Genomic DNA, 111,203 nt, shown 5'->3' with positions numbered 1-111,203 from the left:
CGCCGCATGAGACGCGTTCCTGCGCGCCGACCAGGGCGAGGGTCTCGCTGCCGGCCTCTTGCGCGGACCAGACCGGCAGACCGGTGGGATCCGGCAGGGCGCCGTCGGTGATCAAGCCGGCGACGCCGCGCTGGGCGAGCCGCGCCGCCACGATCGCTCCGAAGGGGAGGGCGAGGCCGGAACCCGCGGCATCGATGACCAGCACGGCACCCTCCGGAACGGCGTCGATCGCGGCAGCGAGGTCACCGGCGGCATCGTTCCGAGCGGGAATCATCCGGAGGGTATAGGCAGGGCCGATGGCACTGCCGCCCCGTGCCGTCAGGCCGCGCGGGCTGAACGCCTTGATCCCGGCGCGCGTCAATGCCCGCGCCAGGCTGGCCGGCGTTACGGCGGAGAGCGCATCGCGCAGGGTCGGGTCGATCGCCATCGGGATGTTCCGTGAGGGGCCGCCGGACGGATCGGCGCGTTGCCGTCAAGGTGGATCGCGCGGGCGTGCCGACAAGGCCGCGCTTGATTCCTCGCTGCGCAACACGTCGGCCCGGTCTCCAAGAAATACCGGTGGGACAGACACTCCTGCCACCGTGACCGGATCGGCGGTGTCACGCCGGCCCGCGGCTCAGGCGATCGGCTCGCCGAGCGCCCGAGCCGCACCGGGCCTGCCGGCGAGCCGTTCGTACCAGCGGCGCAGGGCCGGGCGTTCGATGCGCTCGGCCGGCAGGTTCAGCCAGCGATGAGCGGCGCAGCCGAGCGCAATGTCGGCGATGCCGAAGCCGTCGCCCACCATGTAATCTCGGTCCGTCAGATGCGCGTCCAGCATGGCCGCCAGCGCCTCCGTCCGCGTCATCGAGGCGGCGACCACCGTCCGGTCGGGATTCTGCGAGCGGTAGAGCTGCCAGAACGCGTCGCGCATCGCGGGCGTGAAGGTGGTGGCCTGCCAGTCCAGCCATTGATCGACATGGGCGCGGGTCCGCGGATCGGCCGGCAGCGCCAGGGTCGGAGCGGTCGAGGCCACGTAGCGCAGGATGGCGTTCGACTCCCAGAGAACGAACCCATCCTCCTCGAGGGTCGGAACGAGCCCGTTCGGGTTCTTGCCGCGGTAGGCGCGATCGGCGACGATGCCATGCGCACCGCCGGCATCGATCCGCTCATAGGCGAGTCCGGCCTCGTCGAGTCCCCAAACGACCTTCTGCACGTTCACCGAGGTGAGCCGCCCCCAGAGCTTGCGCATCGTCACCAAGACCTCCCTCAGACTTTCGGCGGGTAGGCGTGCTCGCACCCGTTCGGATCGGTGACCCGCGTCCCGTCGCCAGCCTCGCGCAGGTACCCGGGGCCGACCGGCACCTTGCCGTGGCCGCCGGGAATGTCGAGCACGTAGGTCGGCTGGGCCAGACCCGAGAGGCGGCCGCGCAGGGCGCGCATCAGCGCCTGTCCCGCGTCGAGGCTGGTGCGCAGGTGGCCGGTGCCCGGAGCCAGGTCGCCGTGATGCAGGTAGTAGGGCTTGATCCGGTTCTCCACGAAGGTCCGCATCAGCGCCTCCAGGGTGGCGGGATCGTCGTTGACCCCGCGCAGCAGCACCGACTGGCTGACCATCGGGATCCCGGCATCGACCAGCCGGGCGCAGGCTTCTTGAGCGGCCCCGGTGAACTCACGCGGGTGGTTGGCGTGGAGCGCCACGAACACCGCGCGCCCGAACCGCTTAAGCGACCGCACCAGATCGTCGCCGACGAGGTCGGGTTTCACAACCGGCACGCGGGTGTGGATCCGCATCACCCGGACATGCGCGATCACCGACAGCCGGTCGGCGATCGCGCCGAGCCGGCGGGGCGAGAGCGCGAACGGATCGCCGCCGGTGACGACGACCTCCCAGATCCGCGGGTCCTGCGCGATGTAGCCGAGGGCGCCGTCGAGCTCCGCGTCGGTCAGGGAGCCGAGGCCGTGCGGCCCGACCATCTCCCGGCGGAAACAGAATCGGCAATAGACCGGGCAGATGTGCAGCGGCTTCAGCAGTACCCGGTCGGGGTAGCGGTGAACGATGCCCACAACCGGAGCGTGCGCCTCGTCGCCGATCGGGTCGGCGCGCTCCTCCGGGGCGGCGACGGCCTCCTCGGCCCGCGGCACGAACTGACGGGCGATCGGATCCGCCGGATCGTCCCGGTCGATCAGTTCGGCCATGTCCGGGGTGACCGAGACGGCGTAGCGCGCCAGCACATCGTGCAGCGCCTCCGCCTCCGGGCCGGACAGCAGGCCGGCCTCGGCGAGGTCGGCGGCGCTGCGCAGCGTGCGGTTCACGGCAGGGTCTCCACCACCGGCGTCCAGATCACGTCGTCCACGCGATTCGCGCCGCAGGCCAGCATGGCCAAGCGGTCGAAGCCGAGGGCGATGCCCGACGCGTCGGGCATTACGGCCAATGCTTCGAAGAAGTCGGAGTCGATCGGATACGCTTCGTCGTAAACGCGCAGCTTCACCGCCATCTCCGCGTCGAAACGGCGGCGTAACGCGACCGGATCGGTCAATTCTCCGAAGGCATTCGCGAGTTCGACACCGCAGGCATAGAGCTCGAACCGTTCGGAGACCCGCGGATCGTCCGGCACCGGGCGGGCCAGGGCCGCCTCGCTGATCGGGTATTCGCACAGGATCGTCGGGCGCCCGATACCAAGATGCGGCTCGATCCGCGCAACCAGAACCCGCGAAAACAGATCCGCCCAAGTGTCATCCGGGGCGACGCGCAGGTCCGCCGCCTCCACGGCGCCGGCAAGGGCGTCGCGGTCGGTCTCGCCATCCGGCGCTAGTGTGGCCAGCAGATCGATGCCGGCAAAGCGCGCGAACGCCTCAGCCAGGGTCAGCCGCTCGCACGCGGCGAACGGGTCGGCCTCCCGGCCCCGGTAGACGAACCGGCGTGTGCCGGCGGTCTCGGCGGCAAGCGTCAGAAGCTCGGCGCAATCGGCCATCAACGCCGTGTAGGGCACGCCAGCGCGGTACCATTCCAGCATGGTGAATTCGGGGTGGTGCAGAGGGCCGCGCTCACGGTTTCGGAACACCCGAGCGACACTGAGGAGCCGCGTTTCGCCCGCAGCCAGCAGCTTCTTGCAGGCGAATTCCGGGGAGGTGTGCAGGTAGAGCGGCGTCCGCGCGCCACTGCCGCCGATGGCTTCGGTGGCGAAGGCCGAGAGATGCGCTTCGTTGCCGGGGGAGACCTGCAGGCAGGCGGTCTCGGCCTCGACGAAGTCCCGCTCCGCGAACCAGGCCCGGAACGCGGCCAGAATCCGGTTGCGCAGCAGCAGGCGAGGCCTGCGGTCGGCGTGGCGGTCGGGCGCCCACCAGGGCGAGACAGCTCCGGTCACAATCGGTCTCCAGCATGGCCGGCCCCAGGCACGAGCGAGCCGCCCTGAGTGCGACCCAGGCGCGAGGCTGGCCTCCGATCCACCGCGGGGAAGCATCGGTGCCTTTCGCCGAGACCGCCGGGTTAGGTTCGCCGGCTGGCAACCACGCCGCAGATGCGATAGTGGCGGGGCCTGAGATCCAGTGCACGCGCTTGGCGCGTGCCGACCCGCCTTGTCAATGCAGGACCGAATTCCGTGAAGGTGATCGCCTCAACGCTCCGCAAGGGCAACGTCGTCGACAAGGACGGCAAGCTCTACGTGATCCTGTTCGTCGAGAACATCCATCCCGGCAAGGGCACCCCGGTGACCCAGCTCGACATGCGCCGCATCACGGACGGCGTGAAGGTGTCCGAGCGCTACCGGACCACCGAGCAGGTCGAGCGGGCCTTCGTGGAGGATCGCGAGCACACCTTCCTCTACAGCGACGCCGAGGGGTTCCACTTCATGAACCCCGAGAGCTACGAGCAGGTCGCTGTACCGGCGGACGTGGTCGGCGACGCCGCCCCCTACCTTCAGGAGGGCATGGCCGTGATGCTGTCGAGCCATAACGACGTGCCGCTGACCATCGAGTTGCCCCAGCGGGTGACCTTGGAGGTCACCGAAACCGAGCCGGTGCTCAAGGGCCAGACCGCCTCCTCGTCCTACAAGCCCGCCACCCTCTCGAACGGCGTCCGCACCACCGTGCCGCCTCACATCGCCGCCGGTACCCGCGTGGTGGTGATGACGGCGGACGGCGCCTACGTCGAGCGCGCCAAGGATTGATTTGCTAGGGGATTATGACTGCGAGACGATCATGGCGTGGGCTGGAGATCTTATCTTGCCCGCGCCCTGATCCTGAGATGCCGACGCAAAGCAGGTGTTGATCAGGAGTTCTCCCGATCGTTCGACGATCCCTGAGCGGCTCCTTCGAAGCCCGCGATACGTTCTTCGCTAGACCAAGGCAGTGGGTTGGACGCACCCTGCGCTGTCTTGCAAGGCTGCCGCGGTTCGTATCCTACTTCGGCATTCGAGAGGCCGCCTCGATCGACCCGTAGCAGCCCTGCGATAGGGCCTGTGCCCGCAACCGCTCTGCCGGGCTGAAGGGGCGACCATCCTCCCGGAAAAGATCCTCCTTGATCAGCGCATCGGAGGTGCACCGGGCCGCGATGCGGCAGAGCGGCGGCTCCCCGCCGGTGCGTGTGCAGATCGTCACGTAATCGGCCCGAAACGCGCGGAGACCAGCCATCGGGTTCGGTCCCGTCAGGGTGACGAGACCGGTGAGCAGCCCCAGCAGCACGGGCTGGTGCACGAGATACACGATCAGGCTGTGGCGCCCCAAGAACGTCGCCGCACGCCCAGGTGCCGAACGCGGCGCCCAGTTGCCGAGCCGGGACCGCGCAAGAATCGGCAGGCCGAGCCGCCCGAGGACGATCCCCGACAAGACGAACCCGAACCACGGGAATAACGGCACGTAATCGTTGGTTCGCGGCGTCCCGGAACCAAGGCCGAGGAAGAACAAGATCGGGTCATCGAGCGGAGACCCGTGCACCACGAGCGGTGCGGCGAAGACCGCCATCGTGGCGAGCGCCGTCACCGCCACAGGGGCGAAGAGGAACGGCAGGCCGAGCACGCTCGAGAGGGCAATGCAGTGCAGGATGCCGAAGAACACGTACGCGTCGGGAAACGCGATCCAGGTCCCGAGTGTCACGAGGAGCGCAGCCCCGCCGATCCGCGCAAGCCTCAGCACGGTCTGGCGCGCACGAATGCCGCGCCCGTTCATCAAGACCAGTCCGACGCCGACGAGCGTGAGGAAGGTCCCGGCGATCGTCTCCGCCGCCCGATGGCCCGCCGCCGTCAGCGCGTAATTCTCGGCTGTCAGCCGCAGGAAGCCGAGGTCCCAAAGCGTGTGGTAGCTCGCCATCGCCACGAGGGCCGCTGCCCGCACCGCGTCGATGATCGGGTAGCGGCCTGACCGCGCGGCGCGCGTGGTCGTCTCAGGGGGCGTGGGAAGTGCGGGGGCTATCGACATGGCGATGGGCTCAAACCACGCCTGGACCTCGGACGCCACCGCTGCTCGTGATCGCGCCGCGCCCTTGCCGCGATCGAAACTGCTCTCGAAGACGTGAACACGGGCGCACGAAGGTCGCAAAAACCTGATTGGACGCGATATGGCGGGCGATCCAGATGCCTTGGTGGCGACAGGACGCCCAATTCCGCTCTCCCTGCGACCGATCGACTGTTGCGGACCTGCCTCCCCCAGGCAAGATTGCAACTCGCGAGGGCTCCTATGCCGGTCATATGGGCTTTCCGGGAATCAGGACTTCGTTAATCTTGCTGTGAGAGCGCGCGGCGTGATTCGGTGTAGGTTGCTCGGCCATGTCTGATGAACGCGGATCCGGGCCGCAGAATCCCAATCGGACCGAGGACAGCCGTGTCGCCGAAGCGGCCGGCGGTGAGGACGAGGCACTCGACCTCGTAGAGGTCTCCGGCCGCATCAAGTGGTTCGACGTGTCCAAGGGCTTCGGCTTCATCGTACCCGACGACGGCGCCCCCGACATCCTGCTGCACGTCACCTGCCTGCGGCGGGACGGGTTCCAGGCGGCCAGCGAAGGCGCGCGCATCGTCGTCGAGGCGGTGGAGCGCCCGCGCGGCTGGCAGGCGTTCAAAGTTCTGACTTTGGATCAGTCCGCGGCCGTGCATCCCTCCGAGATGCCGATGCCGCGCACCCACGTCTCGGTCACGCCAACGAGCGGCCTGGAGACGGCGGTGGTGAAGTGGTTCAACCGGCTGCGCGGCTTCGGCTTCCTGACCCGCGGCGACGGCACGCCGGATATTTTCGTCCACATGGAAACCCTGCGCCGCTACGGCATCGCCGAGCTCAAGCCGGGCGACGCCGTTTTGGTGCGCTACGGCGACGGCTCCAAGGGCGTCATGGCGGCCGAGATCCGTCTCGTCGACGGGGCGCTCCCGGCCTCTCACTGACGCCCCATTTCGCGCGCGCTATCTGAATCTGCGGTCGGCACACCGCCCGCGACCACATTTCCCGAGAGGCTGTCCTTGAGAGTTCTATTCCGCGTCCCGCAAGCGGCGGCCATCGCCTGCCTCATCCTGGTCGCGCCGCTTTCCGTCCATCAGGCCACTGCCCAGAGCGCATCACCGCAGAACGCCGTCAAGACAGAGCCACTGACCATCGCCACCAAGGCCGGGCCGAAGCGGTTCGACGTCGAGGTGATGCGTGACGACGCCGGCCGATCCCGTGGGCTGATGTTCCGCCGGCACATGGCGCCCGAGCATGGCATGCTGTTCGATTTCGAACGCGCCGAACCCGTGACCATGTGGATGAAGAACACCTATCTGCCGCTCGACATGCTGTTCATTCGTCCGGACGGGACCGTGAGCCGGATCGCCGCCGACACCGAGCCGCTGTCGACCGCGATCATCCCGTCCGGCAGCCCTGTCTCTGCCGTACTCGAACTCAATGCCGGGACGGCCGCCAAGCTCGGGATCCAGGCTGGCGACCGGATCGAGCACCCTTTGTTCAAGGGTCGCTGAGGCGACTGGGTCTGGCGTGAACGCAGCGGGAACAATGGCCTTGACCGTCGGGATGTTCCGGGCCAATGTTCCGGAATTGTTCCGGCGCTTCGGAGTGCCGGCCTTGCGCGGAGGACCCGATGAGCAACGTGGCCGATGCCGAGCTGTTCGGCAACGACGATTGGTCGGTGAGCGCGGACGGGCTAGAGCACCGTTGCACGGGTTACTTCATCAGCCGGGACGGCCTTACGACACGGCGGGCCGAAAACCTTTGGGACTGGCCGCTGCAGATGGCCGAAAAGTCCTGGTGCCGGCCAAGCCTGTTTCGCGAGGCATTCCTGGCAGCGCTCGACCAATTCGGAATCGCGCGCGATGCCGACCTGACTCGATCCTTTGCATTGGGCTACGGGATCCGAGCAGTGAACGCATCCACGCCGGACAGCTTCGTAACGCTTGCCGACGTGCTGAAGCCCCGCGCGGCTCCGGCGACGGCCCGTGTCGCGGCCAAGCCGGTCAGGCGCGCACTGGCGGCGGCAGGCGCATGAAGGTTCGGGTGTACCGCGGACGCATTTGACCATGGCCGGTGCCGGCGGATAGCCCTCTACGTAGGACCGCGGGAGGGAAGATCATGGCAGACAGCAATCACGCCGAACTCGACGGGCTGATGACACCGCCGTTGTCGCGGCGCGGCTTCGTGATGACCAGTCTCATCAGTGGCCTGACTGTCGCGACGACCCGTGTCGAGGCGCAGGCGATTCACACCGATGCCACCGGTATCGAGGCCGGCGAGGTCAAGATCCCCGCGGCAGACGGTCCGATGCCCGCCTACCGGGCGGTACCCAATGGGGCGGGGCCGTTTCCGATCGTGCTGGTGATCGAAGAGATCTTCGGGGTTCACGAGTACATCAAAGACATCTGCCGTCGCCTCGCCAAGGCTGGATACTGCGCCGTCGCGCCCGAACTATATGCACGGCAGGGCGACCTCTCGACCATGACCGATCCCAAGATCATCATCCGGGACATCATCTCGAAGACGCCGGACGCGCAGTGGATCGGCGATCTCGACGCCACCGCGGCTTGGGCCGCCTCCGCTGCCAAGGGCGATGCCGGTCGGCTCGGCGTGATGGGTTGGTGCCGCGGTGGTCGCGACGCTTGGCTGTACGCGGCGCATCGTCGCGACCTGAAGGCGGCGGTCGCTTGGTATGGCCCCCTGGGCGGTGATCGGACCGCTATCCAGCCGCGCACAGCCGGAGATGTCGCGGCCGAGATCCACGCGCCGTTGCTTGCACTCTACGGCGGCGCCGATACCGGCATCCCGCCGTCCTCCGCAGAGGAAGCGCGCGACAAGGCCAGGCAGGCGGGCAGGAGCGTCGAACTGGTGATCTACCCGGATGCGCCGCACGGATTCCACGCGGATTATCGGCCGAGCTACCGCAAGGACGCCGCCGAGGACGGCTGGACCCGCGCTCTCGCCTTCCTGAAAGCCAACGGCGTCGGCTGATCAAACCGATCCTGGCGGTCTTACCAGGATGTTCCTGGATGGCTGTGCTTCCCGGGACACGGCCACAACTTGCCGAATATGCCAGGGTCGCAGGAGGATCTGTGCCTGCGCGGGTCCGGCCATTCGCTGCGATCGGAGCGTTGAACCGATCGTCGCGACCGCCGTTCAGCCCCTGTAGAGTGTCCCGGCCCATGAGCGACTCGGTACAGCCCGGACAGAAGCCCGTCATCCTCGTCGTGGAGGACCAACCCGACGAGCGCTTCCTCGCGGCCACGCTCCTGGAGGATACCGGCTTCACGGTGATCGAGGCTGAGACTGCCGAACGGGCGCTCGCCATCCTCAACGACCGCGCGGACGAAGTCAGCGTCGTGTTCTCCGACGTGCGTACGCCCGGACCGATCGGCGGCTTCGAACTTGCGCGGATCATCGGCGTGACCTGGCCGCGGGTCCGGGTGCTGCTGACCTCCGGGGATGCGGGCGACCAGCCGAGCGACCTGCGCATGTCGGCGACCTTCATCCCGAAGCCCTGGCGCGCCGAGGATATTCTGGCCTGGGTCGAGCAGGCCGCCGGTCGTCCGTCGGCGTCGACCGGCCCGGCGGTGATCGGACCGGGCGGAAAATTAATTATGCCGGGTCTGGAAACCTGAGACCTACTCCGGGTTGTACGGCACTCCCGGGGCGCAAGACGCCCGATCCCGAGCAACTCCGTCGGCAGCTCAGATCAATCATGCTCATCGTCGCTGCCAACTACGCCGATTCCCTGCGTCGGCGCTCTTGGGACGCCCAACAGGAGGCCGATCTCCTCGACACGGTGACCGACGAGCTGCGCGCTCACTACAGGCCCATCGCCGATGCCGTCCCAGCCGAGATCCTGGCGCTGGCCGCGCGCCTGGACCGTCCGGAATCCGAGTGCGCTTACGGCGCCTGACCGATCAGGTCGGGATGAGTCGCCAAGGCCAATGAATCTGCTATTCAGCGGGCTCTGACCTGCCGGCGCATCGCGTCTCTCAGTCGAGCCCCTCATGCGTCTCAATGTTCTTCGCGGATCGTTTGCCGCCGGTGTGATCCTGGCGCTTGCGGGGTTGAGCGTTGCCCAAGCCGCGTCCCCGCCGCCGCAGCCGTCTGAGGGGGCCGGCGGTTTCGGCGACCGCAAGGCGACGATCGTGAAGCGTCTGCTCGGGCGTGGGACCGCGACGACGTTCGCGTTCCACGCTGCGGGCGCCGCCCCGGAGGCCGGCCGGCCCGTGGTTGTGTTCCTGCACGGATGGGGCGTGGTCAATCCGCAAAGCTACGGCGGCTGGATCGACCATCTCACCCGCCAGGGTTGGCTTGTGCTCTACCCGCGCTTTCAGGACGTGAACCGGACGCGCCCGGCCGACGCACCCGGCCTCGCCGAAAGCCTGGTCAAAGCGGCGCTGGCGGATTTGGCCTCGGACGCGGACGCCAAACCCGATCTCGGCCGCGTCGCCCTGATCGGGCACCTGGCTGGCGCCCCGCTCGCCATGGACATGGCCGCCGACGCCAAGCAGCATGGCCTCCCCGTCCCGAAGCTGATCTTCATGGCCGCGCCGGGCGGCATCGCCAGCGGCCCCAAATCGCGGGGAATCGCGCTGACGGAGCTGTCCGGCATCGAGTCCTCCACCCTGCTCATCGCCATGGTCGGCGACAAGGATACCCGGGCGGCGGACCTCGCGGCGAAACGGCTGCTGCGTGAAGCGAGTGCCGTACCGCTGGAGCGTAAGCTCTTCGTGCGCGCCCTCTCGGACGATCACGGCTTCCCCGCTCTGACGGCCACGCTCGCGGCTCCCGCCGGAACCGACACAGCCTATGATGGCGGCGCGATCAAGCCGGGGCCGGATCCAAAGGACGCGGCCAAGGACGCCCCGAAGCCGCCGCCGTTCCGCTGGTCCGCCGATATGGCGTTGACCGGCGAACAGCAGACGCTGGTCGCACAGATCAATATCGCCCGCGTCGACGCGCTGGACTACCTCGGGTTCTGGAAGACCTTCGACATCGCCGCTGCCGCGGCCTTCGCCGGTTCGGACGCGAATGCGATGAAGAACAATCCGCGGCTCGCAGACATGGAGCGCTGGAGCGACGGGTGGCCGGTGAAGCGCCTCTCGGTCGAAACGCCCCGACTGGTGGCGCCGGCGGCCCAGGCAGCCACTCCGGCTTCGCCAGGTAGAAAGCGCTGATCGACAAACACCCGCCTTTCCCTTGGCGTAGGGCTTGCTACTCTGTCCGTGTTCGACACGGGAAACGTAACATGCCCGAGTTCGTCGCCAGTCTGCTCGCTGCAGCAGCCTTCTGCCTGACTCTCCTCGCGCTGAACGCGCTCACACGATTGCTGATCCAGGCGCATTATGCGCCGGCGGATCTCGGTGAATCCGGTTTTCTCCAGATCGGTGGCGCCCTTGTCATCGCCCGCATCGCCTATCGTCGGGCGCCAAACCGTCAGCTGGACTGAGCGATCGGTTCGTTCCGTGGATCAGCCCCAATGGATGGTCGCGGAGGCCCGGCTTAGATCGGGAGCGTCTTACCTGAATGGTCGGGCAAGACGCTTTCGCGGCGGGCGGTTGCCTTCGCACGGGCGCCAGGAACTACGATTCCGCAGCCTCAGCCGTCTCTTCACCGTCCGCGACGCCGAGCGCGGCTTTCTCGGCCAGCAGGGCGGCCAAGGCGATGCGGATCAGATTGCCTTGCTCGCGATGCGGGTGATCAAGGGCGGCAGTCATGGCGCGACGGTAGCGGTCCTGGATCGCGGCGAGCTGCGTAGCCATGCCGACCTTGGCAGGTGGTTTCACGACGGGCATAGCCCGCTTCGGCTTCGCCGGCGTTTTCTTCTTTGCGGGTGTCGTGTCCGGCATGCAAGGGCAAGCGACTAGACCGTTTCGAGGTTCCTCGGCGCATTTCACACGCGGCCTGCTCGGTTCTCGGGCGCGGACTCTCGGAGCCTTGGGCAGGCTACGTCGCCGATCGAGCCGAGGGCGCGGATTGCAATGCGTGCGGACCGGATCGGCCTTCCGGGCTACCTCAGTGATCCGGCGCGCTCCGATCGCGAGGCTGTGCCCCGCTTGCCGCCCTGCCGCTTTGCCGCTCTGTGTCGGGGTTGTCCGGCACGGCGTTCCATTCAAGGACGCCTCCGGTCGACCGATCAGGGCTCACACGCCACATCGTTGGTCTGGATGCACGGTGACGTGCTTTCGCTACTCACAATCGCGGTTGCTACACGCCCGTCATCGCGAACAGTTCGAAGCGGCCATCACCCTTGAACGGGGCGATGAAGGTGCGGGGGCGACCCACGATCTTGCAGCTGCACTACCTGAGGAAGTCGCCGAACGCGCGGGGGCCGTTCCCGGTCGGGATGGTCGTCAGAACCTTCAGCGTCCGTCCATCGAGGACGCTCAGCGTGTTGTCACCCCAATTGGCGACGTAGAGGCGACCGCCAGCGTCGGCCGCGATGCCTTCGGGATGATCGCCGACGTCGATATCCGCGAGCGGCTTGAGGGTCGTGAGATCGAAGGCTGTGACGCTGCCGGCATACTGATCGGTCACGAAGCCGCGCCCTTGCGTAAGGGCGATCACATAGGGTCGCCGACCGGTCGGGATCCGGCCGATCTCCCGTCCGGCCGCCAGGTCGATCACGGAGACGTCGTCGCTCGTGACGTTCGCCGTGTAGGCGCGGCCACTGGCAGCATCCAAGGTAATTCCGAACGGGTGCTGCCCGACGGGGATGACCTTGGTTTCTTTGCGGGTCCTCGCATCGACCACGGAGACCGTGTTGGCCTCCCGGTTGGCCACGTAGAGCGTCGCACCGTCGGGTGAGACGGCGATACCCGATGGCGAGGCGCCGACCGCGATCTCGCCATCGGGTATCAGGTGGCCGTCGCGCTCGGTCAAAACGAACAGGCGATGCCCGTACCAATCCGCCACGTAGATTTTGACGCCCATCGGATCGGCAGCGACGCCCAAGGGTCCACCCGGCAGCGGCACTTCTGCGGCAACGAGGCCAGCATCGAGATCAAGCACCGCGAGACCGTGACCTTCGGGCCGCGTGACGTACGCCCTCTTGCGATCGGGCGACAGGGCGATTCCTGCCGGCGCCCCGTCGAGCTTGATGCTACGCACCACCTTGCCGGCTGCGAGATCGACAATTTCGACCGCGCCGCCAAGCTGCGTCGTCACGATCGCTTCCCGCGCCTGTTCGGCACGGGCGTGCGTCGCGGTCAGGGACAGGGCGGCGACGAACGCCGCCTGGCCCCATTTGCGGTGACGGCGCAGGTTTTTATCGCAAAACCGCAGGACGCTTTTGCGAAACCCGCGTAGGCTCACGAGCCCTTCTCGACCTTGGCCTTCAAGTTGGCGAGGCTCGCCTTGATCCAGGCACCGACGCCCTTCTCGGAGGCTTCGTCGTTGAGTTCGGGCGGCGGATCGTTGTTCATGTAGCCGCGATAAAAGGCGGCTTTCCACTCGACCTTGGACTTGGCGTCGCCCGCGGGCTCGACCGTGATCGTAGCAGAATAGTCGTTGGCCGGCAGGTCCTTCACATCGACCTTCTCGATGTAGTACGAGAGAAGCTTCTCGTCCGGCTTGTACTTGTTGCTAGTCTCTTGAATCTGGTTGCCGTTCTTCAGCGTTAGGGTGCGCTTGAACTTGTTCGGCACGTCGCCGCTGACCTCGGTCTTGGTGACGTTCTCCATCCAGTCGGCGTTCTTAACGTCACCAATCACGGCCCAGACCTTGTCGGCCGGGGCGTTGATCTCGATCGACTCGGAAATCTTGCGCCGGGTCGGGCCGTGGGCCTGCGCGGTCGCCGCCACCAGGGCGGCCGTGGCCGCCAGGGCCAGGGTCATTTTCTTCATCGTGTCCTGCTCCTCCCGCCTCCGGGGCGCGGTCCGGCATCGAGATACCGGTTCTACGTCCGAGTGCGTGTCACAAGTGAGTGTCAGAGCCGCATTCGATTTCTCGGATACGGATCTAGCTTGCGTCCCGACCGAGAATGCGCGCTTCGGCCCCGAAAGCCTCAGCGACCTTGTCCTCGATCCAGCCCCAGGCCTCGCGCTCGCGCGGGCCCGCGGTCTTGGTGATGGCGATGGCGAGGTAGGCCATCTCCGTCAACACCTTGTCCGGCTCAAGCATGTGGAGCCGGGTCGAGAGGATCGCCGCCTCAAGCACCGCGGCCTGGGCGCGGTTGTAGCCAATGAACGGTGCGTGGGCGGCCGAATGCACGAGGCGGCCGTGGAAGCGCGGCCGGGTCTCCTGGTCCTCGACCGATGCGACCTGGAACTCGGCATGGCCGAAACTGTCGGCTAGCCGCCGGCCGGCAATCACCGCGCACGCCACGGTCGGCCATTCGCGCCGGCCCGTTACCGCACCCGCGATGACCCGGATGTCCCTCGGGCTCGACGCCGCGAAACACGGATTGGCCTCGAGATTGACGATGGTCGGTGAGGGTCGGAACGGCGCCAGCACGTAGCCGTTTTCCTCGCCGATCAGCCCAAACGGCACGAGATGCAGCTCACCGGACGGCGCAAGCGTGGTGACGATGGTCTCGAGGATCAGCGGCATCGCTCAGGCCCTGTCCGCCGGCACCAGTCGGCCGCAGACCAGCTTGGTTGCGGGCTGCGGGTTCTCTGGCTGCGCCTCGTCGCGGACCTCGACTTCCGAGATCGTCTTTGGGGCGTCGGCATCCGCCTCGGGCTTCACCAGCCGTGCATCGCGGGTACCGGGCGGAGGCGCGTCGGGACCGGAATGGCGGGTGTGTCCGGCCTTCTTGAACGCGGTCGAGTCCTCGACGTCAGCGTCGGCCGCGCAGCCCCAGTCGAGTGCCTCGTCCTGGACGTAGCGCTTGCCGAGCCGCCAGGCGGTCTCGGCCTTGGCGAGCTCGGCTCCGAGATAGAAGGCGTGGGCGCCGTCGCTCGTCACGTCGAGATCGGGGAAGAAGGCCATCGCGTCGGTGCCGACCCTGTGGACGTCGCGGTTGTAGACGTGGATCCCGTCCTCGGCGACCGCGATCCGGTAATTCGGATCCCGGACCTCGCCTGCAGCCTGGGCAACTTCCGCAGCGGTCTGCACGAACGGGCGCTTGTCGTGAAGGGCCAACAGCGCGCTCCCATAGCCTTTCGGCAGGGCGGAGTCGGCCTTGGCCGCGTACATCACCCGCCGGGCGGCGTCGTGCTCCTCGACAGTGCGGCGGGTGTGGTTCGAAACCTGGACGATCAGCACATTGCCGATCGACAGTTCCGAGCACATTCCCACCAACAGAGCGGTGACGCCGAGCGAATCCGCCTCGGTCAGCTCCGTCAAGTTGCCGGTGCCCATCATCATCTGGATGTCGGGCCAGCGGGCACGGGTGTCGCGGTAGCGGCCGATTGAATCCACGAAGCCGTGATGGATCGGCTCCAGGATCGGGTCGGCCAGGAACGGGCGCCCGGCCTTCAGCATCCGCTCGATCGCACGGTCGAGTGAGGGCAGGTCGTCCGGGCGCAGGGGCACCAGGATCGGCACTGCGTCGGTCTCGAACGCAAGATCGAGCGTGTCGATGTTCAGGCTGAGCAGGTAATCCGCCCCGGCCCGGGCGCCCCGGGCGAGCTCGTCCAGGGAGAAGGAATCGACGCTCACCCGAAGGCCGGCGCCCTTCAGGGCAGCGACGGATTCCTCGAGATGCGGGAAGGTCGTGTCCGGCAGCCCGCCCAGGTCGATCACGTCGGCGCCGCGGCGGGCCAGGTCGAGCCCTTTTGCCAGGATCTCGTCGGGGGTCATCTTCGAGGCATCGACGATTTCGGAGAAGATCCGCAGGTCGTGTTTCGAAAGGTCCACCTTGCGCCCGGCGAGCCCCAGCCAGGCCGGCAGATCGACCACCTCGTCCGGGCCGCGCTCGACCGGCACATGAAAATGCTCGGCCAGCCGGGCGGTATCGGCCCGGCAGCGACCCGGAAGGACGATCCGGGTCGCGCCTTCGGGAATCTCGATCCGGCGGCGGATGATTTCTTCCGTCATCAGCGCTGCGACCTTAACGCCGGCATCCGCGATGCTCCACCGGATCGTCGCCGGCAAACCGGCCGCGACTTTTTCGAGCCGCGCCCGGGCGAGGCGACCGGTGACGAATACGATGTGCTCGAGGGCGCTCAAACAGCCACTCGCTGGCGGAGTGTGACGTTCCGGGTCGGTCCCCAGATCGCGATCGAGCCGCCGTAGCGTGCAGCGAAAGCGGGGAAGGCGGCATCCATCAGCCCGCTTTGGGCAAGTCCATCGGCATCCTCCTGTGACGATGCGTCGGCCGACTTCACCAGCACGCAGCGTGCGGCACGCATTCGTAGCGCAAGCCAGAGCGCGAGACTGTCGGATGTGACGTCCCAAGTCTCGGGGATGTCAGGGTCGCCGACCTGCAAGTTCGTCGAGTCCCAGACCCAGGAAGTGTCGATGTTCTCCGCCCAAGGCGCCGGGCTACGTGCGAGGCGGGGCTCGATTGAGCAAAAGTCCGCCGCCATGCGACCCATCGCGGCCAGCGCCCGGCGGTGGGCCTCCGCATCGTCGAAGCCCTCGTGGATCTGGGCGGCACGGACGGCATCCGCGTAGGCACCACCGCCGGGCACCACGACGCAGCGTCCGTGGAGCCCTGCCGCTACATCCGCCAGAAGGGCGCTGCGGCGGTCCGAATCCGCCGCCAGGCTGCCGCCGATCTTGAGGATTGTCGTCACGCGGCGTCCCGTTGGTTCGGGCGCAGGGCGCGCACGGCCTCGGCGACCCGCAGCGGGTCGATACCGTTGCGCCGGTCCAGGTCGCGGCACAGGCCGCCGCGGAAACCGAAGTAGTCGGGGCGGTGCACGCTGAGGGTCGCGATGTCGGTGACCCTGAGTGAACCTGCCAATCCGCTCATCAACCCGTGGCTCCGGCAGGCCGTCGTGAAGGCCGCGAGCGCCTCGGGCTCGACGAGGTCGGTCAGGCGGACGCCGGCCTTTCCGGACGTGTCGATCATCGCACCTGCAAATCCTGCCCGGGCCAGAGCCGGGACGAGGTCCGCCGCCGAGCCGTCTTCGGCGAACAGGACCGCGATCAGGCAGCCGGGGGCGGTCTGAGCGAGGGCAGCGAGCGCCTTGGGATCGCGGCGTTGCGCAGGGGCGAGGCCGGCCTTCACCCAGTCGATCCCGGTGCCGGCCATCGCGGCCACGGATTCAGGCGTCGGGTCTGCCACCGCGCTGGTCACGGCCGCGCCGGCGACGCGCGCCACGATCTCGTTCACCACTGCGGGGGCGAGCGCGCCGAGCGCGCCGCGCTCCGGATCCTTGGCGTCGATCAGGTCGGCCCCGGCGAGCTGGGCGGCCTCGGCCTCGGCCGGATCGCGCACGCTGACGAGGAGGCGGGGCAGGGGGCCTGGCGGAACGGGGTACGCGGACACGGATCTCTCGAAGATGGGCGGCACGCAATCACGACTTGCCGGGCAACGGCTCGGCGAGCAGGCGGTTCTTCACGACCCAGCGCATGGCGTGCGCCCAGGTGTCGTCGGTATCGGCCCGGATCGTCACCTGCCCGCCGCGTACCATCTTGCCGGTTTCGGCCTCGGCGATGGTGACGTTCAGGTTGAAGATCTGGCCGGATCCCTTCTCCACATAACCGGTCACGACGAGATCCGCACCCAGGCTCTTGGCGATGTCGGCCGCGCAGCCGTTGCACTTGTAGAGCGGGCCCTCCTTGGCGACCACGTCGGATTTCGGGGCTGTGTCGATGATATCCAGACCGGCCTGGTTGCGAAGGGCGTTGCGCAGCTCGTCCGTGACCAGCGTCAACTTCTTGGTGTCGATGGGCCGGACCCGCGTGCCGTAGGTGGCGCCGGGATCGAACAACTCCACCGGGAACACCGCGGCTTTCTCGGCGGCATGGGCACCGGACGCCCCGGCCAGCAGACACGCGGTCACCGCGCACGATACCAGGTGGCGCATCCTCGGGGCTCCCTCTCGTTGACCGGCGCTGATGCTGCCGGCGGCGTTTTCGCCACTATAGCTCGGGCGAAGGGACAATTTGGCAATGTACATCGGCGCGCCGGTGGCCCACGACACGAACGTGAACGTCCGACCAAGAAGCCGCGGTTGAGCGGCCGGATCCGAAGCTGCTAGAGGCCGCGTCATGCACGATCCTGCACACGCCCCGGCCCGAATTCCCGTCCAGCCTTCGCGTTATCGGACGCAGCGCCCAGTCAGCCTTCGCGTTCTCTTCGCGGGCTGGATGTTGGCGACACCCGTCGCCGCGCAGGCCCAGCAGCCGGCGCCGCAACCGATCGAAACGCCGATCGGCCTGATCTACCGGCCGCAGCCGGCACCGTCCTCGTACGACGCCGAGGCCGCCCCGGAAGACGAGGGGCTGGCCGGCGCCAAGATGGGCATCGCCGACAACAACACCACCGGCCGGTTCACCAAGCAGACCTTCTCGCTCGATGCGGTCGCGCTGAGCGACGACAAGCCCGATGCCGTTGCGGCGGCCAGGGAGCTGGTGGCCAAGGGCGTGCACTACCTGGTCCTGGCGCTGCCGGCGGATGCGGTGCTGGCGGTGGCCGACGCGGTGAAGGACACCGGGGCGGTGGTGCTGAACGCCGGCGCCCCGGACGACCGCCTGCGCGGCGCCGACTGCCGGTCCAACGTATTCCACATCCTGCCGTCCCGGGCGATGCTGACGGACGCCATCGCTCAGTACATGACGGTGATGCGGTGGCGGAAGGTCTTTCTGATCGTCGGGCCGACCGAGGCCGACAAGGCCTATGCCGAGGCCGTACGAAACTCCGCGCGCAAGTTCGGCCTGAAGATCACCGCGGAGAAACCCTGGACCTTCGGGCCGCTGGCCAAGGCGCGGGGCGATACCCCGACCCGGGCCGAGGCGATGGTTTTCACCCGCGGGCTCGACTACGACATGGCGCTCGTGGCCGACGAGGAGGGCGACTGGGGCGACTACGTGTCCTACCGCACCGTCGATCCGCGGCCCGTCGGCGGCACGCAGGCGCTGACCTCGACCACGTGGTCGCCGGTACTGGAGACCTGGGGGGCCGCGCAGGCGCAGAACCGGTTCCGGCGGCTCGCTTCCCGGCTGATGCGCCCGCTGGATTATCAGGCCTGGGCGGCGATCCGGACCGTCGGCGAGGCCGTCACTGCCAAGAAGACCAACGATCCCGCCGTGCTGACCCCGTACCTGGTCGATCCGGCCTTCAACCTGCCGGCCTACAAGGGCGTGTCGCTGAGCTTCCGCCCCTGGGATCACCAGCTGCGCCAGCCGGTCATCGTCGTCCAACCCAAGGCCCTGGTCTCGGTCGCGCCGGAGCAGGGCTTCCTGCACCAGCGCACGCTGCTCGACACGCTGGGCGTCGATCTGCCGGAGACCACCTGCAAGTTCAAATGACGCTCGTCGCCGCCTGCGGCGTTGGTGAGGGGCGTGCGCCCTCGCAACGCGCGGACGATGCTCTACAATCGGACTCCGAGAACGTCCTTCGAGGACGCCGGGACGCCACAAGGGAAGGAAGTCGTATGCGCCGCCGCGTCGAGGCAGGTCTGAGTGTTGTCGCCCTCGGAGCGGGGCTCGCCCTCTGCGGGCCGGCTTTTGCCTACACCGCCTACGTGAGCAACGAGAAGGGCAACTCCGTCAGCGTCATCGATACGACGACGATGACCGTCACCGCCACCTGGAAGGTCGGGCGCCGGCCGCGCGGGATCACCGTGTCGAAGGACGGCAAGGAGGTGTTCGTCTGCGCCAGCGACGACGACCGGATCGACGTGCTCGATGCCAGCTCCGGAAAGGTCGTGCGCTCGCTCCGCTCCGGCCCCGATCCCGAGCAGTTCATCCTCGATGCCTCCGGCAACCCGCTCTACGTCGCCAACGAGGACGACAGCCAGGTCACGATCATCGACATCGAGAAGAACAAGGTCCTGGCCGAGGTGCCGGTCGGGGTCGAGCCGGAGGGGATGGGCCTGTCGCCGGACGGGAAGATCCTGGTCAACACCTCCGAGACCACCAACATGGCGCACTTCATCGACACCAAGACGTTCCAGGTGATCGACAACGTGCTGGTTGACGCCCGGCCGCGCTTTGCCGAGTTCACCGCCGACGGCAAATTCCTGTGGGTCTCCGCGGAGGTCGGCGGCACGGTCAGCGTGATCGACGTGGCGCAGCGCCGGGTGGTGAAGAAGATCACCTTCAAGATCCCCAGCGTGAACGACGAGGCGATCCAGCCGGTCGGCATCCGCATCAACAAGGACGGCACCAAGGCGTTCGTGGCTTTGGGCCCGGCCAACCGGGTCGCGGTGATCGATGCCAAGAGCTACGAGGTCCAGAAGTACCTCCCCGTCGGCCAGCGCGTCTGGCAGCTCGCCTTCACGCCGGACCAGAAGATGCTGTTCACGACGAACGGCACCTCCAACGACGTCTCGGTGATCGATGTGGCCGCCGAGAAGGTGGTCAAGAGCATCCCGGTCGGCCTGCTGCCCTGGGGCGTCGCCATCTCCCCGAACTGATGGGATTTGGGATTTCGCACGGGTGTCTGGCCGGACGCGGCCGGACGCCCATGACGCAGAACACGACCGCCGGACGGGCGGCGCACGGTTTAGGAACGCCATGACGCGGATGCTTCGGATCGCAGCCCTGACCCTGGCCGGCCTGTTCGCCGCCGGGCCGACCACGGCCCTCGACCTGACCAAGAAGCGCGAGAACCTGCCCGACCTCGTCCTGGGCGACGATCAGGGCAACGATTTCGCGGTCGAGAACAAGGACATCACGCTGGAATCCGGCAAGGCCTACCGGCTGCGCATCGTCGCCAAGGGGCGGCAGGAGTACAAGTTCTACGCGCCCGAGTTCTTCCGCTACATCTGGCTCAACCAGATCGTCATCGAGCACAAGGAGATCCACGGCGGCGGCGCGCCCGATCACCTGGAGTTCGACGATCCCGGCGAGATCGCCGTCGAGTTCGTGGCGATCAAGCCCGGTACCTATAAGTGGGAGGCGCGCGGCCTCGAGGCGAAGGGCATGAGCGGCACGTTGACGGTGAAGTGATGGGTGCCGGGTTCAGAATTTGGCGCAAGGCCAAAAACGCATCTCCCTCCCCCCTCTGTGGGGGAGGTTGGGCTGGCCGTCAGGCCGGGTCGGGAGAGGGGAGCCCGGCTTCAGGACAAGGCTGCGTCGGTATGAAGGTCGCTACCTCATCCTTCACCGTCGCTCCCCTCTCCCAACCCCCTTCGGGGGCCACCCTCCCCCGCAGAGGGGGGAGGGGGTTCGCGCTCTTACTCGTCAGCATCTTTTTGACCACCCCCGCCCTGGCGGCCGACGACGCGGCGTCCTGCGCGGAGGGCATCACGATGATCCGCGACGCGTTGGCGGCGAATCCGTCCGAAGCCGCTCTCCCAAAACTCAAGAAAGCCCTCCGGGTAGCCGAGCGCGAGCAGAAGGAGGGCGAGTTCGACGAGTGCCTCGACGCGGTGACGGATGCCCGCAAGGCGCTGGGCCGATGAGCGAGGCGGCGCTGCAGGTCGAGCATGTCGGCCACCGGTTCGGGGCCCGCGCGGCGCTGGACGACGTGTCGATCACGGTGGAGCGCGGGCGCTTCGCGGCGTTGCTGGGGCCGAACGGCGCCGGCAAGACCACGTTGTTCTCGGTGATCACCCGGCTCTACAACAACCAGAGCGGCCGGGTCTCGATCTTCGGCCATGGGCTCGACCGGGAGCCGTCCCGGGCCCTGGCCCGGCTCGGCGTGGTGTTCCAGGCGCGCACGCTGGATACCGACCTCACCGTCGAGCAGAACCTGCTCTACCACGCCAGCCTGCACGGCATCACTCGCACGGTCGGGAAGCTGCGCGTCGGCGCGTTGCTCGATCGGGTCGGCCTGGCGGACCGCCGTCACGACAAGGTCCGCACGCTGTCGGGCGGCCAGTCGCGCCGGATCGAGATCGCCCGCTCGCTGATTCACCGGCCGGACCTGCTCCTGCTCGACGAGCCGACCGTCGGGCTCGATCTCGAATCCCGGGCCGACATCGTGGCCATCGTTCGCGCCCTGGTGCGCGAGGAGGGTCTGTCGGTCCTGTGGGCGACCCACATCTTCGAGGAGATCTCTCTGGAGGACGAGGCCGTGGTCCTGCACCGCGGCCGGATCGTCGCCCGGGGCCGGGCCGGGGATATCGGCGCGCCGGGCGAGAACCTGGCCGACGCGTTCCGGCGCCTCGTCGCGGAGCCGGGAAGGGCGGCGGCGTGATGGCCGACCGGACGATACGCGCGCTCTCCCTCCCCCCTCTGCGGGGGAGGGGGGGCCGGCCGTCAGGCCGGGTCGGGAGAGGGGAGCGCCGTATCCGTAAAGGTCGCGACGCCAACTACATCCTGCACCGTCGCGCTGCCCCTCTCCCGCCCCCCTTCGGGGGCCACCCTCCCCCGCGGAGGGGGGAGGGGGAGGTGCGTGTTTCAGGTCCTCGCTCTCGCTGTGAAATCAAAGGCGTGCCGTTCGACATGGGTCAGTTTACATGACGGCGCCCCTAGCCAACGCCGTCCCCGCGACCCCCTCCCAAAAGACCGCCCGCATGGGCCGGCTGGATGCGGTCGGCTACCTGATCTGCCTCGGCGGCATCGTCCGGCGCGAGTTGCTGCGCTTCTTCAATCAGAAGGAGCGGTTCTTCTCGGCGTTGGTCAGGCCGCTGGTGTGGCTGTTCATCTTCGCCGCGGGGTTCCGCAACACCCTCGGGGTCTCGATCGAGCCGCCCTACCAGACCTACGTGCTCTACGAGGTCTACGTGGTGCCGGGGCTGGCCGTAATGATCCAGCTGTTCAACGGCATGCAATCGTCGCTCTCCATGGTCTACGACCGCGAGGTCGGATCCATGAAGGTGCTGCTGACATCGCCGTATCCGCGCTGGCTGCTGCTGCTCGCCAAGCTGATCGCGGGCGTCTCGGTGTCGATCGTGCAGGCCTACGCGTTCCTGGCGGTGGCGTATTTCTGGGAGACCGACATCCCGCCGCTCGGGTACCTGACGGCGCTCCCGGCTTTCCTGGCCTCGGGACTGATGCTGGGGGCGATTGGCCTGTTCCTGTCGTCGCTCGTCCGCCAGCTCGAGAACTTCGCCAGCGTGATGAACTTCGTGATCTTCCCGATGTTCTTCGCCTCCTCGGCGCTCTACCCCCTGTGGCGGATCCGGGAATCCTCGGAAACGCTCTACTGGATCTGCGAGTTGAACCCGTTCAGCCACGCCGTCCAGCTCGTGCGCTTCGCCCTCTATCTCCAGTTCGAGCCGGTCGCCTGCGCGGTCGTGATCGGCGTGACCCTCGCCTTCTTCGGCATGGCGGTCGTCGCCTACGATCCGGGTCGGGGCATCATGGCCCGGCGCGGCGGCCCGGCCGGCGACGCCACCTAGGGCCGCACGCCGGATCGCGTACCCGGCCTGCGACCCTATCTCCTTATGACCGCACGATGATTTTGGAAGACCGTATTCCACCTTCCGGATCACGCCCCGACGGAACCCGCCCGATGCATAGCCTCGCCCGCCTCCTCGCCCCGGCCCTCGGCCTCGCCCTCATGACGGGCCCCGCGCTCGCGCAGCCGAGGCAGGACCCGGATTGGCCCTGCGTGCAGCGCAAGGTCGCGACCCTCAGCCCGGGCCAGTTCTGGACCGGGCCGGACATCGCCGCGGCCGGGGATTGGGGCAGCGACAACGACGCGGCAGTGCTCGCGCAGAAGATCGCGTCCCGGCGCACCGAGCTGTCCGAGGTCGGTCCGCTCCTCGACGGGTTCGTGGGCAAGCTCGGCGCCGACAAGGACGCCAGGGCCAAGTCCCTGACCCACGTCTACGCGGGGGTGTTCGAGGTCATCAACGGCGAGCGGGACAAGATCATGGGCGGCATCGCGCGCTACGCGCAGGGGCAGCGGCGCATGGCCGAGCGGATCCGCGACGAGGCCGACAAGATCAGCCAGACCAAGGACGCGCCCAGCGCCACGGACGCCACCGAGTTGCCGAAGGACCAGTCCGAGATCGAGACCAAGTTCGCCTGGGACCGCCGCATCTTCCAGGAGCGCAGCCAATCGCTCACCTACGTCTGCGAGGTTCCGCAGCTCCTGGAACAGCGCCTCGGCGAGGTCGCCCGCCTGATTCAGGCCCGGCTCTGAGGGGCGGTCGCGGACGGGATGCGGGCATTGCCTAAAGATCCCGTTCGGGTTGCCGGATGATCCCTAAGTCGCTGAAATCGTTATCGAAACTGTTGCTGTCAAACCACGTGTGCCGACGTTCGAGTTCGGTATTTCCAAAAGGTTGCTGAAACACGGCACGCGTGGTCTTCAATCAATTGTGTCCTTTTCCTTCACCCGCCAAGAGTGACGCCAAGCTCGGCTGAAACGAGCGTGGGTTCACGGCAAGGGGTTTGGGATGTCATTGAGGGGGCTTCGGAGCAGCCTGATCGCGTCGGCGTCGGTCCTGGGTGGCGCGATGCTGCCCTCGGCCGCGCAGGCGCAGAACGCCGTGACGCTGGGCGAGATCAGCGTCGTCTCGACCTCGCCGGTGGGTTCGGGCGGCGGCAATTCGAGCCGCGTGCAGAACCTCAACGGTCCCGGTGGGCTCGAGCCGGCCGGCTCGGCGCCGCCGCCGATCGGCCCGGTCCGCCTCCGGGGCAGCGAGCAGCCGCTCTACAAGATCCCCAGCACGGTCGAGACCGTGACGGCCAGCGACATCACGGTCGACCGGGGCACCGACAACGTCGTGGCGACGCTCGCCCGCCGCACGCCCGGCCTCAACCTGTCCGATTCGCAGGGCAATTCGAACCGCCCCGACGTGACCTATCGCGGCTTCACCGTCTCGCCGGTCCAGGGCGTGCCGCAGGGCCTCGCCGTGTACCAGAACGGCGTGCGCATCAACGAAGCCTTCGGCGACACGGTCAACTTCGACCTGATCCCCCCGCAGGCGATCCAGCGCATCGACGTCGTCACCGGCAACCCGGTCTTCGGCCTCAACGCGCTGGGTGGCGCGGTCAACATCCAGATGAAGAACGGCTTCACCTGGCAGGGTACCGAGATCACCGCGTTCGGCGGCTCGGACGCCCGCACCGCCGGCTACGTCGAGTACGGCAAGGTCTCGGGCCCGTGGAGCGTCTACTTCACCGGCGACGGCCTGAACGACCGCGGCTGGCGCTACGAGAGCCCCAGCACGATCGGCCGGCTCTACGGCGATATCGGCTACCGCTCGCAGGATTCCGAGTTCCACCTGATCGGGCTCGCCGCCCGCAGCTTCTTCGGCGCCGCCGCCGCCACGCCGGTGGATTTCAGCCACCGCGACCCGCGGTCGATCTTCACCTACCCGCAGACCACCACCACCGAGGTCGGCACGATCCAGCTCACCGGCCGGGTCGACGTGTCGCCGACCTGGGACCTGGCCGGCAACGCCTACTTCCGCCGCTTCAGCCAGACCTACGTCGACGGCAACGACGGCAACTTCGAGAACTGCAGCACCCGCTCCAGCTTCCGCGGCAACCTCTGCTTCGAGGATGACGGCTTCAGCCAGGGCGCCGGCCAGTCGCAGCTCGCCTTCCGCAACCAGTTCCTGATCCTCGGCCAGCAGAACCAGCGCGTTCCGTTCCGGTCCGGCATCCCGTACGGCACCCTCGACGTGACCAAGACGGAGGCCACGGGCTTCGGCGGCTCGCTCCAGGCGGCCAACCGCGACCGGGTGTTCGGCCTGCCCAACACCTTCCTGGTCGGCGGCAGCATCGATGCGGCCAACTACTCGTTCAAGTCGTCCAGCACCCTCGGCGTGATCAACCCGAACCTGTCGATCACCACGGATCCGAACAACCCCTACTACGGCAACATCCCGGGCCTCGGCACGCCGCAGCTCCGCACCGCGGGCGCCCTCGGCATCGCGCCGAGCTCGGTCAACGGCTCGAACCTCTACATGGGCCTCTACACCCTCGACACCCTGGACGTGACCGACCGGCTGTCGCTCACGGCGGGCGCGCGGCTCAACTTCGCCCGCATCCAGAGCGAGGATCTCACGGGCTTCTCGCCGGACGTGACCGGCACCCATTACTACAACAAGATCAACCCGGTCGCCGGCCTGACCTACCGCTTCACCGACGCGCTGAACCTCTACGGCAGCTACTCGGAGTCGAACCGCGCGCCGACGCCGCTGGAGCTGGCCTGCTCCAACCCGGATCGGCCGTGCCTGCTGCCGAACTCGCTGGTGGCCGATCCGCCGCTCAAGCAGGTCACCGGGCGGACCTACGAGGTCGGCTTCCGCGGTGCGCTGCCGAACACCTATGACGGCGGCATCATCAGCTACAAGATCGGCGCCTTCCGCACCGACCTGTCGAACGACATCCTGTCGCTCGCCACCCCCGGCAACACCGCCCGCGCCTACTTCGTGAACGTGCCCTCGACCCAGCGTCAGGGCATCGAGGTCGGCAGCGAGTACACGGCCGACTACCTGCGGGTCTACGCCAACTACGCCCTGATCGACGCCACCTTCCAGTTCAACGGCACCCTGTCCTCGCCCAACAATCCGCTCGCGGATGACGGCGCGATCAACGTCCGCAAGGGCAACGTCGTGCCGCTGGTGCCGACCCACCAGTTCAAGGCCGGCTTCGACTACTTCGTCACCCCGAACTGGCAGTTCGGCGTCTACCTCCAGGCCTTCTCGGCGTCCTACTTCCGCGGCGACGAGTCGAACCTGAACCGCAAGCTGCCGCCCTACTACGTCCTGAACTTCCAGACGAAGTACCAGGTCACCAAGAACCTCGAGCTGTTCGGCCTGGTCACCAACCTGACCAACAACCGCTACGCGACGTTCGGCACCTTCGCCGAGCCGGGCGCGGTGGCCGGCAACCTGCGGATCAGCGACCCGCGGACCACGACCCTGTCGCAGCCGCTCTCGATCTACGGCGGCATCCGCTACGCCTTCGGCGCCGACCCGGTGCCGATGTCGGCCGAGCCGATCATTCGGAAGTACTGAAGCGGGCAAGTCCCGAAACCATGAAGTCCTGACACCAGGAAGTCCCGACGCCCAGAAGGCGTCGGGCCAGGGCGCTCCGCGCGGTCTCCGGACCGGGCGGGGCGCCCTTCGCGTTTTCAGGCCTCGCCGCCGGTGCCTGCCGTGCGGCCTCACGTCTCAGGAACGGGCCCCGGCGCCCCGCGTCTCATTCGGGAGCGCCAGACGCGGCGGCCGGCCCTCGATCCGGCTGGCCGCATCAGAGCCGGCGCACGATTTGGAGAAACGCCTCGATGATGATGAGATTCGCCTTCGCAGCCCTGGCCCTTGCGGCCGCCACGCCGGCCTGGGCGACCCCGTGCGCCGACGAGGTCTCCACGCTGCAGAAGCGCCTCGACAGCGCGGGCGCCGCCGCTGTGACCGGCACGACCCCGCCCGGCGGCACGACCTCGTCGCATTCCGATAAGGCGCTCGCGACCCCGCCGGCTCTCACCAAGGGCGACGCCGCCGTTAAGCCGACCGCCGCCGGGGTCGAGGAGGCGAAGAAGCTCGTCGCCAAGGCCGCCGCCGAGGACAAGGCCGGCAACGCCGAGGCCTGCCGCAACACGATCATGCAGGCCAAGGAAAAGGCCGGCGCCCTCCCGTAGGGTTTTTGGGACGCATGACGGCTGGTCGGGTCATCTCACCCCGACCGACTCCTCGGATGCCTTCATGTTGCCGAGGCTTTGACCGTCCAGTCCTGGCGGCTTGCCGCTGTCGGACGGGCACCTTCAAGGAGGGGCGATATCCGTTCGGACCCATCGTCTGAGGCGCGATCCCCCGTACCGATAACCTGCGGCGTCATTACGGGGCGCCGTAGGCGAGCCCGGAACCCAGAACCGCTGTCGGTGCAAAAACTTGACGCAGCGATGGCTCTGGATCCCGGGCTCCGCTGCGCGGCTCCGGGATGTGGGCGTACGGCTCGATCGATCAGCTCCTATCGAAAGGAAGACCGAACTGTCAGCTCTGAGCAGAGATCGTCATTCAAACCGGGAACTCAGAGCCCGCTCGGCCGAGGGGGCATACGCTGCATCCCTGCACGGAGCCTCTCACGACGCCGCTCGGGCGCTGGGGTCCGTCGCGCGCTGATCAAATCCTCGGTCGCGGAAAAATTTAGATCGCACACGGCGTTCGGTATGGCGCGGCGTTCCGGTTTCTTTACCGCGTCGCGCGATGGCTGGTCGGCCCGGGCTCGGTAGCCCGAGAGGGGCCACGTCATGATCTCGTCGCGTGCCAAGCATCGGGTGTTCGCGTCCGGCTTCCGCGCGATCCAGGCGTTCGGCGCCGATCGCTGGCTGGCTCCGGCCGCCCGCGGCCTCGGGGTGATCCTGACCTTCCACCACGTCAGCCCGGATCCGGTGCCGGCCTTCGCGCCGAACCGGCTGCTCAGCATCACGCCGGATTTCCTGGATCTCACCTTGCGCGAACTCGACGCGCGCGGCTTCGACATCATCGGGCTCGATGCGGTCCCGGACCGGCTAGCCGCCCGGGATTACGGCCCGCCCTTCGCGGTCCTGACCTTCGACGACGGTTACCGCGACAACGTCGAGCACGCCCGCCCGGTGCTGGAACGGCACGGCGCCCCCTGGACCCTGTTCGTGGCGAGCGGCTTCGCCGACCAGCGCGGGCGCCTGTGGTGGATCGAGCTGGAGCGGGCGATCGCGCGGCTCGACCGGGTGCGGATCGACATCCATGGGCGCAGCCTCGATCTGCCGGCCCGCAGCCCGCAAGAGAAGGCGCTGGCCTTCGAGGCGCTCTACCGCGACCTGCGCCGCGGCAGCGAGACCGCGCTCCTCGACCGGATCGCCGACCTTTGCCGGCAGGCCGACCTCGCGCCGGGGGGGATCGCACCCGAGCTGTGTCTGTCCTGGGATGAATTGCGAGCGCTGGGCCGCGACCCGGCGGTGACGTTCGGGGCGCACACGGTCAGCCACCCGATGCTCGCCAAGCACGATACGGCGACCGTCGCCCGGGAGATCGCCGAGAGCCGCGCCCGGATCGAGGCCGAGCTCGGCCGCGCGATCCGGCATCTGTCCTACCCGGTCGGCGACCCGACCTCGGCCGGCCCGAGGGAATTCGCCCTCGCCGCGGATCAGGGTTTCGCCACCGCGGTGACGACGAGACCCGGCCACCTGTTCGCCGACCATGCCGGGCATCTGCGCGCCCTGCCGCGGGTCTCGATCAACGGCTGCCACCAGTCGCGGGCGGCGCTGGCGGGATTGCTGTCCGGCGTCCCGTTCCTGGCCTGGAACCGCGGGCGGCGCCTCAACGTCGCCTGACCGGATCGCTCACGCGATATCGGCCGGTAACGTGTCGTGCGGATCGTGCGCCGCCAAGCCAAGCGGCCGGAAGTGACGGACGTTACGGGTCAGTATCGTCCAGCCGCGACACAGCGCCGTCGCGCCGATGGCGAGGTCCGCCAGGCCGGGGCATGGCCCTCTCGCCTGGCCGCGTCGGACAGGCGGCCGATACACCGGGCGATCTCGAGATCGATCGGCAGAATCTGAGCGCTGTAGAGGTGCAGCAGCGTCTCCAGCCAATCCGACAGACGCGCCGCCTTGCGAGACGCGCCATCCCGGCGGCATTTGGCGATACCGTCCCCGATCTCGGCGATGGTGATCACCGTACGATGCGGGCCGGCGCGGTTTCGGTGCATTCAGGCGATCAGGTCGTCGGCCGGGATCGCCCTGGTCGGTGCGGCCGCCGAAAGGACATTGGTATCGACGAGGGACGCAGGCGTCAGAGATCGATGCGTCTCAGCGCACCGGATCGCGGCGGAAGATCCTCCGTTTCGAGAGGCGCGGCCATCAGGAGCCGGCCGAAGGATGGGACCTGCAGCCGTTGCCACTCTTCGAAGCTGAGCAGCACGGCCTCGGGCCGGCCATGGCGTGTGATGACGGAGGGTTGGCCCTGCCGGGCCTTGTCGATGACGGCCGAGAGCGTCGCCTTGGCGTCCCGCAACTGGATTTCCCGCCATCCGACCCTCCACGACGACATCGGCATCGTAGGGGTGGGGATCGGCGCCGGCATCGCTGCTTGAAAGTCCTCAGCGCCGGCGGCGATGCCGGTAGCCGGTCGAGAACGAGGCGTATTGCCGGCCGCCCCGCCGCGAGCGGTACCGGCCGCGGCGGCCGGCCGCCGCCTCGACGGCCTCGTCCGCCTGGGGCAGCGCCTCGGCCAGGGCCGGGGCGGCGGCCGCGTCGGCCGAGGCGTAGCCGCCCGCCACGTTCTTGGCGGCCGGGCCGAACATCGCCAGGCACTGGTTGTAGGCCAGATCGTTCTTCAGCCGCTCGCACTCCCCGATCGAACGCGGCGTGCCCTGCGCCAGGGCGGAGCACGGCGCGAGCAGCACGGCGAGTGCGGCCAGATGCTTGAGGCGCATGGGCAAGCGATACACGGACGGGTCTCGGTTTCGGATCCGAGGCTTCTGCCGGCCGAGTGCGGCGAAATCAGGGGGTCCGGTTAACGGTCCGGTCGCTCCATCCAGCGGATCAGCGGCATCAGCGGGAAGATCCACGCGATTCCGAGGATCGAGTAGAGCACGGCCTGGATCGCCGCCGGGGTCTCGGCGATGCGGCTGTCGGCCAAAGCCATCGCCAGCGGCCCGTACAGGCAGACGAAGGCCAGCATCGCGACCGTGCCGATCAACGTGCGGGTGCGGCGGCGCATCATGGTTATCCGAAGCCCTGTCTCTCCCTGTGAAGACGGCTATCGCCCGTCGGCCCGGTTGGCAACGCGCGCAGCGCCGCGGGCTGCGGCGCCGCCGACGTTGCCCGCATCCCGCGCTTCCCCTAACGCGTCGCGAGGGCCGGGACATCCGGGCCGACCGCGGAAGGGATACGCGTGGTGATGAGAGTCTCGGGCGACCAGCGATCGGGAGCCGTGCGGACCTGGCTCTACCTGATGGCGGCCCTCGTGGTCGCCATGGTGGCGGTCGGCGGCGCGACCCGCCTGACCGGATCCGGCCTGTCGATCACCGAGTGGCGCCCCGTGACCGGGATCGTGCCGCCCCTGTCGGAGGCGGACTGGTCCGCCGAGTTCGCCAAGTACAAGGACACGCCGCAATACAACATCCTCAACCAGGGGATGGGCCTGGCGTCGTTCAAGGTGCTGTACGGCTGGGAATGGGGCCATCGCGTGCTCGGGCGGCTGATCGGCCTCGTGTTCTTCCTGCCGCTGGTCGTGTTCTGGTGGCGCGGCATGATCGGCCGCCGCCTCGGACTCGGGCTGCTCGGCCTCGGGATCCTCGGCGGCCTCCAGGGCGCGATCGGCTGGATCATGGTCGCGTCGGGCCTTCAGCCCGGCATGACCGCGGTGGCGCCGCTGAAGCTTGCCCTGCACCTGACGACCGCCAGCCTGATCCTGGCCGGTCTGGTCTGGCTGGCCGCCGGCCAGCGCAGCGACGCGGCCGATCCCGCCCCCGGCCGCATCCGCCGGGTCGCCGCGCTGCTGCCGGCCCTGGTCCTGGCGCAGATCTTCCTCGGCGGACTGGTCGCCGGGTCGCATGCCGGCCTCGTCTACAACACCTGGCCGGACATGGACGGCGCCCTCGTCCCGCCGGTGGACAGCCTATTCGCGATCCGGCCCTGGATCGAGAACTTCGTCGACAACCACGCCCTGGTCCAGTTCGACCACCGGGTCAGCGCCTACCTGCTCGTCGTGGTCGCGCTCCTGCACGCGATCGACGCGCGGATGACCGGTCCGGCCGGCGCGGCCGGGCGTGCCGGGGGCGTCGCCGCCCTGGCCCTGGCCCAGGCCGGGCTCGGCATCGCCACCCTGTTGCTGGCGGTGCCGCTCTGGGCCGCGCTGGCCCATCAGGTCCTGGCGATGGCCGTGCTGACCATGGCGGTGGTCCACGCCCGGCTGAGCCGCGGCACCGGCCTCGTCCGCCGCCCGGCCCGGGAACCGGTGCTCGGCTTCGAGGGCTTGGTGGGTCGCGGCGCCTGATCAGGGCTGCGGCGCCACCGCCACGCACAACAAGTCTTTCACCACGCGGCAATAGAACCTTGGGATAAACGCCCCGTCAGCACTTTGCATAGGGAACGGTTGAGCCATCTTAAGCTTTAGGCTGCAGGCGTAGCAGGAGGCTTCATGATGTCTCTCGCAGAGGATGGTCGCCCGCTGACCCTGACGTGGCACTACACGCCGCGCGAGATCGTGGCGGACGGGGTGATCCACGGCCTCGGGGTGGTCTTCGGCCTCGCCGGCGCGGCGGCGCTGGTGGCCACGGCGCTCACGGCGCATCTCGGCTTCGGCGAGCGGGCCGCGGTGGTGCTGTACGCCACCGCCCTGGTGCTGATGCTGGGCGTCTCCGCGGTCTACAACCTCTACCCGGTCAGCCCGCGGAAATGGCTCCTGCGCCGAGCCGACCACGCGCTGATCTACCTGATGATCGCCGGGACCTACACGCCCCTGGTCGCGCTGGTCGGCTCGGGCATCCGCGCCTACCTGCTGCTGGCGGTGATCTGGCTGGTCGCCCTGGTCGGGATCGCGGTGAAGCTGTTCCTGCCCGGCCGGTTCGACCGGCTCTCCATCGCCCTCTACCTGCTGCTCGGCTGGAGCGGCCTGCTCGCCTACGAGTCGGTGATCGCCGCCCTCCAGCCCACCGCCCTGTGGCTGCTGGCGATCGGCGGGCTGCTCTACTCGGTCGGCGTGCTGTTCCACGTCTGGCGGACCCTGCCATTCCAGAACGCGATCTGGCACGGCTTCGTGCTCGCGGCCACGGCCTGCCATTACGGCACGATCTGGGCCAGCCTCAACGGCCTGCCGCTGACGTGAATTGATCCACAGCAGTAAAACTCCGCTTACCTTTCCGTCGAAAAGGCCCATCGGGACGGAGACCGTTTAAGTTTACTGCGACGGTCGCCGCACCACACTCTCGGGACTGTTATTCCCGGGAGCGATACCGTGGCTGTGAAGCCGAACGACACCCGAATCCCCCAACGCCACCGCGTCCTGCACGTATTCCGCGCGCCGGTCGGGGGCCTGTTCCGGCACGTGATGGACCTCGCCCGCCTCCAGGCCGCGTCGGGCCATGCGGTCGGGATCGTCTGCGACACGTCCACCGGCGGCGAGCGCGCCGCCCGGGCGCTCGCGGACCTGGCCCCGTGCCTCGAACTCGGCCTCGTGCGGATCCCGATGCGCCGCAACCCGCACCTGTCGGACTGGACCTGCCTGCGGGCGGTCACGCGCCGGGCTGCGGAGGTCGGCGCCACCGTGCTGCACGGCCACGGCGCCAAGGGCGGCGCGTACGCCCGCCTCTCCTCGGCGACCGCGATCCGGGCCTACACGCCGCACGGCGGCAGCTACAATTACCGGCCCGGGAGCGCGCTCCACCGGACCTACATGGCCGCCGAGGCGGTGCTCGCCCGCCGGACCGACGCGTTCCTGTTCGAGAGCGAGTACGTCGCCGGCCGGCACCGGACCTTCGTGGGCGGACCGGAGCAGGTGACCCGGATCGTGCACAACGGCATCGCCGACGCCGAGTTCGCCCCCGTCCCCCTGGCTGAGAACGCCGCCGACCTGCTCTATGTCGGCGAATTGCGCGAGGCGAAGGGCCTGCCCTACCTGCTCGAAGCCTTGGTCCGGCTGCGCGCCGAGGGCCGGGCGCTGCGTCTGCTGATGGTCGGGTCGGGCCCGGATGCCGAGAGCCTGCGCACCATGGTCGAGCGGCTCGGCCTCTCGGATGCGGCCGCGTTCGAGCCGCCGCAGGCGATCCGGTCGGTGCTGGCCCGGGGCCGGATCCTGGTCGTGCCGTCGCTCGCGGAATCGCTGCCCTACGTCGTGCTCGAGGCCGCGGCCGCCTCGCAGCCCCTGGTCGCCACCCGGGTCGGCGGCATCCCGGAGATCTTCGGGCCGATGGCGGGCGATCTCGTCCCGTCCCGCGACGCCGGGGCGCTCGCCGGCGCGATCCGTCAGGTGCTCGACGAATCCCCGGACGTGCTGACGGCGCGGGTCCGGGCGCTCAGCGAATCGATCCACCAGCGCTTCTCGCTGGAGCGGATGGGGGCCGATGTGGTGTCGGGCTACGCCGCGGCGTTCCAGGCCCGCGCGGACCGCCTCGGCGTCGAAGGCGCGAAGGTCGCGCAGGCCCGCACGGCGTAGGGTCCCTCGCGGACGGCCCCGCGTTTAGGGTTTGCTATCAGGCTCGGATGCAAGAGTTTCCGTCTAAAGCCTGATCTGTTTCCAAAGTCCCGAAACAGATCAGGCGCCTATAGGCCGGGGGACATCGCCCCGGAGGAGCCGTTCGATGAGCGCGTTCGACATCCGCGATCTCCTTGAGGCCACCGCACCGCGCGACGGCCGGGCCGTCCGCGCGCCCGGCGACGACGCGCCGTCGCCGGCCCTGGGCCCGGCCGCGATCTCGCCGGTCGTCGTGGCCGGCCTGGTGCGGGCCCTGGAATTCGGCCTGATCTTCAGCCTCGGCGCGCTCCTTCACCTGCTGATGCTGCGCGGCCGGGTGCCGTTCGGGCTAAGCTATGCCGGCGCGATCGCGCTGGTGGCCGGCCTCATGATGGCGCTGACCCAGGCCTCCGGCGGCTACCGGATCGCCGCGTTCCGGACCTTCGCCAAGGCCGCGATCCGGTTGATCGCGGCGTGGTCGATGACGTTCCTGATCGTCGCGGCCATCCTGGTCCTGGCCAAGGTCGCCGACCAATACTCGCGCCTGTGGCTCGCCACCTTCTACGGCACCGGCCTCGCGGCGTTGCTGGCCGGACGCTTCACCCTGTCCCGGGTGATCGACAGGCAGACCCGCGCCGGCCGCTTCGACCGCCGCACCGCCATCGTGGGCGGCGGCAAGCCCGCCGAGGACCTGATCGCCGCGCTGGAGGCCCAGAGCGAGAGCGGCATCCGCATCGTCGGCGTGTTCGACGACCGCAATGCCGACCGGTCCGCCGACAGTGTGGCCGGATACCCCAAGCTCGGCAACGTCGACGACTTGGTCGCCTATGCCCGGCAAGCCCGGCTCGACCTGATCGTGTTCACGATCCCGATCACCGCCGAGGCGCGGATCCTCCAGATGCTGGCGAAGCTCTGGGTGCTGCCAATCGACATCCGCCTCTCGGCCCACGCCGCCAAGCTCCGGCTGCGGCCCCGCAGCTACTCGTATCTCGGCTCGGTGCCGGTCCTCGACGTGTTCGACCGGCCGATCGCCGACTGGGACGTGGTGGTGAAGGCGCTGTTCGACCGCTGCGTCGGCCTGGTCATGCTGCTCGCGCTGTCGCCGATCATGATCGCGGTGGCGCTCGCCGTCCGGCTGACATCCCGCGGGCCGGTGCTGTTCCGCCAGAAGCGCCACGGCTTCAACAACGAGCTGATCGAGGTGTTCAAGTTCCGCTCGATGTATGTCGATCAGTGCGATGCCGGCGCCGCCAGGATGGTCACGCGCGGGGATGCGCGGGTGACGCCGGTCGGGCGGTTCATCCGCAAGACCTCGCTCGACGAGCTGCCGCAGCTGTTCAACGTGCTGAAGGGCGACCTGTCTCTGGTCGGTCCCCGCCCGCACGCGCTCCAGGCCAAGGCCGCCAACACCCTGTACGACCAGGTGGTCGACGGCTACTTCGCTCGCCACAAGGTCAAGCCCGGCATCACCGGCTGGGCCCAGGTCAACGGCTGGCGCGGCGAGACCGATACCTCCGAGAAGCTGCAGCGGCGCGTCGAGCACGATCTGTTCTACATCGAGAACTGGTCGGTCCTGCTCGACCTGCAAATCCTGATCACGACGCCGTTCGCGCTGTTCAAGACGGAGAATGCGTATTGAGCTCGGGGTTCGTGAGGCCGATCCCCGGCGGCCGCTCAGCCTGAGGTGTCAGCGCGGCTACGGCGGCGCTGCCCGACCGGGGATCCCGTCATCCCGGGGCCGCGCAGCGGAGCCCGGGATCCAGAGGGGCCGACGTCTCAAACGCTCGCACGGGCCGTGTTTCCGGGTTCCGGGCTCGCCTGCGGCGCCCCGGAATGACGCCGCGGGCTATTGGATCTAACGAGGTCTCTGCACGCGAAGGCGGCGTTCGATAGGATCGCATGCTCGAACCGGCCGGTGGAGCCCCGCGGAAAGATTGTATTAGCCAAGGCCGCGATTTGCCGTCGTGTCCAGGTCTTCTCAACCCCCAAGGTCACCGGGCATTCAGCGCGTGCCGCACAAGGTCGGCGCACAGGTTCGGGCCATGCCCGAGCGGGTGGGAGAATCAGATATGGCGACCGGCGTCCAGGTGGCGGGAACGGACATGATCGGTGCGCGTGCGTCCGGAACGCTGACGGCGGAAATCTTCACCGACCTGGCCGCGGCCGAAGCCCTCTGGCGGCGGCTCGAGGCCGATCCGGCCAGCCTGCAGACGCCCTATCAGCGGTATGACTGGGTCTGCGCCTACCTGCGCGCGACCGGTACGGAGGCCGAAGCCCGCATTGTCGTCCTGCGGGATGCCGAGGGCCGGGCCCGCATCCTGCTGCCCCTCGTGCTCGGCCGCAAAGCCGGATTGGTGGTGGCCCGGATCGTCGGCGACACGCACGCCAACTACCACATGCCGCTGTTCGCCACCCGGGACGCCGCCGCAATCTCCGCCGGGGAGGTCACCGCGGCCCTGATCCGCGTGGGGCGGTCGGCCGGCATCGACGCCTACGCCCTGCAGCATCAGCCCCTGATGTGGGAGGGCGCGGCCAACCCGTTCGCGCAGGCCGGCGAACCGGAAGCCAGCGACGCCTACGGGCTGATGCTGGGACCCGACCCCGAGGCCACGGTGCGCCGCGTGTTCAGCGCCGACGCCCGCAAGAAGCTGCGCTCGAAGGAGAAGCGGCTGATCGAGGCCAAGGGCGCCCTGGCCTATCGCCGGGCCGAGACCGCCGAGGACGCGGCCCGTTATCTGACCGCGTTCTACGCCCACAAGGCGGTGCGGTTCGCCGGGATGGGCGTCGCAGACCCCTACGCCGACGATGCGGTTCGCCGGTTCCTGTCGGCGGCCACGTCCGGCGCCGAACCGGCGGTCGAGATCCACGTCCTGTGCCTTGCCGAGAGCGGCCGCGTGCTCGCGACCTTCGGGGGGGCCGTCAGCGATCACCGCTTCAGCGGCATGATGACGGCGTTCGATCCCGACCCGGAGATCGCCCGGTTCAGCCCGGGGGACCTGCTGCTGCAGCACCTCGTCGGCGAGCAGACCGCCCGGGGCCGCCAGGGCTTCGATCTCGGCGTCGGCGAGGCGCGCTACAAGGCGAGCATCTGCGACGAGACCATCGGGCTGGTCGAGACCATCGTGCCGGTGAGCCTGCGCGGCCGGGCCTACGGGCTGATGCGGCTGGGCCTGACCCGGACGAAGCGCCGGATCAAGCGCGATCCCCGTCTCTACGCCGTCGCCGCGAAGCTGCGGACCTTGCTGCGGCGATAAAAACGGCCCGAACGGCTTTCATCGCCGTTCGGGTGATCCGGCAGCGATGACGGACGCATCGTGGCGTGCGCTCACGCGGCGCGGAGGCGGAGCTCGGGATCCGTCGAGCCTGACTGCGCGAAGTGCTCGGCCGCGCGGTCCTGCGCCACCAGGATCTGGCCGGCGCCCGCATCCTCCGCGATGGCGTAGAGGTCGGCGAGCGCCGGATCCTCGGCGGCGGCATTCGACGCGATGATGACACTGTCCATGTAGCCGGCCGTCAGCTCGAGCAGGTCGACGGCGCCCGGCGCCGCCCGAAGGCGGCAGACGACCCATCCGTAGGCCTCCGCCATGGCCTCGAAGGTCAGGCTGAGGGTGTCCGGCTCGTCGAACAGCACGTCGGCTTCGGTGCGCCCGGCGGCGATCCGGTGCAGGCCGCTCTCGCCCGCGGACTGGATCACGTCGAGGAAGGCCGCGTTGCCCGCGATGAGATCGCTGAACCCGCGCTCGGCCGTGCCGGCATGCGGATTGTTCAGGTCGATGGTGACGAGGCTGGCCTTGCGGCCCAGCGCCCGCACCAGGGCGTCGTGCAGCGCGTTCTCGCCCTGGGACGCTTCCGTCTCCATAACGAGGATCCGGTACCCGGACCGGTCGCCGGGCAGGCGGCCCGCGCCCCCGATCCGGGCGATGAGGGGGGCGAGGTCGTAAGCCTCGGCCTGCATCCGGGCGACGGGTGCCGGGGCGGCCGTTGCAAGGGCGGCCTCGTCCTCAGACCAGTGGGCCGGGGGCCTCGCCTCGGGGAACGCGAAGGTCGGGCGCTCAAGCTCGGGCTCGCGGCGGGGGCGCCGGTCCGAGGTGTCGAACGCCGTGTCCGATTCCTTGGCGTTCCGGCCTCCCTCGGCCAGGAGCGCGCTCGCGAGCACGCCGCCCACCGCCAGCATCAGCGTCACCAGCGTCGCGAAGCTGACGATCGGCAGCTTCTTGGGGAACGAGGGGACTTCCGGGGTCACGGCGCGCGAGACGATGCGGGCATCCGCGGGGGTGGCGCTCTCGCCGTCGCGGGCGGCGGCCTCGCGGTAGCGGGACAGGTATGATTCGAGCTGCTCGCGCTGCGCCTTGGCCTCGCGCTCCAGTGCGCGGAGCTGGATCTCGCTGGTGTTGCCCTTCACGACCACGTCCTGCTGGCCGTCCACCGCGGCCTGCAGGCTCTCAACCCGGGAGCCCGCGATCTTCGCGTCGTTCTCCAGCGTGCGCGCGATGCGCTCGGCCGACGTCTTGATCTGGGCGTCGAGATCCTCGAGCTGGGCGTGCAGCTCCTTGATCCGCGGATGGGCCGGCAGCAGCGTGCGGGACTCCAGCGCCAGCTGCGCCCGGACGGCGATCCGGTTGTCGACGATGCGCCGGACCACCTCGTTGTTGGCGACCTCGGTGATCTCGAAGGCGCGGCCGTCCTTGATCAGGTCCTTGATCGCCTTCACCCGCCCGGCGAGGTCCGCCTTCAGGATCCGGGCCTGGGACAGCTGGCTCGACAGCTCGCCGAGCTGCTGGGTGGTCAGCGGCTGGCCGGTCGCGCCGCCGCTGCCGACCAGGCCGTTCTTGGCGCGGAACGCCTCGACCTTCGCCTCGGCCTCCGCGACGCGCTTGCGCAGGCCGTCGATGTTGCCGCCGAGCCAGGTCGATGCGTAGCGCGCGGTGTCGACCTTGTCGGCCTCGAGCGAGGAAATGTAGAGCTGCGCGATGGTGTTGGCGCCCTCGGCCGCAAGCTTGGCGTCCTTGGCGCGGAACTCGATCGTCAGGATGCGGGACTTGCCCGCCGGAAAGACCAGCAGGTGCTCGAAATAGGCATCGAGCACGCGGTCCTCGGCCGGGCGGTCGAGGGGGTTGGCGCCGATGCCCAGCATCATCAGCACGCGCTGGACGGGGCCGATGCTGCTCGAGCCCGGATCGAATTCGGGGTTGCCCACCAGCTTCAGCCGGCGGATCGCCTCCCGGGCGAGGTCGCGGGACATGACGACCTGAACCTGGCTGGCCACCGCCTGCTCGTCGATCGGCGCCAGCTGGTCGGCACGCTCCTGGGCGGTGCGGGCGAAGGCCGGATCGCGGCTCTCCAGGATCAGCTTCGCTTCGCCGGTGTAGCGCGGGCTCACGACGTTGACGAAGATGCTGGCGCCCAGCGCGACCACCAGGGTCGGCCCGACGATCCAGCCGATCGAGCGGCGAAGGATCTGTGGCACCTGCGCGAGGCCGACGCCGTCCCGCGGAGAGGTCCGCTGCACGGGCGCGGCGATGGGCGAGCGCAGGCTGATACGAGACATGAATACGCTCTGAGCACGACGGCCGACGGGGCGGCGATCAGTGCCACCCGGGCGCCATTAGAGGATGTTAAGGTTGCTCGAGAGTTAAGGCCCGCCGCGCGCCGCTCTGTTCGGAACAGGCCATCGCGATGATCAAGGTTCATTAACCTTAACAGCCTAGACCGAGGCGAATTGGCACCCATGACGGCGATGGTGATGAACCGGCGCGCTCTTTTCCTCGCACTTGGCTCGACGTTGGCGCTCGGCGGCTGCCTGCGTCCGACCTTCCGGACCGACCAGCTCGATGCCACCGGCACCGGCTCGATCGGCGCGCGCTACCCGCTCTCGGCGGGCGACAAATTGCGGGTGATCGTGTTCGGACAGGACAACCTGTCGAACATCTACGCCGTCGACGGGGCGGGCAAGATCGCCATGCCGCTGATCGGCACCGTGCAGGTCGGCGGCCAGACCACCGGCCAGGCGGCGAAGGCGATCGAGGCCAAGCTGTCCTCCGGCTTCGTGCGCGAGCCGCACGTGACCGTGGAGGTGGACACCTACCGCCCGTTCTACATCCTGGGCGAGGTCACGACCTCCGGCCAATACCCGTTCGTCAACGGCATGACCGTCGAGACGGCGGTGGCAATCGCCGCAGGCTTCGGCCCGCGGGCGGCACGCGACTACGCGGTGCTGACGCGCGATACCGGCGGCGGGCTGGTGTCGGGCATCGTGCCGATGACCTACTCGGTCCGGCCGGGCGACACGATCGTGGTCAAGGAGCGCTTTTTCTGACGCCCTGTCCGGCGCGACGAGCGCGGCGGCCTGCTATCGCTGATCGCCATCCAAAACTCTCACCTGTTGTGCGGTGCTGCCGAGCAGCGCTCACATCGCAGGTTGAGATCGCGGGTGGGACCTCCGTCTAGACGGGATCCCCGCGGGCATCGGTGGTCGCGGGTTACTGCGCTGGCTGCCACACGTTGATGATCCGCATCGCGGTCTGCTGCGGCGGGATCGGTGTCGCCACCGGGGACGCCGGAACCTGGGTGCTGCGCGCGACGACGCGGCGCGCCTCGCTGGCAGGCGACGCGCCCACCGGCGTGAACAATCCGGCGAGTTGCTTGCGCGTCCCCTTGCTGACGAAGCGCGAGGTGTGGACGGGCTCGAAATCGCGCATTGCGTGGCGCTTGTCGGGACTGCCGGTGAACACCTTGGCGCCGGTGTTGAGGACGACGATGTCGCCCGGCATCAGGGTCTCGTCCTTCATCAGCGCGGCGGCCGCACCGGCCTTCATATCGATGGGGGTCTGGCGTTCGCTCAGCTCGCTCTCCTTGGCGCGGATCCGCACCGGGAGCGCGGCGTACCGGGTCTGGAGACGGTGCCGCGCATGGCCGAGCCGCGGGGTCGAACGCCGGTAGACGGCGCGATCCTCGAGGGGCGCGGGGGCCTGCTGGACCGCCTGGGGCGCCGGCCGCGCACCGAACAGCATCTCGAGGAAGCCGATTTCAGCCGCCTGCGCCTGGACGTTCGTTCCCACAAGGAGCCCGGCGGCGGTGATGACGGCCAACGTGCTGCCCGTACGAAACCTCATAACGTCCTCCGGAACTGGCGTCGGTATCGAGCGCCGGACGTTCAACCGCAAGCTGCGCGGGAGGGTTCCGGAATATTAGAGGTCTTGTGGCGAAGTTCGACGAACGTTGCAGCTGCTGCGGTATTCTACCGAATCGGAGCACGATCTATTGTGCTAGATCGGCTCGCATGGCGGGCCGACGCGGCTCAGGCCGGGGCGACCTGTTCGCCCTCGCCGATGCAATCGAGGGCTCGCTCCACGGCGCTGACCGCGTCGAGGAGGTTCTGAACCGTACGCTCGACCTCGAGCGTCGGACGGCCCATCGCGGCGGCGCGGGCACTCACATCCTCGAGCTGCTCGAGCAGGGCGAGGAGATCGCCGGCCACGGTCACGACCTCGCAGCGGGCGAGGCGGGTGACGGTCGGGCGCGGCCGGAAGGGCAGGACATTGCTCATCGCCGACGGTTCTGGCCCGAAAGGACCCGGATTCGCCAGGGGTAAGGACCGGACTTCCGGCAATTGCCGGCCTCTATCCGCCGCTAACGGCTGGAAAGGTAGATTTTCCGTGGCCGCCGCGCATCGGAGGCGGCAGAATCGGTTTACGCCTCTCCGCCGGTCTTGACGGACTTGCCGGCGCGCTGACCATGCCGGCACCGACTTTTCACACTGAGATTCGGCGGCGGATAGTGATCCCTCGCGCGGGTCGGCACCGCTCAGGACCAATCATGCGCTTTACCCTTCTTGCCGTCGCGTTCCTGGCGGTCGGCGGCCTGTGCGCCTGCAACACCGACAGCCCGGACGGGCGCAGCGGCCTCGCCGACAGCTTCCGGCTCGACAATTACCGCGCCTCGAACGACACCAACGGCACCCAGACCCGGCGCGACGTGAACCGCGCCTACACGCAGCCGACCCTGCCTTCGATCGGCAACCGCGGGTTCTGAGCCCCCGGGCGCCCCGTCCCGGAACGCCGATCCGGGATCGAGGTGTCGACCGGTCAGCGCTTCGCGATCGCGTCCGCGAAGGTCGTGATGCGGTTGCGGGCGTAGACCGGCAGGCCGGCGCTGATCGAGCTGCCCGTGTTGAAGCTCGAATTGCCCATCAGCACCTGGGCCGGCAGCAGGTTCTTCAGCACCGGCACCCGGGCATATTCGGCCTTGCGGTCGAGGACATCGGCCTTGATGGCGAGCGCCATGTAGGTCGTCACCACCGTCTTGGTGGGATCGTTGGGCAACGGCTGGAACACCGCCAGGAACTTGCCGAAGCGCAGGATCTGGTTGACCCAAAAGATCGTCTGCTCCAGCCCACCCGTCACCGGCGTGTCGATCTTGGTCAGCGCCTTGAGGGCCGCCCCCTGGTCGGCGCCGAGCACCCGCAGCTCGCTCTGGAACGAGACGTACTCGGCAATCTTCTTGGCCGAGCCCTCTTCGAGCTTGTTGGCGAGCTTCACGCCCAGCGGCAGCTTGCCTTCGAGATCGTACCGGGACTCGATGCAGGCGCCGGCCCCCTCGCACCAGGGCCGGTCCGGGCGCTTGGCGAAGGCGGCGGCCGGGTCCTTGTTCGGCGTCACCTCGCCGGTGGTGATCGCCTTGTGCTTGATCGCCGGGTCCATCTTCTGGACGAAGCCGAGATTGGCGAAAGCCTGGAGGTCGATCGCCTCGGGCGGCCGGGCGACCACGAACCGTCCTTCCGCCACGTAGACTTTCAGCGTCTCGTGCCGCGGCTTGGTCACGCCGTTCACCGTCACGGTGTAGTCCGGCTCCTTGTAGCCGGGGAAGGGCGCCAGCACCGCGGCCTCGGCCGGGCGGACCTTAAGCCAGTCCAGGTACGGGATCAGCCCGTTCTCGGGCGCCGTGGGGTTGTCGCGGTGATCCGTGAACAGGATCTGCCCCGGCTTGAGCGCGGCCGGATCGAGGGCGGTGACCGAGGGCACCTCCTTGATCCGTTCAAGCCCCGGCACGGTGTTGGCGGCCGGACTCTGCGCGCAGACCGGCGCAGCGGCCGTCAGAACGAGGGCGAGGGCGGCAGGAAACTGCGTTCGCAACGGGCATCTCATCGGTCGGAGCGGGTGGGTCAGTAGCCCGGGTCTTCGCCGAACAGGTAGTCCGGGTCGCGGCGGCGCGGCTGGCGCACGCCCTCGTCTCCGAAGGGCGAGCGCGCCGTCTGGCCGGGCCAGGGCCTGTAGGCGTCCTGGCCATAGGAATCCAGATCGCCCTGCGCACGGCGGCTGCGCGCAGCGGGGCGTTCGCCGAAGGGATCGAGCGGATCGGGGGCGGCGCGTTCGCCGGTCATGTTGCCGTAGTAGTCGCCGGCCACGCTCGCGCCGTCCTCGTTGCTGGAGAGGTCGCCGTCCTGCGCATCCGGCCGCATGGCGTAGAGGGTCTCGCGCGGCACCAGGCGGAACTGGGTGTCGGCCATCTGGCCGTCGCCACTGGTTCGGAAATGCTCGATGAAGCCGCCGCCCGCGACCCGCTGGCCGCTATGCGGGTCGATCGCCAAGTCGGCGATGAACGGCCGCGCCTCGGGGGAGGGGCCGCGCAGGGGCGTCTTCGGGATGCCGTTGGCCCAGGCCGCCTGCAGGATGGTGGAGGCGATCGGGACCGAGAGATGCCCTCCGGTCTGACCGCGGCCGAGCGTCTTGCGGCTGCCGTCGGCGTTGTCGTAGCCGACCCAGACCACCACGGTGATCTCGTTGGTGAAGCCCGCGAACCAGGCGTCGTTCTCGTTCTCGGAGGTGCCGGTCTTGCCGGCGACGTAGGCCGACACCTTGGACAGGGCCGCCGCGGTGCCGTGCTGGGTGACGCCCTGCAGCATGGTCTTGAGCTGGTAGAACGCGATCCGGTCGGCGGAGTCGATCCGCGTGGGCTCGCGGGCGGCGTGGGTGTAGAGCGGCTTGCCGTCCCGCTCGACCGATTCGAGCGCGAACGGCGCCGGTCGGGCGCCCTCGTTGGCCACCGCCGCGTAGAACCCGGCGAGGTCGAGCATCCGGACCGGCTGCGCGCCGAGGACGAACGGGTAGTAGGGCTCGCACTCGGCGTAGATCTGCGCCTCCAAGGCGATGTCGCAGACCCGCTTCAGGCTGGCCGGCGCCTTCGGGGCGATGCCCCCCTGCAATAGCCGGGCGGTGACGAGGTTCTTGGAGAATTCCAGGCCCCTGCGCAGGGTCGTCGGCCCGGAGCCGCCGCCCTCGTAGTTCTTCGGCGACCAGGAATCCCCGGATCCGCCGATCGGCGGCAGGGTCACGGCGGAATCCATCACCAGGGTGTTGGGCTGGAGCTCGGCATTCAGGGCGGCCAGGTAGGTCAGCGGCTTGAGGGTCGAGCCGGGCTGGCGCACCGCCTGAGTGACCCGGTTGAGCTGGCTCAGCGGATAGGAGAACCCACCCGCCATCGCCAGGATGCGGCCGGTCTGGTTCTCCATGACCAGGGCGGCACCCTGCACGTTGGGCCGGACCCGCAGCTGCGCCCGGGGCGCGCCGCGCCCCTCCGTGAGCTTGACCCGGACCACGTCGTAGAGCTGCAGCTTGCCCCGGGCGACGCCCGGATCGAGGGTTGCGGTGCGGCCGTCGGCAAGGCCGACCTTCACGGGTCCGCGCCCGGGCTCGAGGACGACGGCGACGGGCCAGTGCACGTCGTACAGGGTCGGCCGCGCGCTCTCCAGGGCCCGCAGCCACACGGGCTTCACCAGCGGCGCCGCCGGGGCCTTGAGCTTGGCCGCCTTTGCGCCCGCCTTGGCCTCGGGCTTCGCGGGGTCCTTCGCGGCCTCGGCCCGGGCCCCCGTCACGCCGGGCGCGCTCTGCACCGAGCCTTCCGGCGCGGGCGTCGCCGCCTGGATCCGGCGGATGCTGTCGGCGAGGTTGAGTTCGGGACCCGTGTAGGTCTGGCGCCCGGTGGCGCGCTCGTAGTTGGCGAGCCCGTCCTGCAGCGCCCCCTCGACGGCGCGCTGGAGCCCGGCATTGATGGTCGAGCGGACCGTGAACGAGCCGGCGGTCAGCGAATCCACCCCTGCGAAGGTGCGGGCCTCGCGGTTCAGGTAATCGACCACGTAGAAGCCCGAATCGCGCCGCGTCGCGTCAACCGGCTTCAGCCCGAGATCGGCGTTGACCGCGCCGGACATCTCGGCATCGGTGATCGTGCCTTCCTCCTTGAGGCGGGCGAGCACGTAGGCGCGCCGTTCGCGCGCCCGCTCCGGGTACTTGTCCGGACTGTAGAAGTTGGGTCCCTTCGGCATGCCGGCCAGCAGGGCGGCCTCCGGCAGGGTCAGCTGCCCGACCGACTTCCCGAAATAGCTCTGCGCCGCCATCTCGATGCCGTAGGCGCCGCGGCCGAGATAGATGCCGTTGAGATAGAGCCCGAGGATCTGCGGCTTCGAGAGGATCCGCTCCAGGCGGGCCGCCACGATCATCTCGCGGATCTTGCGCTCGTAGGTGACGTCGTCGCCGACCGAGAGGTTCTTCACCACCTGCTGGGTGATGGTCGAGCCGCCGGCCGGGCGCCCGGGCGAGGCGAGGTTGCCGATGAAGGCGCGGATCACGCCGCGCTCGTCGATGCCGTGGTGGCTCTCGAAGCGCTTGTCTTCCGCCGCGATGAACGCCTTCTGCACGAGGTTCGGCACCGCGGTGATCGGCACCACGAGCCGGCGGCCGTTCGCCTCGAAGGTCTCGGCGAAGGGCTTGCCCGACCCGTCGAGGATGCGGGTCATGCCGGGCAGGACCTTGTCCCGGAGCGCCTCGGCGGTGGGCAGGTCCTTGGTGGCGTTGTCGTAGAACTCGATGACCTCGCGGGCATTGAACGGCGAGATCGCCGGGTTCTCGCCCTTGCAGAACTGCTTGTAGCTGGTGTTCAGCTCGTCGAGGTTGAGCCCGTGCAGGATCTTCGGCGCCCCCGGCCCGGCGACGCTCGTCGGATCCTCCATGGCGGTGGTGATCAATTCATCGAGATTGATGTCCTCGATGTCGAACGCCTTGCGCATGTGGGCGCAGCCGTCGCGCAGCAGGCGCACGACCTCGGCCTGATCGGTGAACGGATCGAACTGGGTCCGCACCGCGTCCGGCCGCGTCGTGACCTGGCTCAGCGTCAGGGCCGTCGCGAACAGCTTGATCAGGATGGCGTTCATGCGGTCCGGATTCGAGGGGGCGGCGGAGCGGGTGCGAACCTCCCGGGTGCGCCGCCGAACTGGGCGAGCACAACGCGGCTGTTTTAAGGAAAAGCCTGCCGGGGTGCCCCCACCCACAAGCTTCGCCACAGCACGTATTGACAGAACGTATTGACATCAAGGGGCGACCGGCCATGCTCGAGTGGGACGAGGCGAAGCGCCGGGCGAACCTCGCCAAGCACCGCCTCGATTTCCGGGACGCGGTCGCCCTGTTCGACGGCCGCCCCCGGCTCGAAGGTCCGGCAGCCTTCCGGGACGAGGCGCGCCACGTCACGGTCGGGGTCCTGGGTGAGGTGCACGTCACCCTCGTCTGGACCTGGCGCCTGGATCGGCGGCGGTTGATCTCGTTCAGGAGGGTGCGGCGTGAAGAACGACAAGCATACAGTCAGGCATTCGTCGGCGGACCTGACAGCGATGGTTGAGCACGGCGACAGCGACAGCGAGAGCGACTGGGACGCCGTGAAGGCGCTGACCGATGCCGACGTCGACGCGGCCGTTTCGACCGATCCCGACGAGGCCGATCTGGAGATCGACTGGAGCCAAGCGGTCATCCATCCGGAGTCCCGGAAGAAGATCGTGACCATGCGGGTCGATGCCGATGTCCTGGCGTTCTTCAGGGAACAGGGGCGCGGCTACCAGACCAAAATCAACAGCGTGCTGCGCGCCTACATGGATCATGCGCGCAAGGAGCCGGATCGACCCCTTAAATCAGGCGGAACCAATTCCCGCCGGTCGTCGTAGGGTCGCCGGCGCGGCCGGTCCTCATGGCCGAACGGCGCTTCTGAAGGCGCCTCGCGAGGACCGGCATGATCAACGACCTCTGGTACAAGAACGCGGTCATCTACTGCCTGTCGGTCGGCACCTTCATGGACGCCAACGGCGACGGCATCGGAGACTTCGCCGGGCTCGAGCGGCGGCTGGACTACATCCAGGGCCTGGGCGCCACCGCGATCTGGCTGATGCCGTTCCAGCCCTCGCCCAAGCGTGACGGCGGCTACGACATCTCAGATTATTACGGGGTCGATCCCGATTACGGCTCGCTCGGCGATTTCGTCGCCTTCGCGCACGCGGCCAAGCAGCGGGGCCTGCGGGTGCTGATCGACCTCGTGGTCAACCACACCTCGGACAAGCACCGCTGGTTCCAGTCGGCCCGTTCCGACCCGGACTCGCCCTACCGCGACTGGTACGTCTGGTCGAAGGAGCGCCCGGCCGGCACCGACGAGGGCATGGTCTTCCCCGGAGTCCAGGAGACCACCTGGACCTACGACGAGAAGGCCGGCGCCTGGTACTTCCACCGGTTCTTCGACTTCCAGCCCGATCTCAACACCGCCAACCCCGAGGTGCTGGCCGAGATCTTGAAGATCATGGGGTTCTGGATCGAGCTCGGCGTGTCGGGCTTCCGGATGGATGCTGTGCCGTTCGTCATCGCCGAGAAGGGGGCCGACGTCGGCGGCAAGCCGCGCGAGCAGTTCGACATGCTGCGCGACTTCCGCGAGTTCCTGCAATGGCGCAAGGGCGACGCGATCATCCTGGCCGAGGCCAACATCCTGCCGAAGCAGGACCTCGACTATTTCGGCGACGACGCCGACCGCATGCACATGATGTTCAACTTCCAGGTCAACCAATCGACCTTCTACGCCCTGGCCGCGCACGATGCCCGCCCCCTGGTGAAGGCGATCGAGCGGACCAAGCCCCGCCCGCTCTCGTGCCAGTGGGGCATCTTCCTGCGCAACCACGACGAGCTGGACCTCGGCCGGCTCACCGAGACGCAGCGGCAGGCGGTGTTCGCCGAATTCGGACCCGAGAAGGGGATGCAGCTCTACGACCGCGGCATCCGGCGCCGCTTCGCCCCGATGCTGGCGGGCGACCCCCGTCGCATCCGGCTGGCCTACTCGCTGATGTTCACCCTGCCGGGGACGCCGGTGATCCGCTACGGCGACGAGATCGGCATGGGCGACGACCTGGGCCTGAAGGAGCGGGACTGCGCGCGGACGCCGATGCAGTGGACCGCCGAGCACAAGGGCGGCTTCTCCCGGGCCGAGCGGACGGTGCTGCCGCCGATCGATCACGGTCCCTACGGCTTCGCGCACGTGAACGTCGCCGACCAGCGGCACGACCGGGGCTCGCTGCTCAACTGGATGCAGAGCATCATCCGCCACCGCAAGGAGGCGCCAGAGATCGGCTGGGGCGACGTGACGGCGGTGCCGACGGGCAAGGCCTCCGTCCTCGCCCTGCGCTACGCATGGCGCGGCAACGCCATTCTGTGCGTGCACAACCTCGCGCCCGAGCCGATCGAGATCGCCCTCCGCTCCGGCGTGCTCGAGCCGGAGCCCGACATCCTGGTCGACGTGCTCACCGGCTCGCGCAGCGACGCCGGCCCCGAGGGCAGCCACTGCCTGTTCCTGGAGGGCTACGGCTACCACTGGTTCCGGGTCGGCGGCCTCGACGCCCTGCTGAAGCGGACCCCGGGCTGAGCGGCGCCTCGCCCCCGCCCGCCCGGCGCGCTAGGGATGTGCCGGAGCGAGGATGCACATGGTTCGGACCAAACATTACCCCTCGGACGCGACGATCGCGGACGTGCTGCCCGGCCTCGAGGATGCCGAGGGCTACCTGCGCCAGGTGCTGGTCACGATGCGGATGTGCCAGAAGCATTACGGCGACGCCTGGGTCCGGATCGGGGTCACCGGCAAGGCGACGGCGCCGTCGTACCGGGTCGACCGGCCGGACGCGTCCTCCGCCCCGGCCGAAGCCGGAACCACGGAGCCGGGCACGGCGATCTTCGGCGCCTATGGGGGCCGGTCCCATGACCGCTTCACGAAGGTCAACACCGCCGAGACCCGGTGGAGCAGCCGGTCGATGGGCATGGCCGAGATGCTCGTGCTCCACGACAGCCTGCGCCGGCCGAAGGACGGATCGGCCTGAGCGGCGGCGGGGTGCCGCACGGCCGGTTCTGCGCTAGAACCCGGTCCAGAGCGCCGACGGCGGCGCAGCCAACCCGCGGAACCCCATGCCAGGAACGCCCCGCGCCGGGATTATCCCGGTCACGCCCTTCCAGCAGAACTGCACGCTGATCTGGGACGACGCCACCAAGGTCGGCGCCGTCGTCGATCCGGGCGGCGACCTCGACCGGATCGAGGCCGCCATCCGGGAGCAGGGCGTGCGGGTCGAAAAGATCCTGCTGACCCACGGCCATGTCGACCACGCCGCCGGCGCCGACGAGCTGCGCGAGCGGCTCGGCGTGCCGATCGAGGGCCCGCACCGCGCCGACAAGTTCCTGCTCGATTCCCTGCCGGAGACCGCCGCCAATTACGGGATCGGCGAGGGCAGGGCCGTGACCCCCGATCGCTGGCTCGACGACGGCGACGCCGTGACGGTCGGCGAGCTCGGCTTCGACATCCTGCACTGCCCGGGCCATTCGCCCGGTAGCGTCGTGTTCGTGAGCCGGGACGCACGCTTCGCGCTGGTCGGCGACGTGGTGTTCAAGGGCTCGGTTGGCCGCACCGACCTGCCCGGCGGCAACCACGAGCAGCTGATCCGCGCGATCAAGGAGAAGGTCCTGCCGTTGGGCGACGACATCTCCTTCATCCCCGGCCATGGCCCGACCGGCACGCTCGGCGAGGAGCGCGTCTCGAATCCGTTCCTGCAGGGCTGACACCATGGACAAGCGTCGCATCGGCCGCTCCGACCTCCGGGTCGCGCCCTTCTGCCTCGGCGGCAACGTCTTCGGCTGGACCGCGGACGAGGCGACCTCGTTCGCCATCCTCGACCGGTTCGTGGAGCGCGGCTTCGACTTCATCGATACGGCGAACGTCTATTCGCGCTGGGCGCCCGGCCACCGGGGCGGTGAATCCGAGACCGTGATCGGCCGCTGGTTCGCGGCGCGCCCGGGCACCCGGGACGGGATCGTGCTGGCCACCAAGGTCGGCATGGACATGGGTGACGCCGGCAAGGGCCTGTCGGCGCGCCATATCGAGCAGGCCTGCGAGGCGTCCCTGCGGCGGCTCCAGACCGACCGGATCGACCTCTATCAGTCGCATCTCGACGACGCGGAGGTGCCCCTGGAGGAGACCCTGCGGGCCTACGAGCGCCTGATCGCTTCGGGCAAGGTCCGGACGATCGGGGCTTCGAATTACGGCGCCAGCCGCCTTGCCGAGGCGCTGACTGTCTCGTCCGCCTCCAACCTGCCGCGCTACGAATGCCTGCAGCCGGATTACAGCCTCGCCGAGCGCGGCTACGAGTCGGAGCTCGAACCGCTGTGCCGGGCGGAGGACATCGGGGTGATCGGCTACTTCTCGCTGGCGGCCGGCTTCCTCACCGGCAAGTACCGGTCCGCCCAGGATGCGGCGGGACGCGCCCGGGAGAACCGCGTCGCGAAGTACCTTACCCCGCGCGGGCTGGCACTCCTCGACGTGCTCGATTCGGTGGCCCGGGACCAGCGCGCGACGCAGGCCCAGGTAGCGCTGGCCTGGATCATCGCCCGGCCCGGCATCACCGCGCCGATCGCCAGCGCGACGTCGGTGGCGCAGCTCGACGATCTGCTGGGCGCTGCCGAACTGCAGCTTTCCGCGGACGCGATCGCTCGTTTGGACGCGGCCAGCGCGGGCGGCATCGAGGGCTAACGGGGCGTTAAGCGCGGAGCCTCAGAAAAGCGGGTGTACGGGCGCGTGCGAGCCCGTAAAATCGTGCAATCTCAACGCGGAACCCCTATATCAGGTGGACCAAGCGAGAGCGCAGGCGTGGGCGCCCGACGGCGCGAGTCCCTCCGTCGCGAACTGGTCCGCCTGCCCGAGGAATTTCATGGCCGACACCCCTCCGAACGAGCCCGCCGAGTACGGCGCGGAATCGATCCGCGTGCTGAAGGGCCTCGACGCCGTCCGCAAGCGGCCCGGCATGTATATCGGCGACACCGACGACGGCTCGGGCCTGCACCACATGGTCTACGAGGTGGTGGACAACGCCATCGACGAGGCCCTGGGCGGCCATGCCGACCTCGTCACCGTGCAGCTCAACGCCGACGGCTCTGTCACGGTCTCCGACAACGGCCGCGGCATCCCCACCGACATCCACAAGGAGGAGGGCGTCTCGGCGGCCGAGGTCATCATGACCCAGCTGCACGCCGGCGGTAAGTTCGACCAGAATTCCTACAAGGTCTCCGGCGGCCTGCACGGCGTCGGCGTCTCGGTGGTGAACGCGCTGTCGTCGTTCCTGAAGCTCCGGATCTGGCGCAACGGCATGGAGCACGCGATGGAGTTCCGTCACGGCGATGCCGTGGCGCCGCTCGAGATCGTAGGCCCCGGCGAGGGGCGGCGCGGGACGGAAGTCACGTTCTTGCCCTCCACCAACACCTTCACGATGATCGAGTTCGACTACGGCACGCTGGAGAAGCGGCTGCGCGAGCTCGCCTTCCTCAACTCGGGCGTGCGCATCGTCCTGACCGATGCGCGCCATGCCGAGCACAAGCGCGAGGAGCTGTACTACGAGGGCGGCATCGAGGCCTTCGTCCGGTACCTGGACCGGTCCCGCAAGCCGATCGAGGGCATGGCCAGCCCCGTGGTTGTCCGCGCCGAGCGCGAGGGTATCCGCGTCGAGGTCGCGTTGTGGTGGAACGACTCGTTCAACGAGACGGTGCTTCCGTTCACCAACAACATCCCGCAGCGCGACGGCGGCACGCACATGGCGGGCTTCCGGGCGGCGCTGACCCGCCAGATCACCGGCTACGCCGATTCGTCGGGCGTCTCGAAGCGCGAGAAGGTCTCGCTCACCGGCGAGGATTGCCGCGAGGGCCTGACCGCGGTCATCTCCGTGCAGGTTCCGGATCCGAAATTCTCGTCGCAGACCAAGGACAAGCTGGTCTCCTCCGAGGTCCGCCCCGCGGTCGAGAACGTGCTGAACGAGGGCCTGTCGACCTGGCTCGAGGAGAACCCGCAGCAGGCCCGCTCGGTGATGGGCAAGGTCGTGCTGGCGGCCTCCGCCCGCGAGGCGGCCCGGAAGGCCCGCGAGACCGTGACCCGCAAGGGCGCGCTGGACATCGCCTCGCTCCCCGGCAAGCTCGCCGACTGCCAGGAGCGCGACCCGTCGAAGTGCGAGATCCTGCTGGTCGAGGGCGATTCGGCCGGCGGCTCGGCCAAACAGGGCCGAGACCGGGCGTTCCAGGCGGTGCTGCCCCTGCGCGGCAAGATCCTCAACGTCGAGCGGGTGCGGGCCGACCGCATGCTGTCCTCGGCCGAGATCGGCACGCTGATCACGGCGCTGGGCGCCGGGATCGGCCGCTCGTCCACGGACCGGGAAGGCTTCAACCCGGAAAAACTGCGCTATCACCGCATCATCATCATGACCGACGCGGATGTCGACGGCTCGCACATCCGGACCCTGCTGCTGACGTTCTTCTTCCGCCAGATGCCGGAGCTGATCGACCGCGGGCACCTCTACATCGCCCAGCCGCCGCTCTACAAAGCCGAGCGCGGCCGCAGGGCGATCTACCTGAAGGACGAGCGCGCCCTCGAGGACTACCTGATCGACCAAGGGACCGACGGGGCGATCCTGCGGCTCTCGACGGGGGCGGAGTTCACCGGGCCGCAGCTCAAGAGCCTGGTCGAGGAGGCCCGCGGCTTCCGCAACGTGCTCCAGGGACTCCACACCCGCTACGACCGCTCGGTGGTCGAGCAGGCGGTGCTGGCCGGGGCGTTCGACGGGGAGGCGGCATCCCGGTTGGGCGAGGCCGAGGTTCTGGCCGACACGACCGCGCGCCGTCTCGATCTGATCGCCGACGAGATCGAGCAGGGCTGGCAGGGTGAAGCCCACGAGGGCGGCTATCGCCTCACCCGGACCCTGCGCGGGGTCAAGCAGGTCGCCACCCTGGATGCCAGCCTGATCTCGTCCCAGGAGGCCAGGCGCCTGTCCGAGCGCGCCGACGCGTTCCGGGAAATCTACGGCGAGCCGGCGACGCTGATGCGCAAGACCGACGAGACCGTGCTGCACGGGCCCGTCGCGCTGTTCGAGGCCGTCATGGCCTTCGGCCGCAAGGGCCTCCAGCTTCAGCGCTACAAGGGGCTCGGCGAGATGACCGCGCAGCAACTTTGGGAGACCACGCTGGACCGCGAGGTCCGCTCCCTGCTGCAGGTGAAGGTCAAGGACACGACCGACGCCGACGACCTGTTCGTCAAGCTGATGGGCGACGTGGTCGAGCCGCGGCGGGAGTTCATCCAGGACAACGCCCTGAGCGTCGCCAACCTGGACGTGTGATCGGGTTTTCCGGAGGCGACCCGCAGCGACGGCGGCCACCCACGTTGGCCGCCGTCGTTGCATTCTGATCGGCGGAACCCGGCTTATCCGGAACACGCCACAAGCCCCTGGCAAACGATCGTACGGCGGCGCTTTCGGGATCGGCATGTCGTTCGCGTGACAAATTTCAACGCTCGGGCGCTCGTGTTCCTCGTTTCATGAGATGTAACACTCAAATAGCGCCATGACAGAGATCAGTCCAACGGTGCCTATTGAAAATAGTAAAGCGACACTGGAACTAAAGATTAAAATATTTCAGCGTGGCAAATAAAACTTGTCATTGCGTCAAGCATCGAATGATATCGTGTCGGCTTCGAAAATCGAATCGCCGCGGACCGGACGTCGTTGATGCGCTTGACTATAAAGACCCGACTCGTTGCCCTTCTGGCGATCCTGGGCACGCTGCTGTTGGGCACGACCGCGCTCGGTAATATGGCGCTGCACTGGAACACGCGAAGTCTGCAGACGGTCTTCGAAGATCGCGTCGTTCCGCTCGGTCAATTCAGCGGGTTGCGCGACGCCTACGACAACCTGGTGGAGGCCTCGCGCGCCCTGAGTGGCGGGCGCTCCGATCCGCGTTCGGGGGCCGAGATCATCCAGCGCGCGCAGGCGCAGGCGAAGCGGCAATGGGCCGATTACCTCGCCACGTATCTGACCCCCGAGGAGAAGATCCTCGCCGGGGAGCTTCAGGCACAGATCGACCGGAACGACACGATCATCGGAGATCTCGGGCGCCTCGCCGGCACCAACCAGGCGAGCGCCTATGCGGAACGGCATGTGGACCTCCTGAACGCGATGGTTCGGACTCAAGCCTCCCTTCGAAAGCTGACGGGCTTGCAGATCCGGGAGGCGCGGGAGGCGTTCGAGACCGCGCGGACGACGTCGGGCTGGACCGGTGTCCTTCTCCTCGCCGCCTTCGTGCTGGCCACCGTCGCGATCGTGTACGGCATCGTGACCGTGCTCAAGCAGGTCGCCGGGCCGCTCGCCGGGATGACCGCGGCGATGACCCGCCTGGCGTCCGGAGACGTGGAGGTGCCGGTTCTCGGCGCGGACCGCCGGGACGAGATCGGCGCCATGGCCGGCGCCGTGCAGGTGTTCAAGGAGGCGCTGATCGCCAAGCGCCGTGCCGACGCCGAGGCGGCCACGGAGAACGAGGCCAAGGACCGTCGCACGCTGGCGCTGGACGCGGCCACCCGCACGTTCCGCGGCGAGGTCTCGAAGATGACCCAGACCCTGTCGGCCGCCGCGGAGGAGATGGAGGCGACCGCCCAGGCGATGAGCCGGACCGCCGACCAGACGGCGGCGCAGTCGCTCAGCGTCGCCTCCGGCGCCGAGCAGACCTCGGCGAACGTGCAGACCGTCGCCGCGGCGAGCGAGGAGCTTGCGGCCTCGATCGGCGAGATCAACGTGCAGATCGTCCGATCCTCCGAGATGGCCGAGCGCGCCGCCGCCGACGCCGCCCAGACCAACGCGATCATGCAGGGGCTCGCCGACGGCGCCGAGAAGATCGGCGCGGTGGTTGAGCTGATCAGCGGCATCGCGGCGCAAACCAATCTCCTCGCCCTCAACGCCACGATCGAGGCGGCGCGCGCCGGCGAGGCGGGCCGGGGCTTCGCGGTGGTGGCGGGCGAGGTCAAGGACCTCGCCGCCCAGACCGCCAAGGCCACCGAGACCATCTCCCGGCAGATCGCGGCCATCCAGGGGGAGACCCACCGGGCCGTCGAGGCGATCCGGACGATCTCGACGACCATCGTGGAACTCCGCGCCATCGCGGTCGGCGTCACGGCGTCCATGGAGGAGCAGGGCGCCGTCACCCAGGAGATCGTCCGCAGCGTCACGCAGGCGGCCGAGGGGACACAGGCGGTGACGAGCAACATCGGGGCGGTCACCGCCGCCGTCGGCGAGACCGGAGCCTCGGCGTCGCACGTCCTGATCGCCGCGACGGAGCTCTCGCACCAATCGGAACGGCTGACCGTCGAGGTCGCGGACTTTTTGGCCAAGGTGCAGGCGGCCTGAACAGGCGCGGCGGTCGGACCGCGATCCGACCGACCAGGGCTACGGCGCGCCCGGTTCCGGCAGCCGCATCAGCGGCTCGCCCATGCGCAGGCGGGCCCCCTCCTGGAGGCTGGGCGACAGGGTGAAGCCCGGCGGAGCCAGGACCACGATGGTCGAGCCGTGCTCGAACCAGCCCATCTCCGCGCCCTTTTCCAGGCGGGCGGTGCAGGGCAGGGGGCGGCCACCGGTCCGGCGCAGGGCCACACCCTCCGGCAGGAAGCCGAGACGCAGCCCCGCCACCAGAATCGCCGCCACCGGCACCAGGGTGACGGGGTGGCCGGCGATCCGCAGGCGCAGCACCGCCCGCTCGTTGCGGCAGAACAGGGCCTCGACGCGCTTCAGCGCGATCGGGTTCACGTTCCAGGTGTCCCCCCAGATGTGGCGGACCGTTTCGACCCGCAGGTCGTGGGGGGCGTGGAAGCGGTGATACATCCCGGCGGTCAGCCGCAGGGTCGCGTAGGCGCCGCCCTCGTGGGCGCGCGCCAGCGCCGCGTCGCCCCCGAGCAGGTCGGCGAGGCTGTACGAGAGGCCCTTGATCTGGAGAAGCCGCCCGGCCTCGATCCGGCCATGCGCGCCCAGGATCGCGTCGCTGGGGCTGACCAGGACGTTCGGATCCCCGGCGATCGGCCGGGCACCGGGGCGCAGGGCCCGCACGAAGGCCGCGTGCAGGCTCGGGAACCGCGTCTCCCGAGCGTCGCTGAGATCGACGTCGCAGAACAGCCGCCAGGTGGCGATCGAGACGTCGCGCACCAGGGGCTGCTCGATCCGGCTGAACCAGCCCATGAACCGGGTGGCGAGCCGGCGCGGCAGGCGGTTGGTGAGCAGGAAGTTCAGATCCTCCTGGGCGCCCACCTGCGCCAGGGCGCGCCGCAGCCGTGATCCCGAAACCGTCATCATGCCGTGAACCACCTCCGATACGGCGTGGGGCGATGTCCGCACTCCTCGCCACCCTGTCCGCCACCGCCGCAGCGGCTTTGTTCGCCCTGCCGAAGGCCGCGCAGCGCCTGCAGTTGTCGCGGGCCAAGCATCCGTCCCTGACCGGCCACGCCCGGATGGCCCGGCGCGTGGCCGGGCTGATCCCGCACTACGCCTACTCGCAGCGCGCGTTCTTCCGCTCCGACGATCCGGACGAGACCGTGGCGCTGCGGCGGGAGAACGGCTTCGCGCGGCTCTCCGAACTCTACCGCGCACGGTTCGCCCGCACCCGGGCCGAGACCGACGTGGTCCGCGGCGGCCTCTCCGACCTGCAATTCACCGGGCTGTACCGGGTGCCGTTCCAGTATGCCGGCCACGTGCGCGCGCATCTCGGCGCCGGGGCCTTCGCGGCGGCCTCCGACGGCGTCACGGTCACGGACCTCGACGGCAACGTCTTCTACGACCTGGCCGGCTCCTACGGGGTCAACCTGTTCGGCGTGGATTTCTACCGGGCCTGCCTGGAGGAGGGCACCGCGAAGGTCGCGGCCCTCGGGCCGGTCCTCGGGCCGCTGCACCCGGTGGTCACCGGCAACGTCGCACGGCTCAAGGCGCTCTCGGGCCTCGACGAGGTCTCGTTCCACATGTCCGGGACCGAGGCGGTGATGCAGGCGGCGCGGCTCGCCCGCTACCACACCGGCCGGCGCCGGATCGTGCGCTTCTGCGGCGCCTATCACGGCTGGTGGGGGGAGGTGCAGCCGGGCATCGGCAACCCGGTGCCGACCCGCGACACGCTCACGCTGGCCGACATGTCGGACCGGACGCTGCGGGTGCTGGGCAGCCGTCGGGACGTCGCCTGCGTGCTGGTCAACCCGCTCCAGGCCATGCATCCGAATGCCGGCGCACCGTCCGATTCCGCGCTGGTCGACAGTGCCCGCAAGGCCGCCTTCGACCGCGCCGCCTATACGAAATGGCTCGCGGCTTTGCGCGCGGTCTGCACGGCCAACGGCATCGTGCTGATCTTCGACGAGGTGTTCCTCGGCTTCCGCCTCGCACAGGGCGGCGCCCAGGACTATTTCGGCGTGCGTGCCGACATGGTGACCTACGGCAAGACCCTGGGCGGCGGCCTGCCGGTGGGGGTGCTGTGCGGCCGGGCCGAACTGATGCGGCGCTTCCGGGACGACCGCCCGGTGGACATCTGCTTCGCCCGCGGCACCTTCAACGCGCATCCCTACGTGATGGGCGCCATGAGCGCGTTCCTGGATCGCCTGGAGACGCAGGAGGTCGCCGCCCTGTACCGCGACCTCGACGCGACCTGGGATGCCCGGGCCGCGCGCCTCAACACGCTGCTGGCCGAGGCCGAGCTGCCGGTGCGGGTCTCCACCCTGTCCACGGTCTGGACGGTCCTCTACACGCGGCCGTCGCGTTACAACTGGATGCTTCAATTCTACCTGCGTGCCGAGGGGCTGGCCCTGTCCTGGGTCGGGACCGGCCGGATGATCTTCAGCCTCGCCTACGACGACGCGGCGTTCGAGGCGGTCGCCGCCCGGTTCGTGGCGGCGGCGAACGCCATGCGGGCGGATGGCTGGTGGGACGGTGGCGCCACGACCGACAAGGCGATCCGCAAGGCGATCCTGCGGGAGGTCGCGGCGATCCGACTGGGCAAACTCGGCGCTCGTCTCGGCCTCCGGGCGCCGGACCAGGTCTGATCGGGTTTCCAAAGGGCCTCCGGCCCTTTGGCAGGGTTCGGGGCGTGCAGCCCCGAATTTGCAGGGCTCTGCCCTGCACCGGCAAAATGTCCAGGACCTTTTGAAACCTGGACTTTGCCCGGCATCACCGAGGCGGGGGGAGCCCCCCGGCTCGGCGAGGCCGGGTAACGATCAGGCGCCGTGCTCGTGCGGCTCGTGCTCCTCGACCATCTCACCCTGCAGCAGGGCCAGCGGCGCCCTGTAGTAGAGCTTGATGTCGTGGAACGGGTCCGTGAGGATCTTGGTCGCCCAGACCAGGCCGGTCTGCACGTCGCGCACGAAGAACAGCTGCACCGTGCGGAACAGTAGGCCGGCCATCGCGAGCCACAGCCAGATCCAGCCGACGTTGCGGATCAGGTCGGTGTTCGTCTGGTGCGGCGAGATCAGGCCGAACAGGCTCGGATCGAAGTAGAGCGGCAGCGGCGACAGCGCCCAGATCGCCAGCAGCACGATCTTGCGCTGCAGATTGTAGCCGACCTTGATCTCTTCCTTGTGCTCGTGCGTCGCGTGGTTGACGTGGTCGTACCCCTTCGGCTCGAAGAACAGGTGGCCCGCCTGCCGGCTCGTCATCGCCAGGAGCCAGCCGATCAGCGCCGCCGTCGCCGGATCCTTGAAGGCCACCGCGTAGGCCACCAAGAAGCTCACGGCGCTGACCACGTGCAGGCTCTGGTTGATCCGGTTGTGGTGGTAATAGCGGTGGTCGTCCCAGCGCTGGACGCGCAGGGTCTCAAGAAAACTCGCCATGCCGTGCTTCTCCGATCGAGGGTGGGGGACGGGTCAGAAGGCGCGCGGTCAGGCGTCGCGCTTGCGCAGGCGGATGAGGGAGAAATGGCCGAGCGGCGGCAGGGCCCGTCGCTCCACGACCTCCACGGGTGCCGTCGCGGCCCAGGCGGCGTAGCGCTCCCAGGAGAACTCGGTCCGCCATCCCAGGCGGCTCGTGATCGGCATCAGCGTGTGCTCGATCAGGCGCCGCAGGCCGCCCTCGGCCCCGATCCGGGTGGTGATGACGATCTCGCCGCCGGGACGCAGCACCCGGGCGAACTCGTCGAGGGCCGCCTCGGGGTTCGGCACCGCGGTCACGACGTACTGGGCGACGACCACGTCGAAGGACGCGTCCGCGAAATCGAGATGCTCGGCGTCCATCACGGCGAGGCGCTCGACGTTGCGCAGCGCCAAGCGGGCGACGCGGCTGCGCGCCTTCTCCAGCATCGGCGCCGAGATATCGATCCCGACGATGCTGGCGGCCCGCCGATAGGCCGGCAGCGACAGGCCGGTGCCGACACCGACTTCGAGGACACGTCCGCCGATCCGTTCGGCGGCCGCCGCCGCCAGGGTCCGGCCCTGGGCGAAGACCGGGCCGAACACCAGATCGTAGACCGGTGCCCAGCGGCCATAGGCCTTGGCGACGCCGTCGCGATCGAGGTCTGGACCGAGCGTCGCCGCCCGCGGTGAACCGGTGCCGTGCGTTCCGAGGGCCATGAGGGTCCTGTCTCTCGCTGTCTGTCAGGTTGAGGCGCCCGGCCGCCGGCCGCGCCGCGGGCCGATGGATCCGGGGTTCGGGAAAGGGCGGGCTCAGGCCCGGATCGGAACCGTGCGGGGTTCGAGCCGGCCGCTGGCGGCGCTGTCTCGGGCGGGGGGCGGGCGATCCGCCGATGACATCACGGACATCGCGAGCGCCCGGCGATCAGACGGGACGGCGGCGCCGGTGGCGCATCATCAAGCGGAACGTCATCGGCCCCACACCGTATCCCCGCAGCGATCTTTCCGCCGGCAAAGCTATGATTGTCGTTTGACGATGTTGTGACATCACAAAAGGTTCTTTTACCGATATGCACTTCGCTGGCAAAGCATTCGCCGCGAACATAATCTTTCGGCATCGGGAATCGTCTTGCGCCGCGGCCTTAGAGCCGTTCCCGACCGCGTTGCAAGCGGACCGGCTCGCAGTCCTGGATTCGACCCGCTTACTTATGCCGAACCGGTATCCCGTCGGCGGAAAGCGCTCCGGCAGATGGATGCGTGGCTTTGGAACCGGCATCGCCGACGCGGCGCCCGCCGGAAGGGTCCGGCGTCGAACGCGGCGCGGCGCCGTTCACGATGATGGCAAATGTCCATCCGGACGCCTCAGCGCGCGCGCGTGCATCGGCTATGGTCCGAATACCACACGGCCGGCGGACGGCGTGGCCGACATCATCTCGCCCTGTTATCGACGAGATGTTCCCCGGTATCAGTTGAGAAACGTGGCGCGATCTCGCGCCGAAGGAGTGTTGGGCGTGATCGAACAAATGCGGCGTATGACCCTTGCTGTGGCGGCGCTCGCCGGGCTCTCCGGCGTGGCCGGACAGGCGGAGGCCGCGCAGTGCGGCAACTCGGCGGCCGGGTTCGAGACCTGGAAGCGGGAATTCGCCCAGGAGGCGCGCGGCAAGGCCAGCGCGGCGAGCCTGGCGGCGCTGGAGACCACCAGCTACTCCACGGCGACGATCTCGGCCGACAGGGGCCAGCGCAGCTTCAAGCTGTCGCTGGAGCAGTTCCTGGCCAAGCGCGGCGGCCCGACCATCGTGTCGAAGGGGCGTCAGCTCAAGCGGACCCATGCCGCCCTGTTCGATTCGATCGAGCAGCGCTACGGCGTCCCCCCGGGCCCGCTCCTGGCGATCTGGGGCATGGAGACCGGCTTCGGCGCGGTCCGCGGCAACGTCAACACGCTCTCGGCGGTCGCGACGCTGGCCTATGATTGCCGCCGCTCCGAATACTTCACGGATCAGCTCTACGCGGCCCTGACCCTGGTCGACCGGGGCCTGCTGTCGTCGAGCACCCGCGGCGCCGCCCATGGCGAGGTCGGCCACACGCAGTTCCTGCCCAAGAACGTGCTGACCTACGGCACCGGCGACCTGAACAACGTCAACGCCGCCCTGTCGTCGACCGCGAACTTCCTGAAGGCGCATGGCTGGCGCCCGGGTGCCGGCTACCAGCCCGGCGAGCCGAACTTCGTGGCGCTCCAGGGCTGGAACGCGGCAACCGTCTACGAGCGGGCGATCGCGCAGCTCGGCAAGCAGATCGACAACGATTGAAGCTTGGCTGTTGGCGAATACTGTTCGGGCCAATCGGGTTGTACCGCTATTGGCCCGAAAATAGTCCCGATCGATCCTGAATCGACCACGCAGCTGCCGCAGAAAAGCCGGCCCGGTCCCGCTGTTTCGTCCCGGCGGGGCCGGCCGGCCCATCGATACCCATCGACGGTTCTCAGGGACCGCGGTGGCGATGATCCGGCAGGCGCCCGCTCCGCGACGAGAGCATTGGCGCCCGCATGGCTATCGACTCCGTGCCGCTCGGCGGCCCCACCACCCGGATGGCACGCCGCTCCTGTGCGGGCCCGCTGGCGGTCCTGACCGCGGCGGTCGCGCTGTCGGCCCTGGGGAGCGGGCTTCTTCAGCCGCCCCTTCAACGGGCCGACGACAGGCCGGCCGTTCCCGACCGCCAGAGCATGGGGTTCGAGTCGGCCCCGGATACCGTGCCGCTCGCGGCGGAAGCGCCGGTCGACGAGGCCTGGCGCGACGCGACCGGTGGTCCCCTGTCGCGCTGGGCGTGGTCGGGGATCGAACCCTCCCCAGCCCCGTCGATTCCGGCCCCCGTGCCGGAGACCCAAATCACGGAGCCCCCGCGCACGGCGATGACCGTTCCGCTCCCGGTTCCGAGGCCGCCCGAATTCCGGTCCGCGCGCGGACCCGATCTCGGCCGCAGGGCCGAGCGGCGCGTGGCCCGACGCGAGCTGCCGCCGCTTCCGGCACAGCCCCGCGAGGACGACCGCTCGTTCCTGGAGAAACTGTTCGGCGTCGAGCGCGCACCGGCCCTGGCCTACGCGGCCCTCGAGAGCCGGCCGGCCGATCTCGTGCCGCAGCGGCGCATCTCGCCGCCGCTCGCCCCCACCGACACGCGCCCCACGGCCGGGACCGCGATCTACAACATCGCGGCGCGCATCGTTATTTTGCCGAACGGCGAGAAGCTCGAAGCGCATTCCGGCCTCGGGGAAGGCCTCGACGAGCCGCGGATGGTCAACGTGCGGATGCGCGGCCCGACACCGCCCGGCACCTACGACCTCCGGGAGCGGGAGCAGCTGTTCCATGGCGTGCGGGCGATCCGGCTCACCCCGGTCGGCGGCAACGAGGCCGTCTACGGCCGCGTCGGGCTGTTGGCCCATACGTTCATGCTCGGACCGCGCGGTGATTCGAACGGGTGCGTCTCGTTCCGCGACTACGAACGATTCCTGCAGGCTTACCTGCGGGGCGAAATCCAACGCCTCGTGGTGGTGGCTGGCACGCAGGATCCGCTGCCGAGCCTGGCCGCGAGCCCGGCCCGCACCCAGATCGCCCGGAACGGCAACTGAGGCGTCTCGGGCCGGCGCTGGTTCCCGCCACTGCGCATCAGGCGGCGGGGCCCCGGTTCCGTCACAGCGATTCGGCCTTGATGAGCGCCTCCACCGATTGCAGGAAGCTGCGGCGGGCCTCGGGCTTCGCGTCCCGCAGGTACGCGGCGATGAGCGCGAGCAGGTATCCGGTCCCCTCGTCGGCGCCCTGGGCGACGGCGGCATCCTGCCCGCCACCGTAGAAGACCGATAACGGGAGGTCCAACGCGTCCGAGATGCGGGCCAGCCGCTCGCTGGGCTCAAACCGGGTGGTGTCGGAATCCCTCGTCATGAACACGTCTCCGGATACCGTCCGCGCAACGAACTGGCATACAAAATTTCAACTTCAATATTCTCCCTGTGAGTCATGTCGCCCGTGTCGACATGATCAAGCAAGATGCAAAATCGACGTCGGTGCCTAAAAACGGCTCACCGCGCCGAATCGATGGGTGTCTTTATACCGATTTGGTTCGATTGCACTAAGCTCGGCCGAGCCTATGCTATGCGTTGAAACGACGTTGTGATGTAGCGGCCGTCTGAAATCCGTTCGCGCTTCCCTGCCGGACAGGATCCGATCGACGGGCCGGTTCAAACGGCCGTCAGATGCCGAGGCGACCGATCGCGGGCAGCTTGATGCCCGGACGGCGCAGATCGATCCCGGCGACGCCGCCGAGCAGGTTCAACTCCAGCCCTTCGACCCAGGCGAGCGTCAACCCGAGATAGCCGCCGAGGTTGATCCGGATACCGGTCCCGGACGGCGTCCACCCGATCCAGCGGCCGTCATAGGGAAAGTCCTTGCCGATCGCCGTGGCGGGGAGGCTGGCCCGCATCTCGGGCACCGCCGCCATCACGGCCGCCACGAAGGTGTTCGAGTTCGGACCCGGCCACACCACGTAATCTCCGGGGCGCGCGTAGCGGTACTCGGCCACGGCCTTGCGGATGCGCGGCAGCATCGCTTCCGCGTCGGACCCGTCCGCCGCGAACACGATCTCGGGCGGGTTGCCGAACCAGCGCCCGTCCGGGACGAAGCGGTCGATCCAGATCGGCTCGCCCCAGGCCGTGTAATCGAAGCGCCGGTATCTGCGTTCGCCGGTCCCCTTGATCACGATCCAGCTGTGGGTCGCCACGATCCCGCGCCAGCTCACGGTGCGGGCGGAGAAGATCCGGACGACGGCCGAGGGATTCGATTCGGCCGGCGGAAGCAGGCCGGCGCTGGACCGGTCCGCGGAGCGCCAGTCGCCGCTCGCGCGCAGCCAATACAGGGTCGCCGAGACCGCGACCGGTACCAGGAAGACGAGGACGAGCGCGAGGAACGCGAACCTGAGCAGGGACACGGGTTTGGCCGGGGCGTGATGGACGATGCTTCTCATGTAGGCACGGATCGGGCCCGTTCCCATGCGGCCGAACGGAGCGCGCCGGCCGGGCCCGCGTACGGTCACGACGGCTGGGACAACGCCTCGAGGAAAAGCGTCGTGGCCAGGAGGTCGGCGCACCCGCCGGGACTGAGCCGCGCCGACACGAAGCTGCGATGGATCCTCACGGCGCGGTCACGCCAACCCGGGTCGGCGATTCCCCCCGCTTCGAGGAAATCCGTCGCGGCGGCTTGCGCCCGGGCCAATCCTTCGGCGCCGCCGCGGTGAAGCAGGTTGGTGTCGTCCAGGATCGCGAGGAGCGCGAAGAAACACTGGACCCGTGCAGCCTGAGGATCGTCCGGCGCCTGGGCACGGCCGAGGCGCAGGGCCGGAAGGCCCACGGCCCGGATGGTCGGGAAACCGGCGGCGGCTTCCGCGCTGGCGCCCCCGACACCGTAGCGGCGGGCGGCCCGACCGCCATGGCTGTCGGCGGAAGTCTGCGCCCTCGCGATGGCCCCGCCCCACAGCCGGCCCACGGCCTCGGCCCGGGCCTCGGCCGAGGCCGGGATGTCCCCGGTGACACCGGCGCCGGCACAGATCAGCCCCAGGGCGAAGATCGCGCCGCGATGGGCGTTGACGCCGCCGGTCGCCTCCAGCATCGCCGCCTCGGCCCGCAACCCGATCGCCCGCAGCTCGTCCATTCCAGCGCCTTCGCGGCCGGCCGACACGAGCGCCACGAAGAACGGCCGGATCGCCGCCGCGCTCCGCCGCAGGGTGCCGGCATCCATGTCATGGTGGCTGCCGGAATCGACCGGGCTGACGAGACCGGGCTTGGGCCACGTCTCAAGCTCGTCGATCAGCGCCGCGTGCGCGAGATCCGCCACGCGCTCGGGCCAAGGGTCCGAAGCGTGCTGCATGTCCTGAACGCACAGGTCGAAGATGCGGCCTCTCCCACGCGGCTACGATCGATCGTGCTGCCCGGCCCCGCGCGATCTGCGGCCCGTGCAGATAACGGCTTGTCGGCAACGGTAAGCTGCTACGCACCACCCGCGCAGCGGTCAATCGAACCGCTGCGACGGGCGTCCGAGCGGGCCGCGCCCTCAAAGCCGTCAAAACGTTCCGACAAATCGCTCCGGCAATTGCCAAAGATCAGGCGCCTGCGCCCAACTCTTGCGCTCGATAGCGTCGGCGAATAGTCTCTTCGTCGTTTCGAAGAGATTTTCCCCGGCGCGCAGCTGGATGCGTCGTCTCGTGAGTCCGGCAAGCTCGGTCTTGATATGATCCCGAAACTCTGACGGCGGAATGGCGTGGTGCGAATCCGGAATACTGATCGGTGCGGCGGCGTTGCGCTTCTTCTGGCGCTCGAACAAGATATCGTTGTCGCAATGCGCAAGATGAAACAAGAACAGATCGCCGAATTTCGGTCGATGATCGTGGACGACACAGTGAAAACCGATATGCCAATCGGTACGCTTTGAGATCAGCGTCGCCTTGCAGAGGGACGAGATCGAGCGGATATATCCGCGTTGCAGCGATATCGGCCGCTGGAGGTCGATCGGTGCCTCACCCTCCACATGGCGGACGTCGGCGCCGAACAGATCGAGGACCGGCGGCACATCCCGCGACGCGATATAGTCCGACAGTGATGATGCGACATCCGGATCGGCAATGACCAATTCGTCGGTATCGGTGAAGAGCACGCATTTGAAACCGATGAACAACGAAGCACAAAAATCGCGAATTGTATTCACGCGCGCCCATTCGTCCAGCGGCGTCCTGGGCAACCGGATCCGGTTCGCTGGGATCCCCATCGTCGAGCCGTCATCGGATCCGTGATCGAGAACGTAACAGTTCTCGGCCCCGACCTGCCGGTCGTAATGCCTCAACCACAGCGGTAACATCGTGCTTTCATTGTAGGCCATGGTGACCACGGCGAGCGGCCTTTTCTGCACCGGACCTTTTCCTCCGCAACGAAATGTCGATCCTCCGCCGCCATCGTACGCGGCGGCACGCTAATGAGGAGCTAAGCTGAACATGGAGCGAGCGCCCCAACTGTTGCGATCTCTGAGCAAGGACGCGCGGATCATCGAGATCGGACCCAGTTTCAATCCACTTGCTCCGAAGCGCGACGGTTGGAACACGATCGTCGTCGACCACGCGTCGCGCGAGGACCTCCTACGGAAATACCATGATCAGACGATAGATCGGATCGAGGAGGTCGACATCGTCTGGACCGGCGGTTCTCTTGCCGATGCGGTCCCGAGCGATCAGCATGGACGTTTCGACGCCTTCATCGCCAGCCACGTCATCGAGCACACCACCGACATCGTGACGTTCCTGAAGGCCGCGGAGACGTTGCTGAAGCCGGATGGCGTCGTGATCCTGGCCGTGCCGGACAAACGCAAGTGCTTCGACTTCTACCGCTCGCTCTCCGGCACGGCAGACGCGATCACGGCGTTCCTCGAGCGCCGGGACCGGCACACGCTGCGCACGCATATCGACTACGCCTTGAACATGGCGTTGAAGCCAGGCGGTGCCGGCGCTTGGGCCGCCGGCGACTGCCAGCCGGCCGAACCGGTCTGCCCGCTTACCGACGCACCGCAATGGCATGCGGCCGCCCAGCGTCCCGATTACACCGACGCGCATGCCTGGGTGTTCGTGCCGTCGAGCTTCAGCCTGATGATCCTGGAATTGTCGCTGCTCGGCTATCTCGATCTTGCGGTCGAGAACATCCAGGAGCGGCATGCGACGGAGTTCTTCGTCTGGCTGCGCAAGGGTGCATCGCGCCCCTCCGACGACGAGGCCCAGCGGCAACGCACAGCCCTGATGCAGCGCGTGATCCTGGAACTGGCCGATCAGGCACGACAATTACCGGACGGGCCGCTCAGCGAGACGGCGGCGACCTTACGCGACCGGCTCCTGCGCGCCGAATACCGCACGGCAGCGCTGAAGCGAGTGCTCGCGGCCGTGCAGGCCAGCACCGGTCGGTTCGGCCTGAAGCGCCGCCGGTTCAGGGAGCTGATCGCGCTCGCCGGCCAGGACGTTCCCGCGAACGCCCTGGCTCCGATCCAGCACCAGATTCTGCTGAACGAGGCGACGAAGATCCTGCACCCGCGGAAAGCCTCCGACGATCCGGCGGGGCCCGGCGAGGACGATCCGATGCTGGCCGACAACGCGGTCCTGGTCGTGCCGATCGGCGCGGCGCAGTTCGCGGATCCGCTCCTGGCCGCCGAGCTGGCGCGGGAACGCCAGCGGTCGCTGGCCGTGCGGGTCGTGCTCGAGGCCGTGTCGAAATCCCTGGGCCCCCGCTCCTGGGACAAGAAACGGTTCAAGGCGATCATCGCCAAGGCCGCCCAGGAGACGCCCACCGAGGGCCCGGTCGCAGTGCGTCACGCGGTGCTGGCGGAGGAAAGCCGGAAGGTTCTCGGCGTCCCCCTCGCCTGAGGTGTCAGCGCGCCGGGGGCGCCCAGATTGCGAGGGCGGACGCGTCCACCGGACGGGGCAAGAGGCGTTCGGCCCGGAAGGCGTCGGCGATCTTCTGCTGCTCGGAGAGGCCGGTCCGGGTCACCGGCTCCACCCGGTAGCTGCGCCGCGCGTTCGCCCGCAGGATCACCTCCGGTTCGATCTTCCACAGGGGCGCCAGGCGCGCGGCCGCGTCGTCCGGCTGCGCCTTCACCCAGGCGCCGGTCTCGGCCAGCTGGACGAACAGCGCGGCAAGCACCGGACCGTTGGCGGCCACGTAGGGGTCGGCCGCGAGGTAGTAGCGCTTGTATTGTGACAGCCCGGTGCCGTCGCGCAGGACCCGCGCGCCGGATTGCTGCCGGGCGGCGGACAGGAACGGATCCCAGGCGACCCAGGCCTCGACGCCGCCGCTGGTGAGCGCGGCCCGGCCGTCCGCCGGCGTCAGGTAGGCCGGGGTGATGTCCTTGAAGGTCATGCCCGCCTCCGCGAGGGCGGCGAGCAGCAGGTAATGGCTGCCTGCACCCTTGGTGACGGCGACCCGCTGGCCGCGCAGGTCGGCCACTTTCTTGGCGGGCGAGGCTTCGGGCACCAGGATCGCCTGCGCGTCCGGGGAGGGCGCTTCCTGGGCGATGTAGGTGATCCGGGCCCCGGCTGCCTGCGCGAAGATCGGCACGGTGTCGGCCACGTCGGCCGAGACGTCGATCTGCCCGGCGTTCAGCGCCTCCATGATCGGAAGCCCGCTCGTGAATTCGTGCCAGGACAGCGCGGTCCCGAGGGGTGCCAGCGCCTTCTCCAGGTTGCCGTTCTGGCGCAGCAGCGCGATCAGCGTCGAGGACCGCTGGTAGCCGATCCGCAGTACCGTGGCCGCCCGGGCGGCGCGCTGAGGCGTGAGAAGGGCGACTGCGGCAAGGCCGGCGATCAGGCTTCGGCGGGAGGCGGGCATCGGGTGATCCGAGGTGGGGAGCGATGACGGCACTCTACCACCGGGCGCGGGCCTCCGGGGCAAGCGGCGGGTGTGACGCAGCCGGCCGATCCCGATCAGGTCGCCTGGCCGAGGATCTCCAGGATCGTCCGGCGCAGGCGAATGAGGTCGGGATCGTCCCTGTGGCGGGGGTAGGGGACCTCGACCGGGATTTCCGCCCGGATCGCGGCCGGGCGGTCGCCGAGCACGATCACGCGCTCGGCCAGGATCAGCGCCTCTTCGACGTCGTGCGTGACCAGCACTGCCGTGAAGCGTTTCTCCTGCCAGAGGCGCAGGATCTCGGCCTGCATGGCCAGCCGGGTCAGCGCGTCGAGCTTGCCCAACGGTTCGTCGAGGAGCAGCAGGCGCGGCTCGTTGACCAGCGCCCGGGCCAGGGCCGCCCGTTGGGCCATGCCGCCGGAGAGTTGGTGCGGATAGGCGTCCGCGAAGCCGGACAGCCCGACGAGCCCCAAGGCTTGCTCGATCCGCGCCGCGCGGGCCGTCCGGCCGACGCCCTGGGCCTCGAGCCCGAGCGCCACGTTCCCGCGCACGGTCCGCCAGGGGTAGAGCGTCGGATCCTGGAAGACGAGCAGGCGGGACGGATCCGGCCCCTCGACCAGCTGGCCGTCGACCGTGATGGCGCCCTGGTCGGGCGGCTCCAGCCCGGCGACGAGCCTCAGCAGCGTGGACTTGCCGCATCCCGAGGGGCCCAGCAGAGCCACGAACCCGCCCGGCGCGACGGTGAGGCTGACGCGATCGAGCACCGACAGGGGCGCGCCGCGGATATCGAAGGCGTGGCTCACCGCCTCCGCGTGCAGGCTCGCGCCGAGAACCAGGTTCGCTGGACGTTCCAACGCGTCGGCTACCATTGCACCAGCCCCTTCTGCCACGCGAGCAGGCGGTCGCGCAGACGGAACAGCAGGGTGATCAGCGACGAGCACATCAGGGCCATCACGATCAGCGCCGCGTACATGTTGGCGTAGGCCGCCCAACCTTGCGCCCATTGCAGGTACCAGCCGAGGCCCGATTTCACGCCGAGCATCTCGGCCACCACCAGCACCGCGAAGGAGCCGCCGAGCCCCATGAACAGCCCGACGAAGACGTGCGGCAGCGCTGCCGGGATCGCCACCCGCAGGATGAGGAAGCTGCGCGAGGCACCGAGCGTCCGCGCCACGTCGAAATAGGCCTTGTTGACGCCTGCCACCCCGGACCAGGTCAGCACCGTCACCGGGAAGCCGGTGGCCAGAGCGACCAGGAAGGTGCTGGCCGACCACGAAGACGGGAAGACGAAGAAGGCGAGCGGCAGCCACGCGGTCGCCGGGAGCGGGCCGACGAAGCGCAGCACCGGATGCGCCCAGTAGCCGACCGCCTTGGAGGTTCCGATGGCGACGCCGAGGACGAAGCCGACGCTCGACCCGATGGCGTAGCCGCCCGCCAGCAGGATCAGCGAGTTCAGCGTGCTGCCGCCGAGCTTTCGCCAATCGTCGAGGAATACCTCCAGGATCGCCTGGGGCGGCGGGAAGAACGGCATCGGCAGGAGATCGAGCTTCGCCGTGACCAGTTCCCAGGCCAGAAGGGCGACGGCCACCGCAGCCAGCCACGGGCTCCCGTGCCGCAGACGCGCCCCGATCGTGCCGAGCGAGCCGGCGAGGAGACCCAGCGGCAGCAGCGCGAGCCCGATGGCTGCCGATCCCTGCGCGAATACGGCCGTCCTCGGGAAGTCGCCCGCCTCGGGCAACTGCGATGTCAGGCCCGCGAGCGCCAGCCAGGCGAGGCCGGCCAGGACGATGCGCCAGGGCGGACCAGAAAGGCGGGCGGGTTCGGCGGCGGTGCTGCGCGGGGCCGTCCCGGCGGTGATGCTTCCGGACATGAGGCGGCTCAGCTCAGCACGTCGGCGTAGATCCGCTCGGCGAACTTCGCCGTATCGGTCGAGCGCTTCAGGACGTTCACCAGCTTCAGCTCATCGCCGTAACGGGCGAGTTGCTCCTTGAGACGGCCGCCGACCGGACTGTCGCCGTGCTGCTGGCTGCGCAGCATCGTGGCGAGATCCTCGATGGATCCCTTTCCGCCATACCCGGCAAACGCCTTCGCGGCCGCTTCCGGGTTCTCGTGGACGGCGTGGCCGCCCTCCAGGATCGCCCGGGTAAGGGACGCGGCGACCGCCCGGTCGTTCCGCAACAGGCTGCCGCGGACCGCCACGACGCAGCAGGTGCGGTCAGCGTATTCCCCCAACAGGTTCGTCGCGATCTCGGTGAAGCGCGGGTCCTTCAACCAGATCCAGGTGCGCGGGTCGCCTTCGGCCAGGGCCTGCGCCTCACCCTTCTGCACGGCGAGATTCAACAGGTCGGCCGGGTATTGCCGCCACGTGACGCCGCTGTCGGGGTCGATCCCGACCTTGGCCAGCTGAAGGCTGAAGAAGTTTTTGGCTGGGCTCGCCTGGTCGCTGATCGCGATGGTCTTGCCCTTGAGCGATTCGATGTCGGTGATGCCGCTGGACCTGTCGGCCAGCAGCCTCAGGCAGCCGCCATGCAGGCCGGCGGTGATCTTCACGTCGAAACCCTGCTCCAGGGGCTTGAGCCAGCGTAGAGCCATGCCGATCCCGGCATCGGCCTTGCCGGTCGCGATGGCCTCCAGGAGGGCCTCGGTCGCACCGCCGAAATTGACGAACTCGACGTCGAGGCCGTGCTTGGCGAAGATGCCCTGCTCCTTGGCGAGCGGGGCGGCGGCGGTGCAGATCGCCGTGGCGTTCCAGGCCAGCTTGACCGGCCGGAGCGGGCCCGATGGAGCCTCGACCGCCGCTGGCCGGCAGAGCGGACCGGGATCGAACGGCGCGCCGGGTCCGGGCGCCCAAGCCTGGCTCGCGCCCATCCCCAAGCCGAACGGGGCGGCCATCGCGGCGACGCCCGCCCGCAGCATCAGGCGGCGCGAGGGCATACGGCCGCACGCTTCGGATCCCGAATCTGACGGGTCGTCGATCATCGCACGTCTCCGGGCCGCGCGAACGCGCGGTAGGCTGGGCCGACGCAGGAGGTGGCCCGACCGCGCGGCCGAGCACATCGTGCATCCTCAATTCGGGTGAATGATCCGTCGAGGGATCAACGGATCCAACATTCAGTCAAGCCGACGCCGAGTCAATGAAAGCGTCTTCTGATCTTTTCGTGGACTCGGAAACGTTTTTCGCTTGCTTGCCCGAAAGACGCGGACGATCTCCAGCGCCGCCCCCGACGGCGGATCACTTCAGGCGGTGCCGACGCGATATTGGCGTGGCGGCTCGGTGCCGTTCACCGCGAAGGCGCCGACGATCCGGTCCCGGTAGATCCGTGGGTTGTGCGACGCGATGGTGCGGGCGTTGCGCCAGTAGCGGTCGAGGCCGAGCCTCTGCTTCACCGCCGAAGCGCCCAGCGCGTCGAACAGGATCGTGGTCGCCTCCAGCACGAGGTTGGTGACCACCGTGACCGCCTGGTTGACCTCGACATCGGCGAGCGCCGTGGCGCGCACCGCCTGCGCCTCGGTCCCCCGGCCACCCGCGTCGCGGTGCAGCTCATAGGCGCGCTGCAGGGCCTCGGCCGCCTTCAGCGCCACGGCGCCGGCCGCGTAGGCGTTGCCCCGCACCCGGCCGACCACGGCCAGGATCTGCGGATCCTCGGCATTCCGCCCGGTATTGCCGTGGCTGTAGACACGGGTCCGCTCGGCCACCAGGCGCCCGACATCCTCGGCGGCGGCACGCCCGATGCCGGCGAGCGTCGCGAGGTGGACGAGCTGGAAGAACGCCATCGCGTAGGGGAAGCGGGCCGGATCGGGCTTGATCAGGTCGGGCGGCAGGACGACGTCGTCGAAGCGGATCGTGCCGCTCGCGGTAAGCGCCTGGCCGAACCCGTCCCAGTCGTCGACGATCGCGACGCCCGGCGCACCGGTCGGGACAGCCGCCACCAGGGCCGCCCCGTCCTCGTCATCGGCCGAGAGGTGGATGTAGTCCGCGAACAGGGAGCCGGTGGTGTAGAATTTTCTGCCCGACACGACCCGCTCGGCACCCCGCCGACGGACCACGGTGTCGAACTGGCCGACCTTGGCGGATCCGGTCTCGGAGACACCGCTGCCCACGGTCTCGCCGGCGGCGATCCTGGCGATCCAGCGGGTCCGCCAGTCCGGCGCGGTCGAGCCAAGCACGTCCTCGGTGAAGCCGAAATGGGCGCGCAGGGCGTTGGTGACATTGGAATCGGCCTGCGACAGCTCGATCAGCAGGTTGAACAGCTCGGGCAGGCTGGCCCCGTGGCCGCCGGCCTCGGACGGCAGGCGCAACGTGGTGAAGCCGACCTCCTTCAGCCACCCGATCTCGGCATGCGGCAGGCGGTGCGTGCGGTCGCGCTCGACCGCGGTGGCGCGGATCCCGGCGAAGGTGGGCCGGAAGCGCGCGGCCAGATCCTCGTAGCGCTCGCTCGGGCCAGCGCCCCAACCCGCATCCCACTGCGCCATCGCCTGAAGCTTTCCACGTTGATCGACGCTGCCGAAAACCTGCAGGCCTTCGGGGCGGGACCTATGGATTCGCCAAGTCGAGCCACGATCTCAAGCCGGATCGCGGGAAAAACGACCGTCGTCGATCGATTTGGAACCTCAATCTCCTGACGAACGACTGCATGAACGCGTGGTTCTCGCGGCGCGCTCTTCGGCGGAACATCGTTCGAGCCGGAAAGCGGCACGCTCGGCCCAGTCCGGACTTATCGAGGCCCCGCGCGCGGAAAACGCTCAGCGGTGCCGCCGGACGAATCGCTTCGCGAACCACGGCCGGGTGCGCGCGGGGCGGTGCGTCCGCTACCAGCTCGGCAGCACGGTGCTGCCGAACGTCTTCTCGATGAACGCCTTGACCTCGGGGCTGCGGTAGCTGTCCACGAGCGCCTTCACCCAGGGCTGGTCGCGGTCGGCCTCGCGGACCGCCAGGAGGTTGACGTAGGGGCCCTTCGGCTCCTCCTTCAGGATCGCGTCCGAGGGCTTCAGGCCGGCGGGCGTGGCGAAGTTGGTGTTCACCGCGGCGGCGTCGACATCGTCCAGGGACCGGGGCGTCTGCGCCGCGTCGACCTCGATGAACCGGAGCTTGCGCGGGTTCTCGACGATGTCGGCCACCGTCGGCTTGAACCCGGTGCCGGCTCTCAGCTTGATCACGCCCTTGTCCTGCAGGAGCAGCAGCGAGCGGCCGCCATTGGTCGGGTCGTTCTGGATCGCCACCGTGCCGCCGGTCGGCACCGCGTCGAAGGTCTTATGGCGCTTCGAGTAGATCCCGAGCGGGAAGTTCACCGTCGTGGCGACGGCGACGATCTTGTAGCCGCGATCGGCCTTCTGGTTGTCGAGGAAGGGCTGGTTCTGGAACGAGTTCGCCTCGATCTCGCCGGCCGAGAGCGCCTCGTTCGGCACCACGTAATCCGAGAACTCGATGATCTGCAGGTCGAGGCCGTTGCGCGCCGCGACGGGTTTCGCCGCCTCGAGGATCTGCCCGTGCGGCCCCGGCGTCGCGCCGATGCGGACACGCTTCAGGGCCTCCGCGTGCCCGATACCGGGCATCATGAGGAGGGCGACAAGCACCAGGCGACGCAACATGGCGGACGATCTCGCGATTTCGGGGCCGACGTCTTATGCGGATCAGCTCTGGCGGTGGCGCCGGTTGAGCCGGCGCGCCAAGCGCTCGCCCGCACTCTGGAACACCTGCACGAGCACGATCAGGACGACCACGACCGCCAGCATCATGTCGGGCCGGAAGCGCTGGTAGCCGTAGCGGATGCCGAGGTCGCCGAGCCCGCCGCCGCCGACCGCGCCGGCCATGGCCGAGTAGCCGACCAGCGACACCACCGCGAGGGTCAGCCCCAGGACGATGCCGGGCAGCGCCTCCGGGATCAGCACCTTGCGGATGATCTGCGCCGGGCTCGCCCCGAACGCCCGGGCGGCCTCGACCAGGCCGTGATCGACCTCGCGGATCGCCGCCTCGACCAGCCGCGCGATGTAGGGCGTGGCCGCCACCGTCAGCGGCACGCTGGCGGCATAGGTTCCGATCGAGGTGCCCGCCACCAGGCGGGTGAACGGGATGATCGCCACGACCAGGATGATGAAGGGCGTCGAGCGCGTCGCGTTGACGATCACCCCGAGGGCGGCGTTCAGCGCGGGCGCCGCCAGCAGCTCGCCGCGCTGGCTCGTCGCCAGGAACACCCCCAGCGGCAGGCCGAACAGCGTGCCGATGGCGGACGCGAGCGCCACCATGGTCAGCGTGTCGGCGGTGGCCTGGACCAGGAGGGCGATGAGTTCAGGCGACACGGGCGGCTCCCTGCGCGACGTCTTGGGCGACGTCCTGGGCCGGCGGGAGATAGCCGAGGAATTCGGCCGGGATGCCGAGCGCGGCGAGATAGGCCTGGGCCCGCGCGGTGACGTCCGGCCCCGGCGACAGGCCGAGCGCCAGGGAGCCGAAGCGCCGGCCGGCGATCTCGTCCACCGCGCCGGCCAGGATCACCGCCTCGATCCCGGTCTCGCGCGCGAGCCGGGCGATGATCGCGGTGTCGGCCTGCGCCCCCCGCAGCGCGAGGCGCAGCACCGGCACGCCGCCGGGGCGCGGATCGGCGGTTATCCGTTCGGCCAGCGCGGCCGGCAGGTCGAGGCCGACCTCGCCGGCGAGGAGGCTGCGGGTCACCTCGGCCTGCGGCCGGGTGAACACCTCGTAGACCGTGCCGCGCTCCACGATCGCGCCGTGGTCGATCACCGCGACGTCGTCCGCCACCGCCCGGATCACCGACATCTCGTGGGTGATGAGCACGATGGTCAGGCCGAGGTCGCGATTGATCCGCTTCAGTAGCGCCAGGATCGCGCGGGTCGTCTCCGGGTCGAGGGCGGAGGTGGCCTCGTCCGAGAGCAGCACGTCCGGCTCGGTCGCGAGCGCCCGCGCGATGCCCACGCGCTGCTTCTGCCCGCCCGACAGCTCCGCCGGGTATCGCCCGGCCTGGGCCTCCAGCCCGACGCGGGCGAGCAGTTCCGCCACGCGGGCGCGGATCGCCCCGCGTTTCCAGCCCGCGAGTTCCAGGGGGAGGGCGACGTTGTCGGCCACATTCCGCGAGGACAGCAGGTTGAAGTGCTGGAAGATCATGCCGACCCGCGCCCGCACGGTCCGCAACTCCCGCTCGGGCAGGCTCGACACCTCCGCGTCGCCGACCATCACCCGCCCTGCGCTCGGCCGTTCGAGGCCGTTGATCAGGCGGATCAGCGTCGACTTGCCCGCACCGGAGCGCCCGATCACCCCGAGGATGGTCCCGGCCGGAACGGACAGGTCGATCCCGGACAGCGCCGTGACCAGCGCCGCGCCCTTCCGCGCCGGATAGGTCTTCGAGACGTTCTCGAACCGGATCAGCGGCACGTCGGCGGGTTCGCGGGGCGACGGCAGGGTGGACACAGCCTGTGGGTGCTCCTCGAGCGGGACCCGCGGGTCCGCAATATGATCGGGTGATCTGAGAGCAAGCTGTATGACGTTCGACGCCGAGCGGGGTCAAGGAAAGCCGGGTACATAGTTCGCCGCCGGCAGAGACTATTTTTTCACAATCCTGCTAGACGGCAGAGAATTATTCCATCTCGCATCGGCGGGCGACTGCACTCGCGGCCGAGAGAGCAGCGAACAGGTCCGCCGAAAACTCTGTCTTCAGAAATCTCCGTCCCCCGTCTTGCGGATCATGGAGAACGTCTGCTCTTCGAAGCGCTGCGCATTCGAAACCTTGTTTCATTGATCGCACCCCGCCCGCGGGTTTCAATAGTGATCGCGCACTTTAGCCACCGTCGAACCGGCCCTTTCGGTTTCGGCACGCACGCGGACGGGCGCTGGCCGACCGGAGACCACCATGACCGACGATATGCCCGCTGGACGGTCCCCGTCCCGCCGAAGCCTCCTCTTGGCCGGTCTGGGCGCGGCGGCGTTGCCCCTCGCGTCGCCCGCGGTGCTTGCAGCGGCGCGCGAGGTGAAGATCAGCATGCAGCGCTCCTCGGTGCTGTTCACGATCCTCAAGGTGAAGGGCACCCTGGCCGAGCGCTTGGCGCCGCTGGGCTTCACGCCGACCTGGCACCTGTTCACCAACGTCCTCGAACCGATGAATGCCGGCGCGGTCGACATCCACGCCGACGTCGCCGATGCGGTGCCGATCTTCACGCAGTCTGCGCGGGCGCCGCTGACCTTCTACGCCCGCGAGCGCGGCGCGCCGGCCGCCGAAGCGATCATCGTGCCGGCGAACTCATCGATCCGCACCGTCGCCGACCTCAAGGGCCGAACGGTGGGCGTCTCGCGCGGGTCCGGCAGCCATTACGTCCTGGCCGCGGCGCTGAAGAGGGCCGGCCTCGGCTTCGACGACATCCGGCCGGCCTATCTCCAAGCGCCCGAGGGGGCCGCCGCGTTCGAGCAGGGCAGCCTCGATGCCTGGTCGATCTGGGACCCGTTCCTGGCCTTCGCCGAGGCCAAGCGGCCGGTGCGCACCATCGCCGACGGATCAGGCCTGACCAGCTACCACCGCTATTACCTCGTGAACGACAGCTTCGTCGCCGCCCATCCGGAGGTGGTGGCCATCGTGTACCGGGCGCTGGTCGAAGCGGGCCAGTGGGCGAAGGCCAACCCGGATGCGGCGGTGGCGCTGCTGGCCCCCGTCTGGGGCGACCTGCCCCCCGCCGTCGTGGCCGCGGCCAATACCCGGCGTACCTACCGGGTGGAGCCGGTGGAGCGGGTCCAGCTCGGCGAGCAGCAGGCGATCGCCGACACCTTCCTCGACGCCAAGCTGATCCCGCGCCGGATCGACGCCACCGCCGTCCCGATCTGGACGCCGCCCGCGGTGAGGGGCTGACTCGATGGCCGACGCACCCCGTTTCGGCATCTGGGCCGCCGTCCACGGCTCCCGGGCCGCCCACCACGATCCCGACGAGCCGGACGACGCGAGCTGGGAGCGCAACCGCGCCCTGGTGCTCGCGGCCGAAGCCCTGGGCTTCGATTCCGTGCTGGTCGCGCAGCACACGATGAACCCCTACGACGAGCAGCGCGACCAGCTCGAAGCCTGGACCGCCACGGCGGCCTTGGCGGCCCTGACCCGGCGCATCGAGATCATCGCAGCGATCAAGCCGGGCCTGTACCACCCCGTGGTGCTGGCCAAGATGGCGCTCCAGATCGAGCACATCAGCGGCGGCCGCTTCGCGCTGAACCTCGTGAATGCCTGGAACCGGGCCGAGTTCGAGCGGGCCGGCCTACCGTTCCCGGCCCATGACGACCGCTATGCCTACGGCCGCGCGTGGATCAGCCTCGTGGACCGCCTGATGCGGGGTGAGCGCGTCACCGCGTCGGACGCGCATTTCCAGGTCCAGGACTACCAGCTTCGCCCGGCCGGCACCCATCGGCCGCGGCCCCGGATCTATGTCGGCGGCGAATCCGAACCCGCCCGGGCGCTGGCGGCCGACCATGCCGACGTCTGGTTCATCAACGGCCAGCCGCTGGATGAAGTCCGTGAATTGATCGCCGACATGCACCGCCGGCACGCGGCTAACGGGCCTTTGCGCTACGGCCTCTCGGCCTTCGTCATTGCCCGCGAGACCGACGCGGCGGCACAAGCCGAGCAGGACCGCCTCCTCGCCCTGGCGCAGCGGGACGCGGCGTTGCGCGCCGACACCCGCGCCCGGACCGATACGGCGAGCGTGATGTTCGCCAAGACCGACGCGGCGGCGAGCCGCCATGTCGGCACCAACGGCGGCACCGCGGCCGGGCTGGTGGGCAGCTACGAGACGGTGGCGGCCCGCATCCGCGCGTTCCACGAGGCCGGCATCGCCCTGTTCATGCTGCAGTTCCAGCCGTTCGAGGCCGAGATGCGCCGGTTCGCCGAGCACGTCCTGCCGCGCGTCCGCTGATCCGGGACCTTCGATGACCGCGCAGCGCCAGCTTCACCTCAACGTCAACCTGCTGCATTCCGGCGTCTATCCCTCGGCCTGGCGATTGCCGGACAGCCGGCCGGACGCCTTCGTCGACATCGACCACTACGTGCGCGTCGCCCGCATCGCGGAGCGGGGCGAGTTCGATGCGATCTTCCTGGCCGACACGCCGGCGATCAACGACCGGATCGACTACCGGCCGTTCATGGCGCTCGAACCGACCATCGTTCTGGCGAGCGTGGCCGCTGCGACCACCCATGTCGGGCTGATCGCCACTGCTTCGACCAGCTACAACGAGCCCTACAACCTGGCCCGGCGCTTCGCGACGCTCGACCTCGTCAGCCGCGGCCGGGTCGGGTGGAACGTGGTGACCACGGCGGATGCCGCCGCGGGCCGTAATTTCGGCTTCGCCGGGGTTTCCGAGCACGGGGCGCGCTACGACCGCGCCCGCGAGTTCACGGAGGTCGTCCACGCCCTCTGGGACAGCTGGGAGGACGACGCCCTGGTGGGCGACAAGGCGAGCGGGCGCTTCGCCGACGGCGACAAGGTCCACGCGATCGACCATCGCGGCGTCCATTACAGAGTCGCCGGCCCGCTCACCGTGCCGCGCTCGCCTCAGGGACGCCCCGTGACCGTCCAGGCCGGCGGCTCGGAGGACGGCCGCGCACTGGCCGCCGCCACCGCGGACGCGGTGTTCTCCCTCGCCCAGACCATCCCGGACGGCGCGGCCTATGCGGCCGACTTACGTGCCCGGGCCGCACGGTACGGCCGCGATCCGGCCGCCATCGTGGTGCTGCCCGGCCTCGCGACGGTGATCGGCGCCACGGAGGCCGAGGCGCGTCGGCGCCAGGACGCGCTGTGGGAGCTGGTTCCGGTGGAATACAGCGTGGCGCGCCTCGCCGGGACGCTCCGGATCGACCCAGAGCGCCTCCACCTCGACAAGCCGCTGCCCGATCCGCTGCCGCTGCCGCCCGATGCCAACCACACGATGTTCGCCGGCACCGTCGCGCTGGCCCGACGGGACAATCTGACGGTGCGTGCGTTGCTCCGCGCCCTCGGCGGCGGCGTCGGGCACCGCATCGTCGTGGGCACGCCAGAGCAGATCGCGGACGACATCGAGACCTGGTTCCGGGCGGGCGCCGCCGACGGGTTCAACCTGATGCCGGACGTCCTGCCGGAAGGCCTCGAAACCTTCGTGGACGCTGTCGTACCGATCCTGCAACGGCGCGGTCTGTTTCGGAGGGAGTATGGCGGCGTGACGCTCCGGGACCATCTCGGCCTCGATCGCCCGGCCTGGAAGCCTGCCGCCAACAGGGTTTAGCTGCTCACGACCCTGACGGGCGCCAGCGAGCTCCGCCTCGCCACCGAGCCATAAGAAAACCCGCCACGTCACTGAACGGGCGGGTTGAAACGAATGGTAGCGGGAGAGGGACTCGAACCCCCGACACGAGGATTATGATTCCTCTGCTCTAACCAGCTGAGCTACCCCGCCACGAGCCGCGTGTCCCGAACGGGACGGCGCGGCCAGCGGCCGGGGTATAGGGAGGGCGGGCGCGGGCTGTCAACGGTGTTATGCGCGGAAATTGGGGGCGCCGACAGGTCTTCGCTGCGAGGAGACCGCGACCGGGCCGCGGATGAATCGGGCCGTTGCGAAGAGTCCGACGGCGAACACCGCGGCGCCCAGATACGTCGCCGCCTGCGCGAAATCCGGGCCGACGAGACTTAGGGTGGAGGAATGGCCGGAGGCCGCGTCGACGGCCGTCAGGCCGATCCCGACGAAGCTCTCGCCGACCAGGAATCCGGAGGCGATCAGCACGCCGCGGCGGCGGGAGGCTTCGAGGTCCTCGGGCCCGGCGCCGCGGCGGCGCAGGGCGCGGGCGCACAGGAAGCCGAGCAGGCCGCCGAGCCCGATGGTCATCTCCACCGACAGCGGCAGGTACATGCCGATTCCCACGGTGAGCGCCGGGAAGCTGAACGCCCGGCGCTTGAGCGCGACTTCGAGGGCGACCATCACGGCGCCGAGGCCGCAGCCGATCAGCAACATCGGCCAGGGCAGGGTGCGGGCCACGATGCCGTCGGCGATCTGGGTCACCAGGGCGGCCTGCGGCACGGTGAGCGCCAGCGCCGGGTCCATGCCGGGGCGCGGCATCGAGCCGACGAATCCGTAGGCGCCGTAGAGCAGCGACAGCAGCGGCACGATCACCAGGGAGCCGACGGCGACGCCGACGATCAGTACCAGCTGCTGACGCCACGGCGTGGCATTGACGATCTGGCCGGTCTTGAGGTCCTGCAGGTTGTCGTTGGCGATCGACGCCGCGGTGACGATCACCGAGGCCGCCAGCAGCACCAGCGCGACGGTGACGCGCCGGGCCTCCGGTGTTCCGGCGGGGCCGAGCACCAGCGGCAGCAGGGCGGCGCCGACCATGGCGGTGAGGATCCCGATCCCGGAGATCGGGCTTGTCGAGGAGCCGAGCAAGCCGGCGAGGTAGCCGCAGACCGCCGCCATGGCGGCACCGAACACGAGGCAGAACAGCAGCCCGGCCGCCACCACGGCGGCGAGCATCGGGCCGGCGATGCCGAGATCGGCCGCGAAGCCGGCGAACAGCGCGCCGAGCGGCACGCATAGGGCCAGCGCGGCGACGCCCACCAGCGGCAGCGGCAGGTCGCGGTCCTGCCGGGCTGCAGAATGCGCCGGGTTGCCGGCGGCAAGCGCCACCCGGATGCTGCGGGCGATCGGCCGGACCAGCGTGGCCACGGTCCAGAACCCGCCGACCGCGATGATGCCGGCGCCGACGAGCCGGACCTGCCCGGACCAGATCGCCTGCGCGGCCGCGCCTGGCTCCAGCCCGGGCTGGGGCGTCAGGGCGGTCAAAACCGGGACCATGATGCCCCAGGCAATGACCACGCCGGTGAGCAGGGCCAGGCAGGCGCCGATCCCGACGAGGTAGCCGACACCGACCAGGGCCAGGGAAAAGCCGCTGCCGATGCTGAACACCGCGCCGCCCAGGCTGAAGGCGGTGAGCACGCCCTCGGCCAGGATGCGCAGGCCGCTGGTGGCGAAGGCGACGAGGCCGGAGCCGGCGGCCGCGGTCAGCAGGGTCGTGAGGCCGCGCTCATCGGAAGCGGAACCTTTGGAATCGGCATGGCCGGCGCGCAGCACTTCGGCGGCGGCGACACCCTCGGGGTAGGGGAGGTCGCTTCCGGTGACCAGCGCCCGGCGCAGGGGAATCGAGAAGGCGACGCCGAGCCACCCGCCGATCAGGCAGACCAGGCTGGTCTCCCAGAACGGGAAGCCGTGCCAGTGCCCGATCAGGACGAGGCCCGGAAGAACCAGGATCACGTTGCACAGGGTGCCGGCCGCCGAGGCCTGGGTCTGGACGATGTTGTTCTCGAGGATGCCGGCGCCGCCGACGAGGCGCAGGGCGCCCATCGAGATCAGCGCCGCCGGGATCGAGGACGAGAACGTCATTCCGGTCTTCAGGCCGAGATAGATGTTGGCGGCCATGAAGACGACCGTGATCAGCGCGCCGAGCACGATCCCGCGGGCCGTGATCTCCCGCCCATGCCCGCCCGCCGGGGCGCCCGCGTCCGTGACCGCCATCGCGCCCCCATCGGCCCACGCGGCCGGACATCTGTCCCAGGTTTCACGATAGCCCGATGGTCCGGGCGCCGCCGCCCCCTTATCTTGCGACACGTGGCCCCGCTTGGGGGCCACGCCGAAGCGGAGCGTCCGATGACACGCCTGTCCAAAACCGGTCTGATCGCCCTCCTCGCATGGTCCGTGCCGCTGGCGACCTCCGCGGTCCAAGCGGCCGGCGCCGGCACCCCGTACGCGGCGACGCTGAACAGCGGCAGCGAGGTGCCGGCGACCGATTCGAAGGGCACCGGCAGCATCACGGCGACCTACGATCCGGCCACCAAGCACCTGAGCTGGAACGGGACCTACAGTGGCTTGACCGGCCCGGTCACCGCCGCGCATTTCCATGGCCCGGCCGCCGCAGGCGCGAATGCCGGCGTCCTGGTGCCCGTGACCGCCACCAGCAGCCCGTTCTCCGGCGAGGCCACCCTCGACGATTCCAAGGCCGCCGACCTCGAAGCCGGCAAGCTCTACTTCAACCTCCACACCGCGGCGAATCCGAAGGGGGAGATCCGGGGGCAGGTCGAGCGCGCGCACTGAACGTCCCAAACGCCGGGAGACGCGGCTTCGCGCGGCAGCGCAGACCCTGTGCGACGGTGTGATCGTACACCGTCGGCGGCTCCGGCGGTCGATGATCTGGGCCGCGGATCTGGGCCGCGGTCCCCTTCTCATGTGCCGGGCGATCGAAGACCGCCCGGCCTCAAAGACGGGCGCGCGGTCGGGCAGGCTTCAGGCCCGGCATAGCTCCATGATCATGGCGAACGCGGGCGACGCGATCTCCGGCAGCGCGACAGCCTCGGCTGTGAAGAATCGCTGGATCGCTTCGCCATGCGGGACGACTACTTTTTAGCGCCTGCCGGGTGGCCCCTCCGGCAAATGACGCTTAGGCGGATTCTCCCGAGCAGCCGGAGGTGCCGATGAAGCAGATCGAGGCCATCATTGCGTGGACACCCGCCCGCTGGGCGGAGCTGCGGCCCGAGACGGCCGGGCAGATCGTGGTGCTGCCGGCCCCCGACACGGACGGTGCGGCGAAGCATTACATCATGCACGCGGGCGCGAGTTCCTCCGCGCTGGCGGCCCTGTCGGACGAGGCCCGGATCGCCCGCCTGTTCATCGATTTCCAGACGATCGTGGTGCGCGACGGGCTCGACCCGCAGGTCGTCCACCGCGCCTTCCTGGCGATCGACGAGTACCGATTCCGGATCGCGCCGGACACGGAGGGCGCCGAATTCGAGGACCCGCCCGAGGAGGATTAGCACCGCGCCTTGAAAACCGGGGCCACGCAGCAAGACCTGCGGCTGCGGAACGCCGACATCGTGGCAACGGCTTTCCTCGCTTGGAGCGCCGGGCCTGCCCGCTCTCGACTTTACCGGCTAGAACGCGCGCCTTCGAAATGTAGGCCCGTTCGGCGTAAGCGAACGCGCGAAAGCTAGGACGCTAGATCTGCTCCCGATCGCAACGTAACCGGGACCAGCTCTAGCGTCCGTCGGATCGCGTTTCGCAGGAGTCTTGGACGGAGCAGCGATTTGCAGGGTCGCCTGGCGTTAGCGACTTGCCGCGCATCGAAGGGGCGCGATCCGGAGATCCCCCGGGATGCCACAGGGCGGGGCTGAAGCCGGAGACGGCCGGGCAGATCGCAATGGTGCCCGCGCGCGACGGTGCCGGACCGAGCGGACCCATTTCCGGACGTATGTGAAACTGGCCCGCCGCTCGCGCAAGCGTGAGAATAACGAATACACATCCGCGCAGTGTGCCCTATGTCCCGGTCGGGTTCCGACACCACCGGAGGCTGGCCATGCCCCTATCCCGTCGCGCCGTCATCGCGGCTGCCACTCTGGCACCGCTCGCCGGCCGCTTGTCCTGGGCCGCGGAGCCACTGATCCGAAGGCCGATCCCATCGACTGGCGAGATGCTGCCGGCGTTGGGGATCGGCACCTCCCGGCGCTACGAGGTCGAACCGAATGCCGAGGCGGTCGCGCCCCTGAAGGCGGCGGTGCAGGCTTTCGTGTCGCTCGGCGGCACGGTGATCGACACGGCGCCGAGCTACGGCACCGCCGAGGACGTGCTGGGCCTGATCCTGGCCGAGCCCGGCCTGCGCGAGAAGCTGTTCCTGGCCAGCAAGGTCGACACGCAGGGTCGCGACGCGACGCGCGCGGAGTTCGAGCGGTCGCTGAAGCGGATGAAGGTCGAAAGCCTCGATCTGGTGGCGGTCCACAACCTGATCGACGTGGACGCGAATCTCGCGGTCCTGCGCGACCTGAAGGGTACCAAGCGGATTCGCTATGTCGGCGTCACAGTCTGGCGGGACGGCCAACTCGACGCCCTCGAGGCGGTGATGAAGCGCGAGACGCTCGACTTCATCCAGGTGAACTACGCCATCGACAACCGGGCCGCGGCCGAGCGCATTCTCCCGCTCGCCGCCGACAAGGGCGTGGCCGTGATGACCAACGTGCCGTTCGGCCGGGATCGCCTGTTCAAGGCGGTGCAGGGCAAGGAGCTGCCCGCGGTGGCCAAGGATCTCGGCTGCACCAGCTGGCCCCAGGTCTTCCTGAAATACGTGCTCGGCCACCCCGCCGTGACATGCCCGATCCCCGGCATGGCCAAGGTGGCCTATGTCGAGGACAACCTTGCCGCAGCCCGGGGCCCGCTCCCCGACGCGGCTCAGCGTAAGCAGATGGAGACCATCATCGATGCGGTCTGATCGCACCACGCGGCGCGCTGCGCTCGCCCTCGCCGCCGTCCTCATGACGGCCACCGCGGTTCCGGCCCTGGCGCAAGAGAGTGCCAAGAAAATACGGATCGGGGTGATCGGGGCCGGCAACATCGGCGGTACCATCGGCGGCCTCTGGGTGAAGGACGGCCACGAGGTGATGTTCGCCTCGCGCCATCCAGAGACCCTGGCGCCGATGATCGCGGAGCTTGGACCCAAGGCCAAGGCCGGGACGCCGGAGGAGGCGATCAAGTTCGGTGAGGCGGTGTTCGTCGCCGTGCCGTACAAGGCCTATCCCGACCTCGCGAAGGATTTGGCGGCGTCACTTTCCGGCAAGGTCGTGCTCGACGCCGGCAACGCCACGCAGAAGCGCGACGGCGCGCTCTACGACGAGGTTCAGGCGAACGGCATCGGGGCGACCTCGGCCAAGTACCTGCCGGGCGCCAAGGTGGTCCGGGCCTTCAACGCGGCCAACTACAAGGTGTTCGCGAAGGCGGGTGCGAACGGCGGCCAGGACCGCCAGGGCGGCCGGATGGCGATCCCGATCGCCGGCGACGATCCCGCGGCGCTGAAGGTGGCCGAGGGCCTTGTGCGCGATGCCGGCTTCGATCCGGTCGTCGTCGGCCCGCTCAAGGACGCCGACAAGTTCGCCATGGGGTCGCCCGGCTTCGGTCACGAGGCCACCGCCCCGGAGTTGCGCGAGAAGCTCGGGCTGGGGAAGTGACGGGCGCGTGCCTGAAACATCCGCGCCCCGCGGCCCGCTCGCGCGCCTGATCGACATCCGGCCCGGCGAGGGCCAGGCGCTCGCCTGGTCCTGGGCCTATATCTTCTCGATCCTGGCCGCCTACTACGTGCTGCGCCCGATCCGCGACCAGATGGGCGTGGCCGGGGGCATCGAGAACCTGCCGTGGCTCTTCACGGCGACGCTGGTCGGCATGCTCGCCCTGAACCTGCCCTTCGCCTACCTGGTGAAGCGCATGCCGCGGGCGCGGTTCGTGCCGATCACCTACCGGTTCTTCGCCGCCAACATCCTGGCCTTCGCGCTGGCCCTGTACCTGGCCCCGCCCGATTGGGGCATCTGGATCGGCCGGGTGTTCTTCGTCTGGCTGTCGATCTTCAACCTGTTCGTGGTCTCGATCTTCTGGGCCACCATCGTCGACGTCTTCTCGAACGACCAGAGCAAGCGCCTGTTCGGCTTCATCGCGGCCGGCGCGACCGTGGGGGCCATCACGGGCTCGGCCACCACCGCGATCCTCGCCAAGAACGTGCCGACCTGGGGCCTGATGCTCTGCGCGGTGGTGCTGCTCGAAGTCGCGGTGTTCTGCATGCGCGGGCTGGCGTCCCTGTCGGCGCGGCTCCACGCCGTTCCGGGCAGCGAGACCGTCAGCGACGGGCAGGACCGCACCATCGGCGGCAGCGTGCTGGCGGGCGTGACCCGCACCCTGGCGTCGCCCTACCTGCTCAACATCTCGCTGTTCCTGCTGCTGTTCTCGGTGACCTCGACCTTCCTGTATTTCGAGCAGGCCGGCATCGCCAAGCGGAGCTTCCCGGACCGGGGCGCGCAGACCGCGTTCTTCGCCAGCGTCGATCTCGCGGTGAACGTGCTGACCCTCGGCGTGCAGCTGTTCCTGACCGGGCGGATCGTCAAGCGGCTCGGCGTTGGGATCACCCTGGCGCTGCTGCCGGCCTTCAGCGTGCTGGGCTTCGCCGCGCTCGCCGTCTCGCCCACCATCGGGGTGATCGTGGCGTTCCAGGTCCTGCGCCGGGCCGGAAATTTTGCGATTGCCCGCCCGATCCGGGAAGTCCTGTTCACCGTGGTTCCGAGGGAAGATCGCTACAAGGCCAAGAGCTTCATCGACACGGTGGTCTATCGCCTGGGCGATCAGGTCGGGGCGTGGTCGTTCACCGGAATCCAGGGGCTCGGCCTCGGCAGCACCGGGATCGCCGGGGCGGCGGTACCGCTCTCGGTGGCCTGGCTGCTCAACAGCCTATGGCTCGGCCGGGCCCAGGATCGCCGTCAGGCTGCACTGGACGAGCCTGCACCAGACCCCGCTGCCTTGCCACGCGCCGCGCCGTAATCCGCCGCCGCTGGTGCCGAAGGGGCCGCCGCGTTAAGCGACGGTTTACCATGCGGCGCGAGATCTCGTGCTCAGCTCCGCCGGAGGGGGACGAGACGGTATGACGTGTCCGGCACAGCCCGGTCCGGGCTCGAAGGTCCGCGCCGCGGCTCTGCTCGTCCTGGTGGCGCTCGCCTCTGTGCCGGCCCGCGCGGAGGAGCCGCTGTTCATCCGCATCCGGCCGACGCAGGACGGCGACCGGACCGCCCGCGAGGCCCTGTGGGCGCGTCGTCAGGCCCATGCCCGCGCGGTGATCGAATCCGTCTGCACCGGCTGCCTCGGCGCCTGGAAACCGGAGCAGCCGGTACCCCCAGTTGCGACCCCCGGTCCCGCGCAGGCCAGGATTGCGGACCTTACTGCGCCGGCAGGGCTTGAAACCGACACCGGCTCCGGGGCATCCGAGCCAGCTTCCGATCCATCGCTTCCCGAGAGGCAACCATGACACAAGCGCATCCGACCAGCGGCGCCGAGCCCGATGTCGATTGCCCCGTGAGCCTCGAGGTTCTGGGCGAGGTCTACCGGGCCGACGAGTTCGACCTTCCGATGATCCTGGAGCAGATCACGCCTCTGAAGCGCGCCCAGCTCGCCGCCTACCTCTACGGCAAGAGCCACATGCACAAGCTCGGCCTGAAGGTGGCCCGCTCCTGCGACCGCGACGACCTGATTCGGGTCGCCGGCGAGATCGGCTCGGTGATCCACGGCCAGGCGCACCTGAAGCCGGCCAAGCCGGCCCCCGTCGCCGCCCCGGAACTGCGCGCCAAGACCCTGCCGGGCCAGAAGAAGGTCAGCCTCGCGGGCGCACCGGCCAAACCCGCGATCAGCCTGGGCGGCTCGGCGAAGGTCCGCAACTTCGACTGACCGCGACCGGCGCGTAGGCCGTCCCGTCGGGCGCACGGCCCGGCGTCGAGCCGGCCGCGAGCTCTGCGCCCGGCGCGCGGCTCGCATCGTGATCCCCAGGCGGAGCCGGGCCCCTGCGTTGCGTGTGCCCCGGCCTTCGGATAATCGCCCGCGATGAACACCGACCACGACAAGATCCTGATCGTCGATTTTGGCTCTCAGGTGACCCAGCTCATCGCCCGGCGGGTGCGGGAGGAGGGGGTCTATTGCGAGATCGTCCCCTTCACGAAGGCCGAGGCCGCGTTCCGCGAGCAGAAGCCGAAGGGCGTGATCCTCTCCGGCGGCCCCGAATCGGTGACCGTCGAGGCGAGCCCCCGGGCGCCGCAGCTCGTGTTCGAATCGGGCGTCCCGGTCTTCGGCATCTGCTACGGCCAGCAGACCATGGCGGCCCAGCTCGGCGGCGCGGTCGAGGGCGGGCACCACGCCGAGTTCGGCCGGGCCGAGGTCGAGATCCTGGCCGATTGCCCGCTGTTCAACGGCGTCTGGCATACGGGCGAGAAATATCCGGTTTGGATGAGCCACGGCGATCGGGTCACCAAGCTCCCGGACGGCTTCACCACCGTGGCGATCTCGAAGAACGCCCCCTTCGCGGCCGTGGCCGACGCGGCGCGCAACTACTACGCGGTGCAGTTCCACCCCGAGGTGGCCCACACCCCGCACGGCGCCCTGCTGATCCGCAACTTCGTGCGCGACATCGCCGGCTGTTCCGGCGACTGGACCATGGGCGCCTACCGCGAGGAGGCGATCGCCAAGATCCGCGAACAGGTCGGCGCGGAGAAGGTGATCTGCGGCCTGTCCGGCGGGGTCGATTCGGCCGTCGCCGCGGTGCTGATTCACGAGGCGATCGGCGATCAGCTGACCTGCGTGTTCGTCGATCACGGACTGCTCCGCCTGGGCGAGGCCGAGCAGGTCGTGGCGCTGTTCCGGGACCATTACAACATCCCGCTGGTCCACGTTGAGGCGAGCGGCATGTTCCTCTCGGCGCTCGAGGGCGTCAGCGACCCGGAGGTCAAACGGAAGACGATCGGCCGCCTGTTCATCGACGTGTTCGAAGCGGAATCGAAGAAGATCGGCGGCGCGGCGTTCCTGGCGCAGGGCACGCTCTACCCGGACGTGATCGAGAGCGTGTCGTTCACCGGCGGTCCGTCGGTGACGATCAAGAGCCACCACAATGTCGGCGGCCTGCCCGAGCGCATGAACATGAAGCTCGTGGAGCCGCTGCGCGAGCTGTTCAAGGACGAGGTCCGGGTGCTCGGCAAGGAACTCGGCCTGCCCGACGCCTTCGTCGGCCGCCATCCGTTCCCGGGTCCCGGCCTGGCCATCCGCTGCCCCGGCACGATCACGACGGAGAAGCTCGAGGCCCTGCGCAAGGCCGATGCGATCTATCTCGACGAGATCCGCCAGGCCGGCCTCTACGACACGATCTGGCAAGCCTTCGCGGTGATCCTCCCGGTGAAGACGGTGGGCGTGATGGGCGACGGCCGCACCTATGACCACGTCTGCGCCCTGCGCGCCGTGACCTCGGTGGACGGCATGACCGCCGACTTCTACCCGTTCGACATGGCCTTCCTGGGCCGGGTCGCAACCCGGATCATCAACGAGGTGAAGGGCATCAACCGGGTGACCTACGACATCACCTCGAAGCCGCCCGGCACGATCGAGTGGGAGTGACGGGCGCGCTTCGCAGCGATCGGACGACCGCTATGAACCCCCGCTCAGCAGCAGCTCGGCCGCGATCACCCACATGGTGATCGCGATCACGCCTTCGAGCACGCGCCACGCGGCCGGCTTGGCGAACAGGGGCCGGAGGATCGCGGCGCCGTAGCCCAGCGCGAAGAAGAACGCGACCGAGGCGCTCATCGCGCCCGCCGCGAAGGCGGGTTCCTGGCCGGGGAAGCGCGTCGAGATCGATCCGATCAGCAGCAGCGTGTCGAGATAGACGTGTGGGTTGAGCCAGGTCAGCGCGAGGCAGGTCGCGAGCGTCCGCCCGAGGCCGGCGGCGGATCCCGGGGCGGGCCGCAGCGCCTCGGTGGCTGCGAAGGCCGACCTGAGGCTGCGCGCGCCGTACCAGATCAGGAAGGCCGCGCCGGCATACAGCATCGCCGGCCGCAGCCAGGGGGCGACGACCACGAGGCTCTTGAAGCTGGTCACGCCGACCAGGATCAGGAGCGCGTCGGACGCCGCGCAGGTGGCGCAGACCAGCGCGACATGCTCGCCGCGCAGGCCCTGCCGCAGCACGAAGGCGTTCTGGGCACCGATGGCCAGGATCAGGCCGGCGCTGACGGAGAACCCGGTCAGATAGACGTCGAACACGCGGGGTTACTCATCGGAGGTCGAACGATCTTGGCGCTGTCGGCGCGGTATGCGTTCAAGAGCCAGAGATTGTCCAAGGTCATCGCTACGAAGCCCGCCGACACGGTGAGCGCAGCGAATCATCACTGCCCGGCGCCGTGTCATCCCCTGTGATGCTGACCGGGGTCACGTCGCTTCACACCTGATGACGGGGCGGAGGGCCGAGATTCACATGCAGGAGCCGCGGGACCGAGTTCCAAGGCTCGCACAAGCGATCACCCGCCTTCCGCGAATGCTCACCGCGCGCACAGCACCGGCTCCAGCGCCGCCATCGCCTGCCGGAACGCCGCCAGGTGCAGGCCGTCCCGGAGCGCTCCGGGCTTGGCGTAGCCGGTCTCGCCGTCGCGCAGCGTGGCGAACGGGTCCGCAAAAGTGCAGCCGAGGCGGGTGCAGAGCGCGCGCAGCCGGTGCGAATAATCCGGTACGGCCGCCGCATCGAGGAACCGGCCGCTCTCGCGGCCGATCGGGGGCAGGGCGGTCACCACCACGCGGGGGCTGGCCGCCTGAAGCCGTTTGACGAGGGCAACCACATGCGCCTCGAACCGCGAAACCGCCTCGGCGGACCGTGGGGCGTTCTTCGCGAGGATGTCGTTGGTGCCGATCGTCAGGGCCGCGACCTTGGGCGCATGGTCGAATCGCAGCCCGGCGAGGTGATCGAGAAGGGCGGCGGCGGTCGCACCGCTGAAGCCGCCGTTGACAAGGTCCAGGCCGCAGGGCCGCTGGCTTCCGGGCTGCAGCTCCACCTGGGAATCGCCGGCCCAGAACACGTAGTCCTGCGGCGCCTCGTCCAGGCTGACCTGGACGGCGATGCCGCGCATCACCGCGTAGGCTCGGGCATCCACAGCGGGCTTGTGCAGATGCCAGCCGGCGAGGGCTCCCAGCGCCAGCAGGGCCAGCGCCGCGAGGATCGCGAGAAGGCCCCGCCTCACGGCTCGACGCCGGCTCGGTCGACCCGCGCCTCCGGCCGCGAATCGGTCGTCGCGTAATAGGGCTTGATGTCGAGGAGCGGCGTTCCGTCCAGGCAGTCGAGCCCGCGGACCTGCAGGGTGTCGCCCGCGCGGGTGATCAGCGCGACGACCGAGAGCGCGATCGGGTTGGGCCGGGCGGGGGAGCGCAGCGCGAACGTGCCGCGCGGCCCGTCGGCGTGGCGCGGCTGCTGAACCACGAGCCCCCGGGTGGCCTGGTCCAACCAGTAGAGCAGGATGAGGTGCGTGCAGCCGGTGATCGTGAGCAGGCCGGGCGCGTAGGCTGGATCGACCTCGACGGTGCAGACGGCGTCGGTCTGCAGCCCGTTCTTCGGGCAGTCCCGGCGCGTACGCCACGGCGTCCTGAGGCGGCCGATGAAGTGGAGGCCGGCGTCGAATGCGGCGGGCAGGTCCGCCATCTCCTCGCCGGGACGGATCCCGAATTCGTCCGCGCCGCTCAAGGAACCTCCGCGCCCCCTCATCCCGCGCCAGTTCTCGGTCAAGCGCCGTCCGGCCGCAAGCCCGGGTCGCGCGCGCACGCTCCGCGGTGTAGATCCGAGCTTGCGACGGGAGGGTTCATGATCGAGCGGGAATTGCGGCCGATGCAGGCCGTGGCGGATGCGGAGAGCGCAGTCGATCGCCTGGTCGAGCTCTATGACGGCGCCGCCGACGCCTTGCGGCAGGCGCTGGAGCGGTACCTTGCGGGCGGTCCTCCGCCGGACGCCACCGAGCGTCTCGCGTTCCGCTATCCCGAATTGCGGATCAGCTATCGCCCCGTCGGCCCGCTGCCGCGGGTGCGCCGCGCCACCGCCAAGCTCCAGGCGGCCGGCACCTACGCCACCACGGTCACGCACCCGGCCTTCTTCCGCCACTATCTCACCCGGCAGCTGCAGCCGCTGATCGACGATTACGGCATCCAGATCGAGGTGGGCCTGAGCGCACAGGAGATCCCCTATCCCTACGTGCTGGAGGCGGGGCTCGACGCGCGCGGGAGCACCGTCGACGGCGCCGAACTCGCGACCTACTTCCCCGTTCCGCTGCTGTCGCTGGTGGGCGACGAGATCGCCGACGGGACGTTCGATCTGGTGGACGGCGAGCCGCTGCCTCTGGCGTTGTTCGACGCGGTGCGGGTGGATTACTCCCTGCGCCGCCTGGTCCACTACACGGGGTGCGACTGGCGCGAGGTCCAGCCCTGGATCCTGCTCACCAACTACCACCGCTACGTCGATCAGTTCGTCCGGCACGGGCTGGAGCGCCTGGCTTCCGGCGCGGAGGGTTTCGAGCGGCTGGTGCTGCCCGGCGGCCTGTCGGTGAGCCGGGCGGAGGCCGCGACGGCCGATCCCGCCGCGGTGATCGCCGCTTCGCCCTGGCACCGCCACCAGATGCCGGCCTATCACCTCGTGGCGCGCGGTGCCGATGGCACCATGCAGGGCACGACGCTGGTCAATATCGGCGTCGGCCCCTCGAACGCGAAGACGATCACCGATCACCTCGCCGTCCTGCGCCCGGATTGCTGGCTGATGGTCGGCCATTGCGGCGGCCTGCGCCAGTCGCAGACCATCGGCGATTACGTGCTGGCCCACGCCTATCTCCGGCGGGACCGGATCCTCGACGAACTGGTGCCGCCGGACGTGCCGGTGCCGGCGCTCGCCGAGGTGCAGGTCGCGCTCCAGAGCGCCGCCGCCTCGGTGACCGGCGAGCAGGCGGAGGCTCTGAAGCGCCGGCTGCGCACCGGCACGGTGGTGACCTATGACGACCGCAACTGGGAGCTGCGGTTCAGCCAGGAGCGTCGGCGGATCAACCAGTCGCGGGCGATCGCGGTGGACATGGAGAGCGGCACGGTGGCGGCGCAGGGCTTCCGCCTGCGCGTGCCGTACGGGGCGCTGCTCTGCGTCTCCGACAAGCCGCTCCACGGCGAGATCAAGCTGCCCGGCGCGGCGAACGCGTTCTACGACCGGGCGGTGTCGGAGCACCTGCGCGTCGGGCTGGCGGCCCTCGACGCGCTGCGGGCTGACCGGCACGGGCTGCATTCGCGCAAGCTGCGCAGCTTCGACGAGCCGCCGTTCCGGTAACCCGCCGGACCAACAATACAGTCACGCTTTCGTTGTTCTTGCGCGACAGCGACTGACTGACACGGCGTCTTCAGTCGTCATAACGGGATACCAGCGATCGATCGGACGTTGAGAAGTCATACTCCTCGCAAGGATTGGACTTTCTCATGAAGCGATTTGCTCTCGCATCGACGGCACTGCTGGCGGCCTTCGCCCTGGCCCCGACCGGCGCGGATGCCCGCGGCTTCGGCGGCGGCGGGTTCCGGGGTGGCGGCTTTCACGGCGGCGGGTTCGGCGGTGGCGGTTTCCGGGGCGGCGCGTTGGGTGGCGGCGGCTTCCGCGGTTCAGCTCTTGGAGGTGGCGGATTTCGCGGCGCGGGCATCGGTCATCCCAGCATCGGGGTCGGCCGCGGTGTCGGAGTCGGTGGCTTCCAGCGCGGCGGCTTCGCCAATGCCGGCCGCGGCGGTCTGATCGGCCATCGCGGCGTCGTCGGCCGTGGGTTCGCCAACCGCGGCTATTATGGCCGGGGTTATGGTGGTGGCTACGGCCGCGGCCTGGGTTATGGCCTTGCCGGTGTCGGCCTCGGATTGGGGGTCGGCTACGGTCTCGGCGGTGTCGGATACGGCTTGGCCGGCGACGGCTACGGCGACAGCTGCACCGGTGCCTTCGGCTACGGTTACGATCCCGCCTATTGCGGCACCTACGGCTACGGCTACTGAACGCCGTCCGCAGGCTCCGTCGCTGCCATGAAGGCCCGGCCGGAAACGGTCGGGCTTTTTTTAGGCGCGAGGACGGTTTCTGGACCCGTCGGCCTTCGCGGTTCGCGAAGGCTGCGTCGCGGACTGCCGAATTGCGAACGGTTCCAGACCGGCCCATGCAGGCGCTTGCACGCAGCGCGGGAGGGGCGGATGAGCGGAGGAGCGGTCGTTCCGGCGACAGCCGCCCTGCTGGTGTTGTGCATGGGCCTCTGGGCCACGGCACTCCTGCCGGAGATCGTCACTGCGCTCGCCTTCTTCGGTCTGGCGATGCTGCTGCGGCTTGGAACTGCCGCCACCGTGTTCTCGGGCTTCTCGGCCTCGGCGTTCTGGCTGGTCCTGTCCGGCATGGTCGTGGGCCAGGGCATGACCCGCACGGGCCTCGGCGCCCGCATGGCCGGCGCGCTGGCGGGACGCCTGTCCGGCTCCTACGCGCAATTCATTGCCGGCCTTGTGATCCTGAGCTTCCTGATCGCGTTCGTGATGCCGTCCAACCTCGGCCGGATCGCCCTGATGATCCCGGTGACGCTCGCGCTCTGCGACAGCTTCGGGCTGGTGCCGGGCCGGCCGGGACGGACCGGCGCGGTCCTGGCGGTCGGCGTCGCGACGCCGATCCTGTCGGCGGCGATCCTGCCCGCCAACGTTCCGAATCTCGTGATGGCCGGCTCCGCCGAGAAAGTGCTCGGCCTGCACCTCTCCTACCTGTCCTACTTCGTCCTGCACGCGCCGGTCCTGGCGGTGGTGAAGGGCGCCCTGCTGGTGGCGCTGATCGTGCGCCTGTTCCCCGACCGGCTCAGCCCCGACGCACACGCCCTGCCGGTGCCGCGGCCCGTCTCGGGTGCGGAACGGCGCCTGGCGGTGATCCTCGCCTGCACTCTGGCGCTCTGGATGACCGACAGCCTGCACGGCCTCGCCCCGGCCTGGGTCGGGCTCGCGGCCGCGGTGATCTGCCTGCTGCCCAGGATCGGGGTGCTTCCGCCCGAGTCGTTCCAGCAGGTGAACCTGCGGACCTGCTTCTACATCGCGGCGCTGCTGGGCCTCGTCGCCCTGGTGAACGAGACCGGCCTCGGGGCACGGCTCGGCCATGCGCTGCTGGCCGTGGCGCCGCTCACCCCGGACGTGCCGACCCAGAACTTCGCGGTGCTTGCCGGCATCAGCACGGTCCTGACGCTGCTCGTCACGGCCAACGGGGCGCCGGCCCTCTACACCGCGCTGGCGGGGGAGATGTCCCAGGCCAGCGGGCTGTCGGCGCTCGCCGTCGTGTCCGTGCAGGTGATCGGCTATTCGACGCTGTTCTTCCCCTATCAGGCGCCCCCGATCGTGGTCGCCAGCGAGCTCGGTGGCGTGCGCCTGCGGGACGCGACGCGACTCACCCTGGCCTTCGGGCTGGCCTCGCTCGTGATCGCGACACCCCTCGATTACGCCTGGTGGCGCCTCCTGGGCCAACTCAAGTGACAGATCCGCCGCCCTATCAACACGCCCCCCGCATTGCGCCGCAGCATGACACATTGCGGCTTGGGCCCGGAGGCACTAGCGCTACCACCAGATTAGAGACGGTCCAGTTCGCAGCTGCGAGGCTTCAACCCAATGGCACCCACCGCCCGCCCGACAGTGGCACAGCCGCTTTCACCGCATCTCCAGATCTATCGCTGGACCTGGACGATGGCGATGTCGGTGTTTCACCGTATTACCGGCACCGCGCTCTACGGCGGAACTGCCCTCGTCGCGATCTGGCTCGTGGCGCTTGCCTCGGGGCCGGCGGCCTATTCCTACGTCGCCTGGTTCTTCGGCTCGCTGCTCGGCCGCCTGATCTTGTTCGCCTACACGTGGGTGCTGATGCATCACATGCTCGGCGGCCTGCGCCACCTGGTTTGGGATACCGGCGTCGGCTTCGACCGGGAGAAGCGCCTGAACATGGCGCGCCTGACGCTGGTCGGGTCGATCGCGCTCACCATCGTCATCTGGGCGGTCGCCCTTCTGGTCCGCTGAGGGGAGGCCGGCATGGCTAAGGAAGAGATCCGCCAGGACACCCGCGTCTCGATCCGCACGCCGCGCGCGCGCGTCCGCGGCATCGGCATCGCCCATCACGGCGCCGGCCACTGGTGGCAGCAGCGGGTGACCGCGGCGGCGAACGCCGTCCTGATGCTGGCCTTCGTGGTGATCGTCGCCAGCATGGCCGGCCGGGGCTATGTCGAAGCGACGCAGCTGATCGCGAAACCCTTCGTCTCGATCATCCTGATCCTGGCGCTCCTGTCGGTGACGATCCACATGCGGATCGGCATGCAGGTGGTGATCGAGGACTACGTTCACGGCCAGGGCACGAAGATCGCCGCCGTGTTCGCCAACAACATCTACGCGGTCCTGGTGGCCGTGGCTTGCCTCTACGCGGTCCTGCGCATCGGCTTCGGACAGCCGGCCTGAACCCCGCCATCACGCATTTCGAGGAGCCGATCATGGCCGCCAACGGCACCAACGGCAGCGGACCTGCCTACACCATCCACGATCACGCCTTCGACGTGGTGATCGTCGGGGCCGGCGGCGCGGGCCTGCGCGCCACCGTCGGCTGCTCCGAGGCCGGCCTGCGCACCGCCTGCATCACCAAGGTGTTCCCGACCCGGTCGCACACCGTGGCGGCGCAGGGCGGCATCTCGGCCTCGCTCGGCAACATGGGGCCGGACGATTGGCGCTGGCACATGTACGACACCGTGAAGGGGTCGGACTGGCTCGGCGACCAGGACGCGATCGAGTACCTCGTCCGCAACGCGCCGGCCGCCGTCTACGAGCTGGAGCATTGGGGCGTGCCCTTCTCCCGCACGGAAGAGGGAAAGATCTACCAGCGCCCGTTCGGAGGCATGACCACCGATTACGGCAAGGGCACCGCCCAGCGGACATGCGCGGCAGCCGACCGCACCGGCCACGCCATGCTGCACACCCTCTACGGGCAGGCGGTGAAGAACCAGACCGACTTCTTCATCGAGTATTTCGCCCTCGACCTCATCATGGATGAGGACGGCCGCTGCCGGGGCGTCATCGCCCTCGACCAGGCCACCGGCGAGATCCACCGGTTCCGCGCCCAGACCACCATCCTGGCCACCGGCGGCTACGGCCGCGCCTACTTCTCGGCGACCTCGGCGCATACCTGCACGGGCGACGGCAACGCCATGGTGCTGCGGGCCGGCCTGCCGCTCCAGGACATGGAGTTCGTGCAGTTCCACCCCACCGGCATCTACGGCGCCGGCTGCCTGATCACCGAGGGCTCGCGCGGCGAGGGCGGCTACCTGACCAACTCCGAGGGCGAGCGCTTCATGGAGCGCTACGCCCCCTCGGCCAAGGACCTCGCCTCGCGCGACGTGGTCTCGCGCTCCATGACCATGGAGATTCGCGACGGCCGCGGCGTCGGCAAGAACAAAGACCACATCTACCTGCACCTCGACCACCTCGATCCGAAGATCCTGCACGAGCGCCTGCCGGGCATCTCCGAATCCGCCAAGATCTTCGCGGGAGTCGACGTGACCAAGGAACCGATCCCGGTCATCCCGACCGTGCACTACAACATGGGCGGCATCCCCACGAACTATCACGGCGAGGTGCTGACCCTGCGGGACGGCAACCCCGACACCGTGGTGCCGGGCCTCATGGCGATCGGCGAGGCGGCCTGCGTCTCGGTCCACGGCGCCAACCGCCTCGGCTCCAATTCGCTGATCGACCTCGTGGTGTTCGGCCGCGCCGCCGGCAAGCGCTGCGCCGAGATCGTCGAGCCGAACGGCCGGGCGCAGGAACTGCCCAAGGGCGCCACCGACAAGGCGCTCGAGCGCCTCGACCGCTTCCGACACGCCAACGGCTCGACGCCGACCGCGGAGCTGCGCGCCGAGATGCAGAAGACCATGCAGAACAACTGCGCGGTGTTCCGCACCGGCGAGGTCCTGGAAGAGGGCAAGGGCCTGATCCACAAGGTCTGGAATGCCGCCTCCGACGTGAAGATCACCGACCGGTCGCTGGTCTGGAACACCGACCTGCTTGAGACCCTGGAGTTCGACAACCTGATCGGCCAGGCGGTGGTGACCATGGAATCGGCGGCCAACCGCAAGGAATCCCGCGGCGCCCATGCCCGCGAAGACTTCCCGGACCGCGACGACAAGGAGTGGATGAAGCACACCCTCTCCTGGCTCGACGAGGGCCGCCACCAGGTCAACATCGATTACCGGCCGGTGCACACGTACACGATGTCGAACGAGATCCAGTACATCGAGCCGAAGGCCCGGGTGTACTGAATTCAACACTCTCGATGCGCGCGTCGGACCGCGGCGTGCGTATCCGTCCAGACCGGTTTCCGGTTCTGACCGATATTGCCGGATATAAACGCGATGGCCCAGTTCAACCTTCCCAAAAACTCCCAGATCACGCAGGGACGTTCGTGGGCACCGCCTGCCGGGTCCAAGAACCTGCAGACATTCAAGATCTACCGGTGGAACCCGGATGACGGGGCCAATCCGCGGATCGACACCTATCAGGTCGACCGCGACGATTGCGGTCCAATGGTGCTCGACGCGCTGTTGTGGATCAAGAACAAGGTCGACTCGACCCTCGTGTTCCGTCGTTCCTGCCGCGAGGGCATCTGCGGTTCCTGCGCCATGAACATCGAGGGGCAGAACGCGCTCGCCTGCACGATGGGCATCGAGGAGTGCAAGAGCCCCGACAACGCCCTTCCGATGATGACCCGCAAGGACAAGGACGGGGCGATCCGGATCTACCCGCTTCCGCACATGCCGGTGCTGAAGGATCTGGTCCCGGACCTGACCAACTTCTACGCCCAGCACGCCGCGATCGAGCCCTGGCTCCAGACAGAGACGCCCGCCCCCGAGAAGGAGTGGCGCCAGACCCCCGAGGACCGGTCGAAGCTCGACGGCCTGTACGAGTGCATCCTGTGCGCGTGCTGCAGCACGTCGTGCCCGAGCTACTGGTGGAACGGCGACAAGTTCCTCGGCCCGGCTGCCCTGCTCCAGGCCTATCGCTGGCTGATCGATTCGCGCGACGAGAACACCGGCGACCGGCTCGATGCCCTGCACGACCCGTTCCGGCTCTACCGCTGCCACACGATCATGAACTGCGCCAACACCTGCCCGAAGAACCTGAACCCGGCCAAGGCCATCGCCGAGATCAAGAAGATGATGGTCGAGCGGGTGGTCTGACCGCCGGATCTGAGGCGCCCCGGCCACACCGGGGCGAAAAGGTCCGCCGTCCGCAGCGGACTCGGCTGCGGACGGCGCGGTCGCCTTGCCGTCAGCGCATTTGCCACCGAGTCAGGGCCCAAGGCGCCGCCGTGCGCTTTTCCCAAGCCTGATCCGAAGTGGTCCGATGCTGCGCCCGAGCCTGCCGACCTTCGCCGCCCTGTGCCTGAGCGCCACGCTCGGCGCCTGCGCGTCCACCCGACTGGAAAGCCCGAGGACGAGGGCTCCGTCGCAGGCGCCTCTTGATTCCGTTCAGGCGGTCCCGTCGGGCACGGTGACGGCGGCGCCGCTCGCGCCCCCGCCCGGCGCGAGCGCCAGCCCCGACGCGCCGCCGCTGCCCGGCGCCCAGGCCAATGCGACGCCCAACACCCCCACGGTCATCGCCGAGCCGGTCGTGCCGCCGGCGCCGCCCCCACCCGTCGTCACCAGCGGCCGCGCCTCGGTGGTCGGCAGCTGGGACGCGCGGGACGCGACTGGCGGGAACTGCAAGGTGACCCTGTCCAGTGCCCCGGCCCTCGACCTCTACAAAGCCTCCGCGTCCGGCTGCCCCAACAAGGACCTCGCCCGGGTCTCGGCCTGGGATTTCCGCGATGGCGAGGTCTACCTCTATCAGCCCGGCGGCACGGTGGCGGCGCGGCTGCGCCAGGGCGGCGGCGCGCTCGAGGGGGCGCTGACCAAGTCGGGCGCCTCGCTCGCCCTGGCCCGCTGAACCGGATCCGCGGCAACGGGATCGGCCGCGTCCGGCCGATCCTCAAGAAGGAATTTTATCTGAGGCTCCGGCGCCGCGACGACCGCGCGCGCTTGGCGGCCGACGGCTGGCGCTTACATGGTGGGCTCTCCCATCTGTGCGCCCGGAAGACATGTTCCTGAATTGGCTTGAGCGCCGCGTCGATCCGTTCGCGCCCTTCGACGAGACGCGGACCCCGCCGCGGACGGTGCTGGGCTTCGCTGGGTTCTACCTGCGTCCGATCCGGGCGGCCCTGGTGGCGTTGTTCGTCATCGCGGTGGTGGCAGGGACCGTCGAGGCCTCGCTCTACCTGGTGATGCGCTGGTTCATCGACCTGCTGGCCACGTCCGACCGGGCCAGCGTCCTGTCGGACCATGCGGTCGGGCTCGGGCTGGTGTTCCTGCTGATCGCGCTGGTGCGGCCGATCTCGATCTGGCTGCACGAGGTGCTGTCCAACCAGCTGATCGTGCCGCAATCGACCAGCCAGATCCGCTGGCGGGCGCATCTCTACACCCTCGGGCATTCGCTCTCGTACTTCCAGGGCGACTTTTCGGGCCGCCTTGCGAACCGCGTCGTGCAGGTCGGTCCGGCGGTTCGCGAACTGGCCGTCGTGTTCATCGACACGCTGCTCTACGTCGCGATCTACGCGGTGACAGCGGTCGGGCTGTTCGGGTCGATCTCGCCCTGGCTCGCCCTGCCGGTGCTGGTTTGGATCGGCGCCTATGCCGCGCTCACGACCTGGTTCGTGCCCCGCGCCCGCGCCCGCTCGCACAAGACCGCCGACACCCGCTCGGTGCTGATCGGCCGCATCGTCGATAGCTACACCAACATCCTCACCGTGAAGCTGTTCGCCCGCGACCGCGAGGAGCGTGCGACGGTGCGCGACGCGGTGGAGGTCCATACCGACGCCTACCTGTACCAGTTCCGGCTGGTGACGCTGACGACCAGCGTGCTCGGGATGCTCAACAGCGCGCTGCTGATCGCCACCGGGGCGGCCTGCCTGATTCTCTGGCGGGACGGCAGCATGACCACCGGCGAAGCCTCGGCCGGCCTCGCCCTGATCCTGCGGCTCATCGCCATGTCAGGCTGGGTGATGCAGACGGTCCGCGGCGTGTTCGAGAATGTCGGGGTGATCCAGGAGAGCATGCAGACCATGGCGCGCCCGCACGCGCTGGTCGACGCCCCGGAGGCCCGCGAGTTGGCAGTGGCGGGCGGCGAGATCCGCTTCGAGAATGTCGGCTTCCATTACGGACGCGGCGACGCCACCGTGATCGAGGATTTCACGCTGACGATCCGCCCCGGCGAGAAGGTCGGGCTGGTCGGCGTCAGCGGCGCGGGTAAATCCACCCTCGCGAGCCTGCTGCTGCGCCTCTACGAGGTCGAGAGCGGCCGGATCCTGGTGGATGCCCAGGACATCGCGACGGTGACGCAGCAGTCGCTCCGCGAGGCCATCGCGATGGTCAGCCAGGACACGTCCCTGCTGCACCGCTCGATCCGCGAGAACATCGGCTACGGGCGTCCCGGGGCCACGCAGGAGGAAATCGATCGCGCCGCCCGGCTGGCCCATGCCGACCGGTTCATCGCCGATCTCGTCGATCACAAGGGCCGCCGGGGCTACGACGCCCAGGTTGGCGAGCGCGGCGTCAAGCTGTCGGGCGGCCAGCGCCAGCGCATCGCCATCGCCCGGGTCATGCTCAAGGACGCGCCGATCCTGATCCTGGACGAGGCGACGTCCGCCCTCGACAGCGAGGTCGAGGCGGCGATCCAGGAATCACTCGACACGCTGATGGCCGGCAAGACCGTGGTGGCGATCGCCCACCGGTTGTCGACCATCGCGGCGCTCGACCGCTTGGTGGTGATCGACCGGGGCCGAATCGTCGAGGAGGGCACCCATGCCGAACTCGTCGCCCGCGGGGGCGTCTACGCCGGCCTCTGGGCCCGCCAATCCGGGGGCTTCCTGGACGGTGGAACGACCCGTCTCGACAGCGCCGTGGCGTAGCAGCGCAGGCCGGGCGCTGCCCTGCAACATATGACAACGATCGTGACCTAAGCGCGTCCTCCGGCGCCCCGGCATAGCTTGACTTGGGGGTGGCAGACGGTCTCATTGCTCAGATTAGAACGATAATGCTTTGATCTCGGTACAGCCGGGACATCAGGGCAGGGCACCTGCGGCCCTCACGCCGACGCACGGAGTTCCAAATCTTGGCGACCACCTCCGCCACTACTCCCGCATCCCGGGAGGGCAGCGCCCACGACGGCAGCTCTCAAGACGGCAGCCGCCGCGACTTCCTGTTCCTCGCCACGGGGGCTGGCCTCGCCGTCGGTGCGGGTGCCGCGGCATGGCCGCTGGTCTCCTCCATGGCGCCCGACGCCGACACGATCGCGGCCGGGGCGCCGATCGACGTAGATCTGACGCCCATCCAGGACGGACAGATCGTCAACGTCTTCTGGCGCGGCAAGCTGATCTTCGTCCGCAAGCTCACCGCCAAGGAGGTGACCGACATGGAGGCGGTCCCGCTGTCGGCGATGATCGATCCGGCGGCCTTCCCGACCCGGGTCAAGAAAGGCCACGACCAGTGGCTGATCGTTTACGGCAACTGCACGCATCTCGGTTGCGTGCCGATCGGTCACCAGGGCAGCTTCGAGGGCTGGGCGTGCCCCTGCCACGGCTCGCAGTTCGACGCCGTCGGGCGCGTCCGCCACGGGCCGGCCCCCATCAACCTGCCGATCCCGCCCTACGCCTTCGAGACGGATACGAAGATCCGGATCGGCGAGGGTGGCAAGGAAGCGGCGTGAGAAGGACGCGGACATGAGCGGAACTGCCAGCACGTACGTCCCGAAGAGTCGCGTCGCCAAATGGTTCGAGGCCCGGCTGCCGATCGCCGGGCTCGTGCACTCGTCCTTCATCGCCTATCCGGTCCCGCGCAACCTCAACTACTTCTGGACCTTCGGGGCGATTCTCGCCGCCTTCCTGGGAATCCAGATCGTCACCGGCGTCTGGCTGGCGATGCATTACGAGCCCTCCGCGACGGGGGCGTTCAACTCCGTCGAAAAGATTATGCGCGACGTGAACTACGGCTGGCTGCTGCGCTACGCGCACGCCAACGGCGCGTCGATGTTCTTCGTGGCGGTCTACGTCCACATGTTCCGGGCGCTGTACTACGGGTCGTACAAGGCCCCGCGTGAGGTGCTCTACATCCTCGGCGTGATCATCTACCTGTTGATGATGGCGACCGCCTTCCTCGGCTACACGCTGCCGTGGGGCCAGATGAGCTTCTGGGGCGCCACCGTCATCACCAACATCCTGGCGGCGATCCCGGTGGTGGGCGACACCATCCAGACCCTGCTGTGGGGCGGCTACTCGGTCGGCAACCCGACGGTGAACCGGTTCTTCTCGCTGCACTACCTGCTGCCCTGGATGATCGCCGGCGTCGTCGTGCTGCATGTCTGGGCGCTGCACGTCACCGGCCAGAACAACCCGGCCGGCATCCCGATCAAGTCGGGCAAGGACGCGGTTCCGTTCACCCCCTACGCCACCGTCAAGGACGTGTTCGCCACCTGCGTGTTCATGATCCTGTTCGCGTGGTTCCTGTTCTACCAGCCGAACTACCTGGGCCACGCCGACAACTACATCCCGGCCAACCCGGCGGTAACGCCCGCGCACATCGTGCCCGAATGGTACTTCCTGCCGTTCTACGCGATCCTGCGGGCCGTCCCGAGCAAGCTCGGCGGCGTGATCCTGATGTTCTCGGCGGTGATCATCCTGGCGTTCGCGCCGTGGCTGGACTGGTCGCGGGTGCGCTCCTGCAACTACCGGCCGATCTACCGCCAGTTCTTCTGGGCGTTCATCGGCGCGACCTTCCTCCTGGGCTGGCTCGGATCCCAGCCGCCGGAGGGGGGCTACGTGATCGCGTCGCAGATCTGCACGGCCTATTACTTCGCCCACTTCCTGATCGTAATGCCGCTGTGCGGCCTGTTCGAGACGCCCAAGGCGCTCCCGGCCTCGATCCTGGAGAGCGTGACCGGGCCGGGCAAACAGGTGAGCGGATCGGGGATGCCGGCGGGCGCCGCCGCCGCTCCGATTACCAAAGGCTGACGGGGTGACGACGGAACCATGATGATGACCCGCGTCCTCTCGACGACCGCTGCCGCCGCCCTCGCGGCGCTGCTGATCGGCGCCGTGCCGGCCTCCGCCCAGGAAGGGCATGGCGGCCCGGTGCCGGGCCGCGTCAACTGGAGCTTCGCCGGCACGTTCGGCCGCTTCGACACCGCCCAGCTCCAGCGCGGCTTCCAAGTCTACAAGGAGGTCTGCTCCGCTTGCCACTCGATGAAGCTGGTGGCCTTCCGCAATCTCGCGCAGGAGGGCGGGCCGGACTTCTCGGCCGCGCAGGTCAAGGCGCTGGCCGCGACCTACCAGGTGAAGGACGGCCCGAACGATGCGGGCGACATGTTCGACCGGCCGGGTCGGCCGGCGGACACGTTCCCGCCCCCCTTCCCGAACGACCAGGCCGCGGCGGCCGCCAACGGCGGCAAGGCACCGCCGGACTTCTCGGTGATCGCCAAGGCGCGGACCTTCTCCCGCGGCTCGCTGTACTTCCTGACCGATTGGCTGCCGCTGATCGGCTATTCCGAGCAGGGGCCCGACTACATCCATGCGCTCCTCAACGGCTACGAGGAGGCGCCGAAGGAATTCACGGTCCCCGATGGCGGCCACTACAACAAGTACTATCCCGGCCACATCGTCGCGATGCCGCCGCCGATCACCGACGGCCAGGTCACCTACGCCAAGAACGACGCCGGCCAGCCCGTGGTCCCCGAGACGGTGGACCAGTACGGCAAGGACGTCTCGGCCTTCCTGATGTGGGCGGCCGAGCCGCACATGATGGACCGCAAGGCGCTTGGCTTCCGGGTGATCCTGTTCCTGATCATCATGTCGGGGCTGCTCTACTACGTGAAGAAGAAGGTCTGGGCCGATGTCGGCGGCGAGGTCCACGGCCTCCAGCCGGAGCTGCACAAGACCTTCTGAGGCGCCGCCTCACCGATCCTGCCGGGTGGGCCTCCTTCGGGGGGCCCATCTTTTTTGCGCTGGGACTGCGTGCTACCGGTCGGCGAGCGCGATGGTCCGCCTCCCGGCAACGCAGATGCCCTCCACCCCCTCATCCTGAGGTACCCGCGTCGGCGGGCCTCGAAGGCGGGCTCCAGGGATAGCCGCTGACGCCGGAGGCCTCCGCTCCGCTCCGGCACCTCACGATGAGGTCGCGGATTGGACGAACCTCACGAAAGGGAAACCGGCATGACGGCAGCGGTGCTCGGGGTGATGGGCGGGTCTGGGGTCTACGACCTGCCGGGCCTGGAGGACGTGCGCGAGGAGCAGGTCGCATCGCCCTGGGGCGAGCCATCGGACGCCCTGCGCATCGGGCGGATCGGCGACACCAAGATCGTGTTCCTGGCCCGCCACGGGCGCGGCCACCGGTTCTCGCCGTCGGGCATCAATTACCGCGCCAATATCGACGCGATGAAGCGGGCGGGCGTGACGGATCTGGTCTCGCTCTCGGCCTGCGGATCGTTCCGCGAGGAGCTGCCTCCGGGACTGTTCGTGCTCGTGGATCAGTTCGTCGACCGCACCCATGGGCGCGCGTCGTCGTTCTTCGGCGACGGCTGCGTGGCCCATGTCTCGCTCGCGCATCCGGTCGGCCCGACCCTGCAGGCGCACATCGCGGCGGCGGCCAAGGCCGAGGACATTCCCGTCCATCGCGGCGGGACCTATGTCTGCATGGAGGGCCCGCAATTCTCGTCGCTCGCCGAATCCCGCGCCTACAAGGCACAGGGGTTCGACGTCATCGGCATGACCAACATGCCCGAGGCGAAGCTCGCCCGCGAGGCCGAGATCACCTACGCGACGATCGCCATGGTGACCGACTTCGATTGCTGGCACCCCGGCCACGACGCCGTGGACGTCGCCGCGGTGATCGCCGTGGCCCGGGCCAACGCCGACAAGGCCGCCCGGCTGGTGGCACGGCTCGCCCGCGATTTCCCGGCCACGCGCGAGCCCTGCCCGGCCGGTTCGCACCGGGCGCTGGACGGCGCGATCATGACCGCGCCGGCCGCCCGCGACCCGGCGGTGCTGGCCAAGCTCGACGCTGTGGCGGGCCGGGTGCTGAACGGCTAGGGCGGCGTCGCCCTTTCCATTCCGAACGAAGTCACACTAGAACGCCCGCGCGGCCGCAGGCCGGCCCCGACGCAAAGTCCTCATAAAATGCGCAGCGCCTCCATCAGCCGGAAGACCGCCGAGACCGACATCGCGGTTAGCGTCGGCCTCGACGGGACCGGGCAGTCGAAGATCGCCACCGGCATCGGCTTCCTCGATCACATGCTGGACCTGTTCGCCCGGCACGGCCTGTTCGACCTGGAGGTCAAGGTCGACGGGGACCTGCATATCGACCAGCACCATTCCGCGGAGGATTGCGGCATCGCGCTGGGCCAAGCCTTCGCCAAGGCGCTCGGCGACAAGCGCGGCGTGACGCGCTACGCCGACATCCACCTGCCCATGGACGAGGCGCTGACGCGGGTCTGCGTCGATATCTCGGGGCGGCCGTTCCTGGTGTTCCGCACCACGTTCAAGGTGGAGAAGATCGGGCAGTTCGACACCGAGCTGGTCCGCGAGTGGTTCCAGGCCTTCGCGATGAATGCCGGGCTGACGCTGCACGTCGAGACCCTGTACGGCGACAACGCCCACCACATCGCCGAAAGCTGCTTCAAGGGCCTGGCCCGCGCCTTGCGGAAAGCGGTCGCGATCGATCCCCGCGAGGAGGGACGCGTTCCCTCTACGAAGGGCTCCCTGTAGACCGTCGTTTCGTCCTTGAGTTTGCACCGTCCCGAAAACATCGTTCGGGATAGCGCCGGAGCCGGGAGACCCGCCATGCGGATGCGCAGCTACACGCTCCACCTGCCGATCGATGCGCGGCCGGGCGAGTCCATCGGCCTCGACAGGGCCGTGCTCGTGCCAGACGGCTTTGCTTGGCCGGCCTTCGCCTTCGGCGTGCTGTGGTTCCTGTTCCACCGCCTCTGGATCGCGGCGCTCATCGTCCTGGCGGGGTTCCTGGCCCTGGCCGGCATCGGCCATCTGCTGGGATTGCCGGCGGGGATCGCCACGCTCGTCACGCTGCTGACCTCCTGGCTGGTCGGCCTCGAAGCCTCGAGCCTGCGCCGCTGGACCCTGGCGCGCCGGGGATGGCCGGCCCGGGATGCCGTCATCGCCGCTACCCCCGAGGAGGCTGAAGCCCGGGCCCTCAACCGCTGGCTCGATTCGAGCGCAGCGGCGCCGCGGGCGCCGTTCCCGGCCGGGCCGACCCGACGCACCGAGCCGGTGATCGGCCTGTTCCCCGCGCAGGAAATCGCCCGGTGACTGTCACGTCGAGACCCGCATGAGTACCGAGACGGTCGCGATCATCGATTACGGGTCGGGCAACCTCCATTCGGCCGCCAAGGCGTTCGAGCGCGCTGCGCGCGAGAGTGGGCGCGACGCCCGGATCCGCCTGACCTCCGACCCGGCCGTGGTGGCAGCCGCCGACCGCGTCGTCCTGCCGGGCGTCGGCGCCTACGCGGATTGCCGGCGCGGGCTCGATGCCGTCCCCGGCATGGTCGAGGCAATGACCGAGGTGGCGCAGGTCGCCGGCCGGCCGTTCCTGGGGATCTGCGTCGGCATGCAGTTGCTCGCGACCCGCGGTCTCGAATACGAGACCACGCCGGGTCTCGGCTGGATCCCGGGCGACGTCGCGCCGATCCGCCCGTCCGATCCGGCGCTCAAGATCCCCCATATGGGCTGGAACACCCTGCTGGCGGCTCGCGACCACGCGCTGCTCGCCGGCATCCCCACCGGAGAAGACGGCCTGCACGCCTACTTCGTGCACAGCTTCGCGCTCGCCGCCGCGCACCCGGAGGACGTGGTCGCGCAGGCCGAGTACGGTGGGCCGGTCACCGCCATGGTCGCCCGCGGCAACATCGCCGGAACGCAATTCCACCCCGAGAAGAGCCAGCGCCTCGGCCTGGCTCTCATCGCGAACTTTTTGAACTGGCGCCCCTGAGCGGGCTCCGGCTTCGGCCAGAAGGAAACGACCACCCGTGATCCTGTACCCGGCGATCGACCTGAAGGAAGGGCGCTGCGTCCGCCTCATCCAGGGGGATATGGCGCAGGCCAAGATCTTCGGTGACGATCCGGCCGCGCAGGCCGCGACCTTCGAGGACCAGGGCTTTCCCTGGCTGCACGTGGTCGATCTCGACGGCGCCTTCGCGGGCGCGCCGCGCAACGCCGCCGCGGTCGATGCGATCCTGGCCCGGGTCGGCATCCCGGTGCAGCTCGGCGGCGGGATCCGCGAGATGAAGACGCTCGAGGGCTGGCTTGCGAAGGGCGTAGCCCGGGTGATCATCGGCACCGCCGCCGTGCGCGACCCCGCATTCGTCCGGGAGGCGGCGCGCCTGCATCCCGGCAAGATCGCGGTGGGCATCGACGCCAAGGACGGCCGGGTGGCGGTCGAGGGCTGGGCACAGACCTCCAGCATGACCGCCGAGGAGCTCGGCCGCCGGTTCGAAGATGCCGGCGTCGCGGCGATCATCTACACCGACATCGCCCGCGACGGGATCCTCAAGGGCCTCAACGTCGAGATGACCCTGGCGCTGGCACAGGCCGTGCGGATCCCGGTGATCGCCTCCGGCGGCCTCGCCTCGATCGACGACGTGCACCGCCTGCTCCAGCCCGATTGCGCCCTTATCGCCGGCGCCATCACCGGCCGGGCCCTCTACGACGGCCGCATCGACCCGCAGGCCGCTCTTGCGGCGATCGCGCAGGCACGCGGCCCGGCGGCGTGATAGGTTTGACGATCGACGCCCATCGACCCAAGAAGTTGTCATGGCCCACCGCGCACCAGTCGGAACGGCCTACCAAGACGACTTCTACGCCTGGACGCAGGATCGGCGCGCTCTCCTGCGTGCAGGCGCCGTAACGGGGCTCGACGGGGAGACTCTCGCTCAGGAGATAGAGTGCTTAGGCCGGATTCAATTCGCCGGCTTGATGGGCGCCTTGCGGGGGGTACTCGCGACCATGCTCACGGTCGACGACGGCTCAAGCGCGCATAGCCGACGCGATGCAATCGATATCGCAAGGCACCGGAACCACGTCTCCGACGAACTTCGTGACAGCCCAAGTCTCAAGAACCGGCTGGGCGATGCTGTCGGGCGGGCTTATCGATGCCCCCGCCTTGAAGCCGCGGACACGACAGGTCTCGCCTTGAGGCACTTCCCAGAAGCCTGCCCCTACACGTATCAGGACATCATGGATCGGCCGTTCGCGATCGATCCCGAAACCTGATCGGACCGCCGAGGGCTCGTGCTCAAGACCCGCATCATCCCCTGCCTCGACGTGAAGGACGGGCGCGTCGTGAAGGGCGTCCGCTTCGAGGGCCTGCGCGACGCCGGCGACCCGGTGGAGGCGGCCAAGGTCTACGACGCGGCCGGTGCCGACGAGCTGTGCTTCCTCGACATCACCGCCAGCCGCGAGGCCCGCGGGACGCTGCTCGACATCGTCAGCCGGACCGCCGAGGCCTGCTTCATGCCCCTCACGGTCGGCGGCGGCGTCCGCGCGGTCGAAGACGTGCGCGGGCTGCTCCTGGCCGGTGCCGACAAGGTCGCGATCAACACCGCCGCCGTGAAGGACCCGAACCTCGTCGCCCGCGCGGCTGAGAAATTCGGCGCGCAGTGCATCGTGGTGGCGATCGACGCCAAGCGGGTCTCCGGCCCCGGCGAAGCCGCCCGCTGGGAGATCTTCACCCATGGCGGCCGCGATCCGACCGGCATCGACGCGGTGGCGTTCGCCCGCCTCGTCGCCGGGAAGGGCGCAGGCGAGCTGCTGGTCACTTCGATGGACAAGGACGGCACGCGCTCCGGCTACGACCTCGCGCTGACGCGGGCGATCAGCGACGCCGTGACCGTCCCGGTGATCGCCTCGGGCGGGGTCGGCGGTCTGGACGACCTCGTGGCCGGCGTGGCCCAGGGCGGCGCCAGCGCCGTGCTGGCCGCCTCGATCTTTCATTTCGGGCAGGCCAGCGTGGCCGAGGCCAAGGCCCATATGGCGGCGGCCGGCCTCGCCATGCGTCTCGACGGCCCGGCATCCTCAGCGAGAGCGCCCCTGTGAGCAGCATTCTTCTGGCCAACGCGACCCTCCTCGACCCGGCGACGGGCCGCGAGACGCGGGGGGCCGTTCTGGTGCGCGACGGCCGGATCGCCGACATCGCCGAGGGGGCCGCCCCCGGAGTTCCGGCGGAGGCCACGCGGATCGATTGCCGTGGGCGTGTTCTCACCCCGGGCCTGATCGACATGCGCGCCTTCGTGGGCGAGCCCGGGGCCGAACACCGCGAGACCCTGGCCTCGGCCAGCGCCGCCGCGGCGGCGGGCGGCGTCACCACCCTGGTCTGCATGCCCGACACCAACCCGGTGATCGATGGCCCGGCGATCGTGGACTTCGTGCTCCGCCGCGCCCGTGACACCGCGTGCGTCAACGTCCTGCCCGCGGCCGCGATCACCAAGGGCCTGGCCGGCAAGGAGATGACCGAGTTCGGCCTGCTCCAGGAAGCGGGCGCGGTGGCATTCACCGATGGCCTGCATGCGGTCGGCAACGCCCAGGTGATGCGTCGTGCGCTGACCTACGCCCGGGATTTCGATGCCCTCCTCATGCAGCATGTCGAGGATGCCGACCTGGTCGCCGAGGGCGTCATGAACGAGGGCGAACTCGCCTCGCGCCTTGGGCTGATGGGCATTCCCCGGGAGGCTGAAACGGTGATGCTGGAGCGCGACATCCGCCTCGTCCGGCTGACCGGCGCCCGCTACCACGCGGCCATGATCTCGACCGCCGATTCGGTCGAGATCGTGCGCCGGGCCAAGCAGGACGGGCTGCCGGTGACCTGCGGGGTCTCGGTCAACAACCTCGTTCTGAACGAGAACGACATCGGCCATTACCGCACCTTCTGCCGGCTCTCGCCGCCGCTCCGCGACGAGGCCGACCGGCACGCCATGGTGCAGGCCCTGAACGAGGGCGTGATCGACGTCGTCGTCTCCGATCACAACCCGCAGGATGTGGAGACCAAGCGCCTGCCCTTCGCGGAGGCGGCCGACGGGGCGCTGGGGATCGAGACCCTGCTCGGCGCGTCCCTGCGGCTGGTCCATACCGGCGACCTCGCGCTCGCCAAGCTCGTGGCGGCGCTCACCGTCAACCCGGCCCGGATCCTCGGCCGCGAGGCCGGCCGGCTGGCGGTCGGTGCGCCCGCCGACCTCGTGCTGATCGACCCCGATCTGCCCTACGTGCTCGACAAGCGGCGGCTCAAGTCGCGCTCGAAGAACTCGCCGTTCGATGAGGCGCGCCTCCAGGGCGCCGCGGTGCTGACGCTGGTCGGAGGCCGGACGGTACACGCCCTCGACGATCTGGCGGCGGCGGCATGATTTTCCCGGACCTCGCGACGCCGGCCGTCCTCGGCGGCCTCGCCCTGGGTTATGCCCTGGGGGCGATCCCGTTCGGGCTGATCCTGACGCGCTTCGCCGGCCTCGGCGACGTCCGGGCGATCGGTTCAGGCAATATCGGCGCGACCAACGTGCTTCGCACCGGCCGGAAGGGTCTCGCCGCCGCGACCCTGCTGGGCGATGCCCTGAAAGGAACCGCCGCGGTGCTGATCGCCCGGCAGTTCGGCGAGGGACCGGCGCTCGCCGCCGGGCTCGGAGCCTTCCTGGGCCATCTCTTTCCGGTCTGGCTCGGCTTCAAGGGCGGCAAGGGGGTGGCGACCTTCATCGGCGTGCTGCTGGCCTTCAGCCCGCCGGCTCTGGCGGCCTTCGCGGCGATCTGGCTCGGCCTGGCCTTCGCGCTGAAATACTCGTCGCTGGCGGCCCTGGCCGCCTCCGCGGCGACGCCGCTCGTGCTGTGGGCGCT

General features: G+C 69.2%; 111 protein-coding genes and 1 tRNA gene (2 of these 112 running past the window's edge). 70 read left to right on the top strand and 42 right to left on the bottom strand.

The genetic code is table 11. The annotated features are described in order from the left end of the window. The 4 genes from ACYQPG_RS24735 to epmA form a co-directional block, all read right to left on the bottom strand. Positions 1-427 carry the 5' portion of an RraA family protein gene (locus ACYQPG_RS24735; RefSeq protein ID WP_147906742.1) on the bottom strand. It extends 221 nt beyond the left edge of the window, so 427 of the gene's 648 nt are visible here — the first part of the coding sequence; it begins with the start codon at positions 425-427; the stop codon falls past the left edge of the window. 189 nt (positions 428-616) lie between these two features. Then, positions 617-1,228, bottom strand: coding sequence for a glutathione S-transferase family protein (locus ACYQPG_RS24730; protein WP_147906769.1), 612 nt, complete (start codon positions 1,226-1,228; stop codon positions 617-619). Positions 1,229-1,245: 17 nt separating this feature from the next. Then, a complete protein-coding gene (locus tag ACYQPG_RS24725; protein WP_461231936.1) occupies positions 1,246-2,289 on the bottom strand; it encodes a lysine-2,3-aminomutase-like protein in 1,044 nt (347 codons plus the stop codon). Then, entirely contained in the window at positions 2,286-3,341 is a 1,056-nt protein-coding gene (gene epmA / locus ACYQPG_RS24720; RefSeq protein WP_419830481.1) for an EF-P lysine aminoacylase EpmA, read from the bottom strand. Before epmA ends, ACYQPG_RS24725 begins: the two co-directional genes overlap by 4 nt. 234 nt (positions 3,342-3,575) lie before the next feature. Between epmA and efp the strand changes: the two genes are divergently transcribed. Next, a complete protein-coding gene (gene efp / locus ACYQPG_RS24715) occupies positions 3,576-4,142 on the top strand; it encodes an elongation factor P (RefSeq protein WP_147853941.1) in 567 nt (188 codons plus the stop codon). A 232-nt stretch (positions 4,143-4,374) separates the two neighbouring features. Here efp and ACYQPG_RS24710 read toward each other — a convergent pair whose 3' ends face one another. Further along, complete coding sequence (locus ACYQPG_RS24710; protein ID WP_419830480.1) at positions 4,375-5,388, bottom strand: heparan-alpha-glucosaminide N-acetyltransferase; 1,014 nt, start codon at positions 5,386-5,388, stop codon at positions 4,375-4,377. A 347-nt stretch (positions 5,389-5,735) separates the two neighbouring features. On the opposite strand from ACYQPG_RS24710, the gene ACYQPG_RS24705 reads away from it, so the two are divergent. The 8 genes from ACYQPG_RS24705 to ACYQPG_RS24670 all read left to right on the top strand — a co-directional run bounded on the left by ACYQPG_RS24705 (position 5,736) and on the right by ACYQPG_RS24670 (position 10,858). Continuing rightward, the gene (locus tag ACYQPG_RS24705; RefSeq protein WP_419830479.1) at positions 5,736-6,341 is read left to right on the top strand and encodes a cold-shock protein; all 606 of its coding nucleotides are present in this window, start codon (positions 5,736-5,738) and stop codon (positions 6,339-6,341) included. Positions 6,342-6,416: 75 nt separating this feature from the next. After that, a complete protein-coding gene (locus tag ACYQPG_RS24700) occupies positions 6,417-6,911 on the top strand; it encodes a DUF192 domain-containing protein (protein WP_419830478.1) in 495 nt (164 codons plus the stop codon). Positions 6,912-7,030: 119 nt separating this feature from the next. Beyond that, positions 7,031-7,435 (top strand): hypothetical protein, encoded by a 405-nt coding sequence (locus ACYQPG_RS24695; protein ID WP_419830477.1) that lies wholly within the window; start codon positions 7,031-7,033, stop codon positions 7,433-7,435. A gap of 83 nt (positions 7,436-7,518) precedes the next feature. After that, a complete protein-coding gene (locus ACYQPG_RS24690; protein ID WP_419831079.1) occupies positions 7,519-8,391 on the top strand; it encodes a dienelactone hydrolase family protein in 873 nt (290 codons plus the stop codon). Positions 8,392-8,582: 191 nt separating this feature from the next. Continuing rightward, positions 8,583-9,038, top strand: coding sequence for a response regulator (locus tag ACYQPG_RS24685; protein ID WP_147906750.1), 456 nt, complete (start codon positions 8,583-8,585; stop codon positions 9,036-9,038). Between the two features lie 80 nt (positions 9,039-9,118). After that, positions 9,119-9,319 (top strand): hypothetical protein, encoded by a 201-nt coding sequence (locus tag ACYQPG_RS24680; protein WP_419830476.1) that lies wholly within the window; start codon positions 9,119-9,121, stop codon positions 9,317-9,319. A 94-nt stretch (positions 9,320-9,413) separates the two neighbouring features. After that, positions 9,414-10,586: a lipase family protein gene (locus ACYQPG_RS24675; protein ID WP_419830475.1), complete on the top strand. Its 1,173-nt coding sequence runs from the start codon at positions 9,414-9,416 to the stop codon at positions 10,584-10,586. A 71-nt stretch (positions 10,587-10,657) separates the two neighbouring features. Continuing rightward, complete coding sequence (locus ACYQPG_RS24670) at positions 10,658-10,858, top strand: hypothetical protein (protein ID WP_147906753.1); 201 nt, start codon at positions 10,658-10,660, stop codon at positions 10,856-10,858. Positions 10,859-10,991: 133 nt separating this feature from the next. Here ACYQPG_RS24670 and ACYQPG_RS24665 read toward each other — a convergent pair whose 3' ends face one another. The 8 genes from ACYQPG_RS24665 to ACYQPG_RS24630 form a co-directional block, all read right to left on the bottom strand. Further along, complete coding sequence (locus ACYQPG_RS24665) at positions 10,992-11,258, bottom strand: hypothetical protein (RefSeq protein WP_419830474.1); 267 nt, start codon at positions 11,256-11,258, stop codon at positions 10,992-10,994. Positions 11,259-11,709: 451 nt separating this feature from the next. Continuing rightward, positions 11,710-12,672 carry a YncE family protein gene (locus ACYQPG_RS24660; RefSeq protein WP_461232505.1) on the bottom strand — a complete coding sequence of 321 codons (963 nt, stop codon included), beginning with the start codon at positions 12,670-12,672 and terminating at the stop codon, positions 11,710-11,712. A 47-nt stretch (positions 12,673-12,719) separates the two neighbouring features. Then, on the bottom strand, positions 12,720-13,253 hold the full coding sequence (locus ACYQPG_RS24655; protein WP_419830473.1) for an SRPBCC family protein: 534 nt from the start codon (positions 13,251-13,253) through the stop codon (positions 12,720-12,722). A 115-nt stretch (positions 13,254-13,368) separates the two neighbouring features. Next, positions 13,369-13,959, bottom strand: a complete 591-nt coding sequence (locus tag ACYQPG_RS24650; protein ID WP_147938556.1) for a DUF447 domain-containing protein — start codon at positions 13,957-13,959, stop codon at positions 13,369-13,371. A 3-nt stretch (positions 13,960-13,962) separates the two neighbouring features. Beyond that, the gene (locus ACYQPG_RS24645; protein ID WP_461231935.1) at positions 13,963-15,522 is read right to left on the bottom strand and encodes a DUF6513 domain-containing protein; all 1,560 of its coding nucleotides are present in this window, start codon (positions 15,520-15,522) and stop codon (positions 13,963-13,965) included. After that, on the bottom strand, positions 15,519-16,091 hold the full coding sequence (locus ACYQPG_RS24640; RefSeq protein WP_461231934.1) for an amino acid kinase family protein: 573 nt from the start codon (positions 16,089-16,091) through the stop codon (positions 15,519-15,521). Before ACYQPG_RS24640 ends, ACYQPG_RS24645 begins: the two co-directional genes overlap by 4 nt. Continuing rightward, positions 16,088-16,789, bottom strand: a complete 702-nt coding sequence (locus tag ACYQPG_RS24635; protein WP_461231933.1) for a (5-formylfuran-3-yl)methyl phosphate synthase — start codon at positions 16,787-16,789, stop codon at positions 16,088-16,090. The genes ACYQPG_RS24640 and ACYQPG_RS24635 overlap by 4 nt, the downstream gene beginning before the upstream one ends. A 28-nt stretch (positions 16,790-16,817) precedes the next feature. Then, positions 16,818-17,330 carry a DUF3280 domain-containing protein gene (locus ACYQPG_RS24630; RefSeq protein ID WP_419830469.1) on the bottom strand — a complete coding sequence of 171 codons (513 nt, stop codon included), beginning with the start codon at positions 17,328-17,330 and terminating at the stop codon, positions 16,818-16,820. Positions 17,331-17,613: 283 nt separating this feature from the next. On the opposite strand from ACYQPG_RS24630, the gene ACYQPG_RS24625 reads away from it, so the two are divergent. The 10 genes from ACYQPG_RS24625 to ACYQPG_RS24580 all read left to right on the top strand — a co-directional run bounded on the left by ACYQPG_RS24625 (position 17,614) and on the right by ACYQPG_RS24580 (position 28,630). Then, the gene (locus ACYQPG_RS24625; RefSeq protein ID WP_461231932.1) at positions 17,614-18,774 is read left to right on the top strand and encodes an ABC transporter substrate-binding protein; all 1,161 of its coding nucleotides are present in this window, start codon (positions 17,614-17,616) and stop codon (positions 18,772-18,774) included. A 125-nt stretch (positions 18,775-18,899) separates the two neighbouring features. After that, positions 18,900-19,883, top strand: coding sequence for a YVTN family beta-propeller repeat protein (locus ACYQPG_RS24620; protein WP_147906762.1), 984 nt, complete (start codon positions 18,900-18,902; stop codon positions 19,881-19,883). A gap of 100 nt (positions 19,884-19,983) precedes the next feature. Then, the gene (locus ACYQPG_RS24615; protein ID WP_461231931.1) at positions 19,984-20,418 is read left to right on the top strand and encodes a cupredoxin domain-containing protein; all 435 of its coding nucleotides are present in this window, start codon (positions 19,984-19,986) and stop codon (positions 20,416-20,418) included. 239 nt (positions 20,419-20,657) lie between these two features. Next, positions 20,658-20,873 (top strand): hypothetical protein, encoded by a 216-nt coding sequence (locus ACYQPG_RS24610; RefSeq protein WP_147906772.1) that lies wholly within the window; start codon positions 20,658-20,660, stop codon positions 20,871-20,873. Further along, positions 20,870-21,610 carry an ABC transporter ATP-binding protein gene (locus ACYQPG_RS24605; RefSeq protein WP_461231930.1) on the top strand — a complete coding sequence of 247 codons (741 nt, stop codon included), beginning with the start codon at positions 20,870-20,872 and terminating at the stop codon, positions 21,608-21,610. Before ACYQPG_RS24610 ends, ACYQPG_RS24605 begins: the two co-directional genes overlap by 4 nt. A gap of 262 nt (positions 21,611-21,872) precedes the next feature. After that, on the top strand, positions 21,873-22,757 hold the full coding sequence (locus tag ACYQPG_RS24600; protein ID WP_147910668.1) for an ABC transporter permease: 885 nt from the start codon (positions 21,873-21,875) through the stop codon (positions 22,755-22,757). A 113-nt stretch (positions 22,758-22,870) separates the two neighbouring features. Next, positions 22,871-23,506 carry a hypothetical protein gene (locus tag ACYQPG_RS24595; RefSeq protein ID WP_147939330.1) on the top strand — a complete coding sequence of 212 codons (636 nt, stop codon included), beginning with the start codon at positions 22,871-22,873 and terminating at the stop codon, positions 23,504-23,506. 256 nt (positions 23,507-23,762) lie between these two features. After that, positions 23,763-26,336, top strand: a complete 2,574-nt coding sequence (locus tag ACYQPG_RS24590) for a TonB-dependent receptor (protein ID WP_147910670.1) — start codon at positions 23,763-23,765, stop codon at positions 26,334-26,336. Between the two features lie 269 nt (positions 26,337-26,605). Further along, the gene (locus tag ACYQPG_RS24585) at positions 26,606-26,959 is read left to right on the top strand and encodes a hypothetical protein (RefSeq protein WP_147910671.1); all 354 of its coding nucleotides are present in this window, start codon (positions 26,606-26,608) and stop codon (positions 26,957-26,959) included. 609 nt (positions 26,960-27,568) lie between these two features. After that, on the top strand, positions 27,569-28,630 hold the full coding sequence (locus tag ACYQPG_RS24580) for a polysaccharide deacetylase family protein (RefSeq protein WP_147910672.1): 1,062 nt from the start codon (positions 27,569-27,571) through the stop codon (positions 28,628-28,630). 89 nt (positions 28,631-28,719) lie between these two features. Here ACYQPG_RS24580 and ACYQPG_RS24575 read toward each other — a convergent pair whose 3' ends face one another. The 4 genes from ACYQPG_RS24575 to ACYQPG_RS24560 form a co-directional block, all read right to left on the bottom strand. Continuing rightward, positions 28,720-29,007, bottom strand: a complete 288-nt coding sequence (locus ACYQPG_RS24575) for a PIN domain-containing protein (protein WP_348644646.1) — start codon at positions 29,005-29,007, stop codon at positions 28,720-28,722. A gap of 83 nt (positions 29,008-29,090) precedes the next feature. Then, on the bottom strand, positions 29,091-29,381 hold the full coding sequence (locus ACYQPG_RS24570; protein ID WP_419830465.1) for a type II toxin-antitoxin system Phd/YefM family antitoxin: 291 nt from the start codon (positions 29,379-29,381) through the stop codon (positions 29,091-29,093). 16 nt (positions 29,382-29,397) lie between these two features. Next, positions 29,398-29,733: a hypothetical protein gene (locus ACYQPG_RS24565; protein WP_187193724.1), complete on the bottom strand. Its 336-nt coding sequence runs from the start codon at positions 29,731-29,733 to the stop codon at positions 29,398-29,400. A gap of 80 nt (positions 29,734-29,813) precedes the next feature. Continuing rightward, entirely contained in the window at positions 29,814-30,020 is a 207-nt protein-coding gene (locus tag ACYQPG_RS24560; RefSeq protein ID WP_147857771.1) for a DUF2842 domain-containing protein, read from the bottom strand. Between the two features lie 180 nt (positions 30,021-30,200). Between ACYQPG_RS24560 and ACYQPG_RS24555 the strand changes: the two genes are divergently transcribed. From ACYQPG_RS24555 to ACYQPG_RS24535, 5 genes are all read left to right on the top strand, one after another. Next, a complete protein-coding gene (locus ACYQPG_RS24555; protein WP_419830464.1) occupies positions 30,201-31,298 on the top strand; it encodes a COX15/CtaA family protein in 1,098 nt (365 codons plus the stop codon). Positions 31,299-31,445: 147 nt separating this feature from the next. After that, entirely contained in the window at positions 31,446-32,129 is a 684-nt protein-coding gene (trhA, locus tag ACYQPG_RS24550; protein WP_147857090.1) for a PAQR family membrane homeostasis protein TrhA, read from the top strand. A 129-nt stretch (positions 32,130-32,258) separates the two neighbouring features. Next, positions 32,259-33,455, top strand: coding sequence for a glycosyltransferase family 4 protein (locus ACYQPG_RS24545; RefSeq protein WP_461231929.1), 1,197 nt, complete (start codon positions 32,259-32,261; stop codon positions 33,453-33,455). Between the two features lie 145 nt (positions 33,456-33,600). Beyond that, the gene (locus ACYQPG_RS24540; protein ID WP_461231928.1) at positions 33,601-35,112 is read left to right on the top strand and encodes an undecaprenyl-phosphate glucose phosphotransferase; all 1,512 of its coding nucleotides are present in this window, start codon (positions 33,601-33,603) and stop codon (positions 35,110-35,112) included. Between the two features lie 430 nt (positions 35,113-35,542). Beyond that, the gene (locus ACYQPG_RS24535) at positions 35,543-36,727 is read left to right on the top strand and encodes a GNAT family N-acetyltransferase (protein ID WP_419830462.1); all 1,185 of its coding nucleotides are present in this window, start codon (positions 35,543-35,545) and stop codon (positions 36,725-36,727) included. 71 nt (positions 36,728-36,798) lie between these two features. On the opposite strand, the gene ACYQPG_RS24530 is transcribed toward ACYQPG_RS24535, so the two are convergent. Continuing rightward, positions 36,799-39,021 (bottom strand): GumC family protein, encoded by a 2,223-nt coding sequence (locus ACYQPG_RS24530; protein ID WP_461231927.1) that lies wholly within the window; start codon positions 39,019-39,021, stop codon positions 36,799-36,801. A gap of 189 nt (positions 39,022-39,210) precedes the next feature. Between ACYQPG_RS24530 and ACYQPG_RS24525 the strand changes: the two genes are divergently transcribed. Further along, the gene (locus tag ACYQPG_RS24525) at positions 39,211-39,789 is read left to right on the top strand and encodes a polysaccharide biosynthesis/export family protein (protein ID WP_187193723.1); all 579 of its coding nucleotides are present in this window, start codon (positions 39,211-39,213) and stop codon (positions 39,787-39,789) included. A 163-nt stretch (positions 39,790-39,952) separates the two neighbouring features. Here ACYQPG_RS24525 and ACYQPG_RS24520 read toward each other — a convergent pair whose 3' ends face one another. Both ACYQPG_RS24520 and ACYQPG_RS24515 read right to left on the bottom strand, forming a co-directional pair. Beyond that, positions 39,953-40,585 carry a hypothetical protein gene (locus tag ACYQPG_RS24520; protein WP_419830460.1) on the bottom strand — a complete coding sequence of 211 codons (633 nt, stop codon included), beginning with the start codon at positions 40,583-40,585 and terminating at the stop codon, positions 39,953-39,955. 185 nt (positions 40,586-40,770) lie between these two features. Next, positions 40,771-41,019: a hypothetical protein gene (locus ACYQPG_RS24515; protein WP_058194484.1), complete on the bottom strand. Its 249-nt coding sequence runs from the start codon at positions 41,017-41,019 to the stop codon at positions 40,771-40,773. A 269-nt stretch (positions 41,020-41,288) separates the two neighbouring features. Here ACYQPG_RS24515 and ACYQPG_RS24510 point away from each other — a divergent pair, with 269 nt between their 5' ends. After that, complete coding sequence (locus tag ACYQPG_RS24510) at positions 41,289-41,504, top strand: hypothetical protein (RefSeq protein WP_147908294.1); 216 nt, start codon at positions 41,289-41,291, stop codon at positions 41,502-41,504. A 53-nt stretch (positions 41,505-41,557) separates the two neighbouring features. Here the strand turns inward: ACYQPG_RS24510 and ACYQPG_RS24505 are convergent, their stop codons facing one another. Both ACYQPG_RS24505 and ACYQPG_RS24500 read right to left on the bottom strand, forming a co-directional pair. After that, positions 41,558-42,604, bottom strand: coding sequence for a hypothetical protein (locus ACYQPG_RS24505; RefSeq protein WP_419830459.1), 1,047 nt, complete (start codon positions 42,602-42,604; stop codon positions 41,558-41,560). Between the two features lie 29 nt (positions 42,605-42,633). Further along, positions 42,634-45,675, bottom strand: a complete 3,042-nt coding sequence (locus ACYQPG_RS24500; RefSeq protein WP_461231926.1) for a penicillin-binding protein 1A — start codon at positions 45,673-45,675, stop codon at positions 42,634-42,636. A gap of 173 nt (positions 45,676-45,848) precedes the next feature. Between ACYQPG_RS24500 and ACYQPG_RS24495 the strand changes: the two genes are divergently transcribed. The 8 genes from ACYQPG_RS24495 (at position 45,849) to ACYQPG_RS24460 (ending at position 55,011) form a co-directional block, all read left to right on the top strand. Continuing rightward, positions 45,849-46,136 carry a BrnT family toxin gene (locus tag ACYQPG_RS24495; protein WP_419830457.1) on the top strand — a complete coding sequence of 96 codons (288 nt, stop codon included), beginning with the start codon at positions 45,849-45,851 and terminating at the stop codon, positions 46,134-46,136. Continuing rightward, positions 46,078-46,455 (top strand): BrnA antitoxin family protein, encoded by a 378-nt coding sequence (locus tag ACYQPG_RS24490; protein WP_419830456.1) that lies wholly within the window; start codon positions 46,078-46,080, stop codon positions 46,453-46,455. The genes ACYQPG_RS24495 and ACYQPG_RS24490 overlap by 59 nt, the downstream gene beginning before the upstream one ends. Positions 46,456-46,520: 65 nt before the next feature. Next, a complete protein-coding gene (locus ACYQPG_RS24485; protein ID WP_419830455.1) occupies positions 46,521-48,188 on the top strand; it encodes an alpha-amylase family protein in 1,668 nt (555 codons plus the stop codon). Positions 48,189-48,246: 58 nt separating this feature from the next. Beyond that, a complete protein-coding gene (locus tag ACYQPG_RS24480; protein ID WP_461231925.1) occupies positions 48,247-48,636 on the top strand; it encodes a hypothetical protein in 390 nt (129 codons plus the stop codon). Between the two features lie 85 nt (positions 48,637-48,721). Continuing rightward, positions 48,722-49,366: an MBL fold metallo-hydrolase gene (locus ACYQPG_RS24475; RefSeq protein WP_147853884.1), complete on the top strand. Its 645-nt coding sequence runs from the start codon at positions 48,722-48,724 to the stop codon at positions 49,364-49,366. A 4-nt stretch (positions 49,367-49,370) separates the two neighbouring features. Beyond that, entirely contained in the window at positions 49,371-50,333 is a 963-nt protein-coding gene (locus ACYQPG_RS24470) for an aldo/keto reductase (RefSeq protein WP_461231924.1), read from the top strand. Positions 50,334-50,511: 178 nt separating this feature from the next. Continuing rightward, positions 50,512-52,956 (top strand): DNA topoisomerase (ATP-hydrolyzing) subunit B, encoded by a 2,445-nt coding sequence (gene gyrB, locus ACYQPG_RS24465; RefSeq protein WP_147908287.1) that lies wholly within the window; start codon positions 50,512-50,514, stop codon positions 52,954-52,956. A 387-nt stretch (positions 52,957-53,343) separates the two neighbouring features. Beyond that, positions 53,344-55,011 carry a methyl-accepting chemotaxis protein gene (locus ACYQPG_RS24460; protein WP_419830453.1) on the top strand — a complete coding sequence of 556 codons (1,668 nt, stop codon included), beginning with the start codon at positions 53,344-53,346 and terminating at the stop codon, positions 55,009-55,011. Positions 55,012-55,050: 39 nt separating this feature from the next. On the opposite strand, the gene asd is transcribed toward ACYQPG_RS24460, so the two are convergent. Next, positions 55,051-55,947 (bottom strand): archaetidylserine decarboxylase, encoded by an 897-nt coding sequence (gene asd / locus ACYQPG_RS24455; protein ID WP_419830452.1) that lies wholly within the window; start codon positions 55,945-55,947, stop codon positions 55,051-55,053. Between the two features lie 32 nt (positions 55,948-55,979). Between asd and ACYQPG_RS24450 the strand changes: the two genes are divergently transcribed. Continuing rightward, a complete protein-coding gene (locus ACYQPG_RS24450) occupies positions 55,980-57,671 on the top strand; it encodes an aminotransferase class III-fold pyridoxal phosphate-dependent enzyme (protein ID WP_419830451.1) in 1,692 nt (563 codons plus the stop codon). A gap of 171 nt (positions 57,672-57,842) precedes the next feature. Here ACYQPG_RS24450 and ACYQPG_RS24445 read toward each other — a convergent pair whose 3' ends face one another. Then, on the bottom strand, positions 57,843-58,454 hold the full coding sequence (locus tag ACYQPG_RS24445; protein ID WP_419830450.1) for a hypothetical protein: 612 nt from the start codon (positions 58,452-58,454) through the stop codon (positions 57,843-57,845). A gap of 48 nt (positions 58,455-58,502) precedes the next feature. After that, positions 58,503-59,189 carry a class I SAM-dependent methyltransferase gene (locus ACYQPG_RS24440; protein WP_147855540.1) on the bottom strand — a complete coding sequence of 229 codons (687 nt, stop codon included), beginning with the start codon at positions 59,187-59,189 and terminating at the stop codon, positions 58,503-58,505. An 803-nt stretch (positions 59,190-59,992) separates the two neighbouring features. Between ACYQPG_RS24440 and ACYQPG_RS24435 the strand changes: the two genes are divergently transcribed. Then, on the top strand, positions 59,993-60,775 hold the full coding sequence (locus ACYQPG_RS24435) for a lytic murein transglycosylase (protein WP_187193687.1): 783 nt from the start codon (positions 59,993-59,995) through the stop codon (positions 60,773-60,775). A 236-nt stretch (positions 60,776-61,011) separates the two neighbouring features. After that, positions 61,012-62,088 (top strand): DUF2778 domain-containing protein, encoded by a 1,077-nt coding sequence (locus ACYQPG_RS24430; RefSeq protein WP_419830448.1) that lies wholly within the window; start codon positions 61,012-61,014, stop codon positions 62,086-62,088. Between the two features lie 61 nt (positions 62,089-62,149). On the opposite strand, the gene ACYQPG_RS24425 is transcribed toward ACYQPG_RS24430, so the two are convergent. From ACYQPG_RS24425 to ACYQPG_RS24410, 4 genes are all read right to left on the bottom strand, one after another. Beyond that, entirely contained in the window at positions 62,150-62,398 is a 249-nt protein-coding gene (locus ACYQPG_RS24425; protein ID WP_147939343.1) for a hypothetical protein, read from the bottom strand. A 307-nt stretch (positions 62,399-62,705) separates the two neighbouring features. Continuing rightward, positions 62,706-63,476: a DUF3750 domain-containing protein gene (locus tag ACYQPG_RS24420; RefSeq protein WP_419830447.1), complete on the bottom strand. Its 771-nt coding sequence runs from the start codon at positions 63,474-63,476 to the stop codon at positions 62,706-62,708. Between the two features lie 65 nt (positions 63,477-63,541). Further along, the gene (gene mdcB / locus ACYQPG_RS24415) at positions 63,542-64,375 is read right to left on the bottom strand and encodes a triphosphoribosyl-dephospho-CoA synthase MdcB (protein ID WP_419830446.1); all 834 of its coding nucleotides are present in this window, start codon (positions 64,373-64,375) and stop codon (positions 63,542-63,544) included. 192 nt (positions 64,376-64,567) lie between these two features. After that, entirely contained in the window at positions 64,568-65,410 is an 843-nt protein-coding gene (locus ACYQPG_RS24410; RefSeq protein ID WP_461231923.1) for a glycosyltransferase family 2 protein, read from the bottom strand. A gap of 82 nt (positions 65,411-65,492) precedes the next feature. On the opposite strand from ACYQPG_RS24410, the gene ACYQPG_RS24405 reads away from it, so the two are divergent. Further along, positions 65,493-66,902 carry a class I SAM-dependent methyltransferase gene (locus tag ACYQPG_RS24405; RefSeq protein WP_461231922.1) on the top strand — a complete coding sequence of 470 codons (1,410 nt, stop codon included), beginning with the start codon at positions 65,493-65,495 and terminating at the stop codon, positions 66,900-66,902. A 4-nt stretch (positions 66,903-66,906) separates the two neighbouring features. On the opposite strand, the gene ACYQPG_RS24400 is transcribed toward ACYQPG_RS24405, so the two are convergent. From ACYQPG_RS24400 to ACYQPG_RS24365, 8 genes are all read right to left on the bottom strand, one after another. Beyond that, a complete protein-coding gene (locus tag ACYQPG_RS24400) occupies positions 66,907-67,863 on the bottom strand; it encodes an aliphatic sulfonate ABC transporter substrate-binding protein (RefSeq protein ID WP_461231921.1) in 957 nt (318 codons plus the stop codon). Between the two features lie 95 nt (positions 67,864-67,958). After that, complete coding sequence (locus ACYQPG_RS24395) at positions 67,959-68,750, bottom strand: ABC transporter ATP-binding protein (protein WP_461231920.1); 792 nt, start codon at positions 68,748-68,750, stop codon at positions 67,959-67,961. Continuing rightward, positions 68,744-69,751, bottom strand: a complete 1,008-nt coding sequence (locus ACYQPG_RS24390) for an ABC transporter permease (RefSeq protein ID WP_147939348.1) — start codon at positions 69,749-69,751, stop codon at positions 68,744-68,746. The genes ACYQPG_RS24395 and ACYQPG_RS24390 overlap by 7 nt, the downstream gene beginning before the upstream one ends. Positions 69,752-69,759: 8 nt before the next feature. Next, the gene (locus ACYQPG_RS24385) at positions 69,760-70,860 is read right to left on the bottom strand and encodes an ABC transporter substrate-binding protein (protein ID WP_461231919.1); all 1,101 of its coding nucleotides are present in this window, start codon (positions 70,858-70,860) and stop codon (positions 69,760-69,762) included. Positions 70,861-71,118: 258 nt separating this feature from the next. Next, complete coding sequence (locus ACYQPG_RS24380; RefSeq protein WP_461231918.1) at positions 71,119-72,354, bottom strand: acyl-CoA dehydrogenase family protein; 1,236 nt, start codon at positions 72,352-72,354, stop codon at positions 71,119-71,121. Between the two features lie 336 nt (positions 72,355-72,690). After that, on the bottom strand, positions 72,691-73,470 hold the full coding sequence (locus tag ACYQPG_RS24375) for a MetQ/NlpA family ABC transporter substrate-binding protein (RefSeq protein WP_461231917.1): 780 nt from the start codon (positions 73,468-73,470) through the stop codon (positions 72,691-72,693). A 42-nt stretch (positions 73,471-73,512) separates the two neighbouring features. Continuing rightward, positions 73,513-74,178, bottom strand: coding sequence for a methionine ABC transporter permease (locus tag ACYQPG_RS24370; protein WP_419830439.1), 666 nt, complete (start codon positions 74,176-74,178; stop codon positions 73,513-73,515). Further along, positions 74,168-75,301 carry a methionine ABC transporter ATP-binding protein gene (locus ACYQPG_RS24365; protein ID WP_419830438.1) on the bottom strand — a complete coding sequence of 378 codons (1,134 nt, stop codon included), beginning with the start codon at positions 75,299-75,301 and terminating at the stop codon, positions 74,168-74,170. Before ACYQPG_RS24365 ends, ACYQPG_RS24370 begins: the two co-directional genes overlap by 11 nt. Before the next feature lie 439 nt (positions 75,302-75,740). Between ACYQPG_RS24365 and ACYQPG_RS24360 the strand changes: the two genes are divergently transcribed. Genes ACYQPG_RS24360 through ACYQPG_RS24350 form a run of 3 tightly spaced genes read left to right on the top strand, consistent with a single transcriptional unit; the run spans position 75,741 to position 79,117 of the window. Then, positions 75,741-76,727, top strand: coding sequence for an ABC transporter substrate-binding protein (locus ACYQPG_RS24360; protein ID WP_461231916.1), 987 nt, complete (start codon positions 75,741-75,743; stop codon positions 76,725-76,727). A 4-nt stretch (positions 76,728-76,731) separates the two neighbouring features. Next, positions 76,732-77,775 carry an LLM class flavin-dependent oxidoreductase gene (locus ACYQPG_RS24355; RefSeq protein ID WP_419830436.1) on the top strand — a complete coding sequence of 348 codons (1,044 nt, stop codon included), beginning with the start codon at positions 76,732-76,734 and terminating at the stop codon, positions 77,773-77,775. Positions 77,776-77,788: 13 nt separating this feature from the next. Continuing rightward, the gene (locus ACYQPG_RS24350; RefSeq protein WP_461231915.1) at positions 77,789-79,117 is read left to right on the top strand and encodes an LLM class flavin-dependent oxidoreductase; all 1,329 of its coding nucleotides are present in this window, start codon (positions 77,789-77,791) and stop codon (positions 79,115-79,117) included. Positions 79,118-79,211: 94 nt separating this feature from the next. On the opposite strand, the gene ACYQPG_RS24345 is transcribed toward ACYQPG_RS24350, so the two are convergent. Both ACYQPG_RS24345 and ACYQPG_RS24340 read right to left on the bottom strand, forming a co-directional pair. Then, positions 79,212-79,288, bottom strand: a tRNA-Met gene (locus ACYQPG_RS24345). A 78-nt stretch (positions 79,289-79,366) separates the two neighbouring features. Beyond that, complete coding sequence (locus tag ACYQPG_RS24340) at positions 79,367-81,397, bottom strand: OPT family oligopeptide transporter (RefSeq protein WP_419830434.1); 2,031 nt, start codon at positions 81,395-81,397, stop codon at positions 79,367-79,369. 132 nt (positions 81,398-81,529) lie between these two features. On the opposite strand from ACYQPG_RS24340, the gene ACYQPG_RS24335 reads away from it, so the two are divergent. From ACYQPG_RS24335 to guaA, 8 genes are all read left to right on the top strand, one after another. Next, positions 81,530-81,973 (top strand): CHRD domain-containing protein, encoded by a 444-nt coding sequence (locus ACYQPG_RS24335; RefSeq protein WP_147937908.1) that lies wholly within the window; start codon positions 81,530-81,532, stop codon positions 81,971-81,973. A 377-nt stretch (positions 81,974-82,350) separates the two neighbouring features. Beyond that, positions 82,351-82,689 carry a hypothetical protein gene (locus tag ACYQPG_RS24330; RefSeq protein WP_147907745.1) on the top strand — a complete coding sequence of 113 codons (339 nt, stop codon included), beginning with the start codon at positions 82,351-82,353 and terminating at the stop codon, positions 82,687-82,689. A gap of 539 nt (positions 82,690-83,228) precedes the next feature. Beyond that, the gene (locus ACYQPG_RS24325) at positions 83,229-84,134 is read left to right on the top strand and encodes an aldo/keto reductase (protein WP_461231914.1); all 906 of its coding nucleotides are present in this window, start codon (positions 83,229-83,231) and stop codon (positions 84,132-84,134) included. Continuing rightward, positions 84,124-84,867 (top strand): NADPH-dependent F420 reductase, encoded by a 744-nt coding sequence (locus tag ACYQPG_RS24320; RefSeq protein WP_419830432.1) that lies wholly within the window; start codon positions 84,124-84,126, stop codon positions 84,865-84,867. The genes ACYQPG_RS24325 and ACYQPG_RS24320 overlap by 11 nt, the downstream gene beginning before the upstream one ends. 7 nt (positions 84,868-84,874) lie before the next feature. Continuing rightward, positions 84,875-86,221 carry an NTP/NDP exchange transporter gene (locus tag ACYQPG_RS24315; RefSeq protein WP_419830431.1) on the top strand — a complete coding sequence of 449 codons (1,347 nt, stop codon included), beginning with the start codon at positions 84,875-84,877 and terminating at the stop codon, positions 86,219-86,221. 100 nt (positions 86,222-86,321) lie between these two features. Beyond that, positions 86,322-86,702 (top strand): hypothetical protein, encoded by a 381-nt coding sequence (locus ACYQPG_RS24310; RefSeq protein WP_147907749.1) that lies wholly within the window; start codon positions 86,322-86,324, stop codon positions 86,700-86,702. Continuing rightward, a complete protein-coding gene (locus ACYQPG_RS24305; RefSeq protein ID WP_461231913.1) occupies positions 86,699-87,118 on the top strand; it encodes a hypothetical protein in 420 nt (139 codons plus the stop codon). The genes ACYQPG_RS24310 and ACYQPG_RS24305 overlap by 4 nt, the downstream gene beginning before the upstream one ends. A 153-nt stretch (positions 87,119-87,271) precedes the next feature. Next, positions 87,272-88,828, top strand: coding sequence for a glutamine-hydrolyzing GMP synthase (gene guaA / locus ACYQPG_RS24300; RefSeq protein WP_147907751.1), 1,557 nt, complete (start codon positions 87,272-87,274; stop codon positions 88,826-88,828). A 30-nt stretch (positions 88,829-88,858) separates the two neighbouring features. Here the strand turns inward: guaA and ACYQPG_RS24295 are convergent, their stop codons facing one another. The 3 genes from ACYQPG_RS24295 to tsaA all read right to left on the bottom strand — a co-directional run bounded on the left by ACYQPG_RS24295 (position 88,859) and on the right by tsaA (position 90,893). Then, on the bottom strand, positions 88,859-89,470 hold the full coding sequence (locus ACYQPG_RS24295; protein ID WP_419830429.1) for a LysE/ArgO family amino acid transporter: 612 nt from the start codon (positions 89,468-89,470) through the stop codon (positions 88,859-88,861). 275 nt (positions 89,471-89,745) lie between these two features. Next, on the bottom strand, positions 89,746-90,438 hold the full coding sequence (locus tag ACYQPG_RS24290; RefSeq protein WP_419830428.1) for an SGNH/GDSL hydrolase family protein: 693 nt from the start codon (positions 90,436-90,438) through the stop codon (positions 89,746-89,748). Continuing rightward, positions 90,435-90,893 (bottom strand): tRNA (N6-threonylcarbamoyladenosine(37)-N6)-methyltransferase TrmO, encoded by a 459-nt coding sequence (gene tsaA / locus ACYQPG_RS24285; protein WP_419831077.1) that lies wholly within the window; start codon positions 90,891-90,893, stop codon positions 90,435-90,437. Before tsaA ends, ACYQPG_RS24290 begins: the two co-directional genes overlap by 4 nt. Before the next feature lie 159 nt (positions 90,894-91,052). On the opposite strand from tsaA, the gene ACYQPG_RS24280 reads away from it, so the two are divergent. From ACYQPG_RS24280 to plsY, 21 genes are all read left to right on the top strand, one after another. After that, positions 91,053-92,546, top strand: coding sequence for an AMP nucleosidase (locus ACYQPG_RS24280; RefSeq protein WP_419830427.1), 1,494 nt, complete (start codon positions 91,053-91,055; stop codon positions 92,544-92,546). Between the two features lie 146 nt (positions 92,547-92,692). Continuing rightward, positions 92,693-93,244, top strand: a complete 552-nt coding sequence (locus ACYQPG_RS24275; protein ID WP_461231912.1) for a hypothetical protein — start codon at positions 92,693-92,695, stop codon at positions 93,242-93,244. Between the two features lie 189 nt (positions 93,245-93,433). Then, positions 93,434-94,735, top strand: coding sequence for an SLC13 family permease (locus ACYQPG_RS24270; RefSeq protein ID WP_147937899.1), 1,302 nt, complete (start codon positions 93,434-93,436; stop codon positions 94,733-94,735). Between the two features lie 132 nt (positions 94,736-94,867). Continuing rightward, on the top strand, positions 94,868-95,269 hold the full coding sequence (gene sdhC, locus ACYQPG_RS24265; RefSeq protein ID WP_147910782.1) for a succinate dehydrogenase, cytochrome b556 subunit: 402 nt from the start codon (positions 94,868-94,870) through the stop codon (positions 95,267-95,269). 12 nt (positions 95,270-95,281) lie between these two features. Next, entirely contained in the window at positions 95,282-95,701 is a 420-nt protein-coding gene (gene sdhD, locus ACYQPG_RS24260) for a succinate dehydrogenase, hydrophobic membrane anchor protein (protein ID WP_147937898.1), read from the top strand. 32 nt (positions 95,702-95,733) lie between these two features. Beyond that, on the top strand, positions 95,734-97,551 hold the full coding sequence (gene sdhA, locus ACYQPG_RS24255; protein WP_147910780.1) for a succinate dehydrogenase flavoprotein subunit: 1,818 nt from the start codon (positions 95,734-95,736) through the stop codon (positions 97,549-97,551). Positions 97,552-97,644: 93 nt separating this feature from the next. Next, positions 97,645-98,469 carry a succinate dehydrogenase iron-sulfur subunit gene (locus ACYQPG_RS24250; RefSeq protein ID WP_147937896.1) on the top strand — a complete coding sequence of 275 codons (825 nt, stop codon included), beginning with the start codon at positions 97,645-97,647 and terminating at the stop codon, positions 98,467-98,469. A 166-nt stretch (positions 98,470-98,635) separates the two neighbouring features. Beyond that, positions 98,636-99,217, top strand: coding sequence for an AprI/Inh family metalloprotease inhibitor (locus ACYQPG_RS24245; RefSeq protein ID WP_419830425.1), 582 nt, complete (start codon positions 98,636-98,638; stop codon positions 99,215-99,217). A 151-nt stretch (positions 99,218-99,368) separates the two neighbouring features. Then, positions 99,369-101,234, top strand: a complete 1,866-nt coding sequence (locus ACYQPG_RS24240; protein ID WP_419830424.1) for an ABC transporter ATP-binding protein — start codon at positions 99,369-99,371, stop codon at positions 101,232-101,234. Positions 101,235-101,437: 203 nt separating this feature from the next. Then, positions 101,438-102,031: a ubiquinol-cytochrome c reductase iron-sulfur subunit gene (gene petA / locus ACYQPG_RS24235; RefSeq protein WP_147906554.1), complete on the top strand. Its 594-nt coding sequence runs from the start codon at positions 101,438-101,440 to the stop codon at positions 102,029-102,031. Between the two features lie 13 nt (positions 102,032-102,044). Next, positions 102,045-103,331: a cytochrome b gene (locus tag ACYQPG_RS24230; RefSeq protein WP_147906555.1), complete on the top strand. Its 1,287-nt coding sequence runs from the start codon at positions 102,045-102,047 to the stop codon at positions 103,329-103,331. A gap of 18 nt (positions 103,332-103,349) precedes the next feature. Beyond that, the gene (locus ACYQPG_RS24225) at positions 103,350-104,261 is read left to right on the top strand and encodes a cytochrome c1 (RefSeq protein WP_461231911.1); all 912 of its coding nucleotides are present in this window, start codon (positions 103,350-103,352) and stop codon (positions 104,259-104,261) included. Between the two features lie 267 nt (positions 104,262-104,528). Then, entirely contained in the window at positions 104,529-105,404 is an 876-nt protein-coding gene (locus tag ACYQPG_RS24220; protein WP_147906557.1) for an S-methyl-5'-thioadenosine phosphorylase, read from the top strand. A gap of 87 nt (positions 105,405-105,491) precedes the next feature. Beyond that, a complete protein-coding gene (gene hisB / locus ACYQPG_RS24215; protein ID WP_147855552.1) occupies positions 105,492-106,079 on the top strand; it encodes an imidazoleglycerol-phosphate dehydratase HisB in 588 nt (195 codons plus the stop codon). A gap of 81 nt (positions 106,080-106,160) precedes the next feature. Then, positions 106,161-106,640: a DUF2628 domain-containing protein gene (locus ACYQPG_RS24210; protein WP_419831076.1), complete on the top strand. Its 480-nt coding sequence runs from the start codon at positions 106,161-106,163 to the stop codon at positions 106,638-106,640. 19 nt (positions 106,641-106,659) lie between these two features. Further along, positions 106,660-107,319, top strand: a complete 660-nt coding sequence (gene hisH / locus ACYQPG_RS24205) for an imidazole glycerol phosphate synthase subunit HisH (RefSeq protein ID WP_147906559.1) — start codon at positions 106,660-106,662, stop codon at positions 107,317-107,319. 37 nt (positions 107,320-107,356) lie between these two features. Then, positions 107,357-108,100: a 1-(5-phosphoribosyl)-5-[(5-phosphoribosylamino)methylideneamino]imidazole-4-carboxamide isomerase gene (hisA, locus tag ACYQPG_RS24200; protein WP_147906560.1), complete on the top strand. Its 744-nt coding sequence runs from the start codon at positions 107,357-107,359 to the stop codon at positions 108,098-108,100. 40 nt (positions 108,101-108,140) lie between these two features. After that, positions 108,141-108,599 (top strand): DUF29 domain-containing protein, encoded by a 459-nt coding sequence (locus tag ACYQPG_RS24195; protein ID WP_419830422.1) that lies wholly within the window; start codon positions 108,141-108,143, stop codon positions 108,597-108,599. 18 nt (positions 108,600-108,617) lie between these two features. Then, complete coding sequence (hisF, locus tag ACYQPG_RS24190) at positions 108,618-109,421, top strand: imidazole glycerol phosphate synthase subunit HisF (RefSeq protein WP_419830421.1); 804 nt, start codon at positions 108,618-108,620, stop codon at positions 109,419-109,421. After that, positions 109,418-110,722, top strand: coding sequence for a dihydroorotase (locus ACYQPG_RS24185; protein ID WP_419830420.1), 1,305 nt, complete (start codon positions 109,418-109,420; stop codon positions 110,720-110,722). The genes hisF and ACYQPG_RS24185 overlap by 4 nt, the downstream gene beginning before the upstream one ends. Further along, a protein-coding gene (plsY, locus tag ACYQPG_RS24180) for a glycerol-3-phosphate 1-O-acyltransferase PlsY (protein WP_147906564.1) crosses the window boundary here: on the top strand, positions 110,719-111,203 show its 5' portion. 121 nt of this gene lie beyond the right edge of the window; the window shows 485 of its 606 coding nt (coding positions 1-485); its start codon is at positions 110,719-110,721; its stop codon lies off the right edge, out of view. The genes ACYQPG_RS24185 and plsY overlap by 4 nt, the downstream gene beginning before the upstream one ends.

It is taken from the genome of Methylobacterium sp. CM6246 (assembly GCF_054818005.1).
Note: the sequence above shows the minus strand (reverse complement) of the source record. Positions and strands in the feature narration are given on the sequence as shown.

Bases quoted from the DNA above. Each gene is read 5' to 3' on its own strand.
- ACYQPG_RS24730 (WP_147906769.1), bottom strand. From the start codon at position 1,228: ATGCGCAAGCTCTGGGGGCGGCTCACCTCGGTGAACGTGCAGAAGGTC.
- ACYQPG_RS24710 (WP_419830480.1), bottom strand. From the start codon at position 5,388: ATGTCGATAGCCCCCGCACTTCCCACGCCCCCTGAGACGACCACGCGC.
- ACYQPG_RS24705 (WP_419830479.1), top strand. From the start codon at position 5,736: ATGTCTGATGAACGCGGATCCGGGCCGCAGAATCCCAATCGGACCGAG.
- ACYQPG_RS24695 (WP_419830477.1), top strand. From the start codon at position 7,031: ATGAGCAACGTGGCCGATGCCGAGCTGTTCGGCAACGACGATTGGTCG.
- ACYQPG_RS24690 (WP_419831079.1), top strand. From the start codon at position 7,519: ATGGCAGACAGCAATCACGCCGAACTCGACGGGCTGATGACACCGCCG.
- ACYQPG_RS24685 (WP_147906750.1), top strand. From the start codon at position 8,583: ATGAGCGACTCGGTACAGCCCGGACAGAAGCCCGTCATCCTCGTCGTG.
- ACYQPG_RS24680 (WP_419830476.1), top strand. From the start codon at position 9,119: ATGCTCATCGTCGCTGCCAACTACGCCGATTCCCTGCGTCGGCGCTCT.
- ACYQPG_RS24675 (WP_419830475.1), top strand. From the start codon at position 9,414: ATGCGTCTCAATGTTCTTCGCGGATCGTTTGCCGCCGGTGTGATCCTG.
- ACYQPG_RS24670 (WP_147906753.1), top strand. From the start codon at position 10,658: ATGCCCGAGTTCGTCGCCAGTCTGCTCGCTGCAGCAGCCTTCTGCCTG.
- ACYQPG_RS24665 (WP_419830474.1), bottom strand. From the start codon at position 11,258: ATGCCGGACACGACACCCGCAAAGAAGAAAACGCCGGCGAAGCCGAAG.
- ACYQPG_RS24655 (WP_419830473.1), bottom strand. From the start codon at position 13,253: ATGAAGAAAATGACCCTGGCCCTGGCGGCCACGGCCGCCCTGGTGGCG.
- ACYQPG_RS24650 (WP_147938556.1), bottom strand. From the start codon at position 13,959: ATGCCGCTGATCCTCGAGACCATCGTCACCACGCTTGCGCCGTCCGGT.
- ACYQPG_RS24630 (WP_419830469.1), bottom strand. From the start codon at position 17,330: ATGCGCCACCTGGTATCGTGCGCGGTGACCGCGTGTCTGCTGGCCGGG.
- ACYQPG_RS24625 (WP_461231932.1), top strand. From the start codon at position 17,614: ATGTTGGCGACACCCGTCGCCGCGCAGGCCCAGCAGCCGGCGCCGCAA.
- ACYQPG_RS24620 (WP_147906762.1), top strand. From the start codon at position 18,900: ATGCGCCGCCGCGTCGAGGCAGGTCTGAGTGTTGTCGCCCTCGGAGCG.
- ACYQPG_RS24615 (WP_461231931.1), top strand. From the start codon at position 19,984: ATGACGCGGATGCTTCGGATCGCAGCCCTGACCCTGGCCGGCCTGTTC.
- ACYQPG_RS24605 (WP_461231930.1), top strand. From the start codon at position 20,870: ATGAGCGAGGCGGCGCTGCAGGTCGAGCATGTCGGCCACCGGTTCGGG.
- ACYQPG_RS24600 (WP_147910668.1), top strand. From the start codon at position 21,873: ATGACGGCGCCCCTAGCCAACGCCGTCCCCGCGACCCCCTCCCAAAAG.
- ACYQPG_RS24595 (WP_147939330.1), top strand. From the start codon at position 22,871: ATGCATAGCCTCGCCCGCCTCCTCGCCCCGGCCCTCGGCCTCGCCCTC.
- ACYQPG_RS24590 (WP_147910670.1), top strand. From the start codon at position 23,763: ATGTCATTGAGGGGGCTTCGGAGCAGCCTGATCGCGTCGGCGTCGGTC.
- ACYQPG_RS24585 (WP_147910671.1), top strand. From the start codon at position 26,606: ATGATGATGAGATTCGCCTTCGCAGCCCTGGCCCTTGCGGCCGCCACG.
- ACYQPG_RS24580 (WP_147910672.1), top strand. From the start codon at position 27,569: ATGATCTCGTCGCGTGCCAAGCATCGGGTGTTCGCGTCCGGCTTCCGC.
- ACYQPG_RS24575 (WP_348644646.1), bottom strand. From the start codon at position 29,007: ATGCACCGAAACCGCGCCGGCCCGCATCGTACGGTGATCACCATCGCC.
- ACYQPG_RS24570 (WP_419830465.1), bottom strand. From the start codon at position 29,381: ATGCCGGCGCCGATCCCCACCCCTACGATGCCGATGTCGTCGTGGAGG.
- ACYQPG_RS24565 (WP_187193724.1), bottom strand. From the start codon at position 29,733: ATGCGCCTCAAGCATCTGGCCGCACTCGCCGTGCTGCTCGCGCCGTGC.
- ACYQPG_RS24560 (WP_147857771.1), bottom strand. From the start codon at position 30,020: ATGCGCCGCCGCACCCGCACGTTGATCGGCACGGTCGCGATGCTGGCC.
- ACYQPG_RS24555 (WP_419830464.1), top strand. From the start codon at position 30,201: ATGAGAGTCTCGGGCGACCAGCGATCGGGAGCCGTGCGGACCTGGCTC.
- trhA (WP_147857090.1), top strand. From the start codon at position 31,446: ATGTCTCTCGCAGAGGATGGTCGCCCGCTGACCCTGACGTGGCACTAC.
- ACYQPG_RS24540 (WP_461231928.1), top strand. From the start codon at position 33,601: ATGAGCGCGTTCGACATCCGCGATCTCCTTGAGGCCACCGCACCGCGC.
- ACYQPG_RS24535 (WP_419830462.1), top strand. From the start codon at position 35,543: ATGGCGACCGGCGTCCAGGTGGCGGGAACGGACATGATCGGTGCGCGT.
- ACYQPG_RS24530 (WP_461231927.1), bottom strand. From the start codon at position 39,021: ATGTCTCGTATCAGCCTGCGCTCGCCCATCGCCGCGCCCGTGCAGCGG.
- ACYQPG_RS24525 (WP_187193723.1), top strand. From the start codon at position 39,211: ATGGTGATGAACCGGCGCGCTCTTTTCCTCGCACTTGGCTCGACGTTG.
- ACYQPG_RS24520 (WP_419830460.1), bottom strand. From the start codon at position 40,585: ATGAGGTTTCGTACGGGCAGCACGTTGGCCGTCATCACCGCCGCCGGG.
- ACYQPG_RS24515 (WP_058194484.1), bottom strand. From the start codon at position 41,019: ATGAGCAATGTCCTGCCCTTCCGGCCGCGCCCGACCGTCACCCGCCTC.
- ACYQPG_RS24510 (WP_147908294.1), top strand. From the start codon at position 41,289: ATGCGCTTTACCCTTCTTGCCGTCGCGTTCCTGGCGGTCGGCGGCCTG.
- ACYQPG_RS24500 (WP_461231926.1), bottom strand. From the start codon at position 45,675: ATGAACGCCATCCTGATCAAGCTGTTCGCGACGGCCCTGACGCTGAGC.
- ACYQPG_RS24495 (WP_419830457.1), top strand. From the start codon at position 45,849: ATGCTCGAGTGGGACGAGGCGAAGCGCCGGGCGAACCTCGCCAAGCAC.
- ACYQPG_RS24485 (WP_419830455.1), top strand. From the start codon at position 46,521: ATGATCAACGACCTCTGGTACAAGAACGCGGTCATCTACTGCCTGTCG.
- ACYQPG_RS24480 (WP_461231925.1), top strand. From the start codon at position 48,247: ATGGTTCGGACCAAACATTACCCCTCGGACGCGACGATCGCGGACGTG.
- ACYQPG_RS24475 (WP_147853884.1), top strand. From the start codon at position 48,722: ATGCCAGGAACGCCCCGCGCCGGGATTATCCCGGTCACGCCCTTCCAG.
- ACYQPG_RS24470 (WP_461231924.1), top strand. From the start codon at position 49,371: ATGGACAAGCGTCGCATCGGCCGCTCCGACCTCCGGGTCGCGCCCTTC.
- gyrB (WP_147908287.1), top strand. From the start codon at position 50,512: ATGGCCGACACCCCTCCGAACGAGCCCGCCGAGTACGGCGCGGAATCG.
- ACYQPG_RS24460 (WP_419830453.1), top strand. From the start codon at position 53,344: ATGCGCTTGACTATAAAGACCCGACTCGTTGCCCTTCTGGCGATCCTG.
- asd (WP_419830452.1), bottom strand. From the start codon at position 55,947: ATGATGACGGTTTCGGGATCACGGCTGCGGCGCGCCCTGGCGCAGGTG.
- ACYQPG_RS24450 (WP_419830451.1), top strand. From the start codon at position 55,980: ATGTCCGCACTCCTCGCCACCCTGTCCGCCACCGCCGCAGCGGCTTTG.
- ACYQPG_RS24445 (WP_419830450.1), bottom strand. From the start codon at position 58,454: ATGGCGAGTTTTCTTGAGACCCTGCGCGTCCAGCGCTGGGACGACCAC.
- ACYQPG_RS24440 (WP_147855540.1), bottom strand. From the start codon at position 59,189: ATGGCCCTCGGAACGCACGGCACCGGTTCACCGCGGGCGGCGACGCTC.
- ACYQPG_RS24435 (WP_187193687.1), top strand. From the start codon at position 59,993: ATGCGGCGTATGACCCTTGCTGTGGCGGCGCTCGCCGGGCTCTCCGGC.
- ACYQPG_RS24430 (WP_419830448.1), top strand. From the start codon at position 61,012: ATGGCTATCGACTCCGTGCCGCTCGGCGGCCCCACCACCCGGATGGCA.
- ACYQPG_RS24425 (WP_147939343.1), bottom strand. From the start codon at position 62,398: ATGACGAGGGATTCCGACACCACCCGGTTTGAGCCCAGCGAGCGGCTG.
- ACYQPG_RS24420 (WP_419830447.1), bottom strand. From the start codon at position 63,476: ATGAGAAGCATCGTCCATCACGCCCCGGCCAAACCCGTGTCCCTGCTC.
- mdcB (WP_419830446.1), bottom strand. From the start codon at position 64,375: ATGCAGCACGCTTCGGACCCTTGGCCCGAGCGCGTGGCGGATCTCGCG.
- ACYQPG_RS24405 (WP_461231922.1), top strand. From the start codon at position 65,493: ATGGAGCGAGCGCCCCAACTGTTGCGATCTCTGAGCAAGGACGCGCGG.
- ACYQPG_RS24400 (WP_461231921.1), bottom strand. From the start codon at position 67,863: ATGCCCGCCTCCCGCCGAAGCCTGATCGCCGGCCTTGCCGCAGTCGCC.
- ACYQPG_RS24395 (WP_461231920.1), bottom strand. From the start codon at position 68,750: ATGGTAGCCGACGCGTTGGAACGTCCAGCGAACCTGGTTCTCGGCGCG.
- ACYQPG_RS24390 (WP_147939348.1), bottom strand. From the start codon at position 69,751: ATGTCCGGAAGCATCACCGCCGGGACGGCCCCGCGCAGCACCGCCGCC.
- ACYQPG_RS24385 (WP_461231919.1), bottom strand. From the start codon at position 70,860: ATGATCGACGACCCGTCAGATTCGGGATCCGAAGCGTGCGGCCGTATG.
- ACYQPG_RS24380 (WP_461231918.1), bottom strand. From the start codon at position 72,354: ATGGCGCAGTGGGATGCGGGTTGGGGCGCTGGCCCGAGCGAGCGCTAC.
- ACYQPG_RS24375 (WP_461231917.1), bottom strand. From the start codon at position 73,470: ATGTTGCGTCGCCTGGTGCTTGTCGCCCTCCTCATGATGCCCGGTATC.
- ACYQPG_RS24360 (WP_461231916.1), top strand. From the start codon at position 75,741: ATGACCGACGATATGCCCGCTGGACGGTCCCCGTCCCGCCGAAGCCTC.
- ACYQPG_RS24355 (WP_419830436.1), top strand. From the start codon at position 76,732: ATGGCCGACGCACCCCGTTTCGGCATCTGGGCCGCCGTCCACGGCTCC.
- ACYQPG_RS24350 (WP_461231915.1), top strand. From the start codon at position 77,789: ATGACCGCGCAGCGCCAGCTTCACCTCAACGTCAACCTGCTGCATTCC.
- ACYQPG_RS24340 (WP_419830434.1), bottom strand. From the start codon at position 81,397: ATGGCGGTCACGGACGCGGGCGCCCCGGCGGGCGGGCATGGGCGGGAG.
- ACYQPG_RS24335 (WP_147937908.1), top strand. From the start codon at position 81,530: ATGACACGCCTGTCCAAAACCGGTCTGATCGCCCTCCTCGCATGGTCC.
- ACYQPG_RS24330 (WP_147907745.1), top strand. From the start codon at position 82,351: ATGAAGCAGATCGAGGCCATCATTGCGTGGACACCCGCCCGCTGGGCG.
- ACYQPG_RS24325 (WP_461231914.1), top strand. From the start codon at position 83,229: ATGCCCCTATCCCGTCGCGCCGTCATCGCGGCTGCCACTCTGGCACCG.
- ACYQPG_RS24320 (WP_419830432.1), top strand. From the start codon at position 84,124: ATGCGGTCTGATCGCACCACGCGGCGCGCTGCGCTCGCCCTCGCCGCC.
- ACYQPG_RS24310 (WP_147907749.1), top strand. From the start codon at position 86,322: ATGACGTGTCCGGCACAGCCCGGTCCGGGCTCGAAGGTCCGCGCCGCG.
- ACYQPG_RS24305 (WP_461231913.1), top strand. From the start codon at position 86,699: ATGACACAAGCGCATCCGACCAGCGGCGCCGAGCCCGATGTCGATTGC.
- guaA (WP_147907751.1), top strand. From the start codon at position 87,272: ATGAACACCGACCACGACAAGATCCTGATCGTCGATTTTGGCTCTCAG.
- tsaA (WP_419831077.1), bottom strand. From the start codon at position 90,893: ATGGCGGACCTGCCCGCCGCATTCGACGCCGGCCTCCACTTCATCGGC.
- ACYQPG_RS24280 (WP_419830427.1), top strand. From the start codon at position 91,053: ATGATCGAGCGGGAATTGCGGCCGATGCAGGCCGTGGCGGATGCGGAG.
- ACYQPG_RS24275 (WP_461231912.1), top strand. From the start codon at position 92,693: ATGAAGCGATTTGCTCTCGCATCGACGGCACTGCTGGCGGCCTTCGCC.
- ACYQPG_RS24270 (WP_147937899.1), top strand. From the start codon at position 93,434: ATGAGCGGAGGAGCGGTCGTTCCGGCGACAGCCGCCCTGCTGGTGTTG.
- sdhC (WP_147910782.1), top strand. From the start codon at position 94,868: ATGGCACCCACCGCCCGCCCGACAGTGGCACAGCCGCTTTCACCGCAT.
- sdhD (WP_147937898.1), top strand. From the start codon at position 95,282: ATGGCTAAGGAAGAGATCCGCCAGGACACCCGCGTCTCGATCCGCACG.
- sdhA (WP_147910780.1), top strand. From the start codon at position 95,734: ATGGCCGCCAACGGCACCAACGGCAGCGGACCTGCCTACACCATCCAC.
- ACYQPG_RS24250 (WP_147937896.1), top strand. From the start codon at position 97,645: ATGGCCCAGTTCAACCTTCCCAAAAACTCCCAGATCACGCAGGGACGT.
- ACYQPG_RS24245 (WP_419830425.1), top strand. From the start codon at position 98,636: ATGCTGCGCCCGAGCCTGCCGACCTTCGCCGCCCTGTGCCTGAGCGCC.
- ACYQPG_RS24240 (WP_419830424.1), top strand. From the start codon at position 99,369: ATGTTCCTGAATTGGCTTGAGCGCCGCGTCGATCCGTTCGCGCCCTTC.
- ACYQPG_RS24230 (WP_147906555.1), top strand. From the start codon at position 102,045: ATGAGCGGAACTGCCAGCACGTACGTCCCGAAGAGTCGCGTCGCCAAA.
- ACYQPG_RS24225 (WP_461231911.1), top strand. From the start codon at position 103,350: ATGATGATGACCCGCGTCCTCTCGACGACCGCTGCCGCCGCCCTCGCG.
- ACYQPG_RS24220 (WP_147906557.1), top strand. From the start codon at position 104,529: ATGACGGCAGCGGTGCTCGGGGTGATGGGCGGGTCTGGGGTCTACGAC.
- hisB (WP_147855552.1), top strand. From the start codon at position 105,492: ATGCGCAGCGCCTCCATCAGCCGGAAGACCGCCGAGACCGACATCGCG.
- ACYQPG_RS24210 (WP_419831076.1), top strand. From the start codon at position 106,161: ATGCGCAGCTACACGCTCCACCTGCCGATCGATGCGCGGCCGGGCGAG.
- hisH (WP_147906559.1), top strand. From the start codon at position 106,660: ATGAGTACCGAGACGGTCGCGATCATCGATTACGGGTCGGGCAACCTC.
- ACYQPG_RS24195 (WP_419830422.1), top strand. From the start codon at position 108,141: ATGGCCCACCGCGCACCAGTCGGAACGGCCTACCAAGACGACTTCTAC.